The sequence below is a fragment of the Aquamicrobium sp. NLF2-7 genome (genome assembly GCF_022359935.1).
Lineage (GTDB): Bacteria > Pseudomonadota > Alphaproteobacteria > Rhizobiales > Rhizobiaceae > Mesorhizobium > Mesorhizobium lusatiense.
In genome coordinates this window covers 1,670,317-1,779,876 of record NZ_JAKSED010000001.1, presented here as the reverse complement: position 1 = coordinate 1,779,876, position 109,560 = coordinate 1,670,317, and the positions used below count along the sequence as shown (strand labels likewise).

Below are 109,560 nucleotides of genomic sequence, written 5' to 3'. Positions count from 1 at the left end.
TGCAAAAAAATGGTGACGCCCGATGTGAAGCGGGATGCGGTGGCTCACGTCTGTGCGCAGCACGGGGTGAGCCAGCGTCGGGCGTGCGAGGTTCTGTCGGTGGATCGGTCGAGCATGCGATATCGCAGCGTGCGGCCTGACGATGCATCCATCCGCGAGGCCATGAAGAAGCTGGCGTCCGAACGGCGGCGCTTCGGTTATCGCCGTCTCCACGTCATGCTCGACCGGCAGGGGATCGTCATGAACCTGAAGAAGCTTCGGCGTCTCTACCGGGAGGAGAAGCTGACGGTGCGCAAGCGTGGCGGCCGAAAGCGGGCCTTGGGCACGAGACGTCCTCTGGCTTTGCCGTCGCGTCCGGGCGAGCGCTGGAGCCTGGACTTCGTCAGCGATGCCTTCACCGACGGTCGCCGCTTTCGGGTCCTGGCCGTCGTCGACGACTTCACCCGAGAATGCCTATGCCTGGTTGCCGATACATCCCTGTCAGGCGCAAGGCTTGCCCGCGAACTGGACAGTCTCATCGCCAGACGCGGAAAACCGAGGACGATTGTCTCGGACAACGGGACGGAGATGACCAGCATGGCCATCCTCAAATGGTGCCAGGAGGCCAAGGTGGAATGGCATTACATCGCCCCCGGCAAGCCGATGCAAAACGGCTTCGTCGAAAGCTTCAACGGCAGCTTCCGCGATGAGTGCCTGAACGAGACGCTGTTCTCGTCGCTCGCTCAGGCCCGCGCCGCAATCACTGCATGGAAGGAGGATTACAACAGAAACAGACCGCACTCGTCGCTGGGCAACATCACCCCCAACGAGTTCGCAATGAAAATAGCTATGGAAAAACAGGCCGCATGACGCCAGATTGAAAACCCAAGACTCTCCTGAAAACCGGAGGGAAGATGGGTCTCAGGTCAACAGTGTTCCGGCAGCGCTGGAACGCACGAAGGGCATGGGACCATTCATGATCACATGCCCTTCGGATACTACGCTGCGAAAACTGCGCAGTTTATCCGGCCTTGCGCAGCTGCTTGCTGCGTTCGGCGGCCGCTGCAGCAAGCTGCGTGTCGAGTTCGCCGGCCCGCACGGCCTCGATCAGCGTGTCGATGACATCTGGCAACGCGTCCAGCTGGCCAACCTCGATGGCGTTCTTATCCTTTGCGAACTCGATGGCCTTGCCCGCATAGCGCAGACCGAAGAAGATCTTGCGATAGGCGTCCTGGAACCAGCCCTGGCGGACGCGCTTCGGCGCTTCCACCAGCACGCGCTGGCCAGCCTCGTTCTTGCGCCAGACCTTGTGCGTCGGTGCGTAGTGCTGGCCGGCAAGTTTGGCTTCGACCATCGTCTTCTGTGCGGCAAGTGCGTCCACGACCGTGTCGCGTGCTCGCTGGATAGGGTCGGAATGAGTGGCGAGAGGCTTGGCGTTGGCAAGCTTGAGGTTTTTCAGATGGGACATATGCATTCCTTAGTTTGGTTAGCTGTCATGTCCCAGATACAGCCAGCGGTAAAAAGGGCGAGCGAAGAGTTCTTTGGCTTGCACTAAGTGTTGCCCCACACGGGACACAGGCTATCCTTCGGACGCGCAATAGAAAGGAAGCTAGGGTAACCGCCGTTAGAAAATCTAGGGTCGAGGGTTTCGTCAGTCTCCTCCCTTGCGAGGCACTCGTACCGCCCCAAGTGAGGTTTCGTCATCGGAATTGAGAACCGCTCACCCTGTTCCTGAATTTTATCAACGGTGCCGAAATGTGCCCAATAGGTACCTAACTCCGGTATCACTTGAACCGCAACCCAAGCCAATGTCGCCTCATACTTTGCTGCGATCGCATCTACGTCGAACCCCTTCTTCCGCACGTTAAAGCTGGGATTCAACGGACCGCTGACTTGATACATGTTCCTCGTCTTGACCCCGATCAGGAATTTTTCACGGTCCCTTTCAGCGTAGATGTCGGCGAACGGGAAGTTGAAAATTTCCTCGTTCATGTCTCGTATATGTAAAAAACCGGCGCGCTGTAGGAGAGCGAACGCCTTCCTTTCGCCCCATAGACCCAGTCTCCGTGTCCTTTCGCGTTCTGTCAGCATCGTCGTTTCCTTTCCTGGACGTCGGAAACATTATCCCACTGGAGTTGGAGGCATCTTAATAGATTTGGTGGACTATGCACTGATGAGATCGTGCGGATTTTAATCGCGAACCTCCCGCGTTCCCAAGGCCATCCTTCTCCATGCGAATTTTGCGTGTGATAGCCAGTATATCATCCGTCGAGAATGCCTGACTTCACTATCATCATCGCGCTTTCCGACGAGGAGTTGCATAGCTATGCACAGAAAGCCATCTATCATACCAGCACGTTGTTAGCACGAAATCAATAAATGCGTTGTATTACAATGACTTATAATATATGGGCCCTTAATTGGTAAGGGAGAGGTCGAGAGTTCAATCCTCTACTGGCAGCACCATTTCCCTCATTCCGGTTATAAAGTCGAACCGTCCTCGGGGTTAAACCTGTGCTGGCGGAAACGGTCTTTGGCCTGTGATTTTGACGCAGAGGCTGCGAATCGGAGGGTTCGCTGTCAAAGGCCGCGTTTGAGTGTCGTGCTATCCGTGATCGTGTATCGCGGCGGAGCCGCAGCCGGATGGCGGGATGCGCTTTGATTGCGGTGCAGCAGCATAAAGAGGAGGAGGCGAATCAGGACTTCGGTTTCGTGTCCTCCGGGTCGAGCAGGATGCGTTCGGCGGCGCCGTCGAGATCGTCGTACTGACCGCTGCGCAGTGCCCACAGGAAGCCGAGCAGGCTGATGGCCCCGAGGAATAGGGCAACAGGTATCAGATAGATGAGGATGCTCATGCCGTTGCAGGCTCCGTAACCTGCCGTGTCTTGCCTTCATCCTCCGTACGGCCGGCGCGCATCAGCCGCAGCGCATTGGTGATGACGAGGATCGACGAGCCCGACATGGCGATGGCCGCGATCAGCGGCGTGACATAGCCCAGAATGGCGATCGGCACGGCGATGATGTTGTAGACGATGGCGATGCCGATGTTCTGGCGGATGAGCTGGCCGGCACGCAGGGCGACGTCACGCGCCGTGGTTGCGGCGGCGAGGCTCTCGCGCAGGAACACGAAATCGGCGGCGTTGCGGCCGATGTCGGCAGCGGTTGCGGGCGCCATCGAGACATGGGCGGCGCCCAGCGCCGGCGCGTCGTTCAGCCCATCGCCCACCATCAGCACCTTGCGGCCTTCCTGCGCAAGCTGCTCGATGCGCTCGACCTTCTGGGCGGGAAGAAGGGCGGACCGCCAGGCATCGATGCCAAGCTCACCGGCGACGCGGCGGCAGGCCGCTTCCGTATCGCCCGACAGCATTTCAACCGGGCCGAGGCTGGCTCTGAGCGCGGCGATCGTGGCGCGCGCGCCGGCGCGGGTCTCATCCTCGAAAGTGAAACGGGCAACGATTTCACCGTTTCGGGAGAGGACCGTACCGCTTTCCTGCGAATCATTTTCTGCCCAGCTGGCCCGGCCGAGCCGCCAGATCGTGTCCCCCGCAGTGGCCTCCATGCCGAAGCCCGGCAGTTCCTCTACTTTGTCAAAGTGAGGCGCAGGGGTGCCGCCGCCCTGCTCGGCGATGGCCTGCGAGAGCGGGTGGCGGGAATGGGCGGCCAGCGCGCTGGCGATGCCAAGCAGGCGCGGCGTGATCTCATGGACATTGGTCAGACGCGGATGGCCGAGGGTGAGCGTGCCTGTCTTGTCGAAGACGGCGGCATCGGCCTGCGCCAGACGTTCCATGGCAGCCCCGTCCTTGACCATGATGCCGTTCTCGAACAGGCGCCGCGCGGCAACCACCTGCACGATGGGCACGGCGAGGCCAAGCGCGCAGGGGCAGGTGATGATCAGCACGGCGATGGCGATGGTGACCGCCTGATGCCAGTCGGCGCCGGCCAGCATCCAGCCGATGAAGGTGACGAGCGCGGTCAGGTGCACCACCGGCGCATACATGGCCGATACGCGGTCGGCGATGCGCCGATAGCGGGCGCGCCCGCCCTCGGCGGCTTCCATCAGCCGCATCATTTCGGCAAGGAATGAGGTGGAGGCGGGCCGTGTGGCCTCCAGCGTCAGGGGTCCGGTCAGGTTGAGAGTACCGGCCTGTATCTCGGCTCCGGCAGCCACGGCAAGCGGCGCGCTCTCACCATTGACCAGCGAGCAGTCGAGGTCGGATGCACCCTGCACGACCTTCGCATCGACGGGAATGCGCTCGCCGGCGGCGACCAGAAGGCGCATGCCGGGCTCGATCTCGGCGATGGGGCGATAGTCGCGGGTGCCGTCGCCGAACAGCACCAGAGCGCCGCGCGGACTGAGCCGCGCGAGGCCGGCCACGGCGGCACGGGCCTTGTTGCGCATCACATGGTCGAGCGTGCGGCCGATGAGCAGGAAGAACAGCAGCGTCACCGAAGCGTCGAAATAGGCATGGGTGCCGGAATGCCAGGTGTCGTAGATGCTCAAGGCATAGGCCATGGTGATGCCGATGGCGATGGGCACGTCCATGTTCATGCGCCCATGGCGCAGGGCGCTCCACGCCGAACGGTAGTAGATGCCGCCGGCCACGGCCAGCGCGGGCAGGGCGATCAGCGCCGAGACCCAGTGGAACAGGTCGCGTGTGGCTCCTTCCGCGCCCGACCAGACGGAGACGGAAAGCAGCATGATGTTGCCGGCGGCAAAGCCGGACACGGCCAGCGCGCGCAGCAGTTCCGAAAGCACCGGGTCCTTGCCGTCCTGCGCATCGTCGAACAAGTGCGGCGGATAGCCGAGCCCATCGAGCATTGAGACGATCGGAGGCAGGTCATCGCCGCGCCAGCGAACGCTGACGCGCTTGGTGGAAAGGTTGACGCGCGCCCGCTCGACCGTATCCAGCTTGCCCAGTGCGGTCTCGATGGCGTGGATGCAGGCGGCGCAATGCACGCCCGGCACCGACAGCTCGACCTGACGCGTCCCGTCACCCATATCGCGCGCGGCGAAGGCGACTTCCTCGCCGGACGGAAGCGCGGCCAGCGCTCTGGCAAGATCTTCGCTTCCGGGCGCGCAGCAACTCATCTGATGGCCCCGTCCCTGACGATGATGCGGTGGATTTCGTGCCATGGCATGTCGCGGCCGGCGTCGGCCTCGATCTCCACGATCCAGGCGCCGTCACCCAGCGCGAAAGGTGCGTCGAGCGCACCGCCCGATGCGGGTGCAAGGGCGAGCGTCGTATCCTCGGCATCGGTGACGGGGCGACGGAACTGGGCCGTACCGGCCTTCAGGGCGACGGGATTGCCTTCGGCGTCGGCCAGCGCGAAGCGGAAGGTGCCGCCGGTTCCGGTCACCGTCGTGTTCCAGCCCAACGCCACCTGCTCGCGGTGTTCGCGCGACTTTCGGTTGAATTCGAGGCCCGCGACGTAGGAGTTGCGCACCACGAACCCCGTCCAGCTTGTATTGGCATAGACGGCCATGGTGACGTTGACGGTTATGATGACGCCGAAGAAGGCGACCATGATCAACAGGAAGTGGCGGCCGGTGAACTGCTGGCTCATCATTCTCACTCCGGGCTCTCGAAGCTGGTCACATAGTCGGCGGAATCGAGGCTGGACTTGTCCTCGACGTGGAAAACGAGACGCTGCGCCTTGCCGGGGCTCTTCGCCCCTTCGCGGGGCTGGCGCACATAGACCTTGAGCGAACGCGCGCGATCCGGCTCCAGCGTCACCGTGATGGTGCTGCTTTCCTCATGATCGAGGCCCACGACATTCATCGTCGCGCCGGGAAGCTCATCCAGGCTGACGGTGACGGTGCGCTGCTCGGGGATCTTGTTGAGCAGCTTGACCGTGTAGCCGTTGCGGATCGATCCGTCGGAAAGCACCACATATTGCGGATTGCGGTCGTGCAGCACGTTCATCTCCAGCCGGTCGCGGGTCAGCAACCCGTAAATCAGCAGTACGCCGACCAGCGCCCATCCGCCAAAATAGATGAAGGTGCGGGGTCTGAACAGCTTTCCGAGATGAAAGGTCGAGATGGCGTCGGAAATGCGGCCGGAGGCATCGCGGACCAGCGAAGGACGGATGTCATGGGCGCCGTCGCCTGTCGCCAGAGCCATGTTGGCGTTGTAGTCGGCCAGTGTCGCGTAAGAGATGAGGCCGCGTTCGCGGCCGAGCTTGTCCATGACGCCGTTGCAGGCATCGATGCACAGGGCGCAGGTGATGCATTCGAGCTGCTGGCCGTCGCGTATGTCGATGCCCATCGGGCACACCACCACGCAGGCGTTGCAGTCCACGCAATCGCCGACCGGCTTGCCGGCTGCCGCAGCCTTCTTGGCATGGCGGGAGCGGGGCTCGCCGCGCCAGTCATTGTAGGTCACGGTCAGCGAATGCTCATCGAGCATGGCTGCCTGAATGCGCGGCCAGGGGCACATATAGGTGCAGACCTGCTCGCGCATCAGCCCGCCGAACACATAGGTGGTGGCGGTGAGGACGGCGACGGTGATGTAGGCGACGGGGGCTGCCTGCCCGGTCGCGAAATCCATGGCCAGATAGGGCGCGTCGGAGAAATAGAAGATCCACGCGCCACCGGTTGCCACCGCGATGGCGATCCAGATCGCGTGCTTGGCGGTGCGGAGCGCGATCTTGCGTGCCGTCCATTGAGCCTGATCGAGGCGGATGCGGGCATTGCGATCGCCCTCGATGGCGCGCTCGACGACGAGGAAGAGATCGACCCATACGGTCTGCGGGCAGGTATAGCCGCACCACGCGCGCCCGACCGTTGAGGTGATGAGGAAAAGGCCGAGGCCGGCCATCACCAGAAGGCCGGCGACGAGAAAAAACTCCTGCGGCCAGATTTCGATGAAGAAGAAATAGAAGCGGCGGTTGGCGATGTCGACCAGAACCGCCTGATCGGGCGCATGCGGGCCACGGTCCCAGCGAATCCACGGCGTCAGGTAGTAGATGCCGAGCGTAATGGCCATGATCAGCCATTTGAAATTGCGGAACGAGCCGTTGGCGCGCTTGGGAAAGATCTTCTTGCGCGCGGCGTAGAGCGGCTGGCGCAGTTTGGCAGAGTTGACCGCCTGCGCGTCATGGCGTTCGAACTCGACTGTGCCGGACATACTCTTCTCCTGACCGTACCTAACCGTCGTCCAGCCATGCCCTGAACCTGCCCCGGCTGGCTTGATCTGGGTCAAGCACGGGGTGCGGCACAGTGACATTCATCCGCGTCAGAGGGTCCGGCATTGCTGCCGGACCCTCCAGCCCCCCGGCTTATCGCCCGGCCCCTTTGCAGGTTGGGACCGGAGGTTGGGATCAGCGGCCCCCGCCGAGCGAATGGACGTAAACGGTCAGTTCCTTCACCGTCGTCTCACCGAGACGCGCCTGCCAGGCCGGCATCACGCCATGGCGCGGCTGGCGCACCTGGGCGGTGATCTCGGCGGGGCTCGACCCGTACAGCCAGATGGCATCGGTGAGATCCGGCGCACCGAACTCGAGGCCGCCCTTGCCGGCCTCGCCATGGCAGGCGGCGCAGTTGTTGGCGAAGGTTTCGGCGCCGGGGCCGGTGAGGTCGCCGCCGCTGGACAGCGCCACGACATGCTTCACGACGTCGGCGATCTCCTCGCGGCTGAGAATGTCGCCATAGGCCGGCATTTCGGAAATGCGGGTGTCCTCATCGCCGGCGAAACGGATGCCGTGGGCGATGGTGGTGCGGATTTCCTCGGGCGAGCCGCCCCACAGCCACTCGTCGTCGTTGAGGTTCGGATAGCCGGGCGAACCGGCCGCGCCCGAGCCGTGGCACTGCACGCAGTTGACCTTGAAGGCCGCGGCGCCCGCCGAAATGGCGAACTGGCGCAGGGTGTCGTCGGCCAGAATCTCTTCGACCGAAGCCTTTTCGATGGCAGCCACGTAATCGCCCTTGGCGACTTCCGCCGCGGTCAGCTCGGTGCGCAGGTCGGCACGGCTCGACCAGCCGAGCAGGCCGGAGGTCGCCGAATTCACCAGCGGCCATGCCGGATAGGCGATGGTGTAGACGAGTGCCCAGAAGATGGTGGCGTAGAAGGTCCACAGCCACCAGCGCGGCATGGGATTGTCGAGTTCCTTGATGCCGTCCCATTCATGGCCGGTCGTGGCGACGCCACTGATTTCGTCGATTTCCTTGTGGCTCATGTCAGTCGTCCTTGAGCGGAATGCGGGCGGCTTCGTCGGCCTGTTCGCGGCTGCCGGGGCGGAAGGCGAAGATCACGACGCCGATGAAGAAGAGCGTCATGAACAGCAGCCCCCACGAATCGGCGAGCTGGCGCAGATAGGTGTAGGTTTCCATGGAAGCCTCCTAGCGCGAGCCGTCGGGCTCGTCGTAGCTGGTGAAATCGACCAGCGTGCCGAGCATCTGCAGATAGGCGACCAGCGCGTCCATTTCGGTCAGGCGGTTGGGATCGCCATCGAAATCACCAAGCTTGGCCTTCGGATAGCGTTCCTCGACGCCGGATGTGTCGGCGTTGGGATCGGCCTGCGCCTGCAGGTCGGCCACTGCGTTCTCGACCATCTCGTCGGTGTAGGGCACGCCGACGCGCCGGTTGGCGACCAGATGCGTCTCGAAATTGCGGATGTCGAGGTTCTTGTCTTTCAGGAAGGCGTAGCTCGGCATCACCGATTCCGGCACCACCGAGCGCGGCTCGATGAGGTGCTGGACGTGCCATTCGTTGGAGTAGCGGTCGCCAACGCGGGCAAGGTCAGGCCCGGTGCGCTTGGATCCCCACTGGAACGGATGATCGTACATCGATTCCGCCGCCAGGCTGTAGTGGCCGTAGCGTTCCACCTCGTCGCGGAAGGGGCGAATCATCTGCGAATGGCAGACGTAGCAGCCTTCGCGGATGTAGATGTTGCGCCCGGCCAGTTCCAGCGGCGAGTAAGGTCGCATGCCGTCGACCTTCTCGATGGTGTTTTCGAGATAGAACAGCGGTGCGATTTCCACGATGCCGCCGATCGAGACCACGAAGAGCGAGCCGACCAGAAGAAGCGTGGCGTTCTTTTCGATGACGCGATGCTTGTCAAGAAGAGCCATTCGGTCAAACTCCTATTCGGCCGGCACGGCAGCGGAGCGGGGCGAAGCGGCCTTGCCGCCGATCGGCTCCTCCTCGCGCTGGTGGCCGAGAATGGTCATGGTGAGGTTGTAGGCCATGATGATTGCACCGGCGAGGTAGAGGGCACCGCCCAGCGCACGCATCAGATAGTAGGGGAACATGGCCTCGACGGTTTCGGCGAAGGAATAGACCAGGAAGCCCTGCTCGTCGTATTCCCGCCACATCAGGCCCTGCATGATGCCCGACACCCACATCACGGCCGCGTAAACGACGATGCCGATCATGGCGAGCCAGAAGTGCCACACCACGAGGCGCTCCGAGTAGAGCCGCGCGCGGCCCCACAGCCTCGGCACCATGAAGTAGAGGGCGGCGAAGGTGATCAGGCCGTTCCAGCCGAGCGCGCCGGAGTGGACGTGGCCGATCGTCCAGTCGGTGTAGTGCGACAACGAGTTGACCGCCTTGATCGACATCATCGGGCCTTCGAAGGTGGCCATGCCGTAGAAGGCGATGGCTGCCACCATCATGCGGATGACGGGATCGGTGCGGATCTTGTCCCAGGCGCCCGAGAGCGTCATCAGGCCGTTGATCATGCCGCCCCACGAAGGCATCCACAGCATGATTGAGAACACCATGCCCAGCGTTTGCGCCCAGTCGGGCAGGGCGGTGTAGTGCAGGTGGTGGGGGCCGGCCCAGATGTAGAGGAAGATCAGCGCCCAGAAGTGGATGATCGACAGCCGGTAGGAATAGACCGGGCGATCGGCCTGCTTCGGCACGAAATAGTACATCATGCCGAGGAAGCCGGCGGTGAGGAAGAAGCCGACCGCGTTATGGCCGTACCACCACTGCGTCAGAGCATCCTGTACGCCGGAGAACAGCGAATAGGAGCGCGAGCCCACGAAGGATGCCGGCACCGCCAGATTGTTGACGATGTGCAGCATGGCGATGGTGACGATGAAGGCGAGGTAGAACCAGTTGGCCACATAGATGTGGGGTTCCTTGCGCTTCAGGATGGTGCCGAGGAAGACCAGCAGATAGGCGACCCACACGATGGTCAGCCAGATGTCCACATACCATTCCGGTTCCGCGTATTCGCGGCTCTGGGTGATGCCGAGCAGATAGCCCGTCGCCGCCATGACGATGAAGAGCTGGTAGCCCCAGAACACGAACCAGGCGAGATCGCCGCCGAAGAGCCGCGCGCGCGAGGTGCGCTGCACCACATAGAAAGAGGTTGCGATCAGCGCGTTGCCGCCGAAGGCGAAGATGACGGCCGAAGTGTGCAGCGGCCGCATGCGGCCGAAATTGAACCAGGGCTCGATGTTGAGATCGGGGAAGGCAAGCTGCAACGCCACGACCACGCCGACGGTCAGGCCGATCACCCCCCAGAAGATGGTGGCAATCGAGCCGTAGCGGATCGGCCCGTCCATGTAGGCGTCCGGATCGGGCGCCTGCGCGGGCGCGAACTGCGCGCGGCGGATCAGCACGAAGGTCGCGCCGACGAGTACGAAGAACAGCACCCACATGTGCTGGGCGAAGGGCTGGTCAGCTGCAAATCCCGCCCCAAGAAGGGCGATGAACGCAAACAGGCCCAGGCCGACGATATATGGTCCGTTGGTCATCCAGAGTCCCCGATCCTTGCCCGGCAGCGCAGATGACATCTGCCGGCATCCTTCTTCATTGGGTGTTTCCAGCGTGAAGCGCATTGATCCATGTCAACGCCGTGACGCGTCGCCGCAGCCATTGTGTGTCGCATTCGATCGGGTCAGGCAGAATGAAAACCATACGGATAACGACCCTGCAGGGAGGAGAGGCGCGCCAGCCGCGCTGTCAGGAGAGCATGATCGCCATCGTGGAACTGGCCCACGCGCAGATGCTGCGGCTGTGCGGCCTGCTTGAGGAAGTGGCCGACTCGCTGCCGGCGAGCGTCGATCGCCGCAAATGCCTGATGATCGCCTGCGAACTGGAGCCGCTGGTGCGCGGCATTCACCGTTTCGAGGAGGAAACGCTGCTGCCGGCCTATGAGCGCGCGCTTGAGCGGCGCGGACGAGGGCGCGGCTCGCTGGAGAGGCTGCTGGCCGAGCATGTCGAGGACGAGTGCTTCGCCGGAGAACTGAGCGAAGCCCTTCTTCTGCTCGGGCGAGACGGCTGCGTCGACAATCCCGAGGCGTTGGGCTTCATGCTGCGCGGCTTCTTCGAAGGCCAGCGCCGCCATGTTGCCTTCGAGCGCGAGCATGTATTGCCCGAGATAAGCTGCGTGGAAGCGTGAGGGCCGAACGGGTCAGTTTCCGGCCCGGGCCTCCAGCCGCGCGAGGTCCGGTACGAGGATGTGCCGGTTGTTCTCGATGGTGATGACCTTGTCGGCGCGCAGACGTGTGAGCTGCCGGCTGACGGTTTCTATGGTCAGGCCAAGAAAATCGGCAATGTCGGCGCGGGTCAGCGGCAGGTCGAAGCTGGCCGAGTTGCGGTCCGGTGCTGCCGAAGGATCGATGTGGCGCGCGATCATCAGCAGAAAGGAGGCTATCTTTTCTGCCGCGGTCTTGCGCCCGAGCGTCACCATCCATTCGCGGGCGTCGTCCAGCTCCTTGAGCGCCTGCTTGTAGAGCCGTCGTTCCAGTTCGGGCGAAGCCTGCATCATCCGCTCGATGGAAGCCTTCGGAAAGGAGCAGAGCGAGACTTCGGTGGCGGCCTCGGCGTTCAGCTCGCTTTCGGTCTTGAATGGCCTGCCGAGGAAATCCGGCGCGAATTGCAGGCCGACGATCTGCTGGCGCCCGTCCGAAAGGGTTTTGGTCAGCTTCACCACGCCCGACAGGACATTGGCATAGGTGTCGATCTTCTCGGCGTCGCCCAGCAGTTCGGAACCGCTTTCGGCATGATGCTTATGTGAGGTCTTTGCCAGCGCAACGAGTTGCTCAGGCTCAAGCGCGCCGCAAACGCCCTTGTGACGCGCCTCGCAGGACACGCACAATACGGGAATACCGTCAGTATGAACGTCCTTGCGCACGATCTGGCCACCTTTCGGTTCATCGATAGCACCTTAGCGCAATTGACGCGCCGCGTCAGTTTGTCTTGCTGTGCGGGGTTTGATCAGAGTCAACGCAGGATGAATTACTTCACGTCAGAGTTTTGCGTATGACAAGGAGGTTTCATGTCTGCGCAAACCGCTTTCAAATTCGCCGACACTGCTCCACGCTATACGAGCTATCCCACCGCGCCGCATTTCCACGAAGGTGTCGGCCATGAAACCGTGCGACGCTGGATGGCTGCGGTGAAGGACGGCGAAGCGGTATCTCTCTATATTCATATCCCGTTCTGTGACCGGCTGTGCTGGTTCTGTGCCTGCCATACCCGCCATACGCTGCGTTACGAGCCGGTCGCCGCCTATCTCGGGACGCTTTATCGCGAGATTGCGCTGGTGGCTGAAGCCTTGCCTGAAACGGTGCAGGTGGGCGCGGTGCATCTTGGTGGCGGCTCGCCCACGCTTCTGACACCTGAGGATCTGCAACGCCTCATCGACACGCTGCGCGCCACCTTCGGGTTCACCGCGGATGCGTCGGTCAGCGTCGAGATCGATCCGACCGACATGGACGAGGCGCGTCTCGACGCCATCGCCGCTGTCGGCACCACGCGCGCCAGCCTCGGCGTGCAGGATTTTCGCATCGAAGTGCAGAAGGCGATCAATCGCGAGCAGAGCTTCGAGGACACGCGCGCCGTGGTCGATGGCCTGCGGGCGCGGGGCGTTTCGGCCATCAATCTCGATCTCGTCTACGGCCTGCCGCACCAGAGCGTCGACAGCATCGCCGATACGGTGGCGCTTTCGCTGTCGCTGAAGCCCGACCGGGTGGCGCTGTTCGGCTATGCCCATGTGCCATGGTTCAAGAAGCACCAGAAACTGATCGACGAAGCCGCACTGCCCGGCCGCGAGGCGCGCATGGCGCAGTCGGCACGGGCCGCCGCCCTCATTCGCGAGGTCGGCTACGAGGCGATCGGCCTCGACCATTTCGCCCTGCCGGGCGACAGCCTTGCGCTGGCCGCGCGTCGTGGCACGCTGCGGCGCAATTTTCAGGGCTACACCGACGATGGCTGCGAAACGCTGATCGGGCTCGGACCATCGTCGGTCAGCGGCATGCGCGAGGGCTACGCCCAGAACACCACCGCCATGGGCGATTACCGGCGGGCGGTGGAGGCCGGAACGCTGCCGGTAATGCGCGGCTTCGAGCTTTCCGGCGAGGACCGCGTGCGCGCCTGGGTGATCGAGCGGCTGATGTGCGACTTCGGCTTTTCGGTGGACGAGGCGTCGGTGCGTTTCGGCACGGCGGCCGGTGCGGTCGTCGAAGAGGCGCGCACTATGTGCGCACGCTTTCCCGATGTGCTCGTCCGGCAGGACGGCAGCTTCATGGTGCAGCCCGAGGCGCGCGCTTTTGTGCGCTCCGTCGCGGCCGAATTCGACAGCTATCTCGGGCGTGGTGCTGCGCGCCACTCGCTGGCCGTGTGACGGCATGGAGCCGTTCCGTGTTTTACGGAATCACTGAACGGCTCTAAGTCTTTGGTTTGTCGCGTTTCCGAACCGGAAAAGTGTTTCCACTTTTCCTGGAAACGCTCTACGGCTGCCAGTCGGTCATCCTCAATATGTTGCCGCCCAGCTTCTGGAAGGCGCGCTGACGGCAGGAAAAGACGATGATCTGCTGGTCGCGCGACTGGCGATGCAGCGCATCGAACATTTTTTCGATGCGGTCGTCGTCGGAATAGACCAGCGCGTCGTCCAGAATAACCGGAGCCGGGCGGCCGTCGCGGGCCAGCAGGCGCGCGAAGGCCAGCCGCGTCAGCACCGAAAGCTGCTCGCGCATGCCGCCACTGAGGCGTTCCACCTCCTCTTCCTGCCCGTTGCGCAGGATGGTTCGCGGCAAAAGGGTCTTGTCGTCAAAGCTGATCGCAACATCGTCGAACAGGAGCCCAAGCAATGGCCGCAGTTCCGTGATGACGGGCTTGAGATAGAGATCGCTGGCCTCGGTGCGGGCACTCTCCAGCGCCGAGGACAGTCTTTGTAGGACGCTTACCTCTTTCTCAAACGCGGCGACGCGGGCATTCGCGGCCGAAAGGGCTTCTCTGGTCTCGTGCCATTTCTCTTCGACGGCGTCGTCAGCCAGAGCCCTGATCAGGCCGTTCAGTTCGGCAATCGTCTCGCGCAGCGCCGCGGCTTCCTTTTCGGCCGCCTCCTCGACCGAGCGGGCACGGCGAAGCGCGGCCTCGACCGATTCCAGATCGACGGCGCTGTCGCGCAGCTTCTGAAGCTCAGCCCGGTCGGCTTCAAGCTTGCGCGCGGCTTCGTCGAGCTGCCCGGACAGTTCCTGCTGGCGCTCGGCGCGGCCGTCCTCCGGGCCGAGGGCGGCCTCGATCTGGGTAAGCTCCGCGCGCAGGGCCGCGAGATCGGTTTGTGCTGCGATGAACGCCTCATCGGCGATGCGCTGCAGGGGTTCGGCCTCCCGCAGCGCCTGCCTGGCAGCCTTGCGGTTGTCATCCGACTGCGCGTGGGCCGCCCGGACCTCTTCCGGCTCGCCGGTGATCTCGACCGCCTCGACGGTGGCGGGTTCCTGCGCGGCAACTTCTTCGCGCAGCTTTGCCAGCCCTGCGGGTGCCAGCGCGGACAGGCGGCTGCGCAGTCCCTGCATCTCGACGGCGATCTGCTGGGCTTGTTCGTGACGTGCCCTGACGGCTGCAAGGTCATCGGCTTCCAGCGCGGCCAGCAAGGCGCGCCGTTTTTCCACGGCCTGCTTCAGCCTGCTGTCGTCCGGGGCAGGGCGGTTCGAGCGCAGCGTGATGGCGCCGATGCCCGGCACCGACAGATGCGCCTCGCCGTCATAGCGGCGTTCTTCGCCATCCGTCAGCGCAACACCGTCCAGCTCCATGGAGTGCGCCGCACCCGGTTCATAGGCGACCATCATGGACGGGCGGGCGGCATCCCCGATGGCGCGCAGCCGGGCGATCTCGACATCGAGCACCTGAAGATCGTCGATGGCTTTCGGGTCGATCTTCACAAGGGCATGCCTTGCCTCAGCCTGTTCCAGCGCGAGGCGGGCGTCTTCGGCCTGCTTCAGCCGCTCCTGCAAGGCTGTGTGACGCTCGGCGGCATCGCGCGCCTTCAGCGCCGCATCCAGCCGGACAAGCAGATCGCGGGCTTCCTGTTCCTGCTGCTCGGCCGCTTCGGCCTGTGCCCTCGCCTTGCTCATTGCCGCGGCCGCTTCGCGCCGCTTTTCGGCGGTCTGGACATGCCTGAGTTCGGCTTCGCCGAGCCTGCCCCGCAGTGCCTGCGCCTTTTCCTGCGCCTCCAGCAAGGTGCCGAGATTCTGCGCCACAAGATCGCGGCGGTCGCGGCTGAGCTGCCACTTCGCTTCCGCAGCATTCAGCATTTCTCTCTGCGATCTTGCCGCGTTCAGGGCCGCCTGTGCCTTTTCGACCGCAGCCCGGCGCTCCTGCCTGTCCTGCGGCTGCTCGAGTTCGGAAAGCCGTCTGGCCGTCGTGGCGCGCTGGTCGAGTGCTGCGCGCAGGGACGTGACTTCGGCCGACAGTCTCTGTTCTTCGGCGGTGAGCCTGTCGCGCGTTTCGATTGCAGCGGCATAGCGCCCGCCAGCTTTTGGCCCCCTTTTGGTGACCAGCTTTTCGATTTCCTCGCCGACCACTCTGGCGATCTCGGCCATGCGCCGCCCGCCGGTGATGGCTTCCACCTCGCCCTGCACGGATTCGAGCAGGCCCGCGCGCGCCTGCTTCTCGCTGTCCTCCTCGGACTTCCTGCGTGCCTCGATGCCGGTGATGCCCTGTCGGACCCAGAGCAGTCCCGCCGGTCCGGCGCTGCCGCCCCTGATCAGCCCGGCGATGAAATTTTCGGCTTCATCGGCCTGCGCCACCAGCCGTTCGCTGCCCAGATCCGTCACCCGTGCCGAGCGGCCGCCATAATATTGCTTGGTGATGCGAAAGCGCCCTTCGGCCGTGGCGATGTCGGCTTCCACGAGCGGGTTGCCGCCACTGTAGGGCCGCAGGCTGCGCACGTCGGCCGACACGCTCGAATGCGGCTGGAAGAACAGCGCATGCAGGGCCTCGAAGCTGGTCGACTTGCCGAATTCGTTGGCCTCCGACAGCACGTTGACGCCGTCGCCAATGTCTTCGATCGCCACTCCGCGTCCGCCGAAGCGCTTGACGTTGAACAGCCGCAGCGCTGAAATCTTCATGCCGTGGCTCCCTGCGCAAGGAAATAAAGCCGGGCCAGCGCCGCACGCGCTATGTCGCGATCAGTAGCCGGGCGGCTTTCTTCGGAAGCCTCCACCAGCAGCGCATTGGCGGCTTCGCGGAGGGCGCCGGCACGGTCGATCAGGTCGAGATCGGCAATTTCGCACTGGATTGCCAGATCCGTATCATCGAGTTCGAGGAAGGCGAAATCCGGGGCGGCACTTTCAACCGCCTGCACCAGTCTTGCGTGTCCTTCGAGATGGCTTTGTCCTGATGCCACGATGCGCGAAAGGCAATGGCGGCGGTCCCTGCCTGTCGGCAGCACGGCTTCCATCGCGCGAACGGGATCGTCGCCGTCAAGCAGGTGAAGTTCAAGCGTGCTCCAGCTGAAGCTTGCCGTGGCAAGCGGTGTCACCTCAGGCATGGCGGAAGGGCCGGCAAGGCTCACCAGCAGGGCTTCGCCGGGGCGATCGTGCTTGAAGCGGTCGGGCTCGGGCGTGCCGCTGTAATGCGTGCGGGGATCGATCTGCATGGTGCCATGCCAGTCGCCGAGCGCGAGATAGTTGAGGCCGGCGCGCCGCGCCCTGTCCGGCGCAATCACCTCGCTTGCCGCGGCGTCTTCGGAAAAGCTCTGGATCGCGCCATGGGCAAGCCCGATGCGCAGCGCCCCTTCCGGCGTCGCCTGCGCATCCATCCACGCGCTCAGGTCGCGGCCGGGCCGACGCGTGGTGCAGGGAGCGGGCAGCAGGGTGACGCCGGCGGTCAGTTCGAAGGGGCCGGGCTCGGTTGCCAGCACCACATTTTCCGGTGCTTCCGCGCGCAGCGTCGTCCACAATTGCGTTGCCTGCAGGGAATCGTGGTTGCCGGGCAGGATCACCCAGCGCACGGACGCATGATGCGCCATTTCGGCGAGCGCCTGCCGGCGCACATCCGGGGCCGGAGTTTCCGTGTCGAACGTGTCGCCCGCAAGCAGCACCGTCCCGGCTCCATGTTGAAGTGCGTGTCCTGCCAGCCTGGCGATGACGGCATGTCGCGCCTCCCGCAGCCTGACCGGCAGGTCACCTGAAAAATTGCCGAAGCGCTTGCCAAGATGCAGATCGCTGGAATGGATGAAACGAAACATGCCTGCCCCGATGGCTGCTGGTTGCACCTTGTCGTTCGCCGTCGCAATTGCCCGCCGGAGGGCGGCGGCCGGATGTCGGCGAAAGGCCGGTGCCGATCACCTGTGGCAGATACCCTGCGCGACGAAGATCGTCCACCCGTAGGCAGCCATCGCCGAAACGTGAGACGGCAGCAGGGGAGGTGGGGCAGCGAGGTGCGGGCGTTCAGTATTGTATGAAAATTGCCCTATAGAGCGTGGCTGCAAATGCACTCATCCCGATCCTTTTTCGGGTGTACCTTGACCATGAGGTGCTGACCCCGGATATTCTGCACCGCAGAATATGCCGCGTTCCGAACGCTCTTCATCACGGCCCGCTTTCCATCACAGATCTCAGGCTCACAGCAAAACCATGTCCGAAAAACCCGCATTCTTCGATCTGAGTGACGAACGCGGCGTGCTCAGAACGTCCGTTGCCGTGACGCTGGTGATCTCGTCGCTCGGGATCTGCTTTGGCCTGATTTCGGGTTCGTTCTCGATCATCTTCGATGGCGTTTATTCGCTGATCGACGCCAGCATGAGCCTGCTGTCGCAGTTCGTGGTCAACCTCATAACCTCCTATGCCGTTTCCAGGGGGCTGTCGCGCAAGCTGCGGGAGCGCTTCTCCATGGGGTTCTGGCATCTGGAGCCGATGGTGCTGGGGTTGAACGGCACGCTGCTGATCGGTGTCGCGGTCTATGCGCTGGTCAATGCGGCCAGCAGCCTGCTTGAAGGCGGGCGAAACCTCGAGTTCGGCTGGGCCATCGTCTATGCGGTCGTCACCGTGGTTGCCTGCGTCTCCATCGCCATGGTCGAGGCCCGCGCCAACCGCAGGATCGGGTCCGAATTCGTGCGGCTCGACGTCAGGGGCTGGATCATGTCGGCCGGCATCACCGCCGCGCTGCTGGTCGCGTTCTGCATCGGCTATGCCGTGCAGGGCACCGAATGGCAGTGGATTTCACCCTATATCGATCCGGCCGTGCTGGCGATCGTGTGCTTGCTCATCATCCCGCTGCCGGTCTCGACCATCCGGCAGGCGCTGGCCGACATCTTCCTTGTCACGCCCTCCGGTCTCAAGGCGCATGTCGACACTGTGGCGCAGGCCTTTGTCGAAAAGCACGGCCTTGCTTCATATCGCGCCTATGTGGCGCGGGTTGGCAGATCCAGAGAAATCGAGCTTTATTTCATCGTACCCGCCGATGCGCCTGCCCGCACCATCGGCGAATGGGATGCGCTGCGCGACGAGATCGGCGAGGCGGTCGGCGGTGAGGGACCAGACCGCTGGCTCACCGTCGTTTTCACAGGAGACCCGGAATGGGCGGAATGAACCATTCGGCGCCGCATACAGTCTGGTCGGCTTCCTGACCCTATGTTCCGAAAAGCCTGTTACCTTAGTGTTTCGATGATCGCGTCGACGTCGAGGCAATCCTGTCCGGACGGCTGTGAACCTGCCCGTGTATCGATCCCTGCCGCTGCGTCGTACGCCTCTTTCACCCGTGCGATCGCCGCTGGCGACTGATCCTTCATCAGCAGGTTGGAGGCCCGTTCCGTAACCTCGACAGTACGGCGGTTCAGTTCCTGTTCGGTGCAGGATCCGGCTGCCGATGTGCTGGCGCTGCTGTCCTCTTCCGTATCGTCGGATGAACTCGCATTGGCGGCCAGCATGCTGACGGTAGAAACAGCAAGATCGCAGGCGGGCGCGAATTGCTCTGCCTTGTCCTCGCGGTAAATGCACTCGAAATTGTAGGCTTTGCCGTCGTGCACCGTGAAGACATACCGATTGATCGCGACGGTTTTGAACCTCTTGTTGGTGAACACCATGTCGACGGCAGGTTGGCCGAGCATCGTCGTCATCTTCGACGACTGGAACCTGATCGATGACAGAACTGCAATGGCCTTTGTGAATTCATCGACAATGGCTTGCTGGTTTTGCTCGCTGACTTCTGCAATGTCGCCCGGATCGCGCGGCCCAAGGAAGGTGATGCTGACATCGCCGTTTTCCATGGAGGAGGCTGTGACACCCGTCACATCTCCGGTTCCGTCAGCAAACATATGGCTCAGCGTGAAATCTTGCGGATACTGGAACGTATAGGATCCATCCGCGGCTGTGAAAGTTTCCGCATTCTGGGCGAAACACTCGATCGGCATGGCAAGGGCAAGGGTCAGCAACCCGAAACGAAGGCAGGAACGCATGGAAACCCTTTCACGAAGCCGGCTGAGTGAACAAAAGCCGTTCAACTGGAACAGCCCTTGAGATGGTGACGATGGTGGATACGCAGTTAGGACGGACACGGCATGCAACATCCCGCATTTATCGGGAGACACTTTGCCCGACAAGTATGGCACCGGATCACGGTCGCATGCCAACCCGATACGATGCTCTGCTCACGGTTAGGATTGGGCCGTTTCTGCACAGGTGCTGAGAATGTGAGTTGATGGCGGGCCATGCGGGATAGCGATGAGAACTATATCTACTCCATAGCCCTCTACACCCCTCCTAAATAGGCGCAATGGGACAGAAAAGTTGGCTGACAGCCATTAGACTTCCGCTTCGCGCCTTCATCTGGTCATTGAAGCGGCCCTGGCATCCTTCACAAAGCGGACATTTGAAGGACGGAGGATTGCACATCCTCCTGTTATTGCGAACTGGTATGTGGGGTTACGACGTTCACCCCAATTGCGTGTGGCGACAAGTGACCACCACAGGGTCTCTATACCCCTCCAAAATAGGCAGAAGGGGTGGGCAAAGCTGATTGATGGCCATCAGGCATCTGTTTCTCGCCCCCTAGTTGCTCGTTCGGCGATATCGCCACCGATCCTGCAGCTGCCCTACGTGGCGGCCGCTCCTGCAATCAGTTTGGTGATCCGAGCACAATCTTAGACCACGCCCTCAACGAGAGGGCCGTCTGCTTCCCATCCCGGTCGTTGGAATGCAGCAAACAGCCAGTCAAGCAAGGGGTCATCGAGCAAGCCAGAGAGAAATACTGAGCGCCAGTTGTTGCGGCTGCCATAAGTGTCATCTTGGCGGTCCAGTTCTGTCGTGAGGATGTCGAATAGCGCTTGCCGGGAGGCTGGCGCATCTCGCAGGTCGGCCGCTGCGAGGCTCGGTCGACGCAGTAAATTGGTCCAACTAGTGCGCAGATACCGCAGTATCGAGGTGCGTTCGATCACATTTGTCATATGGAAACGCACCGCCGCAGCGTGGGGGGCAGTTGGATCGAGTACTGGTCGCAACGTGATCCTCGGCGCCAGACCAAAGTCCTCGAAATGCGCGATAAACAGTCGCTCGCGTAGGATGTCATCGAAATAGGGATGGAGAATACGCTCGCTCTGATTTGCACCGATGGAGCACCACCTCGATGAGAATGCGCTCGCCAAAGTCATTCCAGTTGTCCGAGCTGGGCGCGATTGCGATCGTTCCCGATTCGATCGCCTGCGAAAGATTTTGTTCGCTTAAGAAGATAACCCGATAGTTGTCAGCGTATTCTACCACCCCATATCCCCCAAGGGTTCAGTTTATCATTCACGTATTCATATGTTGTTCGCACCGTTCTGGTCTTCACACTTCTGCCGATTTAGTAATGGCCTCCAGACACAGCGCCAACGCTTCCTTTCATGGAGAACGGGTGTGCATGCCTAAGCAAGCCCTTTAGCCGCTTCCGACGCCGAAGGCTCCGGTTGACCGTCACCATCTTCGTCGGCACCTTCTACAATGACGCCTTCCAAAAATTGGCTGTGCTTTTCCTGCAGATACTTGATAGCGGTGCTCTCGTCGGCGGAATGCTGCAAGTGCTCTTGGAAGAACTGAAGCCGAGCCCGATTTTCTTCGATGAGTTCGCCCCACGTCTTTATGCCGACGATATGTCGCGGCCCCCGCGCAATCAGGCGGCGCTCGCGATCCGGACCACTCTCCATCTCATGCTTTGCGAAGTCGTCGTAGGCGTTGGAGACCAGCCAGAAGTGCCAGCGCACACCCTCGACGGTCGAAAACCGTTCGTCTGATGTGACGCGATTGCATATTTTTTTGCTTGCGTGATTTCGTCGGCGCCGATCTTCACCTTCGGCGCCTTGAGTTCGACGATCATGTGCTCGATGTCGTTGGCGCGATGCCGTCGCGTTGAGCGCGAGAACATCAGGTCAATGATGCCGCGCGCTTTGCCAATCACTTTCACGGGCTCATCAATCGAGATGTTCGGATCGAGATGGTCGCGATGCTTCTCGAGGACGCGACGAAGGTCCTTGTCGCTCACCCACAGGTTATACTCTTCGCCAAATACCCAGGTGTTTTCGGCAAGGATTTTGTGAAGTTGGGTGCGCTCCTTCAAGCGACCTTTGGTTTCGGGATCAAAGACGATCGACTCTAGCGCGGATATAAATTTCAGCCGATCGGCAACGGTCTTAGCGGCGGTGATGATCGCTGACAGCGTCGTTTCCTGGAGTAGGTTCGCAAGTTCCTTCTGCTTGCGCGCTGGAAGGTCCAGCACTTCCTTCAGAATGAGCTGCAACTCCTCCGGTCCACGTTCAATGGCGTTGCGCAACATACGTAGGTGCAGCGCTTTGGCCTTTGCCGAGCTGATACCGAGATCGGGTGCGAGTTCCTGAACCTGAACCGCGACGATATCGAAAACCTGACGCTCGACCTTTTCGACCGCGTTTTGGGGCACACCGCGATAAGGATAAACGTCCTCGGCAATCCACTCATCTACTAGAGATCGGGCCTTTTCCGCCGATTTTTCGCGAAAATAGTCCTTGATCGAGGTTCGGGCATTTTCGACGGACGCGCTCAGTAAGGGGTCCATCTCCGAGAGCGCAACACGTTCCTCGTTGTGCAATTCATCGACGTAGCTGGATTTCAGATATGCGGAGAAAGAGAAGCCGGGAACATGGAAGCGCGTCTCGACCTGATCGAACGGAAAGCCGCTTGCGGAGCAGAGATAGAGGACGCGCCGTGCATCCGTCCGCCATTCGATGACTTCGAGTTCGACATCGTGGCGGGTGCCGTCATCCTTTTCGATCGGCGGCAGTGACGTCTTGTGATGGCTGGCGATCACCTTCTCAGGGTCCAGCCTCTGGCCAGCGACAGAGATCGACACGCTCCGATAGTTCATTAGGTAGAGCGCGAAAATCTCGTTCAAGTCCTGAAGGCCGTGTTCGTTCTCGAAGGCTCTAAAATCGCGCCGGAGGTCGTTGATTTCGACGATGACGCCTGTGGAGCGTTCGGGCGCTGGGACTTCTTCGCTAATAATGACGTCGGTGAGATCGGCTTCCAGGAGTCGGACCTCGAACGCCTTTCGTCCGGACGGCTCATCGTAGCAAACTTTCCAAGTGACGGACTGCCCGAGAGCGAATGCCTTGTAACGGCCGCGCCCTTCCTGGCCGTGGATCATACGGTGATTCCGCTTTGTCTGTCGGATGTGGCGCTTCCAAGAGCCGCCGAGATTGCCGAACAGAGCACGGGCATCACCGCGGGAGAATCCGTCGCCATTATCATAGACGACGATTTTCGACATCCCGCCTGCAAGATCGTCGTGCGCGAACTCGACCGATACCTCAGTGGCATCTCCGTCAAGGCTGTTCCACAACAGCTCCGCAAGAGCAGGCACCGGCTTTGCCTTGGTCTGCCGGGCGACGAAATCATCTCTTACCGCAACGGATACGTGCTCCTCGCCGGCCATTCCACCCCTCCCGGCCCTTAGACGAGCCATTTCCATACTGACCGCACCGCTTGCTGCTGTTCAACGCTCGCTGTTGTCGTGCCCATAACTAAAGTAACCTCTGCTTGCGTTGCTTGAGAAGCACCTGGCCGGCATGATAATATGCGGGACACTTCGAAGTCTCTTTAGCAAGCTTTAGCGTTCATTTGAACAACGCTTCAATATCCGCCATGGGCAGAAACAATTTCATCGGCTGATCCGGAAACGGCAAAAAGCTCTCACGCTTATAGAAGTGTTTGGCGCTTTCGTCCTTTGCTTCCACGATCACAGCAAAAGACGCGATCTCGCTGCGCACAGCCCGATAGAGCGCATCCGCGAGAAGAAAGCGACCGTACCCTTTTCCCTGGTAGCGCTGATCTACAGCAAGACGCCCCAACAAGGTCGCCGGGATAAGCGGGTAGCGTGGCAGCTTTCGGACAGTGGCCTCCGGCAGATCCGGAAGCCGCACCGCCGTCGACGAGAGCGTATAGTATCCGGCAATGCTGCCGTCCTTCAGCACAAGGACGAACGGCGCTGCCATCTTCTTTCTGGCGTCCTGTCCAGCCTGCGTCTGAAAATATCGGTCGAGTGGTTCCACACCACTTGCGAACCCTGAACGGTCATGTTGCGGGCCGAGAAACTCGACCCGCTGGATGTCATCCGCCTCTCCCACGCGTCAGACGCCTGTTCTCTCACGATAATGGCGAACCGTATCACTCAGCCTTTCGTTGACGGGCTGCGGTTCGATCAGGGCCTGCACAAAGGCCTGGCTGTCCCGCACCGAAAGCTCCAGATGCCGATATTCGTCGATGGCGCGCCGCGCCGCATCCTGAAGGCTCGACAGAACGAAATCCGTCACAGAGCGGCCCTGCAAGGCTGCGGCGTGTTCGATCAGGCGCTTCTGGTCGACGGTTACGCGTGTTTCAAGGCGCTCGCCTCGAACACGACCAGACGTGGGTCTCTTTGCTGCTTCAGCCATAGTTGCCTCCAAAATCAGAAGACGATGTACGGCCAATGGCCGGATAAATCAAGGCCAACGACTAGATAGCACGCGACTTGGTATCGGCCTTGGAGGGAAGCACTACGCTTGATAGGCATTGGGCTATCATGTTGGGCACGAACCCGATGAACGAGCCGTTGTTCGCGCCATAGCGTGCGATCGGCGGTTATAGCGAAGGATCATGTGACTGATAGGGCATGCGAGAACCCTGTAAGTAGGTCGAACACCCCATGCAGCTCTATCTATTTGATAATTAAGCAGGAACTGACCAATTTGTGCGGCAATCGGCGGTGTTTGGCGGGCCGAAGACGATGAAACGGAGAACTACGTCTACGCTATAGCCCTCCTAAACGACGGCTGAAGATTGGCTAGAGCTTATTGAAACCACAGAGGTTTCCCGGCTTAGCCGTCAGATCACAGAACGCACCATCAGATGCAGGGAATTGGCCGCTGGTCAAGAAGCAGACGTTGGTGCGTCGTTAGGCCTTAAGGAGGTCGGCTTTGTTGATGTATGCCAAAGCTTCACGGAACCAGGTGCGGTACTCGACTGACGCGTCTCCGACCTCCTCATTGAGGTCTATCTCGGTTACAGCAAAATCTTCAGGAAGCGAAAAGCGCAGCTCATGTCTGAGCAAACATCGTTCGATGAGCAAGCTCATGACGCCGCAGCACGTCGATCCGCTGGCTCTCCTGCACGAAACCGCGTTTTGTCGGAGATACCTCGCGCTGGTAGCGCTCCAGCAGATCATGAAGCGTCGTGGTCTCAAGGATTTTGGTATCCGGTGCGGATCCGAACCGATCGACCTGGGCTTCCAGATCGCGCGCCCATTTCTCGGCATCGAGCTTGCTGTCGAAGCTTTTGGCGCGCGGTTTCATCCCGCGACGACGCACCTGCGCCTGCCAGCGCCCTCTGAGCTTGCGGATCGTTGCCATGCGAGACCTCCAACGGCGTGTTGATGGTCTTGCCTAGGATGCCCCCGGTGGGGTGCCAAGGATCATTACGGCACAACGAAGACTCTGACTTTGCCAAGACCAGCCAATCTTAGCCACTTATGAACCAACGAATGAGATGAAGAGCAGAATTCAGTCGGCTGGTTTTCGAGCTCAATGATGTCAGAAAATGATACGAGCCGGCGTTCTCAATCTGGTGGCACAATCTAGGCGGATGTCATAGACAAGCGGGGACCTTGCCAATGCGTAGATTATCATGTTTGATTGAAGTAATTCTCGTCAATGGCGGTGAACATGCTAGAAAATCATTCTGTAGATGAGTTTTTGGTAGCGTGCGGGTTAGGCCCTGATGAAGCGGATTCTTTGGGTGATGACAAAGCAACTTTGTTTAACATATTCCTCGACTTTAAGAGTAAACGCGATCAATTCACTGAGATTGCGGTTAGCTTAAGCAGATTAATACAGAAATTACCTGGCGTTCATTCCGTGAGATGGAGGGTAAAAGACCCTCATCATCTAATTAAAAAAATTGCTCGCAAGAAGGTTGCCGCTGTCGAAAAATATGCAGCCATTTCCTCGGGGAATTACCGTGATGTTGTTACCGATCTTGTCGGTATACGAGCACTGCATCTTTTCAAGGGGGACTTTCCGACTCTGCATAGGTCAATCATTGACACATGGGAACTTGACGAGAATCCGACTGCCTATGTGCGTAAGGGCGACACGGAGGAGTTAAGGACCTTATATCGGGAGCTTGGGCTCGAGGTGGAGGAGCACAAAGATGGGTATCGATCCATTCATTACATCACCAAGACGAATTTCACAAAGACCACAGTAAAGTGCGAACTTCAGGTGCGAACAATATTCGAAGAGGGATGGAGCGAGATCGATCATAAGGTCCGGTATCCCGACTTTTCGAACGACCCACTCATCCGAGACTTTTTACACATCTTCAATCGCCTTAGCGGTGCGGCGGACGAAATGGGAACATTCGTAAATCGGTTGGCTGCCGATTTGACTGCTTTGAAAGCCGAACAGGCGGCGGCTATTTCCAGGGCCTCCGAGATAGAAGATCAGCTTTCTGAGAAGATTAAGAAGATTGAGTCATTGTCGTCAAAAAATAGCTCAATGCAGTCTGAGATGAGGGACCTAAAATTACTCATTTCTCGGCAGAAATCCGAGCTTTCAAATCAAATAGGTATTGGAGGATTTGCATCAATCGGATTAAGTGCAATTAAATTAGATCCTGATTTACGTGTCACATCAGATACATTGAGGACTTTGAACATTTCGCCATCTCTTTATGATGATGCAGTGTCTGCTTCAAAAAACATAATTGACACGAGTAAGATCACTGATGGTTCTATAGAGTTTCCTACAAAGAAAAAGGACTAAAGGTCTCTTAGCTCGACCGCGAGCGCATCCTGGCTCGTCACGACGGCATCATAGTCGTTCGCCCGGAGCCAGTTCATGGCTCGCTTGGTTCCAGCGCGTGCTTTCGCACCGCAGAGCTTTTCGAGGTTTTCCAGCCATTCATCTTCGGAACAGCGATTGACAGGCTCCGTGACAGCCTTGTTGGTTGCGCCCGCTTCGGCTGACCAACCAGACGTGGGACTAGAGTGCGCAGACTGTTCGTGCTCGTAAACTGGTCGACCTCGATAGCAATGACCTCGGCTGGTCGCATCTGTTCGTTCAGGAATTCGACAAGCCTGCCGGGATCGTCATCGCGTTCACGACAGTGGCCGGTGCCGTAAAACATCGCAGAACCGATCCGCTCAGTGCCGGGGCTGTGGCCCGCGACCACATAGCCACGCAGAGCAACGGAATCGGCACCGCGTTCGCTACGCTATTTTCTCTTAAGTATTTGAAAAATATGCGTTTTTGGCGGAGAAGGAGTCCGAGAAATCACCGTTCACCATAGTTCGTAAAAGTGCTCAAACCCTACCATTTCTGGGCTTTTCACTGCTTTTCCGTTTGCTGAGGTTCGCTTAAATCCGCTACTATCCCGCATGCATTGTGGGGAAAATTGTGGGGAAGGAATGGGCCGAACTTCAAAGCGACTGACGGCACTGGACGTGAAGGCAAAGACGGAACCGGGCCGGTATGCCGATGGTGACGGACTATATCTCAACATTGCCGCCGGTAAATCGAAATCATGGGTGTTCCTATGGATGAAGAACGGCAAGCGCCGTGAGATGGGGCTGGGCTCCTATCCAACGATCAGCCTCGTCGCCGCGCGCCAGCGAGCCGATGAGTGCCGGCGACAGGTGGCTGAAGGTCTCGATCCGATAGCGGAGCGCAAAAAGAGCACTCCCGTCTCTTTTGGTGACGCAGCCGACAAGTTCGTCGCCTCCATGGCGTCATCATTTCGAAATGAAAAGCATCGAGAGCAGTGGAAGATGACGCTGGGTGATACCTATTGCGCCGAACTTCGAAAGCTGGCGATCTCCGATGTGGATACCGACGCCGTGCTGAAGGTACTCAATCCGATCTGGCAGACGAAGTCGGAAACGGCCTCCCGCCTTCGAGGCAGGATTGAGCGTGTTCTCGACTTCGCAACGGTGAAAGGCTGGCGGACGGGTGAAAATCCGGCCCGTTGGCGTGGTCACTTGAAGAATGCCCTACCAGCACGACAAAAGCTTTTGCGTGGGCATCACGCGGCCATGCCTTATGGCGAGGTCCCAGCATATGTGAAACGCTTGCAAAAGGCTGAGGCCATGGCGGCGAGGGGGCTCGAGTTTCTTATTCTCACGGCATCCCGCTCGGGCGAGGTTCTCGGGGCTCGTTGGGATGAGATAAATCTGAAAGATGCCGTGTGGATCGTGCCAGCCGAGCGCATGAAGGCCGGGAAGGAGCATCGCGTTCCATTATCACCACGGGCTCTCACTGTGGTTCGGTCTCTCCTTGAGGCAAGGGTGAGCGAATACATTTTCCCGGGCGAGAAAAAGGATGCTCCTTTGTCGGGGATGGCTTTCGCTATGCTGATGCGCCGCATGAAGGTAGAGCAATTCACTCCGCACGGCTTCCGGTCAGCCTTCCGCGACTGGGCCGGCGACGAAACGACGTTCCCGCGCGAGATAGCCGAAGCTGCTCTCGCGCATAGGGTAGGGGATGAAACAGAGCGCGCTTACCGGCGTTCAGATGCTCTTGACCGGCGGCGCAAGTTGATGGTGGCGTGGGAGGAATTTTGCCTGTCTGGGAAATGAGCCTAGCAGATATTGTGTGCATGTCGGCGCTGTATCGGACGGTGAGCGCGCGTTGTTGATGATGAAATTTGCTAACCGCCGCCAAAGAGCCTATGGTTACTCATTGGCAGCTTCTGGCACGGGCGCTGCCGCGTGAGGGCCTAGCAATCCTTAGCCCCGACAAAGAAAGGAGGACGCGATGTCCTCCAACACGATCATATCAGTATGGGTTCGACAGGCTGTTGGCAGCATGATGGAACGGGCAGCTAACCGCAGAAAGCCCGTCATCATGAAAGAAGCGCTTGACTCGATCCGAAGAAGGTTCCCCAACCTAGCTGTTTCCAATAAAGATTTAACAGCCGGCGTTATGGGTGAGGCTGTCGCTGCGGGAGCCAAAGTCGTTTTCGACAGCGAACCACCTGAGCCATCAGGTGGCATAACCCTTTCATCCACTGCAAATGCAGCTCTCCAAAGGTTTTTCGCCAGCTACAATGTGGGCGGGCGGGCGTTTGCAGTCTCCGACGCCCTTCGAGCAGTGAGGCAGGTGGTGCCTGAGAGCGATCTATCAAATAATGACCTTCTCTCAGCGATCGCAGCAGTAGGCGCAACCGAGCGTCTCAATATTGCCTTTGACGTACCGAAAGCGCCCCCAAAAGCTTCGGAGATTGCCGAATGGGAGAATGAAGGCGGCTCCATCAGTCAGGGCGTGTTGTGATGGCACTTGCGTTTCCAAACCAAAGCAGAAGCTTTGACGACGCAACCAGCGGGGTTCGCTTCATAGGACACGACGGGTTAGTCTCCGTACCGTTTGTCGTTGAGAGCGAAGCTCTCGAAAAGCTGGGGTTCGATACACAATCTGAAACTTCTACGCTTGCGGCATTCGACGCTGCAAGGACTTCGATTCATGGGATGGCCCGAATTGCATACTCGCGGGTGCGTCAAACCTCATATCAAATTACCGCTGCAGATTGCGCTTAGAGGACTCCCCAGACGGCAATGCTTCCAACGCAGATCGGCATGAAGGCCTGCTGTTGACCGACCCTGACAGTGCCGCTTCGGCAGCGCCATGAAAAAGAAAAATCCCGCCACCTTTTCGGATGACGGGACTGCTGGGAGCAATTTCCAACGCGAACCGTTGAGGGCCATCTACCTCTTGGAGTTGCATGAACACTAGCCCACTTCAAAGGAAAACCCCAATGAATGCCGATCGATCACGCGAGAATTTGGCTGCCGATGTGCGAGCCGCGATAAGCTCCTTTCTGAAGGCATGCCAGAATGAAGCCCGGCCTTTCGCGACAGACGAGGCACTTGAGGCTATCCGCAACATCTATCCTGATCTTGCTATCGACGATGCCGATTTGATCGCTGGGTTGATCAGCGAGGCGTCGGTGGCCGGTTTCGATGTTGGACTAGCTGAGGAAACAAGAAACCACAGGCGTTTGTCGTTGGACACATGGGAGGATGAAGGCGGCGCTGTACATAGAAAGCATGAAAGCAGACATCAGCTCCGTCAAACCCGGCGAAGTATCCTCAACGACACCGCAGGAACCAGACGCAGAGCGCGCGAAACTAAAGAGCGAAATCGGCTGCTCTGACGATATGGCTCGCTCAGTCGGGTTCAGGGGGCGCTTGTCGGATAGTTGAAAGCGAAAGCACGATCCACTCGGCCCGCGATTGACCGTTCAGTTAATATCCGTGAAAAGGAGTAGATGATGCGCACGACACAAACTACAGTTCGCTTCTCATCGCCGTTTTTACTGAAGGGGTTCGACAGGGCTCAACCTGCTGGAGACTACCTGGTCGATCATGATGAAAAATTAATCGAAGGCATTTCGTGGTTGGCATATAGGCGGATAGGAACGTTCATTCACTTGCCTGCAATTGGCATATCATCCCCAGTCCAGCAGATTGTCGAGATTGATGAAAAAGATTTAGAAGACTGCCTGTCAAGAGATCGCAGCACGACGTAAAGCTTTTTTCGAATGGATATGTAAGCACACCTATGGTGATCTCATTCTGAGGTCACTCTGCGGAGGTTCGCACCTCGCGTTCTACTTTTGCTGAGCTGCTCTGTGCATCGCCATTATCAGGGCGATTTAACGTGAGCGTGCAGCGAATGAGAAAATTCCAGTCCGGGCCGTGTTCGATCAAATTGTGCAGTTCCGATATTTCCTCAAAATAGTACTCAACACTGGTTGAACCGCAATCGGCACGGTAATCGATGACAGCCTTCCAGCGCTTGTCGCCATGCAGGGTAACAACGTTGCTCATAAAATCTCGATATCATTAGAACCGGGACACGCATCTGCTGACGTGCAATCTAACACACACGGTTCTTAGCACGAGCACAAAGCAGGAGGTAGCATAATCCGCTATGGCGGCGGCCTCCCCGTCACCGCATACCAAGCCGAGGCCGCTCCAGCCGCAGCAGCAATCAGTATCTTGCCAACCGACCAGAGCCCTTGACCAAGCCGGCCGGCGAAGACTACCCGGTCGCGCACCCGCTCCAGTTCGAGCGTGGTCGGCTTGATGCCGTCGACAGCTCTCTCCATCCCATCCATGCGATGTTTGAGGTTGATGATCTCGATGCGGGTTTCTTCCTGCGCCTGGTATCCCCGACGTCTGCTCTCGGCAGCCTCCTTGCCCTGCTCGACAAGCGCCGCAATGCCAGCCGACAGAGCGCGCATCTGCTCTTCCAGCCGCGCCTGTCGTTCGGCCATCGTTTCTCGGCTCATTTCCAGCACCCTCGCCTTTCGCCATTGCGATCATTGCCCAGCACCCGCTCGTAGCCGGCGCGGTCGGCCGATATCAGCGCAACCGTGCCGGCTGGCGAGAGGTTATTCCTGACGAACCCCGCGCAGGTACTCACAGGCGTCGACTGGCATGCGCTGAGCGCGCAGGCCGACAACACACAGATCAAAATCCGACATGCTTTGAAGTCTGGCATCATCGCCCTTCCTTTCCATTTCTGCACGGGTGGATGCAGCGGCGGTTTCCGCCAGCAGCCGTTGATATGCGGCGCTTTCCCCGATCCAGTGCCCGAGGTGATAGGCCAGAACGGCAACAGCGACGCCGGCCGCAATCGCTTTCAACCAGTCGAGGAAACCAAGACCGAACATCAGCCCAACTCCGCCTTCAGGTCCTTCACCGCCCGGAACAGATCAGCCCGGCGCTTGATGCCATAAATGGCAAAGGCCACGATCATGGCGCTGATGAAAAGCTGGACGCGCCAGTCGAGCCCACCCATGAAGTTTCCGACCGCCGTCACTATCGAGCCGATGCCGGCCAGCGCCCACGTCCAGACGGTCTTGGACTTTGCCGGCGGCGTGCCAAGTTCCTCAGGATCTGCCACGACCGGCTTTTCGACGATGACCGGCTCTGGAGCGGGTGCGGGCTGGATCGAAACGGCATTCCCCGCCGCCTTCACGCGATCCAGCACGGCCTCGACCATATCGGGAGCGACCAGCGCCTTGTTTAGCCCGTCGCCGGCATAGTAGCTCTGACCGCGCTTAACCTGCCGTTTCTGGCCTTTCGTGCCCGCAAGAACCGGGAAGCTGGCCCACTCCATTGCCAGCCGCTTGCCGAATTCAGTTCGACTTACAGTGCCGGCCATGAAGCCCTCATAGCCCCTGCGCTTCAGCAGGTGGTAGCCGAGCCGGTCCTGAAGATCGGGATCGAGCTTCTGCGAGCCGCGCAGGCCCAGTTCCTCCTTCAGCCCGATCAGCGTATCTCGCATGAACTGGTAGCCACCGGCGGCGCTGGAGCCGTGGTTCTTCGACCATCCCCGCTGCGCGGCCAGCACCTCGTCGATCGACATCGAGGTCAACGGCTTTGCGAGCTTGCCCTGCTTGTTGGCATAGATGACGTCATAGGATGCGCGGTCATCTCGCCCGACTTCCGTTTTCCGGATGAAGTCAAGCAGAAACGCCGCGCCGGCGGGCACGGTTCTGTCCATGGTGGTTCCTTTCAGGTTGTATTGGAGATCAGGATGCGCTTAGATTGCAGGTGCGATGTGCCGGCACATCGCATGGCTGGCGCTCCCATGATTCCCCCAAGTTTCTAGGGGCGCCGGCCTCTTTTCCGCCGAGGCCCAGATGACCGGCTACGAACGATCCCCCGACTACGGCGACCCGCCCGGCAACAGCGGGCTTGGCATCATCTTTGTCATGACGGCTGTTGTAATCTTGCTGGCCGCGCTGATCTTGGCCTGACTCGACTCCCCGCCCGCCGCCGTGCTTGTATCCGCGCGGTTTTATGGGAGGGGATGATGGCGACCTTTGAGGTGAGCGACGAGAAGCTTGAAGAGACAGAACTTGCTCTGCTGATCGGCAAGATCACGATGCTCTGGAACCAGCTTCACGACACCACCCGGTACTGCTTTCCAATTGTACTGGGCGAAAACCCCAAACTTGTCAGCGCAGTTCTCGACCCGATAAAAAGCGATGACGTCCAGAGAAACGTGGTTCTTTCGGTTATCCATTTTGCACTACCAGGTGATCAGCACGCTGATTTGAGAGACGAAGCTTCCCGGCTTTTCAATTTAATCGGCCGATTGGCGGGGCAGCGTAATGGCTTCGTTCACAGCTCATGGATACGCACTGATGGTGGCCGCGCAGAAGTAAGTTCCGTTTTGAAAAAGCCGCACGGAGCTATCGACCGATCGGAACCGTTAAAGCAGGGAATGGAACTCCTGCGGCAGATTGAAAGCGCCCTTAGCCAGATGTTCATCCTCTGGGGGAAACTTCAGTCTGCGATAGGGCCTCGATCACATCATCCACAATACAATCCCAGCTGAAATGCGGACCAAGTTGGCTACAGAGCCGGAGCATGACGGCATGTTCTGCGGCCTTTCGCTTCTCGCGAGATACAAGCGCCCTGATCGTAAGTTGGCGGGCAGTCTCTGGCCCAGGCGATGATGGACCCGCCTGCGCGGTCAGATCTGCGATCCGCGCAGAACTGAGATGGGCAATGTACCCCTCAGTTTTGATTAGGTCGACGATCAGGCCGCCGGCCTGTAGTTTCGGGGCATCTGCCTTACTGATTTCCAATACAGGGACAGAAGCCTCAAGATCGGCTAGCGCCATAGCCATGCTGGTGACCTGCGATGCCAGTGACACAACCTGCGCTTCCAGCGCGGCAATTCGTTCTTCGTTCGTCACGCTCACTCTCCTTCCTCCGGCCACTCGATCGCCGGCAGCTCGCCGATAAACTCGGCGATCCCTGGCTGCCCGCGCTGGCCGTCGAGCACCTTGTCCATCTCGGTATAGGCATAGGCCCACACGGCATCGCGCCACGCAACAAACGCCTGCGCCTCGGCCGCCCATGCAGGATTGTTGCTCGCGACATAGGATGCCAACGACACGGCGCTGTCATAACGGCGGCTGATAGCCACGGCGTCGACATGGCACTTGATCTCGACCCGGAACTGCTCGACCAGCTCGGCGCGCGCGGCGGCGACCTTGGCATCGGCCGTGATGAGCTGCGACAGATCAATCGTTGCCATGGTCGGCCTCCTGCGGTGCGGGATCGTGTGGCACGGCAACAGGGCCATTGCCGGTGAGCGTAATCGGAGTCGGCCAGGCCACTGCCAGCGATGGAAAATCGCCATGCGGCAGCAGCAGCGTGACATGCAGCACGCCGTCGATCCGCTGTACCGGGCCGACGATCCAGGGATTGCTGATGGCACCGGCCGGCAGTGTTGCGCCTTCCGGGATGGCTGAGAGGTTCACGGGATCGCCGTTGATGGTGAGGATGTCGCTGTGGCGGGAGACCGTGAGGGTGTCGTCGCGCCGCTGAGGAGAAAATACAATACGCATCAGAACCACCTGCCAATAGCCATGATCGTGTTGGAGAAAGCTTTCGACGCCACCGTGATCGGGCTGGTTATGCGATAGCGCGGGCAGAGTGTGGCTGATGCAGCAACGCCCGATCTCACCCCGAAATTGCCAACACCATCGGCCGCCTCAGCCCATACCGATACCGCTGGCTTGGCGACAAAGGCCGCCGCCCAACTGCCGCTGTTGATTTCGATGCTGGCAAATTCGCCGCCAACAGCGGAGTTAACTCCGACTGAAAAATCTTGTAGTTTTATGCAGATCTGTGTCCCGTCAAAGTCTCTTTTGTAGAGTCCGTTGGAATTGGACTGCCAGCCGGACGAGAGAGCACCACCCGGCACACCACTCACCTGCGATACGGCACCGATCACGCTGCCCTGATGGTAGACCTCAGACCACGGCCCCCACGTTGTCGCATTGACAGCCTTGCGCACCCACTGGCGGTTGCCACTCCAACCAGTGAATTTCTGCCAACTGTAAGTGTACCCATTCCCGCTGCTAATAAAGCCCCATAAAGCCCCATATGTCTGAGGCCATCCCGCAGGGGTCTGAACGGGCGTTCCGGCAGTGTCGCGGGATATCTGATAGTATCCTTGCCCCCCAACCATAGCGGAGACCGCTGCGGGTGTAAGGTCCTCGGTCGGCCATGGAGAGGGTGGGACAAACACACCGCGCAATGCCTCGCTGCGACCGGAACCTGATATGCCAAGTGTAACCCGCGCAGCCGCGGCATCCGCATCATCGAGCAGCGTGCGGGCATAGGGCGTCAAAGGCGTCAGCGCAGCCGTTCCTGCGCCCGTAAAATAAGACAACCGATCAGCGGCGCTGACCAACCCCGCCAGAGCTTCGAGGTTGCCGGACCCTCCAAGCAGGTCAATAAGCTGACGTGCCTGTGCGCTGACCCGGCTGCCGTCCGACATGTAGCGCAGGCGGTACGTTGCACCCGACAACGCCCCACCACGCCACGGCTGACGGGCTTGCGCGCCTTGCGCAGATCGACTCGCACGTCAGTCTCAGGACCTTTGCCATCTGCCGGGACCACAATCCGTGTCCCGGCAGCGAGATCTGGCGGAAACATCTCGTTGGGAATGCGATTGTGGGAGGCAACCCGCCCCTTACTGTCGACGACCAGATAAAACGTGCTGCGTGTGCTCATCGGAACACCCATACGCCGCTGTCGCATTTAACGCTGATGGTCGCATTCGAACTACCGCCGGCAGCGCAACTGTTCCATGTCCAGATGTCATACCGAATGCTCGTCTCGTTGAGCAACCCGCCACGCATGATGGTTTTGGTATCGGTAACGGTACCGTTTCCCTGCATTCGCGCTCTCACAACCTCCTCGCCGGATGCTACCGTGCCGTTGCCGCCTCGTTTGACAATTATGAAGGCATCACGGTTGCCACTCCCGCTCAAACTCGCGAACGCTTCCACATTCATGAACTCGATACAGGGTTTGTCGACAGGCTTGGTGACGATCACCGTGCCGTGGAGTGTCCACTGACCCTCGTCGTAAGTCTGCCCGCCACTCACCGTTCTGGTGAAAGAGTACACAATCGGCTCGAAGCGGCTGAATGTATCGACGTCGATCAAGTCCTCGATCACGGAGCCGTTTTGAAGAATCAGGGCTGCATCGATTTTATCCGCCGTGATGTTTTGAGCTGTCAGATTGCGGATACGAGCGTTGTTGAAATACGCAGACCCGCCATCGAACATTGCCGATACGTTGCCGGTGCTATCCATGACAACGGTCTGATCCGCCCGCATCCAGAACCGTGTTTTCTGCCCCGGGTCGGCAGGAGTATCCGCACCAAAGGCTGCGCCACGATAGCCTCCGGTCCCGTCATATCGCGTCTCGAAGGCGATCCGAGAATAGCCGATCGGGCCAGACATCACACCCATGCGCATGTTTGCTTTGGCAATGTCGCCGGGCACACTCGATGCCGAAAGTGCAGTAACGGCGTCCGCCAGCGCGCCATCTGGACCCGCATAAGTGGAGAGCGCGTCCACTGCGCTCGCTACAGATGGCAGGCCCGTATCTGGGTCAAACACCTTGGCGTCGAGTGTTGCTATGTCCGCTGCAAGCGCGCTGTCAGCATTGGCGCGTGCGGTTGCCTCCAACTGGATAGCGGCCGAGTTGTTTCCAACCGTGGCTCCAAGGCTGGATATATCTGATGCCAAAGCGGCATCTGCACCCGCTCTGGCCACCGCCTCCGCCGTAATCGCAGCAGAGTTATTTCCTACGTCTGCTTTCAGCGTTTCGATGCGCTGCGATAGCCATATTCCGGGTGCGCGGTAGATCCGAGTGTGATCTTTTCGCCGTTAACCCAGACCTCATCCATCGCCGCCATTGGCAGGTCTGCCAACGCAATGACCTGCGTCAGGTAGGCATTCGGCGTGTCGCCATCATTACCCCACGTATTGACCCAGACCAGAGAGCCGGCAGTGGCGGTGCGTCCAAGAATAAATGATCGCGGTATGTCGCCGCCAGCCTGGAGCGTGCCGTTGATCGAAAAAACGGGTCTTTCGGCTTGCCGGCAATCGCCTGCGCAAGCAGGTTGATGCCAAGCCCGACAGCAGTCCTGAGCAGGAAAGACCCGACCGCACCCAGACCACCGATGAACGTGCCAACGGCACCGGCCACAGCAGCGATCGCGCTGCCGATAGCAGTAAAAATAGCCATGCTGTAACCTTGGATTTGGCTGGTCGGCCAGCGCGCTACTCGCGGTTAGCGGAGCGCCTTCACGAAGTGCGTTTCAGCAGGCGCGTAGCCGCGCCGCTCGTAGATTCTGGAAACGTCATTGCTGGCAAGACTGGCCATGCCGATCGTCGTGCAGCCTTGCTCACACGCCCACACTTCATAGGCGTCGAGCATCTGCAAGGCCGAGCGTCCGCGAGATGATGGCGCGATGTACCACACTGTCTCTTTGGCCCACTTGCCAGCGCCAAAGGGGTGGTCGAAGGTTGCCGCCATCAGGACGCCTGCGACGGGCTCTCCGAACACCAGCACAAGACCCCGTTCCAGATGCTGACGGAACAGCATGTCGGCGTGAGGAGCGCTGAACGGAAAGCTAAAGCCCGCTGCAGCATGGCTTTCCTTTAGAAGACGAATAACGGCAAGGCGGTCTTCTGGGAGCGCGCGGCGAACGTCAGAAGATGCCAAGGAACTTCTTCCTCTTCTTCTGCGTCGGCACCTTGCCTTTCTCTGAACCCCAAAAGACCTCCCACTCGCCAGCAGTCGAAGCATCCTGAAAGAAGTTGTCTGTCGGGCTACGAAGCTTTTGAGTGGCATCGCTGCGCGTATCAGGGTTGCCGCGCGTCATTTCCTGCGTGTGGCTGGCACAGGTCAGGGTAACGCCGCCTTCCTCATTTTCAGGTGCGGTGCCGATGATGACCTGATCGATAAAGCCCACAAACCGGCATTCGGCCGGCGCCACCATCTGCCGGGAGTTGGGGTCAAACAGCCCGCGATAGATTTCGACGCGGCCTTGTTTGGCGTCATATAACCGCACCAGATCGGCAATGCGGTCATCGATCTGGCTGAGCCGGATGTTGACGTTCTGGACCGACAGGTTCGAAACCATCGGAATGTCGTCGATGGCAACGAGCGCGCCGGAGCCATACCAGTCGCGCGTATCGACCAGCCCTGTGTCAGGATTGGTCACCTGCGCGCTGACATTGCCGACATCTGACCAAAGGCCTTCCGTTACCAGCGCGCCGGTAGATCGATTGCGAACGACCAGCCACAGGAAGTCCCGGGCGACGAGTTGCCGGCCCTGTAGGGCGACGTGGTTTTCGGGGGAGATATAGCGGGTCATGCGTCCGCCAGCGTCAAGCCGTGGGTATCAAGACGCCCTTCCATCGCGCGCATACCATCGCTCAGCCACTTTTGGTGCGCCGCAATAGGAAGGCCTGATTTACCGATGATATTCGACAGGTATTCATTCGGGGACATCCCCGCAGCAACAACCGGAACAGCAGCAACCGGCGCAAGGCCGAGCATCGCAAGGAATGACCTACGCTTCATCACACTCTCCTTTCGCGCCTACCGCGCCTCTATCGCCTGAAAGCTGACAGCACCCCGGCCTGTTGCCGCGTCTGCCGCGGCTGAAATCGAGCCTGGCACAATCGCCATTACGCAGTGCGTTTTCGTCACCGAAACCGTTGCACCGGCCGTGACGCCGGGCCAGATATGCGGCCGCACTTCCACGGCTGCGCCTGTCCCATCTACTACGCGGTGCAAATCCTTATCGCGGATGCAAACCATGTCGCCGGGCCGGAGCGTGATGCCGGTCAGGCCTCCGATGGTGATCGACTTCCGATCCGACTGGATAGCAGACAGCGAGCCAGATGGCAGCGCCGAAGAGCCGGGATTGTTGATCGGCCGGCATCGCGACAAAGGCCGACCTAGAAAGGTCTTCAACCCGTTTTCCATCGCATCCAGCCGTGCGCGCCAGAAGTCCAGTTCGTTCGGCTTCATCTGGCGCGACTGATAGACGGCCCGCCACAAAGGCGAGCCCATGTCTTTCACGATGGTTCGACCATTCGCCTGTCGGGACTGCTCCTGACGCCAAAGGAGGTCGAATTCTGTCGACCAGCCCGGAAACGATGCAAGGAGGTCGAAGGGATAGGTTATTGGCACCGCATCACCCCAACTTCACATTGCTTTTCTGAGCCTTGCGGACGTTGCTGATCACCATGCTCGGCACTTCCTGCCGCAGCTTGGCAAGCTGCTGCTCCACCCGCATCAGGCCTTCCCGATCAGCGCCAGTTGCGTCGATGTTGATGTGGACCGGCGCGTTGATGGCTCCCCCACCACTCCCCATATTGGTCAGCTTCGGCATGGTCGGCGCCTGTATCGCAGCAGGCGTTGCCATGCCGCCCATGCCCTTGCGCATGGCTTCGACGGCAGCAACGCCGCCGGCCTTGCGGATGTCGTCCTGCGACCAGACCACTTCACCAGCATGCACTACACCGGCAGGTTTGTTCTTCGGGCCGGGGCCGGTGTAGCCGCCGCTGCTGTAAAGCCCCTGCCCAATACCGGCATAGGCAGCGGCAGAAAAGCCACCGCCACCGCCGAACAGACCAAGCAGGCCCGATAGAAAGCCGCCGCCACCGCTGCCCATGTTCTGAATCTTGAACAGGTTGTTGAGCACGTCATTGATCAGATGGTTGCCGATCTTCTTTAGGGCATTGGCCATCATGTCGGCGGCGGATTTGCCCTCGATGAAACCATCGATCAAGTCGCGGGTGGTGTCCTTAGCCAGCGCAAGCGCCTCCTCGGCGCGCTCACGGATCTTGTCGTGGCCCTCGGCAAGCTTCGCTGCCTCCACGGTCGCAAAGGCATAGGTGTCGGCAAGGTCGCTGATTTCCTTTTCGAGCGCCGGCGTGACTTCCACTCCGGCCTTTTTTGCGGCCGTCAGCAATTCCTGCTGGACGCGCGCCTTTTCCAAGGCATAGCCGTAATCGTTCACCAATGGATCGAGACCGGCCAGCACGGTGTTTTCGGCACGCATCGCATCGGCGGCTTCACGAATGCGCTTGGTCAAGGCGTGCGCGGCGGCTCAGTCCGTTTGGATCGCGCGAATAGTCGATGCTCTCGACACGCATTCGGTCGACCACATGGCCGTTTACCGCAAGGGTCTGCTCATGCAGCGCCGTGCGGATCGTGCCGGCAATGCGCTTCGCCTGAGGAAATCCAACTGTCCGCGTCCACACATCGATCTGGAAATAGGTCGACGAACGATCGAAGCATTCTTCGTCGACCGGTACGAGCTGGCCGGCTCCGACAGTCACGTAGGGATAAGCGGCGCCCGTATCCGCAACACGTTCATCCTCAGGGGGGACATCGTCATAGATGCGCTCGCCAGCCTCGGTCGCCAGCGCCGTCAGCCGCTCGACGAGCGCAACCTGTATCTCAGCGCTGGGATCGCTCATTTTCCGCTCACCGCATCCTTCAGTGCCCTGCGAACACCGACGCGGACCTGCCGCTGCGCTTGCTTCTTCTTCATGCGGATCGCGGGATAGAAGAACGGGTTTGCCTGCATGTTCTCGGTGCCATGCTCCTGAGCCAGCGCATAATCATATTGCGGCGCATTGCCTTTGCTGGAGTTGCGCACTGGTTTGGTCGTGGCAGGGCCTCCGGCCTTGATCTCCACGCCAATCTCCGGATCGGGAAGCTGCTCGGTGCGGATTGTGCCGGCGAGCAGCCCGTCATCCTTCGGCGCAAGAGACCGCTGAAGCATGTTGATCTCGCGGCCGGCGAGCATGAGATCGGCCTTGGCGCGCTTGCGGATAGCATCGGGGATGCGCTCAAGTCGGCGGCGCATGCGTTCAAGGTTGAGGATTTTCATGATGCCATACGGTCCGATATGACCGCGATGCTCGGTACGCCTGAAATTTCTCTGAGGCCCATGACCGCTCAGTTCGATGGGGACCGGAACGTCATCTATTTCTTTACCGCAAAAGACACAGACCTTGGCCGGCAAGTGGATACGCCTTCACCGAACCAGTTAAAATCGTTCATTGCGTGAGAGTTGGTCATTAGTACCTCGCCGCGTTTCTGACGGCCGAGCAGGCGATGTCGACGAAGAGCCTGATGGTCTTGGTCGGTCCGTTGCGCTGCTTTGCGATGATGAATTCGAGGTCGTTCTGAACCTCGATCAGACGCTCGATCCGCTCGTCTTCCTTATCCCGGTCTTTGCCCTTCTCCTTCTGGAGGTAGTAGGCTTCACGGAACAGGAAGGCGACCATATCGGCATCCTGCTCGATGGAGCCGCTGTCGCGCAGATCGGAAAGCTGAGGGCGCTTGTCGTCGCGGCTTTCGACCTGTCGGGAGAGCTGGGACAACGCAATGACTGCTAACCCGAGTTCGCGGCCAAGCTCTCTCAGCCCCCACGAGATTTCGCTGATCTCTCCCACCCTGTTGCCCGAATAGCGGCCTGATGGCTTGATCAGTTGCAGATAGTCGACGATCAGCACGCCAAGCTTCGTGCCGCGCTTCTGAGCCTGTTCGGCCATGCGCTCGACCTTCACGCGCATGTCGCTGATGGTGAGGCCGGATTGTTCCTCGATCCACAAGGGCAGATTGTCTGCCGACTGGTTGGCTTCGATGATCGCGGACAGGTCGCTTTCCGAAACCGTGCCTTTGATCAGATCCGTGTAGGGAACCTTGACGCCCCAGTCGTAGGCGATGTCGGTCAGGCGGCGCATGGCGAGCTTCTGAGCACCCATTTCCAGCGACAGGAAGCCGACGCCTATTCCCGTCGAGGCAGTGCGCAGCGCAATGGAGAGAGCCACTGCGGTTTTGCCCATCGAGGGGCGGGCTCCGATAATCACCATTTCGCCGGGGTGTATGCCACCGGTGGCGGTATTGATGTCGGAGAGCCCCCATGTGTAGCCGGTCAGGCCGTTACCGCGCTGCTGGGCCTCCCTGACCTCTTCCAGTGCGGCCGATGTTGCCTCATCCATGGTGCGCATTGTCTTGCGGCGAGGACCGCTTCGAAGCTCTGCCGCGACCTCATCGAGTTCTGAGGAAACGCCTTGAATGATTTCCTTCGGATCGGCGGTCGCGTCATGAGCCGTTTGTCTCAATAGGCCGCCGATCTCCCCTGTCTTCAGGCGAGCCCACTGAGCTTTGACGGCCTGCGCGCCACGGTCGAGCCCCGCAGGGCCAACCACGATCTGCTCAGCCAGCGCTGCCATGTAGGCGAGCGGTGCATGATCGGTCTTCTGCGCGAACACCAATGCCGCGTCTTCCGGGATGAGCCGGGAGACAATGGCAGGATTGGCCGAGCCGTACTGGTCGAATGCAGCACGGATTGCGCGAAAGAGAATGCGATGAACCTCGTGAACGAAATGATCGTCTCTGAGGAAACTGGCCACCTGTCGGAAGTCGCCACCAAACAGGAGCGTGCCGAGCACATCTTGCTCAATCTCCGGCACATAAGCGGCATCTGGGATTTCAAGCTTGAGTTTCACGGGGTGTTCAACCCCTTGAGCGTGGGCCGGTAGGTATTGGCTACGTAGAGATAGAAGAACGTGCCAAACGCCTTGCCGGCCCTGTGCGCGTCTTCTTTCGTGCCGCTTTCGAACGCTTTATCTCGGAGGTCGCGCCATTCCAGAAAGGCACGTTCCTGCTCGGCATTCATCTGATCGTCGATGTTGCTCATGCCGCTGACCTCGAAGTTTGAGAAAGCAGCCGCCGCAGTTCAGCGACCGCCTCGTCGAGCGAGCGGCCGGAAGCGACGATGCCGGTTGCAGGATCGCGGGCAAGAACCGTGCCGTCATGGGTGCGGATGGAGGTGAGGGAAGGGGAGGTCATGCGGCGGGCCTCTTGGGGTCGGGGTATCGAGCCGCCAGCCAGCCATAATCGATATCCAGAATGCCCCGAGTCTCAGCCACGGAAATCAATCGCGCCCAATAATGGGGGGCGATCCGATCACGTCGTTTCATTTGGCGCGCGGCTTCATAGCCACAGCCAATGGCGTCGGCAAAATCCCCTAAGGTCTCCCACCGGTTAATGAGTTCGGAAATGGTAGTGGGTTTGTTAAGCATGTTTGCATCGTACCTATTGTACGAATGTCATGCAAGTGCAAATCGTACGCCTTGAACGACAATTATCAGGCAAAATGTACGAATGATGAAAGAACCACGATTCCGACTTCAGGAAGCCCGCTCCAATGCCGGCTTTGACAGTCCTAGTGACGCAGCCCGCTCCCTGCACAGCAGAGGTGTGAACAGGAATACTCTCATCAGTCACGAAAACGGCAACCGACCCATATCTCGGAAAGCTGCTGAGTTGTACGGGCAGGTGTTCGGGGTCGATCCCGGATGGATCCTTTTTGGGAGTGACGCAGGAGACGAAAGTGCTTCAGTCGTTCCGCTTATGGGCTACGTGGGAGCGGGAGCCCAGATCGAACCCGATTTCGAGCAAACGCCGCCGGAGGGTTTGGACCAGATCCATATTGCTATTCCGGTTCCAGCAGACATGATTGCTTTTCAGGTAAAGGGCATTTCAATGCTGCCCAGATACGACGAAGGCGATGTGATTATTGTCTGGCGCGAGCAGAAGCGTTCAACGGATTCTTTTCTTGGCGAGGAGGCCGCCGTTCGGACGCGTGATGGTCGTCGCTTTCTAAAAACCATTCGCCGCGGCGAAAAGGGTTACAACCTGATCTCATGGAACGATCATCCGATCGAAGATCAGGAAATCGAATGGGTGGGGGAAATTTACGTCACAATCCGCGCAAACCAACTTCAGCGTATGGTCAATCAGATCAATCGACAGGGCGGCATTCAAGGCCAACTGAAGTTGAGGGCATAGCTCCTTTGAAAATCACCCTCACCCTCTCGACCGACGAGCGCATAGCTCTGCGCCGGTATGCCCGCGACATTGGTGCCGATCTGGAAACCGCAGCTCATACAGGGTTGCGGGACTGGCTGACGCTTATTGGAGAGCTGGAAGAAGTATACGATCTGGGAGAGGATACGGAGACTGCGGGCAGCGCATGAAGAAGACAATCAGAACCGTAACCATCCTGCTTAGCCTGGCTCTTATTGCCGCCATGTCGACAGGTTGTGCCAGTCGGCAGTGCAGTGACTGGCCGGGGACATGCATCATACAGTGATATGACTCTTTGGAAAAAGGACATGCACTACGGGCAGTGGAGTGTTTATCGCTCGCCGGCAGAAGGGCTGTCCTTGAGAGCAGATAGCTTTCCAAGCACATGGCGCACCTCACTAACGCCCGTAGCGTAATGTTGCCTTTCTAAAATAGTAATGTCGGCAATATACGGGGCAGGCACTCGGCTTTGCTCCACGAGTGAAAACTCTTCAGCCAACCGGCCTTTGAATGATTCCCCACCCGGTACAACAAAATGGAAGGTTTTGGCATTTACGTCTATGCCGACCAAGGTACCAGAAATTGTCAGAGGAGTTGATTTCTCATCTGATGTCCCACCGATTATATCGGCTATCTTCTCAAGCTTGGCGCGTGCAATAGCCTGGCCGCGCTCTACTCCATCAGATCGCCTCCACCGAATGTCGGCGGCAAACCCGCCTTTGATGGTAGCTTTTGACCAGTCATGGACACGCTTCACTACCGCGCGTCCCAAACTGTGGGCTATATCCTTGACGTGATCTACATCTTCAACGTCCAGTATTTGGTAAAGTGCATCGATTGGTTTATCTAAATTTCCCTCTAGAAAATCACGCTCACTCTTGGCAAGCAGGACAACTCCAAGGGATCCGCTATAGGAAAAAGCAAATTCAAGGGTACTAGCGACTTTCGCCTCTGCCCCTATTACAGCATTTGATTTCGGTCCATTGGCGAACGCATCGTAGATTTGGCTAAAAAGCAGTTGATATTCTAGGAAAGAACTAGAGACATGCTCTAACGCATAACCGTCACCAAATTCAGGAGATAAGCGATAGTTGCAAACTTCAATGTGATTGAGCGCTGCAAGTCTGTTTAAGTCAGATCTCGCCTGCTCTGCCAAGCGTCGCATAGAAGCAAGGTTGACTTGTAATCCTCTGTTTTCAGGCTCGCGCTGAAGAGCCGCCTCCAGACGGGAGACGGACGCGTATGCCTTTTTTGCTCTATCCGCGACGTAGGAATAGTCCGACATCTGTCTCATTCAGCCTCAGGACTACAAATCCCTTTAGCCACTCCTTGCTGTGCTCAGCTCCATAAACTTCGTTCCATGAACTCAGTTCGTCCAGTTCCGTTCCGAAATTAGGACTATCTCGACTCCACCGCGTAAGGACGAAACTATCAATGTCGTCACCATACCCTCCCTCGGCGAGCTTATCAATAAGTTTAAATTGATTTTCATCAATATTTTCAATGACTTCCTGATCTATCACTATTGTGATGTCGAGATCATTCGGTTCAAGCTTTCTCGTAAGCAGGCTTCCGTCCAACCACAGGTCACATGGTATTGCAGCTACCAAAATGTCTTGTACGATCCGCTCAAGTTTCCAATAAATAGCGGCGCGGGAAGGATGTTCGTCAAAGGCCGCAACGTATCGTGCCCAGACTTCCACGAGTGTCATTTCGTGCCTGCCGGGCGGCAATAAAGGTTCGAAATCGTGCTTTTGCCCGACTGCCACTTAGTCCCCCAAAACCCAACTGGACGATACTCGCGCTCAGGGTAAAACTCAACTAGGAGCGTAGAGCATAACTCCTTCTTCAATCTGGACAAAAGCTTCTAAGTTCTGGGGACGATCTGGAGCTTCTGAAACCGGTTCAGACCTCGTATCTGGCGCCGGAAGGAATTAAGCGAAACGTACGATTTTTTACGTATCGTACAAATCGTACTTGACTGCTGTCCTTACCTTCGCGTACTAAATGTACGAAACATGGTTAAGGAAGTCATGCCCGCCACCGCCAACACAGCTATTGTCGATAGGGGAGAGCGAGCCGCGCAGGCTGCGCTGATCTGTTCGGTGGGGCGGGTGGGTTATTCGTCGTCTGGCAACTGGATTTGGCGACGGCGAGGCTCCGTCTTCGCCGACTTGCGTGCTTTGCGGTATTTCTGGACAAGCTCCCACCAGAATTCTTCCCGAAGATCGTTCGCGAGAAACTCCGCGTCGAAGATTCGCGCTTCAATCGAATTGATGTCTCGGCCGGTCGACCTTCCAATTTCGCCCAAGTGCGTCATGATCTCCTGCCAAGAGATCGGTAAGCCATCTGCATCCAGCACTACGTACAAAATATGCTTGTCGCGGTTTACAGCACGCTCGCGCATCAGTTGGGCAATACGCTCTTCGTCAAAGCTATCACTTAGGCGGCTCACGATCTCGCCATTCATGGATCGTGAGTTCGCATCGGCTGACGCCGTCAGGCGATCCCGGAGGGAGGCGGGAAGCCGGAGGGTAATTCTGACTTCGGAATCTTCTTCCATGGTTTTCCCCATCAATCGACAGGGGGAATAGCACCATTTTGATGTCGTGTCTTGACACCATTTCGGTGCGACACTAAAACAGTGCCAACGTAGTTAACGAGGAGCAAATGCCAACCCACATCACATTGAGGCTGCCTCAGGACGCGAAAGCGTTCATCTCGGGGCAAGCTGCCAGAAACAGCAGCTCACAGAACAGTGAAATCGTCCGGTGTATAAGGGATCGGATGGAGAAAATGGCGACGACGGGGTCAGAGTTTGGCGACCACAACCCCGCCGAAGCCGGAAACAGCAATCATCAGGAGATGACTGATGCAGAACGTACATAGCAATTCCTCGCCGGGATTTCTACCGGCCCAAATCGGGAACGTCCCGATCACGATGTCGAGCCGCGAGATTGCGGACCTTTGCGAAAAGCGCCACGACCATGTGTTGCGTGACATCGAGCGGATGCTACTGGATATCGCTGACCCCAAATTTGGGGCGAGTGATTTCCTGTCCAGCTACACCGACAGCACCGGGCGCAGCCTCAAAGAATACCGCCTTCCGAAGGACCTGACTATCACGCTCGTCACCGGCTATCGCGCGGACCTTCGCTACAAGGTGGTCAAGAAGCTGGAAGAGATGGAAAGCGTGAGGCCCGTGGCCCTCCCCACCACGGCCGAGGCATTCGCCAGTGCCTTTACGATGCTGGCCGCACACGAGGCACGGCAGGCCGAACATGGCAGAGCGCTGCAAGCCCTCGATGCCAAGGTAGACCAGGTCGCCCATGCCCATGTGGCTCTCGACAAGCTCCCGAGCAATTGCGAGCTGATCACCTATATCCGCAGGCGGATAAACAAGCAGTTCGGCTTGTCCGAGGCCGTCGTCAATAAGGTGATGTGGGATTGTCCTTACTCGCCAACGGTTCGGGTTCTCGTGAAGAACGAGCATGCCGAAGGCGCGCACAACGCCGGCTACGCCAAGAAAGAGGTCTCGGCAGTATTCCGTCGCTTCGTCGACGAATGCCAGATGGTCAGCGCCACGATGGCAACGCACCCCTTCGTTGAAGGCCGATTCAAGCTGACCGGAAAGGCAGGTGCGTGATGGTGAACGAAAAGAAGATTGTCCTCCTGCTGGACATTGCCGAAAGGGCGCTGGTCGTCGACATGCACGAGGCCGATCGGAAGGCGAAGTACCTGTCGCTGGTTGACGCCTACAAAGCGTGGAAGGCCAAGCGGAAGATCGGTCGCGTGGAGCGGAATTCGCCAGATTGGATGCGGATGCAGTCCGACAGTGAGGACGAGTACCTCGACTTCTGTGTCGCGCGCGATCTCGAATACAACGCGCGACGTCGCCTTTCGACAGCAATCCGCCGCTACCACGCCGCTTAATCCCGTGCGGCTTCCGGGCCGCGCCTGACCTCATTCTTCTGGAGAAAATCCATGACAACGAACGACGCCACGCGGGCGACCGCTGAAGCTTTGCCTGAAGAACCCCGCACCATGATCGATGCCCTCGATTTGCTTGGCCAAGCCATCCACTTGAATGAACTCGTTTTCATGGCCGGACACAACCTTGGTGAGCGTGCCCACAAATATGCCATCACAACCGGCTGCGATCTCATAAACGACATTCTACGAGACGCCCGCTCGGTCTTCGAAGAGCTTCACCACGATCAGGTAGCGCGGGAGGCTTCGATATGAGCCCCGCGTGGAAGGTAGTCGACTTCAACAGCGATTTGCATCGGGTCAGCGACCTGATTTCTGTGATCTGCGAACTCCGGTTTGAGCTTCCGGTGGGTGAAGATGATGCTCGCGTGGACAATCTGCTGTGGGTCGCCCGCGAGATGGTCGAAGGACTGGTTGCCCATGATGATGGCATGAAAGGCGGTGCAGAATGATTGCGCCATCTTTCAACCCCGTCTTCAATCCTCACTTCGAGGGGGAACCGATCTTCGAGCCGGAAAAACTCTCCATGGAAGGGCTTTTCGCTCTGGCCGATGCGCTTCGCACTGTTGCCGATGTAATCGCCGGCCTGTCGTGCCAGCCACGTTTTAGTGACGGCGACCAGTTGCCGCTGCACGGCGATATGCTCCAGCGCCTCTGTGAATATATCAATGGCTCTCGCAGCTTGATCCACGAAGAGGCTCTCAAGCGGGTTCCTGAAACAGATGCAGACCGCCGTCGCAAGGTTTTCTTCGTCGCTGATGAATATGTCGACGGCTCATGCGGCCCTCTACCGGCCCTTTGTGGTCTATCGCGGGAGCTCGGAAAACTAGCAGAGGAGGCACGCTCATGACCGATCCCCTGCTTGATTTGGTGCGCGAGTACCGTCACCAGATTGAGGTGTTTAACGCCTCACCGCCAGACATGTCCATCGAGGAAGACGACGAGCTTGTCGCCGTAACGTGGGGGCCGCATTATAAGCGGCTCTGCACCGCTCCGCCGGACGCCACCACCCTTGAAGGGGCCGTCGAGGCTGTGCGCCTCGTCCATGATGAGCAAGAGCGGTGCGGCAGCCAACCCGACCTCACCATCAACGTACTGCGCGCGGCGCTGGCGCTCTTCGATGAGGGGAGGGCGCAGGCATGATCCTCCTGCTACGTCTCTATGCCATCATCGCTATCAGCAAGGTCATTCACCTGCTGATTGACCTGATGGGCTATCTCATGCCTGCGGAGCGCCCGCGCCGTGCTGTCTACCGTCCAGCAGAGCTGATGTTGCTCGGCTCGCTCGTGGGGCTGTCGGTCTGCCTGTTGTGGATCTGGATCAGCGCGAGGGCAGGGCGATGAGAACACTGCCACAGGCTCCTACCGATCCTCTGGATCTTGAGATTGAACCGGGTATGTCGGTTCGCTCTCTTAAGACGCAGGGGGAGTGTACCGCCGCCCTCATGCGCCTTGAGAATGAGACGGCCATTATAAGGGCGCAAATCGCCCGCGCTGAGGAAAACCCAGATGGCGTGCGGCCCGGCTGGCGGACGCGCGCGCAGGGCGCAATGCGTTGGAAGAAGCTGACGGCCAAGGCGATCAAAGCCCACGCTCTCACGCTTGCGGCACCGCGGCGTCCAGCGATCGACGAGCGCCGCAAGGTGCTGCTGGCGGTAATTTACGATGAGATAGGCCAAGCTGAGTTCGATCGCATTAAGGGAATTGCGGCGGCCCGACATCCCGGCCTGTTTGATTCGGCGGAGGTTACGCAATGACTGACATTCCAGCCTCTGCCGCAATCGAAAAGATAGCTTATCGGATCGATGAATTCTGTGAAGCTTTTGGGGTCGGCAGAACAAAGGTGTTCGACGAAATCAAGGACGGACGCCTGAAGGTGCGAAAAGCCGGCAGAATGACGCTCATCCGGGCAGAAGATGCGCGGGCATGGCTTGATGGTTTGCCCGAGAAATGAACGCTTGGCGGGCGCTGAAGTCCGCCGTCGTTCGCTTTCAACCTCAATCGATTGTGGGGAAAATTGAGGGGAAAGATAATCTTCTGGCGCAGAAAACTATTTAAAAACAAGCGCTTAAGTGAGGTGAATGGCGGAGAAGGAGGGATTCGAACCCCCGATGGGCTTGCACCCATGCCGCATTTCGAGTGCGGTGCATTCAACCACTCTGCCACTTCTCCGCAAGTGTGGTCGGCCGTTGCCAGCGGCGCACTAGATAACGGCAGTCGCGTTCCGATACAAGGGCCAATAAGGCGTCTTCGGAAAGGTTTTCGTTTTTCATGCGGGGCGGCTCACAAGCCGTGGGCGGGATGGGTGAAGGGGATGGCGCGAGGGTCTTGCGGTTCGGCCGGCAAGGCGCGCAAGGTGTTGGCCGGCGGAGCGTTCCGGCTGGCCGGCCAAGGGCATTTTCCTTGACTTCGCCCTGATCATCGTCTACGGACGGCGCGCAATCGGCGTGGGCTGTGGTCCGCGCCTGTTGTCTATTGAACCCGCAGACTGACAAAAAGACGGCCGATCCACAAGCTCCGGCATGAAGCGCCCTGCAGGGCCAACCGGAACCAAAGCGGATCAACAAGGCCGACCGAACAGCGAAAGGCAAAAAATGTTCGCAGTCATCAAAACGGGCGGCAAGCAGTATCGCGTAGCCGCCAACGACGTGCTTAAGATCGAGAAGGTTTCGGGCGAAGTCGGCGATATCGTCGAAATCGGCCAGGTGCTGGCGCATGGCGAGGGCGAGAATGTCGTCATCGGCGCGCCGCTCGTGGAAGGCGCCGTCGTCGCCGCCGAGATCGTGGCGCAGGGCAAGTCCCGTACCGTCATTGCGTTCAAGAAGCGCCGTCGCCAGAATTCGCGCCGCAAGATCGGCCATCGCCAGCTTCTCACCACCGTGCGGATCTCCGAGATCCTGACCGGTGGCGCCAAGCCTTCCAAGAAGGCGGCTGCCAAGGCCGAGGCGAAGGAAGACGCGCCGAAGAAGGAAAAGGCAGCGCCTAAGAAGGCCAAGGCCGAGGACGCGGCAGCAGAGTAAGCAACGGCAGGGCGGTTTTTGCCGTCCTTGCAGGCTTGAAACGGAACGCCAACGCGTTCATAGAGATTGCAGGCGCCTGAAACGGCGCAAAGGAGCATCAAGATGGCACACAAGAAAGCTGGCGGTTCGTCGCGCAACGGTCGCGATTCGGAGTCGAAGCGCCTTGGCGTGAAGAAGTTCGGCGGGGAATCCGTGATTCCCGGCAACATCATTATTCGTCAACGCGGCACCCAATGGCATCCCGGCGTCAATGTCGGCATGGGCAAGGATCATACCCTTTTCGCTCTTGAAGCAGGTGCCGTGTCGTTTGCGAAGAAAGCCAACGGCCGAACCTACGTGTCGGTAAACCCGATGCCGAAAGCCGCGGAGTAGCCGGTTTCCGCACCACAACACCGGCGCCCCATCTCGGGAACCGGTGTCTGGCCAGACCAGAAAAGGATCAGGGGAGATGGGTCGCCATCTCCCCTTTTTCTTTGCCCTGGAGGGATCAGGCCATGGTCGTCGAGAAGGAAGACGCCGAAGATTACTACGATCTGAGAATAGACTGCCCGGTGCTCGTCACCGAGCGTCTGGTTCTGCGTGCACCGCATGAGGAGGACGTGGAGGATCTCGCCGAGCTGGCGAACAACCGACGCGTCGCCGAGATGCTCGGGCGCATGCCGCATCCTTATGGTGAGGCGGAGGCCCGCAGCTTCGTTGCCACCAGCAAGCTGGCCGGTCTGGGCGGTGTCGTCTATGCGCTCACCCTTGCCGACAACGGCGCGCTGGTCGGCTGCGCGGGGCTCACCCGCAACGAGCGCGGCCTTGAACTCGGTTACTGGATCGGCGAGCCGCACTGGGGCAAGGGCTATGCCACGGAAGCCGCGCATGCGTTGGTCGACCTTGCCTTCCGGGTCACGGAGATCAATACGCTGCATGCGTCCTGCCGAGTCATCAATCCGGCCTCGCGCCGGGTGATCCACAAGTGCGGCTTCCAGTATGCCGGGCAGGGCATGCTGAACTCGATCATCGCCGGCAAGGTGCCGATCGAGCGCTACAGGCTGGATCGCCGCACCTGGTCCAGTCTGCGGTCTTGGGCCCGCTCGTGATCCGCAATCGCGACGCCTTTCGGTCCGAGGCTCTATGCGAGCTCCGTCCACACCGGCTGGTGGTCGGAGCCGTCGGCGTCGTTGTCGATCCAGCAGGTCTTCACCCGTCCCGCAAGGCCTGCGGAGACGAAGCAGAAGTCGAGCCGCGAATGCTGGCCGGCGCCCGAAAGATCGGTCCAGCTCACGCTTCCCTCCGGAGCGGGACCGGCAAGGCGCGAGGTGTCGACGGGGTGATGGGCAACGATGCGGCGGCCGAACAGCGTGTCGGGGCTGCCTGTCATCTCCGCGTATTCGGGCTCGCCGGGGCGCATGTTGAAATCGCCCATCAGCACGAAATCTTCCGGGCAGGGCGGCTCGGGAAAGCCGTATTCGCCGGCGCCGGTGATGGCGCCGCCCTCCATCGGATAAGCGAAGAGGCGTTCCTTCAGGTGGCGGATCTGCATGATCCGCTCCTCAGCGCTGACATGGTCGAGATGGGTGCTGTAGATGCGCAGAGGACCGAGCGGCGTGACGATCAGCCCCTCAAGCGCTGCGCGCTGGAGATTGGCCTTGTCGTAGGTGCGGCTGCGGGGCAAAAACAGGTTGCGGCAGGATACGATCGGCCAGCGCGACAACAGCATGTTGCCGAACTGGAAGCGCATTGCGGGTCTGGGAGGTTCTGGCATCAGGGCGCCGAAATCGATGTCCATGGCCGCGCCATAGACATGGTGATGATCGGGCAGCAGGGCGGTCAGCCCCGCGACCATGTCGATGCCGCCATTGGTGGGGTAATTGCGGGTCACTTCCTGCAGGGCGATGATGTCGGCGCCGGCAACACTGGCGGCGATGCGCTCCAGCCCGACCTTGCCGTCGCGCCCAACGCCGAACTGCACATTGTAGCTGACCAGCTTCATCTGCTTCCTTCTCTGCCGGCTGCCGAAGCCGACATTTTCCGCTCATGCTCATTTCGGCATAAGCGCACTCGCACTTCGCCACACCATAGGTTAGTGAAGGGCACTTTCATGAAACGCAAGAGCAGCTAAAGCGCTGGAGTCCGATGAAATTCCTCGATCAGGCCAAGGTTCACATACGCTCCGGCGATGGCGGTGCCGGTTCGGTGTCGTTCCGCCGGGAAAAATTCATCGAGTTCGGTGGCCCCGACGGTGGTGATGGCGGTCGCGGCGGCGATGTCTGGGCCGAGGCCGTCAACGGGCTCAACACGCTGATCGACTATCGCTACCAGCAGCATTTCAAGGCGAAAACCGGCGTTCACGGCATGGGCCGTAACCTCACCGGCGCAAAGGGCGCGGATGTGGTGCTGAAGGTGCCGGCCGGAACCCAGATTTTCGAGGACGACAACGAAACGCTGATCTGTGACCTGACCGAACCCGGTCAGCGCTACCTGCTGGCCAAGGGCGGCAATGGCGGTTTCGGCAACCAGCATTTCAAGACTTCCACCAATCAGGCGCCGCGCCGCGCCAACCCCGGCCTGCCGGGTGTTGAAAAAAGCATCTGGCTGCGGCTGAAGCTGATTGCCGATGCCGGGCTGGTGGGGCTTCCCAATGCCGGAAAATCGACGTTTCTGGCCACGGTAACGGCGGCGAAGCCGAAGATCGCCGACTATCCCTTCACCACGTTGCATCCGGGGCTCGGTGTGGCGCGCATCGACGCGCGCGAGTTCGTCATTGCCGATATTCCAGGCCTGATCGAAGGCGCGCATGAAGGCATTGGCATCGGCGACCGCTTCCTCGGCCATGTCGAGCGCACGCGCGTGCTTCTGCATCTGGTGTCGGCACAGGAAGAGCATCCCGGCAAGGTTTACAAGACCGTGCGCGGCGAGCTTGAAGCTTATGGCAACGGCCTCGCTGAAAAACCGGAAATCGTGGCGCTCAGTCAAGTCGATACAATCGATGCGGATGAGCGCAAGAAAAAGCTGGCGACACTGAAACGCGCCTGTGGCTCGGCTCCGCTCCTGCTTTCGGCCGCAACGGGCGAGGGCGTCGAGGCGGTGCTGCGGGCCCTCATGGCAGTGGTCGAAGAGGCGCGCACACTCGCATCGCCCAAAACCGGCGAAGACGAAGACCGCTGGAAAGTCTGATCGCATGAGTGCTCTTTCGCTGAAGGACTATCGCCGCATCACGGTGAAGATCGGCTCGGCCCTGCTGGTCGACCGCAACACGGGGCTGAAGCGCGACTGGCTGGCATCGCTGGCTGACGATATCGGCGCGCTGGCTGCAAATGGCGCGGAAATCCTTGTCGTCTCGTCGGGCGCCATCGCGCTCGGCCGCACCATGCTTGGGCTGGGGCGCCGGGCGCTGAAGCTGGAGGAAAGCCAGGCGGCGGCGGCCGTCGGCCAGATCGCCCTGGCAGGTGCCTGGGCAGAGGCGCTTGGTCGCCATGACCTGACCTCGGGCCAGATCCTGCTGACGCTGGGCGATACCGAGGAGCGGCGGCGCTATCTCAATGCGCGCGCCACCATCTCGACGCTGCTCAAGATGAAGGCGGTGCCGGTCATCAACGAGAACGACACCGTCGCCACCTCCGAAATCCGCTATGGCGACAATGATCGTCTGGCGGCCCGTGTCGCCACCATGATGGGCGCCGACCTGCTGGTGCTGCTCTCCGACATCGACGGGCTCTACACCGCGCCGCCGGCGATCGATCCCAATGCCAAGTTCATTCCGGTGGTCGAGCGCATCACGCCCGATATCGAGGCGATGGCCGGGGCAGCGGCTTCCGAACTGTCGCGCGGTGGCATGCGCACCAAGCTCGATGCCGGCAAGATCGCGACCGGGGCTGGCACGGCGATGATCATCACCGCCGGCACGCGCCAGTCGCCCCTGATGGCGATCGAGCGCGGCGAGCGCGCCACGCTGTTCAGGCCGAGCGCCCATCCGGTAAAGGGCTACAAGACATGGATCGCTGGCCAGCTCGAACCAGCCGGGCGCCTGACGGTGGATGACGGCGCGGTGAAGGCGCTGCTTTCGGGCAAGTCGCTGCTGCCGGCCGGCGTGCGGCAGGTGGCCGGAAACTTCTCGCGCGGCGACACGGTGGCCATCCTGGGGCCCGACAGCCGCGAGATCGCGCGCGGTCTGGTTGCCTATGATGCCGCCGATGCCGTAAGAATTGCCGGGTTGAAGACGGCGGAGATAGAAGCCGTGCTCGGCTATGAAGCCCGCTCGGCCATGATCCACCGGGACGACCTCGTGGTGAATGGCAACGGATTTGAAATCTAGCTCTGATCGGAGTTGGGACCATGCTGAACATGAATGACAACTCCCGTCAGGACACTGTGGCGCTGATGGCCGAAATCGGCCGCAAGGCACGGGCCGCGGCCCGGCCACTGGCCATCGCTTCGCCAGAGCGCAAGCATGCCGCGCTGGTTTCCATGGCTGAAGCCATCGTGCGTGGTGAGGCGGAAATCCTGAACGCCAACGCCATCGATATGGCCAATGGCGAGGAGGCTGGCCTTTCACCGGCGATGCTGGACCGGCTGAAGCTCGACCCGCAGCGCATCCGCGCCATTGCCGACGGCATCAGGACGATCGCGGAACTGCCCGACCCGGTGGGCGATGTCATCGCCGGCTGGGACCGCCCCAACGGCCTGCACATCGAGCGCGTGCGCACGCCGCTCGGCGTCATCGGCGTGATCTATGAAAGCCGGCCCAATGTGACGGCGGATGCCGGTGCGCTGTGCCTCAAGGCTGGCAATGCGGTCATTTTGCGCGGCGGCTCGGATTCGCTGAATTCATCCGGCGCCATTCACGCCTGCCTAGCCGAAGGGCTCAAGGCGGCCGGCCTGCCGCAGGACGCCATCCAGCTCGTGCCGGTCAGCGACCGCGCCGCCGTCGGCGAGATGCTGAAGGGTTTGGGCGGCAATCTCGACGTGATCATTCCGCGCGGTGGCCGCAGCCTCGTCGAGCGGGTGCAGACCGAAGCGCGCGTGCCGGTGTTCGCGCATCTGGAAGGCATCTGCCATCTCTACATCGACAGGTCGGCTGACCTCGACATGGCGGTGAAGATTGCCGTCAACGCCAAGATGCGCCGCACCGGCATCTGTGGTGCTGCGGAAACGCTGCTTGTCGACCGTGCCGTGGCTGGAACGCATGTGGTGCCGGTGCTGACGGCGCTGCGCGATGCCGGTTGCGCCATCCGCGCCGACAAGGAGGTGATGGCCCTGTTTGCGGATGCGACGCCCGCCACGGAAGACGACTGGCGCACCGAATATCTCGATGCCATCATTTCCGTGAAGCTGGTGGATGGAGTTGCCGGCGCCATCGAGCACATCGAAACCTTTTCCTCGCATCACACCGAGGCGATCGTGGCGGAGGATGCGGCGGCGGTGGAGAAATTCTTCAACGAGATCGATTCCGCGATCCTGCTGCACAATGCTTCCACCCAGTTCGCGGATGGCGGCGAGTTCGGCATGGGCGCAGAGATCGGCATCGCCACCGGCAAGATGCATGCGCGCGGGCCGGTGGGCGTCGAGCAGCTGACCTCGTTCAAATATCGGGTGCGCGGATCGGGGCAGGTGCGGCCTTGACCGCAACGCACCGGTTTTAAGCAGGCTTTCGGGGAGGCGGAACCATGCACGGCCAATCGGTGCAATCCGCCTATCTGCGCATGCCGCATGTCGAGAAGGGCATGCAGGTCGGGCTTTTCGGCGGCTCCTTCAATCCGCCCCATGCCGGTCATGTGCTGGTCGCGGAAATTGCGCTGCGAAGACTGGCACTCGATCAGCTCTGGTGGATGGTCACCCCCGGCAATCCGCTGAAGAGCACGCGCGAGCTTGCGCCGCTGGAGGAGCGGATCGCGCGTTCCGAAGCGATCACGCGCAATCCGCGCATCAAGGTCACCGCCTTCGAGGCGGCTCACCATGTGCGCTATACGGCCGATACGCTGGCGCTGGTGCGTGCCAGAAACCCCGGCGTCGATTTCGTATGGATCATGGGTGCCGACAGCCTGCGCGATTTTCATCGGTGGGAACGCTGGCGCGACATTATGATGACCTTTCCCATCGCGGTGATCGACCGGCCGGGAGCGACATTGTCGTTCCTGTCATCGGTGGTTGCCCGGTCCTTCGACTACGCACGTGTCGATGAAATGAACGCGCCGCGTCTGGCGCGCATGCAAGCGCCCGCGTGGACCTTCATCCACGGGCCGCGCTCGACGCTGTCCTCGACCGCCATCCGCAACGGACGCGGCTGAAACGGGGGGCTTCATCTTTTTCCGGGCATGTTGAGGAAATGGGATTGAGGCTGTTGCTTTTTATGATCCGGCAGCCTATATCGCGGACCTCGGCTGCGCCCATCGTCTAGCGGTCAGGACGGCGCCCTCTCACGGCGCAAACAGGGGTTCGATTCCCCTTGGGCGTACCAACTCTTTTCCCGGGTTTTTCCTCATCTGTGGAATGTATCTCGCGGCTTGGCAGCGGCGGACGCTGTGCGCTACCACCCTATGGAAGATTCCTTATCTGTTGCATGGGTTCGTCATGAGCAAGGCCGTTACGTCATTCGTCCTGATCGCCGTCTTCAGCGGCCTGTTGATGGCACTCAGCCTTGCCGTCGCACGTCATGGCTATCCGTTCGGGCTGGTCGGCGTGCGCCGTCTCGACGCGATCGCCTCGGCCCAGAATTTCCTGCCGCTGGCCGCCATCTATTTCTTCAGCGCCATGCTCATGATGATCCTGCCGCTGAAGGCTGCGAGCATCGTTCTGGTCAACGCCGCCGACGCCCTGATGTGGACGGCTATCGCCCTGCTGGCGGCGATTGTCGGCAGCGTGCTTGCCCGCTGGGCGTTCGGCCAGTCGAGCATATTGAACACGCTGGGCGACTGGCGCTTCCTGTTTGCCGTGGCGATCGTGGGATGCCATCTGGCGCTGAACAGCCTGCGCCGCAATGTCCTGCTGCGCAGCCTCGCATTCTCAGGGTTTGCGGCACTTACGCTCTGCTGCCTGTTCTGGAACTTCATGCTCAGGTGAGAGCGCTTGCGCGCATCCGGGCATGATGGTTTCATGCGCCCCGTCAATGCGAGACGGGGGCGTTCCATGCCGCAGATCATCAATGCCATACTGGGTTCCGGATGGTTCGGCTATCTTGCCCGAATTGTGCTGACGTTCATGTTCTGGTCGAGCGGCCTCGCCAAGCTGATCGATTTCAATGCCGGGGTCGGCGAAATGGTCCATTTCGGGCTCGAACCCGGCTGGCTGTTCAACATAGCGACCATCATCGTGCAGATCGGCGGATCGCTGCTGATCATCTTCAACCGATGGGTATGGCTGGGGGCGGGCGCGCTCGCTGTCTTCACCGCCCTCACCATTCCGCTGGCCCATAATTTCTGGGCGATGGAAGAACCCTTCAGGACGATAGAGTTCTATGTCGTCATGGAGCACATCACGGTGATCGGCGCGCTCATGGTCGCGGCCTGCGCTTCCGTGCGCAAGTCCTGAAATTTACGCCGCCCGGCCAGCCTGCTCCTGACGCGGTTTGCGGAGCGTGTGTTCAGTCGCACACCATCTGTATGCGCCCGCCGGCATCCTGCGCGGGACCGCAGGAAATCGGTTTCGCGGGGGCCGAAGAGGAGGGCGGACGCTGGTCCGGCCGTGCGGATGCATTACGCCGTGAAGGTGCAGGGCGTGTCCCGCGCGACGGCTGATATTGCGGCGAAGCGACCGGCGCGAAGGTCGAGCCGCTCTGTACGGGCGGGGTCTGGGTCCCGGAGGGACCGCGATCCCAGATACGCCGCGCATCGACCTGTTTCGGGATCATTACGGTGCCGTCGTCCGTGCGCGCGCAGCCGCTGCCCGCAAGCAGGCTTGCCGAGAGGAGGAGCATCGGGAGCGGTGTCAGTCTGACCATGTTGTTCGATCCGATAGCGCGACATCCGGCCGATGGCAATGTGGACAAAGCAGTCCTGCAGGCCCGGAGTTGCAGATATGCACCCATAGATAGGGCATAAGTTCCAAGTGTCTGCCTTGCCTAATGAGAAACCTGCCGTTAGCCTGACAATTCCGCGCTCCGAAGATGTATATGCGGAGTATCCGGCGGGAGGATCAGGGCTGGATTCATATGGGGAATGCGCAGGGGCCGATCCGGCAGCACGGCGTGGATGCATCTGCCTGCGTCCCGCATGGCGACGACCTCGTTTCAGATGCCGACCCGTCTCATCATCCGGCTGAGACCGATGCGAATTTGAGCTGGTCCTGGGAAACCGGACCGGACCTGCGCTTTATCCGTTTTTCAGACAATTATCTGGCAGCGACGGGCATTCCGCCGGAGAACATGATCGGCCGCCTTCGTTTCGATTTCATGGATCAGGTCCGGCATGGCAATGAAAAGGCAATTGCCCACCTGAACGACTTGCAAAGTCACAAAGCCTTCCGTGATTTCGTTTATGAGTTGAAGAACGGCACACAGCAATGCCGCTGGATTTCCACCAGCGGCGAGCCGTGCTTCGACGCGGATGGGCGCTTCACCGGCTACCGGGGCACCGCGCGCAATATAACGGCTATCGCTGAACAGGTGCGCGACCTTGTGCCCGCGCCCGCCATGGCCGTTAGCGAAACGCGACAGGCCCTTGCCGCGCTCAACGCGATCAATGAGGCCATGTGCCTCTATGACGAGAACGACGTGCTGGTGCTTCACAATGATGCCCTGCTGCGGCTTTATTGTTCTCTTGCCGATGTGATCAGACCGGGCATTTCATATTCCGATATTCTCGATGCCGGACTTGAGCGCGGTGTGTGGGATACCGAAGGGCTCGAAGGGCCTGTCTGGCGCGATAATATGCTGCAGGCCCGTGCCAGTGCTTCGGATCAGTCCAGTCTGATCCGGTTCACCAATGGCCGTGTGCTTCTCAGCCGTGCGATCCGTACCGACACGGGAATGCGCATTTCCACCTGCAGCGATGTGACAGAGCTTGAGGGGCACAAGGCGGAGGCGCTCCGGGCTGAAGCCAGAAGCAGGGCGTTGCGGTTCGACCTCGAAATGATGGTGAACTCGCTCGACATGGCGATCGTCATCGTCGACGAGCATCTGAATGTGGAACTGATCAACAACGCATTCTGGAAGCTCTGGAACCTTTCTCCCGCGCAGGTCGGCGGCGACGCCTTCCGCGCGTTGCTTGAAGCCGACCGCCACACAGGTATCTACGGCGTGGAGGACCGCGAATGGGAGGAATACGTCGCGGGCCGGGAGGCGGAAATCAGAAGCGGCGAGGTGCTGCCGCGCGAATTCCGCCGGGCCGATGGTCTCACCATGATCTATTCCGTGACCGCCCTTTCCGGCGGGCGCAGGCTGATCTCCTATTACGACATCACCGCGCTGAAGGATCGTGAGGAAGCGCTGCGCGCAACCATGCGCGAGAACGAGCTGTTTCGCGGCCTCATCGATAACGTTCCGGTTTCCATCTATGCCAAGCATGAGGATCTCCGGCTGTTCTACGTCAATCGCGGCTGGACCGAGCTGACGGGAATCAGCGCGGCGGAAGCCGTCGGCAGGACCGACATGGAGCTGTTCGGCATCCATGGCCGGGAGATGACAGGCAGCGATCTGGCCGTGTTGCGCACTGGCGATACGCAGGAAGGCGAGGAAATGGTCGTCGGGGCGGATCAGAAGGTCCGCTATCAGTTCGCTCGCAAGAGCGCGATGAAAGCCTCGGACGGCTCGGGTTATCTGATCGGCTCCACGACCGATATCACCGAACTGAAGCTGCGCGAGGCGGAGCTGGTGGATGCGCGCCAGCGCGCGGAGCAGGCGGACCGCACCAAATCCGAGTTCCTGGCCAATATGAGCCACGAAATCCGGACGCCGATGAACGGGGTGCTTGGCATGGCCGAGCTTCTGTCGAAGACCGATCTCGATCCGAAGCAGAAGACGTTTACCGACATCATTGTCAAATCGGGCAATGCCCTGCTTTCGATCATCAACGACATTCTCGACTTTTCGAAGATCGATGCCGGCCAGATGGTACTGGAGAGGGCCTCCTTTGAAGTGGGGGAGGTGGTGGAGGACGCGGTTGCGCTGGTGGCCGCCCGCGCCCGCGAAAAGGACGTGGAGCTTGTCGTTCGCCTCGAACCCGGCATGGAGACGTGTTTTCTGGGAGATGCGGGCCGCATTCGCCAGATCCTGCTCAATCTGCTCGGTAACGCGGTGAAGTTCACGGACCACGGCCATGTGCTGGTCGACGTATCGGCTTGTCAGGCAGACGGTCCGGCCACTTTGCATTTTGCGGTAACAGATACGGGCATCGGAATTCCTTCCGACAAGCTGGCGATGGTGTTCGACAAGTTCAGCCAGGTCGACGGGTCTTCGACGCGGCGGCATGAGGGCACCGGTCTCGGCCTTGCCATCTCGTCGCGCCTCGTGGCGCTGATGGGAGGCGAGATCGGCGTGGAAAGCGAAGCCGGCCGGGGCTCAACCTTCTGGTTCGATATTCCGCTGGAAAAGGGAAGCCGTGCGGCAGCGGGGCCGGTGCCGCCCGTCGACGTAACCGGCGCGCGCGTGCTGATCATCGACGACAATGCCGTCAACCGCGCGATCCTGACCGAGCAGATGCAGGCGTGGGCGTTCGATTCCTGTGCTGCGGCGAACGGCGTGGAAGGGCTGAAGGTTCTGAAGGCGGCCGTCGCGCGGGGGCTTGGGGTCGAGTGCATCGTGCTCGACTATCAGATGCCCGGCATGAATGGCCCGGATGTGGCTGCTGCGGTGCGCAGCGATCCAGGCCTGCGCGATGTGCCGATCATCCTGCTGACTTCGGTGGATCATTCCATTGCCGATCCACAGTGCCGTGATCTCGGCATTCATGCGCATCTGACCAAGCCGGTCCGTTCTTCCACCTTGCTGCAGACCATGGTGGAGGCGATTCAGCGCCAGCGGGGCTTTTCCATCTCCGATGGGGCTGAACAATCTCCGGAACCCGCAAGCGAGGCTGTGGAGCCCGTCCGCGAGGCGGTGCCTGCTGCGACCTCGCTTCTCCACGGTGAAGCGCAGGATGACCGCCTCGACATTCTCGTCGCCGAGGACAATGAGGTGAACCAGCTCGTGTTTACCCAGATCCTGTGCGACAGCGGTTACAGCTTCGAGATCGTGGGCAATGGACGGCTGGCCGTGGAGGCATTCCACCGGATGCGGCCGCGGATGATCCTGATGGATGTTTCGATGCCGCAGATGAACGGCTACGAGGCCACCGGCCGCATCCGGATGAGCGAAGGACCCGACGGGGCCCATGTCCCGATCGTTGGCGTGACTGCGCATGCGCTCAAGGGCGACCGGGAGCGGTGCCTGGAGTGCGGAATGGACGATTATCTGCCGAAACCTGTCAGCCCCCGGGCGCTCATGGCCAAGCTCGAGCGCTGGCTGGGGCCCTCCGGCGCGGCGGAAAAACAACACCGCTGAGGTGCGGCGCCTTCCCGCCTTGCAGACAGCCGGCGGATCAGGCGGAAAACGGGGCTGTTTTTCGCAGGCGCGTCTTCTGCATCTTCAGTGCCGCCCTCCGCCGCTACAAATTTCAGGATAACAACCACATAGGCAGTTTGCGCATCCGGCGGGCAAACCGATCGGCTTTCGCGCAAAAAAGCCTTGCGCGGCAAGCTTTACCGGACCGACACGAAACTGTCATGCGACTGTAATAATCGGGGTCTATTGGCCACACCGGGCGCTAGGAAAAGAGCGCTGCCAGATCATCCGAACAGGAGCAGGCCACATGAACAGATACCTTCTCACCGCGTCGGTTGCGGCGCTCGCACTGGCCGCGACGGCCGGCTTCGCCTCGGCGCGCGACCAGATCCAGATCGCTGGTTCGTCGACCGTTCTTCCCTATGCAAAGATCGTCGCCGAGAATTTCTCGGAAGCTTATTCCAACTTCAAGACCCCGGTCGTGGAATCGGGCGGCTCTTCTGGCGGCCTCAAGGAATTCTGCAAGGGCGTCGGCGAGAACACCATCGACATCGCCAATTCCTCGCGCCCGATCAAGGAATCGGAAGTGAAGGCCTGTGCTGATGCCGGCGTCACCGACATCCAGGAAGTGCGCATCGGCTATGACGGCATCGTCTTCGCCACCGACATCAACGGTCCCGACTGGGCCCTGACCGCGCAGGACATCTACAAGGCGCTCGCCGCTCAGGTCATCGTCGATGGCAAGCTGGTCGACAACAAGGTCGCCAAGTGGAACGAAGTGAACCCGGCCCTGCCGGACTGGGATATCGCTGCCTACATCCCTGGCGAAAAGCACGGCACCCGCGAAGTCTTCGAAGAGAAGCTGATGGCGGAAGGCTGCAAGGAAGCCGGCGCTCTCGAAGCCATCAAGGCGACCGGCGCTGACGACAAGGCCGCTGCTGCCGCCTGCATCGCGGTCCGCAAGGACGGCAAGGCTGTCGACATCGATGGCGACTACACCGAGACGCTGGCCCGCATCGACTCCAACAAGACCGGCGTTGGCGTGTTCGGCCTCGCCTTCTACGAAAACAACGCCGACAAGCTGAAGGTCGCCACCGTCGAAGGCGTCAGCCCCTCGGTCGAGACCATCGCCAAGGGCGAATATCCGGTGTCGCGTCCGCTGTTCTTCTACGTGAAGAAGGCTCACCTCGACGTCGTTCCGGGCCTGAAGGAGTATGTGAACTTCTTCCTCTCCGACGACATGGTCGGCCCTGAGAGCCCGCTGGCCGAGTACGGTCTGGTGTCGGCCCCCGATGCGGAGCGCGATGAGCAGCGCTCGGCTTTCGAAGCCGGCAAGACCCTCTGATCAGAACCGGTTCGGGGCGCGCCATCCAAGGTGCGCCCCTGCCATCTTAGGCGTGAAGCAATCCAGGGCCTGCCCCTGAAAGCCAATTGGACAGACTTCATGAGCGTTTCCTGGGTTCTTGCCATCGTTCTGATCATCGGCGTGGTGGCTTTTCTCGTGGCGCGTATGCGCGCCTCGCGGCTGGAGCCGCAACCCGGCGTCAAGCAGCATTCCCTGCCGGGTTATCATGGCTCCTACGCGCTGGTCCTTGCGATCTTCCCGGCCCTCCTCTTTTTCGCGATCTGGAAAGCGGCAAGCCCGCTTTATATCGACAGCGCCGTGTGGCGCGGCCTGCCCGGGCAGGTGACCTCCGCACCGGATGTGAACCGTTCGCTGACGATGGGCACCATCTACGCGATCGGCGACGGCCTGCGCCGGCTTGACGCCGCTGAAATCGAGCAGGTGCGTTCCGGTCAGGCAGACCTCAAGGCGCTGTTTGCCACGAAGGGTCTGGCGCTGGCCTCGAATGGCGAGCCCTACATGGTGCCTGCCGCTGAATCCTACAGGTCGATGAGCGACGCCTCGTCTCTCTGGTCCGCCATCGGCGCAATCCTGATTTCGCTGGCAGGTGCATGGTTCGGGCTGTCGGGCATCACGCTTCGCCGCCGCGCCCGCAACAATGTCGAGCGGGTGATGCTGTGGGGCCTGATCGCGGCCTCGACCGTCGCCATCCTCACCACCGTCGGCATCGTGCTGTCGATGCTGTTCCAGACGCTGTCCTTCTTCCAGTCCGTGCCGCTCTCCAATTTCTTCTTCGGAACGGTGTGGGACCCGCGCTTCGCCGCAGCCGGTTCGGGCGGCGCGACCGGTCAGTTCGGTCTGATCCCGCTGCTTGCCGGTACGCTTTACATCGCGCTGGTGGCCATGCTGTTCGCTGTGCCGGTCGGCCTGTTCGCAGCAATCTACATGTCGGAATATGCGTCGCGTAAAGTGCGCTCGATCGTGAAGCCGGTGCTGGAAGTGCTCGCCGGCATTCCCACCATCGTCTACGGTATTTTCGCCCTGGTGACGGTCGGTCCGCTGCTGCGCGACATTTCGGCGGCGCTGTCGGGCGGCCAGCCCTTCATCGCGGCGCAGAGCGTGCTGACGGCGGGTCTGGTCATGGGCATCATGCTCATCCCCTTCGTGTCCTCGCTCTCCGACGACATCATCAGCGCGGTGCCGCGTTCTCTCAATGACGGCTCGCTCGGCCTTGGCGCCACGCGCTCCGAAACGGTGCGCAACGTCATCCTGCCTGCAGCCCTTCCGGGTATCGTCGGCGCGCTGCTGCTGACCGCCTCACGGGCGATCGGTGAAACCATGATCGTGGTGCTTGCCGCAGGCGTGGCCGCCAACCTCACCATCAATCCGGGTGAGGCCATGACCACCATCACCGTCAAGATCGTCAACCAGCTGACCGGCGACCTTGAATTCACCTCGCCGCAGACGCTGGTGGCCTTCGCCCTCGGCATCACCCTCTTTGTCATCACGCTCGGCATGAATGTGCTGGCGCTCTACATCGTGCGCAAATATCGGGAACAGTACGAATGACCGACATCCCGTTCGACAACACCGTGACGGCCACCGCTCCGGCCCGCCGCGACATCGGCCTCAAGCGCCGCTACCGCGCCGAGCGCAGGTTCCGCTTCTACGGTATCGCGGCAATCGCCATCGGCATCTTCTTCCTCGGCGCCCTGATGTTCACTGTCATCAGGGGTGGTTACACCGCTTTCTGGCAGACCTCGATCAGCCTGCCGGTTACCTTTGATGCCGGCGTCATCGACCCGGAAGGCAAGCGCGACAGCGATGCCAATGTGCTGGCCACCGCCAACTATCCGCTGCTGGCGCGCAATGCTCTTGCCGCAAAGCTCGGGCTTGATGTCGAAGCCGAGGAGAACAGGGCTGACCTGCGCCTCCTGTCCGGCATGATCTCGCAGGGCGTGCGCACGCAACTCCGTGACATGGTGATCGCCGATCCGTCGATCATCGGCACCACGCAGGATGTGTGGGTTCTGGCCGCTGCGGACGTCGATTCCGCCCATAAGGGCCAGATCGACATGTCGGTTCCCGAATCCCGCCGCAAGGTCAAGGACAAGCAGGTTGCCTGGATGAAGACCCTGACCGCCGACGGCGCCATGGTCGAGCGTTTCAACCGCGGCCTGTTCACCTTCGGCGCTTCCAGCCGGCCGGAAACCGCCGGCATGGGCGTGGCGCTGATCGGCTCGGTCTACATGATGCTGATCGTTCTGGTGCTGGCGCTGCCGATCGGCGTGGCGGCCTCCATCTATCTGGAGGAGTTCGCACCGAAGAACCGCTGGACCGACCTAATCGAGGTCAACATCAACAATCTGGCGGCCGTGCCTTCCATCGTGTTCGGTCTGCTCGGCCTTGCGGTGTTCGTGAATTTCATGGGATTGCCGCGATCGGCCTCGCTGGTCGGCGGTCTCGTGCTGACGCTGATGACGCTGCCGACGATCATCATCGCCACCCGCGCCGCCCTCAAGGCTGTGCCGCCCTCGATCCGCTCCGGTGCACTGGGTGTCGGCGCCTCGAAGATGCAGACTGTGTTCCACCACGTTCTGCCGCTTGCAGCCCCCGGTATTCTCACCGGAACCATCATCGGTCTGGCGCAGGCGCTGGGCGAGACCGCTCCGCTGCTGCTCATCGGCATGGTGGCCTTCGTGGCCGACTATCCCGCCACGCCGATGGATCCTGCCACCGCGCTGCCCGTGCAGATCTACATGTGGGCGAACGAAGCCGAACGTGCCTTCGTGGAACGCACTTCCGGCGCCATCATCATCCTCCTGCTTTTCCTTGCCGCGATGAACCTGGCCGCGATCCTGCTGCGCCGGCGCTTCGAACGGCGCTGGTAATTAAGGAACAAAGATCGTGAACATTATGAGCGAAGCAACTCTGGAAAATGCCGTGAACGCCAAGGTGGCCGCCGTCAACGAACCCATCAAGATGCGGGGCGAGAAGGTCGGCGTCTTCTATGGCGACAAGCAGGCCCTGTTCGATGTGGATCTTCTGGTCCGCCAGAATCAGGTGACGGCGCTGATCGGCCCCTCGGGCTGCGGCAAGTCCACCTTCCTGCGCTGCCTGAACCGCATGAACGACACCATCGACAATGCGCGGGTGGTGGGCAAGATCACGCTCGACGGCGAGGATATCTACGACCGCGACATCGACGTGGTGGAACTGCGTTCGCGCGTGGGCATGGTGTTCCAGAAACCGAACCCGTTCCCGAAGTCGATCTATGAGAATGTCGCCTATGGCCCGCGCATTCACGGTCTTGCCCGCAGCAAGGCCGACATGGATGCGGTGGTGGAATCGAGCCTGAAGCGCGCCGGCCTCTTCAACGAGGTCAAGGATCGTCTGCATGATGCCGGCACCGGTCTTTCCGGTGGTCAGCAGCAGCGCCTGTGCATTGCGCGCGCCATCGCCGTGTCGCCTGAAGTGATCCTGATGGACGAGCCCTGCTCGGCGCTCGATCCGATCGCCACCGCACGCGTCGAGGAACTGATCGACGAGCTGCGCGAGAACTACACCATCGTCATCGTCACCCACTCCATGCAGCAGGCGGCGCGCGTCTCTCAACGCACGGCCATGTTCCATCTCGGCAATCTCGTCGAGGAAGGCCCGACCGAGAAGATGTTCACCAACCCCGACGACAAGCGCACGCAGGACTACATCACCGGCCGGTTCGGCTGAGTGTTACTGCGGCCATTCCAACAGACGAGGAACGTATAATGGGTGCTCATACGGTGACCGCCTTCGACGACGATCTTGGCGAGATCGAAGGGCTGGTGCGTGACATGGTCAGCCTGGCCGGGTCCATGGTCGATGAGGCGACACAGAGCCTGATCGTGCCGGACAATGCGCTGGCCCAGCGCGTCATCTCCGAGGATGCGGTGATGGACGAGTTGCAGCGTCGCCTGGACGACCGCGCCATCACGCTGATCGGCAAGCGCCAGCCGATGGCGCAGGACCTGCGTGCCATCGTGGGCGCGATCCGCATGGCCGGCGATCTCGAACGCATCGGCGATCTGGCCAAGAACATCGCCAAGCGCGTCGATGCGGTGGGTCAGTCGAGCGTGCCGCGCGCCTTCGCCCGCTCCATCGAAGACATGTCCGAACTGGTTCTTGAGCAGGTACAGGGCGTCATTGACGAATATGGCGCGCGCAACCCGGAAGGGCTGGTGCGGCTGCGCGACGAGGACGAGCTGGTCGACGTTAAATACACCTCTGTGTTCCGCGAACTGCTGACCTACATGATGGAGGACGCGCGCAACATCACGGCCTGCACGCATTTGCTTTTCTGTGCGAAGAACCTGGAGCGCATTGGCGACCACGTGACCAATATTGCCGAAAATGCCTATTATGTGCTGACCGGCGAGCAGTTGCCGGCTCACCGTCCCAAGCAGGACGAGACTGGCATACCGGCACCTGCGGTTTGAAGCAGGATCGAGGAGACGAAGCATGATCGCACCCCGCATCATGGTGGTTGAGGACGAAGAGCCGTTGGGCGTGCTTCTGCGCTACAACCTCGAAGCCGAAGGCTATCAGGTCGAGATCGTCACGCGCGGTGACGAGGCCGAGTTGCGGCTGCAGGAAAACGTGCCGGACCTTCTGGTGCTCGACTGGATGGTTCCGGCGATCTCAGGCATCGAATTGTGCCGGCGCCTGCGCATGCGCGAGCAGACCGAACGGCTGCCCATCATCATGCTGACGGCGCGCGGCGAGGAAAGCGACCGGGTGCGCGGCCTTTCCACCGGCGCCGACGACTATCTGGTCAAGCCCTTCTCCATGCCGGAGCTGGTGGCGCGGGTGAAGGCGCTTCTGCGTCGCGCCAAGCCCGAGGTGCTGTCCTCTGTACTCAAGGTGGGAGACATCGTGCTCGACCGCGAGCAGCACCGCGTCTACCGCAAGAAGAGCGAGATCCGGCTGGGGCCGACCGAGTTCCGCCTGCTCGAATTCATGATGCAGCATCCCGGCCGCGTCTTCTCGCGCGGACAGTTGCTCGACAATGTCTGGGGCGAGACGATCTACATCGACGAACGCACAGTGGATGTGCATGTCGGGCGGTTGCGCAAGGCGGTCAACACCGGCCGCATGCCCGACGTGATCCGCACCGTTCGCGGCTCAGGCTACGCGATCAGGGAAGAGTGACGGGCAGGGAAGAGTGACGCGCGGCCGGGCCGTCCTGCAGGGACCGCCCGCCGGCAAAAATCCTGTCATCGACGTAAGTCAGCGCGCGCATGGCACAGCCTTCGCGCAGCAGGGCGATCTGATCCGGCTCGATGCTGAAGCTGATCGAGCCGGAATGCTGGCCGCCGGCAGTGCGTGCGATGGCATCGCGCAGGGCCGGTTCGATCAGGTCGAAGGCTGCCGCGTTGAGGCCGACCAATGCCACCGGGGCAGGGTCGATGAGCGCAAACAGGCTGCCGAGGCCGAAGCCGAGCGCTTCGCCTGCGATGCGGAACGCCTCGCGCTCGCGTCCTTCATGGTCCCGGGCAGCGTCCGCCAGCGCCCGCATCTCCGTTTCCCCAATATCGCCCCGGGGTTCCTCGTTCTGGTCATGGCCGGCGGCGCTGCGCCAGATGGCGTAGCTTCCTGCATAGGCTTCTATGCATCCGCGCCGCCCGCAACGGCACAGCGCCCCGTCCGGCCGGTGGACCATGTGCCCGAATTCGACGCCTGAGGAATGGGTGCCGGTGAACATTTCGCCCTTGAGCACCAGCCCCATGCCGATGCCGTGCGAGAGCAATATGGCGATGAAATCGTCGCGATAGCGGGCCGGATCGCGCCAGCGCAGCGCCTCGGCCATCATGTTGCAGTCGTTCTCCACCGTTACGGGAACAGAGAATTCCGCTTCCAGAATGTCGGTGAAGGGGATGTCCGTGTGCGGGGTGATCGGAGACCACAGCATGGAACGCGCTTCCGCGTCGGTGATGCCCTGAACCGCGAACACGATACGCAATGGCGGGCCAGCCTTTGCGGCGGGGTGAGCAAGGCATCGTTGAAGCACTGCCACACATTCGCCGATCAGCGCCTCGCGGGAGAGGGCGCGCGTGTCGAGCCGCAACTGCTCTTCGTCCAGAACAGCTCCCGAATAATCGAGCCGGACGGCGGAGAGGGTGTTGAGGGACAGCATCAGCGTCACCACGCTGGCTGCTGCGGGGTCGAGTTCGAGCCCGATCTGGGGCCTTCCGCGTCTGAGGGCAGGGGCATCATCCTGTCGGGCCTCGGCCAGAATGCCCTCGGCGATGAGGTCCGCGGAAATAGCGGAGATGGTGGAATGGCTGAGACCCGTGATAGTCGTGATTTCGGTGCGGGAAACCTGTCCACCACGCCGCGCGGCCGCAATCACCATGGCGCGGTTGCGCCGGCGCAGATCGTCGTGCCGCATGCCAACAGTCATTACCTGTACTCTTCCTCCCTGCGTGCCGACGCTGCATAGCAGGCCGTGAACTTTGTCAGAAGCGGCGAAGGCTGTCATTATTTAATTCGGGTTTCGAAATAATTCACGGATGGTCAGAAAATCCGTTGACACGGTCAGGTCGTTGCGCCACATTTTTTCGAGGCTCGAAAAAAGTCCTTGCCCGACTTGTTCACCGGCATGGCTTGTTCACGGGTCATAACGTCGCGCCCATGGGCGCAGGGAGGAAATCATGAGGAATTTTACGGCTGCCATTCTGGCGGGTGTCGCCTTGTCTCTGACGCTTCCCCTCGCCGCACAGGCGAAGGACAAGGTCATCGGCGTGTCCTGGTCGAATTTCCAGGAAGAGCGCTGGAAGACCGACGAAGCGGCGATGAAGGCCGCGATCGAGGCGGCGGGCGACAAGTACATATCGGCTGACGCGCAATCGTCCGCCTCCAAGCAGCTCACCGACGTCGAAAGCCTGATCAGCCAGGGCGCCAATGCGCTCATCATTCTGGCGCAGGATGCCTCGGCCATCGGTCCGGCCGTTCAGAAGGCGCTCGACGAGGGCATTCCGGTCGTCGGCTATGACCGCCTGATCGAGAACAGCGACGTTTTCTATCTCACCTTCGACAACAAGGAAGTGGGCCGCATGCAGGCCCGCGAGGTGTTCAAGCTGAAGCCGGAAGGCAACTATGTCTTCATCAAGGGCTCCGGTGCCGATCCCAATGCCGACTTCCTGTTCTCCGGGCAGGTCGAGGTGCTGAAGGAAGCGCTGGATTCCGGCGCGATCAAGAATGTCGGCGAGGCCTATACCGATGGCTGGCTGCCGGCCAATGCCCAGAAGAACATGGAGCAGTTCCTGACCGCCAACGACAACAAGGTTGATGCGGTGGTGGCCTCCAATGATGGCACTGCCGGTGGCGCGATCGCCGCACTTCAGGCGCAGGGCCTTGCCGGCTCGGTGCCGGTTTCGGGTCAGGATGGCGACCATGCCGCGCTGAACCGCATCGCGCTGGGCACCCAGACCGTGTCGGTGTGGAAGGATGCGCGCGAGCTTGGCAAAAACGCCGCGCAGATCGCCAGCGAACTGGCCGACGGCAAGGAAATGACCGCCATCGCCAATGTGCAGGACTTCACCACGCCCGGCGGCAATACGGTCAAGTCCGTGTTCCTGACGCCGATTGCGATCACCAGGGACAATCTCAACGTCGTCATCGATGCCGGCTGGATCACCAAGGATGCGGTTTGCACGGGCGTTGCGGCAGGCAGTGTCGCTGCCTGCGACTGAGCTGTCCAGTTTACGGGAAGCGTTGGGGTGCCTGCGCTTCCCGCAGGATATGGCTGTCTGCCGTGCCGTGCCCGGCATGAAACCCTCAAATTTCCGAAGCGATTGGCCAGGCCGGGGCGTTTGCTGTCCCGGTTTGCAAGACCGCTGTGCACTTTTGCCGGATTTGGTCTAGCATGATGGTGCGGCGCATTTGACGGCCAGAACCGGCCGGTGGGAGGAAACCATGAGTGATGCGACCTCGGCGGCGACGGGCGACCGGGCGCGGGAGGCCGATCTCGGGCCGCTGGCGAAGTTCCTCAAGGCGACGGAGCTCGACACCCGCATGCTCGGCATGCTGGGGGCGCTGGTGCTGATCTGGCTCCTGCTTCACTTCCTTTCCGGCGGCCTGTTCCTGACGCCGCGCAACCTGTGGAACCTCTCGGTCCAGACATCTTCCGTGGCCATCATGGCAACCGGCATGGTGCTGGTCATCGTGCTGCGCAACATCGACCTGTCGGTGGGCTCCATGGAGGGCATCGTCGGCATGGTCATGGGCGTTCTGCAGGCACAGATCCTGATCCGCGTGTTCGGCTTTTCACTGGGCGATCCGTGGATCTGGGTGATCGCCCTTGCCTGCGGCATCCTTGCGGGGCTCCTCATCGGCGCGTTGCAGGGGTTCATCATTGCCTATCTTGAAGTGCCGGCCTTCATCGTCACCCTTGGCGGGCTGCTGATCTGGCGTGGTGCCGCGTGGTGGGTGACGAGCGGGCAGACCGTCGCGCCGCTCGATGCAACATTTCAGCTGATGGGCGGCGGACCGCTGGGCGCTATCGGCGCCGGCTGGAGCTGGGTCGTGGCCGTGGCCGGATGTCTTGGTGTCGCCTTTCTGATGGTGAGTGGTCGCCGCCAGCGCCAGCGGTTCCGCTTCCCCTTGCGGCCGGTATGGGCCGAATTGCTGCTGGGGGGCGTCGCCTGCGCCGCCATTCTGGGCGCGGTATGGGTTGCCAATTCCTATCCATGGCCGGTGGGCATCGTGAGACGCTATGCAGCGGCGCAGGGCATCGAGGTGCCGGAAGGGGGGCTGTTCATCGCCCATGGTATCGCCATTCCGGTGCTGATGGCCGTCGCGGTCGGCATCATCATGACCTTCGTGACCAACCGCACCCGCTTCGGGCGCTACGTGTTCGCCATCGGCGGCAATCCGGAGGCGGCTAACCTCGCCGGCATCAACACGCGCTGGGTGACCATGAAGGTGTTCATGATCATGGGCGTGCTGGTGGCAATCAGCGCGGCCATCTCCTCGGCCCGCCTCAACGCGGCGACCAATGCGCTGGGGACGCTGGACGAGCTTCTGGTCATCGCGGCCGCCGTCATCGGCGGTACATCGCTGGCGGGCGGCTCCGGCACCATCATCGGGGCGATGCTCGGCGCGCTGCTCATGCAGTCGCTGCAATCGGGCATGGTCCTGCTCGGCATCGACTCGCCCCTGCAGAACATCGTCGTCGGTGCCGTGCTGGTCATCGCGGTGTGGCTCGACACCGTCTACCGCAAGCGGGTTTAGGAGGAACGGCTATGGCAGAGTCCCGAAACGGCAGCGCCGTCCCGCTCATCGACATGCGCAACATCTCCATCGCCTTCGGCGGCATTCGCGCCGTCGACGACGCTTCGGTCGATCTCTATCCGGGTGAGGTGGTGGCGCTGCTCGGCCACAACGGGGCCGGCAAATCGACGCTGATCAAGATCCTTTCGGGCGCCTACAAGCGCGACGCCGGGCAGATCTTCGTCAATGGCGAAGAGGCGTCGATCGGCAATCCGCGCGACGCCAAGAAATACGGCATCGAGACGATCTACCAGACGCTGGCGCTGGCCGACAATGTCGATGCGGCCGCCAATCTGTTCCTCGGCCGAGAGCTGATGACGCGCTGGAACACGCTGGACGACGTCGCCATGGAAGCCGAGGCGCGCAAGGTCATGGGCCGCCTCAATCCGCGCTTCCAGCGCTTCAAGGAGCCGGTGATCAAGCTCTCCGGCGGGCAGCGCCAGTCGGTCGCGATCGCCCGCGCCATCCTGTTCAACGCGCGCATCCTCATCATGGACGAGCCGACGGCGGCGCTCGGTCCGCAGGAGACGGCGCAGGTCGGCGAACTGGTGCGCCAGCTCAAGGCCGACGGCATCGGCATTTTCCTCATCAGCCACGACATTCATGACGTGTTCGATCTCGCCGACCGGGTATGCGTCATGAAGAACGGGCAGGTGGTCGGCACGGCACGTACACAGGACGTCACGCAGGACGAGGTGCTCGGCATGATCATTCTGGGCAAATGCCCGCCCGGTGCCGTGCCGGGGCCGGGAGCCCTGAAAATCGCTGCGTGACAGCCATGCCGTTACCGGCGCTTCTCCGAGCCCTGCTTGCCTTGGCGTGAGGACTTGCTAGAAATGCATTCCCTGCTTCGGAGTAGCGTCGCCAGTTGAAGAAACTCTTTCCGCTTCTGACATTCCTGGCTGTCGCGCTGATCAGCATGGTGATGGCCGGTTTCGCTTATTTTGCGACGCAGGAAGCGACGCGCATCAAGTTCGAAGCGACCGTGGATGACGCCATTTCGCGCATCGAAACCCGCCTTGATCTTCATCTTACCCTCCTCAAGGCCACCCAGGCATTCTTCGCGGTACACAACAACCGTGTTTCGGCAAATGAATTCCGGGCTTTCATTTCGGCGCTTGATATAGAGGGCAGCTTTCCCGGCCTGCGCGGCATCGGTTTTCTGCAGCTCGTTGACGCGGGGAGCGAGGCGCTCGTTGAACGCCGGATTCGTGACGAACAGGGGGTGGAACGTCAGATCTACCCCCAGTCGGATCAGAAGTGGCGTGCGCCGGTGGTTTTCTTCGAGCCGCTGAAGCCATCCAGCGATACATTGCTTGGGTTCGACATGTTCAGCGAACCCATCCGCCGGCAGGCGATAGAAGCGACCATGCGCGACGACACGCAGCATGCCACCGCCCCGATGATGCTGGGTGGGAACAGCGGCGTCGAGCCTTATCCGGGTTTTATCGTCTTCTCCCGCCTCAAAGCCGGCACTTCCGGCGAGGCTTCCGCTACACCCGGTGTTCTGTACGCGGCGTTTCAGGCGAGTGAGCTGTTCCAGACGGCCTTGCGGCGTTTGCCGCTGCTGCCTGTTCATCTGGAAATCTACGATGGCGCCATAGAAGCGCAGAACCAGATTTTCACTTCCGCCACGCCAGCCGTCACCGGTGTGGGCCGGATCGTGGACATCCGGCGGCTTACGATCGCCGGCCGGCAGTGGACCCTGCAGTTCGAGCCGACCACGGCATTCTCCCCGCCTTCGTCGCGGGCCATTCCCGTCATGCTCGGGCTCTTCGGGCTGCTGCTGGCCGGCGCCATCGCGCTCGTTGCCCGTTACAAGGAGCGGGCTTACGATGCGGCTGAAAAGCTGCACCAGACGGCCGAGCACAGTCTGGTCGAAAAGGATCTGATGCTTCAGGAAATGAAGCACAGGATCAAGAATCTCATAACCCGGGTTCTGGCCATTGCGCGCCAGACCGCTTCGCATTCCGCCGATGTGAAGGAATTTTCAGATTCCTTCGCGGCACGTCTGCAGGCGATGGCCGCCTCGCAGGATATGCTCACGCGCTCGCGCTGGCAGAAGGCGGATCTGCGCGAGTTGCTGCGGATCGAGCTCGGTCAGGTGTTTGGCAAGGATCTGCCCGAGGGGCTGCTGTCAGGCCCGCAGGTGTTGCTCGACGAGACAGCCACGCAGGCGCTTGGCCTTACTTTTCACGAGCTTGCGACAAATGCACTGAAATATGGCGAGGCGGGAAACTCGGTCGACGCGCTCAAGGTGGAGTGGCGGGTGGAAAGGGCCGGTCGAAACAAATCGCTTGTCCTGAACTGGCGCGAGTCGGGACAGGCGGGCCTCAAGGAGCCTGCAACGACGGGTTTCGGCACCAAGCTCATCAATATGAACATTACCCGCGAGCTTTATGGCTCGATAGACCGCCGTTTCCTGCCGAGCGGCCTGCAGGTAGAGATCAAGGTGCCGCTGAAGTAAAACGCTCGAACCGTACTGGCGCGGATATGAAAAAAGGCCGGCTTAGCCGGCCTTTTTCGCAGGATCATGGAGAACTCTTTCCGTCCGGAAAACTCATCCGGCTGAGGAAGATGCGCGCCCCATTCGCCGATCAGTTGCAGCGGGCCGTGTAAATCCGGCGCGTATTCGGATCGCGATACTGGCAGTAGCCATTGCGCAGGTTGCGCACCAGCAAGCCGGAACCAGCGCCGACGGCGGTGCCTATGAGGGCGCCCTTGGTGCCGCCGGCAATTCCGCCGATGGCTGCGCCAGCGACAGCACCCACACCAACATCCTGTTCCGTGGTGGTGCAGCCGCTCAGCGCCACGATTGCCGCCAGGGCGACGATTATCTTCCGCATTTAGTCACTCCTCTCGCTTCTCTTTCCCTCGCCTTGCAGCGATCACTTGCCGAACAAGCCGATAGCGTCAAGCTTGTGCCAGCGATTTTGTTTTCGGGCAATATCGCTCTTTCAAGGGTGATGACCGTTTGAAGCGACTTGCGTTTCGCCCTTCTCCACACTTGCTTCCAGCTTGCCGTCCGGATGCACCTTCCACACGATCTCGGCATAGTCATCTTCAAGAGCCGGATCGACCGGAATACAGGTGCCGAAAACGCGGTCCGTTCGACCCGACAGCGCTTTCAGCGCGGGCTGGCGTTCGACCCGACATTCCTCGTAGGTTTCAAAGACTGTAGCCGGAGCAGGCAACTCGACACATTCCGTCAGGTCACCGGAGCATCCGATAATCAGCAGAACTGCGGCTATGTGTTCCATGGCGTTTTCCTCTGGGAAAGAAAACGCGCGGGTTGACGTAAGGTTCCTAAGGCGTCGCGGTGGATTCGTCGCCTGTGCTCTCAAAATTCGCTGCTGGTACGACCAGATGATATTCCAGCCTGTTGTCCACCAGTTCGAGCGAAGCCTGTCCGCTCAGCGCCGCCGGCACGACACGCTCCAGTGTGACGCGCCGGAAATCCCGGTGGGGGGGCAGCACGCTGCCTTCGTCCAGTTGCTCCACCCATGACAGATGGAGCGCCGGCGCATCAGCAAGCTCTTCGGGTTGCTCCATCCTCGATCGCACCGTGATGCGGCTGCCCGGATGTGACAGTGCACCGTAGGAAAGGGAGTTCACCACCAGTTCATGCATGGCGAGGCCGATATGCAGAGCTGCATTGGGGTTGAGGTAGGGGTTCGACCCTTCAAAAATCAGCTCGCTGTCGGCATAGGCGATGTTGTGGCCGAGCTGGCCGTTGATCAATTCGCGCAGCTCAGCTCCCCGCCAGTTCGACGAGGTCACAAGATCCTGAGATGCCGCAAGGGATTGCAGGCGGCCCTGAAAGCTGGTCAGGAAATCGGAAATATTGTCGGAATGGCGGCCGGTCTGACTGGCGATGCTCTGGATGATCGCCAGCAGGTTCTTGGAGCGGTGGCTGACTTCCCGCAGCAAGGCGCGCAGGCTCTGCTCGCGGCGCTTGCGATCCGTGGTTTCCACCTTGGTGGTCATGACGCCGCGGATATCGCCCTGCTCGTCGTGATCGGGATCTACCCAGATTTCGAACCACCGCAGGCCATCTTCACCGGGAGCGTTGATCTCGAAACGGTGGGCGTTGCCGGTGGCGATGGTGTCCTCGCGCGCCGCGATGATACGGGCGGTCTGGGACGGGGGCAGGATGGTGTCGCCCTGGCTGCCCTGCATCCACGGGGCGGCCATGTTGCGGGCCCATACGGTTCTGAGCTCGTTATCCTGAAACAACACGGAAACGCCGGCGTTTCGCAAAGCGTGGAGCAAGGCCCGGCCAAGCACGGATTCATCCCGAAGAGAAGGGTCTATGACCTCCTCTTCCGGCCGCAGAGGCGATCTGGAACCGTTGTCTGAACCCATTTTGTGTTCTGCTCTCTTGGTGCCGGTAGGGCTATCCTACTAAAGAGAATTCGTCAAAATGCGTTCCGCCGGGCAGTGCTCTTCTGGAAAGCGCTGCCCGGCGGCGGCTGGAAACCGGTTGAGGGGGGCGGTTTCCAGTTGGGGGAAACCGACGCGGTCAGGTCCGGCGGAAAATGCCCGCCAGCAGCGATATGAGCACGAACGCCAGGAAGATGAAGAAGAGGATCTTGGCGATTCCGGCTGATGCTCCAGCGATGCCGCCAAAGCCGAGAGCTCCGGCGATGATGGCCACCACAAGGAATACAAGGGTCCAGTAAAGCATTGATCTTTATCCTCTTTATCTTCTCTTGCGCCTATGGAGGAAAACGCCGTCACTGGCCTATGGTTCCGTGGCATGTGCAAAAATATCAGGCGGCCGCCTTCGCCTGCCGGTCGAAGAACAGGGCCTGGCTGATCAGCGCCTTGACCATGTCGGGATTGAACGGCTTGGTGACGAGGAAAGCCGGTTCCGGGCGCTCGCCGGTGAGCAGGCGCTCGGGGAAGGCGGTGATGAAGATCACTGGCACGGAGGTGGCGGCCAGGATTTCGTTGACCGCATCGATGCCCGAGCTGCCGTCGGCGAGCTGAATGTCGGCCAGAACCATGCGCGGATGCGACTTGGCGAAGATGCCGACGGCTTCCGCGTGGGTGCGTGCGATGCCAACGACACGGTGCCCGAGGCTTTCCACCATTTCCTCGATGTCCATGGCGATCAGCGGCTCGTCCTCGATGATGAGGATATCTGTAGCCACCTGCCGTGAAATTTCGTTGCTGGCCTCCGAAAGGAGGCTCGAAAAGCTGGCGTCGTCCAGATCCAGAATTTCTGCGGCTTCCTTTTCATCGAAGCCTTCCACCGCAACCAGCAGGAAAGCCTGACGGGGGCGGGGGGCCAAAGCATTGAGATTGGCGGCCACGCGCTGCTCCCAGTCGGGCGCTTCGGACTGGTCCTGGGGAATGCGGATGGAGACGGACGTGAACATCCGCGTGAATATTTTGTACAGGGCGATGCGGTCGCTGGAGGCTTTCGGGAAGATGCTGGTGTCGGCGATGATCGCCTCAAGCATTGCCGCGACGAGGGCGTCGCCACTTTCCTGGGAACCTGAGACGGCTCGCGAGAAGCGGCGCAGGAAAGGCAGATGCGGGGCAATGGCGGCGGATAGACTCACGATATACGTCTCCCTCATGTGACGCGTTGCTTGAAAGGCCGAATGCATGGTTATGCAAGGCCTCAGGCTCCGAAAACCCGCAGGAATGCAAAAAGTTCCAACAATCGTGGAACTAATTTGGCTAAGAGACGTTGCGCCCGGATCGATCAACCAGCGGGGGCTGCGTCTGTTTCGTTTCGTGCGACGGCGTGATGCAACAGACGGTCAGGGTAGGGACGAAAGGCAGAATGAACACATTGGATAAAAACAGAGCGGCCGGAACCTCGGGACGCCAGGGCAGGGCCGAAGACAATCTTGGACCCAATTCCGAGATCGGACGCAAGCTGAAGCAATATTACGACGATCTGGTCCATGACGAGGTTCCTGATCGCTTTGCGCAATTGCTCAGTCAACTCGAGCACGCCGAGACGTCTCAGGACAAGGACTGATGCATGGCCGTATCCGCGGGTTTTAAAGACGAGCTTCTGAAATCTATACCCAGTCTGCGGGCATTCGCCGTGTCGTTGTCGCAGAATGTCGACAAGGCCGACGATCTCGTTCAGGAAACGCTCGTCAAGGCATGGGACAAGCATGAGAGCTTTCAGCCGGGCACCAATCTGAAGGCGTGGCTGTTCACCATTTTGCGCAACGAATTCTACTCGCAGATGCGCAAGCGCGGACGCGAGGTTCAGGACAGCGACGGCATCATGACGGCGCGGCTGGCGGTTCACCCTGCCCAGCACGGCCAGCTTGACCTCAAGGACTTCCGCAGCGCGCTTGAACGCTTGCCGGACGACCAGCGCGAGGCGATCATCCTGATCGGAGCTTCCGGATTTTCCTATGAGGAAGCGGCTGAAATCTGCGATTGCGCAATTGGCACGATCAAAAGCCGTGTCAGCCGCGCACGCACGCGCCTGCAGGAAATTCTCAAGATTTCCGGGGAAGAGGATTTTGGGCCGGACGCGATCTCAACTCAGGTGATGACGTCACCGGCCGACTGAGGTCTCGATGCGTCCCTCGCTTCGGCGAGGGCCTCAACCAGATCGGACCCGGCATAAGGCTTTTCAACGAGCTTTATGTCGGGAAAATGCGTGCTGATATATTCGCTTTGCCCGTGGGCAGACGCGAATATGAAAGGTATGCCCTCCTGTTGCAGGCGCCCGGCGAACGGGAATGTCGGAACTCCTGCCAGCATCACATCGATGATGGCCGCGTCGATTTCCCGCAACAATGTGTCGTCTTCCAGTTCCGCACTGCGTCCGACAATCGAGACGCTGGCGGCCCCCTGCTCAAGGCAGATCGTCTCTACATCCATGGCAATAAGATACTCGTCCTCGACGAGCAGGATTCGCAGTCCGTTAAGCGGGCCAGGCACAGGCGGATACTCCCGAAAACGGCAGAATGCCGTTTCGGGAATGTTCCTGTCATTTAAAAATGACATAGGGAAGGCGTCATTTCCGTAGCGGAGGAACCTTCCGCCCCGCAGGCGATTTCTCAACGATGACAATTACCTCAACACACACAAAACAATATGTCCTGCCGGCCACCGTGCAGGGCAGGCTGTATCCGTGCGAAAGCTGCCCCCTGCGCTCCCTGCCAGCGTTTCGTGAAGCTGAGCCCGACGAACTGGAGTTCCTCAATCGCTTCAAGAAAGGGGAACTGCTGGCGCAGAAGGGGAGCGCCGTTCTGGTCGAGGGCAGCCGCACGCCGCATCTTTACACCCTGCTGTCCGGATGGGGGTTCCGCTTCAAGCTGCTGGAAGATGGTCGCCGGCAGATCCTGAACTACCTGATGCCGGGTGATCTGATCGGGCTGCAGGGAAGCATCGAGGGGGAAATGCAGCATTCCATAGAAATGCTGTCGGACTCCATACTGTGCGTGTTCGACCGAAGCAGGCTCCTGGAACTCTACAGAAAGCACCCCGGGCTGGGCTACGATATTACCTGGCTGGCTTCGCGGGAAGAACGCATGCTGGACGAGAACCTGCTCAGCGTCGGCCGGCGCAGCGCCATGGAACGGGCCGCATATCTCATCGCCTTCATTCACGAAAGGGCGCGCTGCACGGGACTTGGCAGCGGCCGCCGCCTGATCATTCCCGTCACCCAGCAGCATGTTGCCGATACGCTCGGGCTCTCGCTTGTCCATACCAACAAGACGCTGCGCAAGCTCTCCCGGCTCGGCATGATCGAGTGGCAGGAAGGAGGATGCAGGGTCATCAATCTGAAGGAACTGATGTTGATCGCCGGATGGGAGGGGCTGGGGACGGGTCGGCGCCCGCTTGTGTGAAGTTGCAATGCGCGCTGGACTTGGGCGTGAAAAAAGCCTTCCATTCCAGACAATAGGGCTGGAACCTTAGCGCCTTCACGGCGTTGTGATCCCGGCTACATTAACCACCAAGGAGTTTTATCATGGCCGCAGCAGCCGGAAAATCCGCGACCGACAACAAGAATAATGTTGACCTTGAAGAAGAGATTCGTCAGCTCAAGGCCGATATCGAAAAGCTGGGCAAGCATCTCGCGGAAACCGGCGAGCAGGGTTATGGCACAGCGCGCAAGGCCGCTGCACAGGGTGTGGAGCAGCTGCGCGTGCAGGGTGAGGCAGCCATCGACAGCCTGAAGACCAACGCCCGTGATCTGGAAGAGCAGGTTCTCGTGAACGTTCGGGAAAAGCCGGTCACGTCGCTTGCCATTGCGGCGGGCCTCGGCTTCCTGGTCGGCCTCCTGTCGCGCCGCTGACGGCGTCGATCCCATGGGGGCACTCGTATCTTTGATCGCCGGTCTCGCCTCGGGCGAGACCGCATACGCATTGAAGCGAGCCAGAATCGCAGCGATAAGCTACGGGCTGGCCGCGATCGCCGCGTTGTGTGGCGTCGGATTTCTCATCGGCGCGCTTTATGTCTGGGCCGCCCGTCACTATGGCTCGCTTGAAACATCTGTCGGCTTCGGGGTCGGTTTTCTCCTCCTTGCCGGGCTTATCGTCCTGATATTCCGCTTCAGCGCGCGTTCCAGAGCGCGCCGCCTCAGAAGAAGGCGAGGCGCTGACATGACGGCATTGGGCATGACAGCACTTGCAGCCGTGCTGCCGGCGCTGGCGCGCAGCAAGGCTGGCCCGGGTCTCATTCTTGGCCCGGCGGCAGCTGTTCTGGCCTATGTGATCTACCGTGAAAACTCGGCGCCCCGCCGCCGCGGGCCTGATCCCGATACCGAACGGGACTGAGGCTTCAGTCGGCTTCAGTCCCTGTCCGGGAACCATAGCTTTCCGGCCTCGTTGAACCTGCAAGGTGGGGCATCCGCGCCCTGCCATCGGCAAGGAGACAGGACATGGCCAGGATATTTCGCGAGCAGGCAGTCAGGCAGGGACGCAAAGGGCGTCGCGTGCTCGTCATCCTGATCTGCGCCATCGTTCTGGCATTGGCGGCATGGGCCGCCACCGCTCTGCTGGTGCCTAGGCCGGATGCTCCCGCCGGGCAGACCTCTGCCACCGAGACTGTTCCGGCTCAACAGTGAGCCCCTCAGACTGTCGCCGGAACAAGAACGTTCAGAGCCCTCGGGTGAATTTCGATGACAGTCTCATTGTCCAGCCCGACAAGTTCGCCGTCCATGGCCGCATGAGGCTTTTTTCCTGAAGCGCGTATTTTCAGCGTCAGGCGCTCGGCCTGATGGATTTCGACATGCTCATTGTCACGCCATTTGCCGCGCGCCGCGTTGAAAGCGAACTTCAGCACCGCGCCGCGTGTCTGCGCCATCGTCAGATAGATGCCCAGAACGCCGCCGGCCGGGTCGTCGGCATAGGGCAGATGACCTTCGCCGAACAGGTTGTTGGTGATTCCGACAGCGCTGGCGCGCGCCTCTATCTCTGTTTCGCTCATGATCAGCGTGACATGCATCGCCGGCGGGTCGATCAGCGTTGCCCAGGCGGCCCTGAAGGATGCGCCGATCTTTCCCAGACGCGAGCCGAATTCCATCTTGTCGCGCAGGTGGATCATGCGGGCGTGCATGCCGACGGAGAACTGGTGGATGAACGGGCGCCCATTGGCCGTGGCGATATCCACCTTCCTGACTGTGCCGGCCGCAAAGCTTTCCACTGCGGCTTCAAGTGACTGCGGGATGCCGAGGCTGCGGGCAAAGAGGTTCATCGTGCCGGCTGGCAGGACCGCAAGGGCCTTCTGCTTGCCCATCAGCCGTGCAGCGGCGGCAGATATGGTTCCGTCGCCTCCGCCTGCAAGCAGAATGTCAATGTCCGGCGCCGCCGCCGCTTTGTCGATCGCGGCGGGCATTTCGGTGCCGGATACAACGGCGATGTCGACATGATGGCCCGCCGCCTGCAACGTACGGGACATGAAGGCGCAAAAACCGTCGAGATCGGTCGTGCGCAGCGTTCCACCGTCCCTGTTGAGCACTGCGGAAAATCGCATGTCGCATCCTTTCAGATCGCGAAAAGAATTGCGCCGGCAGGTATCTCTGGCGCCGCATGTAACGGAACAGTGGAAGTTTAGTTCCGCTATATCAGGTGGATTTTTCCTGCGAATGGAGAGATGTTTTTTGGAACAAGGGGCAAGATCACACGTTCTCAAATCAGCAATCAAGCTGCGGATTCATCATGATATTCGCAGAGATGCTCACGGTTTTTGAACCGAAGATACACGAGGAGAGACGATATGATCCGCAAGCTTCTTGCAACGACTGCGCTCGCAACGCTGGTTGCCACTGGTGCCATGGCCCAGGACGCTACCGCGCCTGCGACAACCACGCCGCCGACCGCGGCCACTGAACAGCCGGCAGCACCCGCGGTTCGCGCCGATGGCCATCTGGCTTCCAATATCATTGGCGAAACCGTGTATAACGGTACGGCTGAAGATGCCCAGAATATCGGCAAGGTCACCGATCTTGTGCTGGACAAGGATGGCAACGTAGAGTCCGCCGTGATTGGTGTCGGCGGCTTCCTTGGGCTGGGTGCCAAGGATGTGACGTTCGACTTCGACAAGATGCAATGGGCTGAAAAGGATGGAGATCGCTGGCTGATTGCCGACGTGACCAAGGAGGCGCTGGAAGCTCAGCCGGCCTTTGATTCCACCCCTTACAAGCCTGCGCCTGCAACGGAGCGCGCTCCGGGTGTGACGACCACGGATACCGTGAGCGAAGCGCCTGCCGCTACCGCACCGGTGATCGCGCCGGCCGAAGGCAATCTTGCTTCCCTCATCATTGGTGAAAGCGTCTACAACGGCACCGGGGATGAGGCACAGGACATCGGCAAGGTAAATGATGTCGTGCTTTCACCTGAAGGCAAGGCTCAATCGCTGGTGATCGGCGTTGGCGGTTTCCTCGGCATGGGCCAGAAGAATGTCGCCTTCGATTTCGACAAGGCGACATGGGCCGAGCGTGACGGCGATCGCTGGCTGGTGGTCGAGGCGACCAAGGAATCGCTGGAAGCGTTGCCGGACTTCGACCGCCGCGCCTATGACGTTGCCCCCACGACAAGCGCTGACAATTCGGCCGCCGCTCCGGCAGCAGTTCCGGCGACCGATACGGCTGCCGCCCCGAACGAGCAGCGTGACGCGACTTCGACAGCTGCCATCGACAAGTCGACCCTGACCGAGGTGCAGATGACCGATGTCAGCGCCAAGGAGCTGGATGGCACGACCGTCTACGGCGCCGATGACGTCAAGGTCGGCGAGATCGGCGATGCCGTGCTCACTCCGGACGGGCAGGTCGATGCGGTCATCATCGATGTCGGCGGGTTCCTCGGCATCGGCTCCAAGCCGGTGGCGGTCGGCATGGATACTTTCAGGGTAATGGCCGACAAGGACGGCAAGAAGTATCTGTACACCGAGTTCACCAAGGAACAGCTTGAGGCGCATCCGGCCTACGACAAGGACAGCTACGCCGACAATCGCGAGCAGCAGCGCCTTATGGTTCGCTGAGGACATCTGCTTTCTGCAAAGGCCCGCACCCGCCGGTGCGGGCCTTCTGCTTTGGTGAACAAAGCAAGGCCATTGTTCACCCTTCGGATACGGACTATTGCCGCTCCGATATCTTTGCGCACCACATGCCTGCGCCCATATTGGCGATCAACACGGCCCTTCATGGATTTATGGGCCGTACCCTCCAAAAAGGAGCGCCACATCATGCTCGATCAGATCAGGGGACTGCATCACGTCACGCTCATGGCCAGTGATGCCCGCCGCAACAATGCATTCTTCACCGGAGCGCTCGGTCTGCGGCGTGTGAAGCAGACCGTCAATTTCGACGCGCCGGATGTTTACCACCTCTATTATGCAGACGAGGTTGGCACGCCGGGTTCGGTCATGACCTACTTTCCTTTCCCGCATATCGGCAAGGGTCGCCCCGGCGTGGGCGAAGTGGGCACCACCGTCTACGCTGTTCCGCGTGGTTCGCTCGGCTTCTGGGAAGGCCGTCTCGGCGATGCGGGGGTAGCGGAGCTAGCCCGGCAGGAGCGGTTTGGCGAACAGCGCCTGACCTTTGCCGGCCCCGATGGCGAAGGCCTCGCCCTCGTCGAGGTGGACGGCGACACGCGCGCGCCATGGACCCATGGAGGTGTTCCCGGGGATATGGGCATTCACGGCTTCCATTCCGTTTCGATGCGCCTGCGCGATGGCGCAGCCACCGAAGAGCTTCTCGGCTTCATGGGCTATCGCGAGGTCGGGCGGTCCGGCAATCTGCGCCGGCTTGCGCTTGAGCCCGGCAATGGCGCCGATACCGTCGACATCGAGGTGATGCCGGGTGCGGCGTTTGCCAATCTTGGCGGCGGCTCGGTTCACCATGTCGCTTTCGCGGTCGAAAACCGCGAAAAGCAGCTTGAGGTGCGCAAGGCCTTGCTGGATACCGGCTATCAGGTCACGCCGGTCATCGACCGGGATTATTTCTGGGCGATCTACTTCCGCACACCCGGTGGCGTTCTGTTCGAGGTTGCAACCAACGAGCCCGGTTTCGACCGTGACGAGGACCGCGCGCATCTCGGCGATGCGCTGAAGCTGCCGACACAGCATGAGCATCTGCGCAGCTATCTCGAACAGCATCTGCAACCGCTCGAAGACTGAGGAGCCCGTCATGAGTACCGATGCCTATGTGCACAGTATCGTGCAGGGCGTGAAAGGCGGTCCCTTGTTGTTCGTCTTTCACGGCACCGGCGGCAATGAAATGCAGCTGCTGCCGCTGGCGCGTAACCTGCTGCCCGGCGCCACGGTGGTGGCGCCGCGTGGCGACGTTTCGGAAATGGGCGCGGCGCGTTTCTTTCGCCGTCTCGCCGAAAGCAGATACGATATGGCCGATCTTGCCCGCGCGACGGACAAGATGAAGGGTTTCGTGCATGCGCATGTTCATGCCGATGCGAGGGCGCGGACGGCGGGAGCCGGGGAAATTTACGGTCTCGGTTATTCGAACGGAGCCAATATCCTTGCTTCGGTGATGCTGTCTGCTCCGGAGCTGTTTTCGCGCGTGGTGCTGATGCATCCGCTGATCCCCTTCGTGCCGGAACCACAGGCGGGGCTTGCCGGGCGTGAGGTGCTGATCACGGCGGGGCGGCACGATCCCATATGCCCGCCTGACTTGACCCTGCGGCTGGAAGCGTATTTCCGTAGTCAGGGCGTGACGACGGAACTGGAATGGCATGAGGGCGGGCATGAGCTGCGCCCCAGTGAGGCTGAGGCTGCACGCCGCTTTTTGTCGGCCGTGCCGGTTACAGGAGCATCCCGATGAGTGAACTGATACCAGACGTGGAAATCGAAGAGACCGGCTCCAGGGGCCGCTATGTCCTGCGTGGGCCGGATGGTGCGGAGGCTGAGATGACGTTCACGAAGGTGGGCGACAATCAGATCATCATCGACCATACCGGTGTGCCGGACGCCTTTCGCGGTCAGGGTGCGGGACTGCGGCTGGTGACAAGGGCGGTCGAGGATGCACGGGCGGCTGGCAAGCTCATCATTCCGCTGTGCCCCTTTGCTGCGGCTCAGTTCAGGCGCCATCCCGAATGGGCGGATGTGTTGAAGAAGTAAAGGTGAAGATCGCGATGGGAACGGAAATCAGCAAGGCCGAAGATGGCGGCAAAGGTCGCTACGTGCTGCCACTGGAGAGCGGTGAGGAAGCCTATCTCACCTATGTGCGCAGCGGCCCCGGCCATATTTCGATCGATTACAGCTTCGTGCCGCCCTCGGCGCGCGGCAAGGGCGTGGGCGCGCAACTGGTTGCCCATGCCGTTACCGATGCCCGCGAGACCGGCACGAAAATCACGCCGGTGTGCGGCTATGTGGCGGCCGAATTCCGCCGCCACAAGGAATGGCAGGACGTTCTGGCGGCATAGCGCGGCGGCGGGGCCGCCGGCCCCCAAATCTCATCACCGTACCGTTTCTTAAGGGGTTGGCTCCTAGAAGGGATGTCGACCTTGCGGATTACGGAGATGTAGTGGGTGCGTTTTTCCGCTACCATGGCGGCTGACCGGTTGCTGCCGCAGCGCCTTGCGCTGCGCCTGCGGCCTTTGCTGGCGCAGATCGATGCCATCGCGTCGGGTTCGGATGAGCGCGGCGCCGCAGGGCGCATGTCCGCCATCGCTTTCATGGTCCGTGTCGTCAGCGCTGCGATCGCCTTTTTCAGCCAGGTGCTGATGGCGCGCTGGATGGGCAGTTTCGAATACGGCATCTTCGTTCTGGTATGGGTGACGATGCTGATCGTCGGCTCCATCTCCTGTCTCGGTTTCAGCACCTCCGTCATCCGCTTCATTCCGGAATTTCGCGAACGGGGCATGCTGGCGGAATTGCGCGGAATCGTCCGCGTCAGCCGGCATGTGGTTCTGGCCGCTTCCACCCTGACCGCCCTTGCCGGGGCTGCCGGTGTCTGGCTCTTCGCCGATCGTATCGAAGATTATCATGTGGTGCCGTTTCTGCTTGGCCTGCTGTGCCTTCCCATGGTGGCGCTGACGGATCTTCTGCAGGGCGTGTCGCGCGCGCATTCATGGGCGCTGTCGGCCCTGCTGCCGACCTATATTTCGCGGCCAGTGCTCATCCTCGTCTTCATGGGGGCAGCCCTGCTCGCCGGCTGCCCGGCCGATGCGACCACGGCCATCATCGCGGCAATCGCGGCCACCTATGTCACCGCGCTCGGCCAGTTGCTGAGCCTTGGCAGCAGGGTTTCGGCAACCATTCCCGCCGGCGACAGCCGGATCCTGCTGCGCCAGTGGTTTTTCATCTCACTGCCGATTTTCCTCGTCGACAGCTTCTTCTACCTGCTCACCAATGCCGATGTGCTGATGGTCGGTTTCTATCGCGACCCGCAGGAGGTGGCCGTCTATTTCGCCACCGTGAAAACGCTGGCGCTGGTGCATTTCGTCTATTTCGCGGTCAAAGCCGGCTCCGCCCAGCGCTATGCGCAGTTCGCTCACGGTGATCGGCACCGGCTTGCGGCCTTCGCGCGCGAAACCGTGTCCTGGACCTTCTGGCCCTCGCTCGCCATGGCGGTCGTTGTTCTGGCTCTGGGCAGGCCGATGCTCGGATTGTTCGGCGAGGGGTTCCAGTCCGGCTACCCGCTTCTTTTCCTGCTTGTCGTCGGTGTTGTGGCGCGCGCCTCCGTCGGGCCGTGCGAAAGCCTGCTGACGATGAGCGGACATCAGAACAGCTGCGCTGTGGTGTTCGCCGCCACGCTGGCGCTGAACATCGTGCTCAACGTTCTGCTACTTCCCACTTTCGGCCTGTGGGGAGCGGCCATGGCGACCGCGTTTGCCATGATCTTCGAAGCCGCCGGCCTGTCCTTCACGGTCTGGCGTAAACTTGGTATTGTCATGACGATCTTCATTCCGGCAAGGAGCGCTGCATAATGGCTGCTGTTCCGCTGATCGAGGAGGCAAGCGGGGGCCCGGCCGGCACGCTGGTCTCGGAGCTTGCCGGGCTGGTGCGTGAGGGCACCGATCCTTCGCAGCTTGAATTGCTCACCAACCGGCGCCCGCAGCGTACGCTGGCCATCTATCCGGCGAATGCGGGCTTTGAACTGGTGGAGGAACTTGATCACCTCGTTGCCCGCGCCATCGAGCCGAACATCTTCTTCAATCCGCGCTTTCTGGCTCCGGCGATGCCGAGGCTGGAGGACCGCGAAGTGCGTCTGGCGGTGATCCGGGACGGCGACGAGCATCGCTCGCGGCTGCGGTTTCTGATGCCGTTTTCGGTGGAGCGTCCGAACGTACCGTTCTCGGTGCCGGTGATGCGGGCATGGTCGAACCCGTTCGGGCCGGTCGGCACGCCGCTGGTGGACTATGACGATCCGCTGGGCGTGGTGGAGGATTGCCTCGCCATCCTGTCACGGCCGCATCTGCAACTGCCGCAGGTTCTGGTGCTGCCCGACATGCGCCTCGAAGGGCAGATGGCGCGTGTGCTGCGCTCGGTGGCGGAAACGCGCCAGCTTTCCCTGATCACAGTCGCAGAGGTCGAGCGGCCGGTTCTCGACAGCGAGCTGGAGGGAGATGCCTATCTGAAGGCCTCGCTGCGGCCGCATCACGTGCGCGAATTTCGCCGGTTGCGCCGTCGGCTGGAGGAGCTCGGCGCGGTTGCGCATGAGGTGGCACGCGGGCCGGAAGAGGTGCGCACGGCGATGGAGAGCTTCCTTGCTCTGGAGGCCGCCGGCTGGAAGGGCCGCAAGGGCACGGCCATGACGGTCGATCGCTTTCAGGCTGCCTTCGCCCGCGAGGCGGTGCACAGGCTGGCGGAGCGCGACATGTGCCGCATCCATTCGCTGACGCTGGACGGCCGTGTGATCGCCAGTCTTGTCGTGTTCGTCGAGCAGGGCGTCGCTTACACGTGGAAGACGGCCTATGATGAAAGCCTTTCCACCTTCTCCCCCGGGACCCTGCTGATGCTCGAAGTGACCCGTCAGCATCTGGAGGATCCGAACATCCAGTTCACGGATTCCTGCGCGGTGCCCGACCATCCGGTGATGGGCCGCCTGTGGAGCGAGCGGATGCGCATGGGAACGCTCATCATCGGGCTGACGCCCGCTGCCGACAAGGCAGCCAGACAGGCCGCCTCGCAGATGCATCTTTACCGGGAGGCGCGCAACGTCATGCGCGGCCTGCGCGACAAGGCCCGCCGCCTCATCCGCAAGAGGCCGGGCTGACGCTACCATATCCAACCGCTGCGCCGGGCGCAGCGGTGGTGGTCACGCCGGTGTCGGTTCGGGGCGGCGGAGAGTGCTCCGCCGTCAGGCGTAAAGATCCTTCCATGCTTCGCGCAGCAAGTTCTTCTGCACCTTGCCCATGGTGTTCCGTGGCAGTTCCTCCGCGAACAGCACCCGCTTGGGCAGCTTGTAGCGGGCGAGCCGTTCGCCGAGCGCGGCCAGGATCTCGTCTTCCTTCAGCGCGGCGCCGTTCTTCGGCACCACCACGGCAGTCACGCCTTCGCCGAAATCCGCATGCGGCACGCCGATGACCGCACTTTCGAGAACGCCATCGATCAGGTCGATCTCGCTCTCGATCTCCTTCGGATAGATGTTGTAACCGCCGGAGATGACGAGGTCCTTGCCGCGCCCGACGATATGGACATAGCCACGTTCGTCGATCAGCCCGAGGTCGCCGGTGATGAAAAAGCCGTCGTCACGGAATTCGGCTTTGGTTTTCTCCGGCATGTTCCAGTAGCCCCTGAAAACATTCGGCCCCCTGACTTCCAGCATGCCCGTTTCGCCGGCCGGAAGGGCGGCGCCGTTTTCCATGTCCACGACGCGGATGTCGACGCCGGGCAGCGGAAAGCCGACCGTGCCGGCGATGCGATCGCCGTCATAGGGGTTGGAGGTGTTCATGTTCGTCTCGGTCATGCCGTAGCGTTCGAGAATGGCGTGACCGGTGCGGGCGCGGAAGGTGTCGTGCGTTTCGGCAAGCAGCGGGGCAGAGCCGGAGATGAACAGCCGCATGTTGGCGGTGCTGTCGCGGTTGACGCGATCATCCTGCGCAAGGCGCACATAGAATGTCGGTACGCCCATCAGAACGCTCGACTTCGGTAGGCGCGCGACGATGGCATCCGCATCGAACTTGGGCAGCAGGAACATCGACGCGCCGGAAACGAGGATGACATTGGTGGCCACGAACAGGCCGTGCGTGTGGAAAATCGGCAGGGCGTGGATGAGCCGGTCCTGCGCGGTGAAGCGCCAGCTTTCGCGCAGCGTCAGCGCATTGGACAACAGATTGTCATGGCTGAGCATGGCGCCCTTGGAGCGTCCGGTGGTGCCGGACGTGTAGAGGATGGCGGCCAGATCGTCGGGACCGCGTTCCACATCGTCGAAATCCGTGGCAGCCGCCCTGGCGCTCTCCATGAGCGAGCCGCCGCCATGATCGTCCAGCGTCTCCAGAACCGCGCCGCAGCCCTTCACCGTCTCAGCGAGCCTGTCCGCATTGTGGGGGGAAACGACGATGACGGCGGGTTTTGCATCGTTGAAGAAATAGTCGAGCTCGGCCACCGTATAGCCGGTGTTGAGCGGCAGGTAGACGGCGCCGCAACGCACGCAGGCCAGATAGAGCATCAGGGCTTCGGCGCTTTTCTCCACCTGCACCGCAACCCGGTCTCCCGGCTGCACGCCACGTTCCCTCAGCACATGCGCAATGCGGGCAGACTGGCCAAGCATATCGCCATAGGTCCACACGCGGCCGTCCTGCGTTTCGATGAAGACAGCATCCAGTCCCGGCAGGGCAGTGCGAATGGCGTGGAACAGATGGTTAGGCATTCAGTTTTTCCTGCGTCCGGGAAGATGTTTTTGCGGGCGAGCCGGCGGCAAGCCATTTGCGGACCTCCGGCGAGGCCACGACTTCGCCCCGCTCGGCATAGGCCTCGTGATTGCGCTCGATGTCGTCGAGCTTGTAAAGGTAGTTGACCATCAGCCCGTGTGACTCACGCAATCCTCTGGCCGATACGTCGCCCGGGAAATTGAGACGTTCCAGCCGGGCGCCGTTGCCGAGATGGAAACGCGCCACCGGATCGATCAGCCGTCCACCGGCCGCACGGGCGGTCAGGAAATAATAAGCTGCCGCCCGCTGAAGCAGCGGAGTGGCTTCCCCGATGATTTCCGCGTTGCGGTGCCAGTCGGCACTGCTGAGATGGTCGCGCAGGCGGGCGAGTTCGAGGGTGTCGTCCCCTTCTCCCGCCGCCTTCAGCCAGCGTGCGAAGCCGGGCACCGGCGAAAGCGTCACAAAGGTTTCCAGCGCAGGATGTTCGCGGCGCAGTTCCTCAACCACCTGCTTGATCAGGAAATTGCCGAAGGAAATACCGCGCAGGCCGTCCTGACAGTTGGAAATCGAGTAGAAAACGGCAGTGTTCGCCTCGCCGGGCTTTAAAGGTGCGCGTGTTTCGTCCAGCAGATCGCCGATGTTGTCGGGCGTGGAGCGCGTCAGCGCCACTTCGACGAAGATCAGCGGATCATCGGAAAGCTGCGGGTGGAAAAAAGCGAAGCAGCGCCGGTCTGCTGGTGCGAGACGGCTGCGCAGTTCGTTCCAGTCATTGATGGCGTGGACCGCTTCATAGCGGATGATCTTTTCCAGAATATGCGCCGGCGTGGTCCAGTCGATGGAGCGCAGTTGCAGAAATCCACGATTGAACCAGGACGCGAAGAGATGCTGGAAGTCGGAGTCCACGGCTTTGAGTTCCGGTTCGGACTTCAGCAGACCGAGAAGTTTCTCGCGCATCCGCACCAGGCTGCGGGTGCCGTCGGGCGCGGCATTGAGCCGGCGGATCAGCTCCTGCCGCTTCGGCTCGGCGGCCTCATGCAGGGCGGCGAGATTTTCCGGGCTGCGGTCGTTGCGGTACATTTCGATGGCGTCTTCGATATGGGCGTCATCGGCGCCGTATCTGATCAGCAACTCCCGCATGAACCGGGGTTGCTCCTCGTCATCCAGTTCTTTCCATGCGGAGAGAATGTCCTGCGCCAGAGCCAGGCCTGACGCTTCGCCGCGGCTTGAGAGCAGGTGCTCGCACTGCAGGACGATCTCCTCCATCGCCACCCGTTGCTTCGGGTTCTGCGACGTGCCGAGCAGCCGGCGACCGCGCTCGGCAATGGCGTCGAGCATATCGCGAAAGGAAGAGAAGCTGCCCATTATAGGCCCCTTTGTGGCTGGTCCGCCCTGTTGAATGACGTACAGTATCGGCACCCGTGAGGATGCGAGATTTTACGCAAGGTTTCCTGCAATTTCGATTCATGCTATTCCTCATGCGTACAAAGTCAACATTCTTGTATACAAGAATTGCATTTTCAGATTGGTGCCATGTCGCAAAACATCGTCCAGAAGCTGCGCGATCAGATTGAGAATGGAATCGTCAGCGGTGAATTTCCGGCCGGCAGGCGGCTGGACGAAACCCAGCTCGCCGCCCGGTTCGGCGTTTCACGCACGCCGGTGCGCGAGGCTCTGATACAGCTGGGCGCAATCGGCCTCATCGAAATCCGCCCGCGCCGGGGCGCCATCGTGGTCGAGCCGGCACCGCATCGCATCTACGAGATGTTCGAAGTGATGGCGGAGCTGGAAGCCATGGCCGGAGCACATGCGGCGCGCCGCTACACCGATGATGATCGCGCCGCGCTGGAGGATGCGCATTGTCGTTGCCTCCGGTCGGCTGAAGCGGGGGATGCGGATGCCTACTATTACGACAATGAGGTCTTCCACGAAGCAGTCTATGCCGCAAGCCACAACGGATTCCTGCAGGAGCAGTGCCTTGCCCTGCACAGAAGGCTGCGGCCCTATCGCCGCCTGCAATTGCGTGTGCGCAACAGGATGGAGACCTCGCTGGCGGAGCACGAGCGTGTCGTGAAGGCCATATTGTCGGGAGACAGCAACGGCGCGGCCGCGGCTTTGCGGATGCATGTCGCCGTGCAGGGGGAACGTTTCTCCGATCTCGTGGCGCGTCTGACGACCACCCGGAATGAAAGCTGAAGCCTGCGCCTAAAATGTAATAAAATCATTTTTTATGCATTTTTATGTCCTTAGTGAAATTTAATTGACACAAACGGATTTGTGCCCATACTGACCTGCGGATTGCACCGGGGAACACAAAGGGCGCGCAAGAACAGCCCAATCCTCTGACCATGAGCCGGACCTGAAGCCGGGCGGTGGCAGCTGCCATGTGGAGGAAATATGCAGGACAGGATCGATAGCGCTGTTGCCGACGTGTGGGCGCGTCTGGATGCGAAGTCCGACAGGGTCGTGGGGCTGACCAGCGATCTCGTGCGTATTCCATCCGTCAATCCGAAGTTTCAGGACGAGCCGGAAGCGGGCAGGGAGGCGCAGGTTCAGGCACTGATCGCCGACGAGTTGTCCGGCTGCGATCTCGCCATCAGCAACTTCGATGCGTTGCCCGGTCGCCCCAATCTGCTGGCCCAGACCGAGGGCGCCGGCAATGGCGAGCGCGACCTTATTCTGTGCGGCCATATCGATGTGGTGCCGGTGGGTGACCTGCGCGAATGGAGCTACGATCCATTTTGCGGCGATGTGCGCAACGGCAGGGTGCTGGGCCGCGGAACCATGGATATGAAGGCGGGCATGGCCTGCTGCGTGGAGGCGCTGCGCGTCATCCGCGAAGCGGGTATTGCGCTCAGGGGCAGGGTGTCCCTGCACTCCGTGGTTGACGAGGAAGCCGGTGGTTCGGGCGCGAAGGCCATGGTGCGCGCCGGGCATCTGGCCCCTGCCGCCATCATTGCGGAACCCGGCGGCGACGAGATTTTCATCAGTCAGGGCGGTCTGGAATGGCTGCGCATCACCATTCGTGGCCGGCAGGGTCATTCGGCCTATCGCTTCACCGGCATGTACCCGCAGCCCTGGCAGGAAAATCCCAAGGCTCCGCCGATCAGCGCGGCGGATATTGCCAGCCGCTTCCTTGGGGCGTTGCGGGATTATGAAGCGGCCAACTCACGCGTGAAGAGCCATCCGATGATGCCGCCCGGCATCAACCATTTCGGCGTCGGGGTGGTGCGCATAGGCGCGGGACTGGGCGAGGATGGTCTGCCGATCATCATGAGCAATCCCGGCATCGTTCCCGACGTCGCCGTGATCGACATCGACCACAAATTCATGCCGCATGAGACGAGTGCCGATATTCGTGCGGATTTCGAAGCCTTCGTCGCCCATTTCTGCGCCACCGACCCGTGGCTGCGTGAAAATCCGATCGAGGTGAAATGGGACCTGTACGATCTGCATTTCCCGCCGATGAACACCTCGGCCGATCATGAGCTGGTGAAGATCGTCACCGCGCGCCGCGCCAGCCTCGGCAGGCCGACCGCGCTGCGTGGCTCCATCGGCGTGACCGACGGTGCCCACTATGCGGTCGCCGGCGTGCAGCCGATCCGCTACGGGCCCTTCGGGGCCAACCAGCATGCGCCCGACGAATGGGCGGATGTCGAATCCATCAGGACGACAACAAAAATATTCGCAGCAAGCATTCTCGACTGGTGCGGCGTCGCCTGACCGGTCGGAAGCGCTCCTGATAGCCCGAACATGTTGAGGCGCTTTTCCGCGCCAATGGAGGACCTGTATCGTGAAGAAGCTTTCTCCCGCATCCCGCCCGGCCGGCCGCCGGCCTCTCTTTTCGCTGCTGGCGACGGCTGCGGTTGCTGCTTTGATGGCGGCAGCGCCGGTCTCGGCCGAAACGCTCAACTGGGCGCGCGGTTCGGATGTGCAGACCCTTGATCCGCACGCGTACAATGAGGGCATCACCCATGCCTTCAACCATCAGATTTACGAGCCGCTGGTCGCCCGCTCCGACGATGGCAAGCTGATCGGTGTTCTGGCCACCGAATGGAAGATGTTGCCTGATGAGCCGGGCATCTGGGAGTTCACGCTGCGCCCGGACGTTACCTTCCACGACGGTGCGCCGCTGACTGCCGACGACGTTGTTTTCTCGATTCAGCGCGCCATGTCGGATACTTCCAACGTCCGCTCGCTGCTTACGGCAGTGGATGCCGTGACTGCGCCCGACGAGCATACCGTCCGGATAGCCACGAAGGGCGTGAGCCCGCTGCTCGTCAACAATCTGGTGAACATCTTCATCATGAACCGTGCCTGGGCGGAAGCAAATGACGCTGCTGCGCCGCAGGATTTCAAGTCGGGCAAGGAGAATTTTGCCGCCCGCAACGAGAACGGCACGGGTGCTTACCGGCTTGTCAGCCGCGAAGCTGACCGGCGCACGGAGCTTGTGGCCTATGACAAATACTGGGGCATCGGCGAATTCCCGCTCGACATCGACCGCATCGTTTATACGCCGATCCAGTCGCCTGCCACGCGCGTCTCTGCGCTCATCAGCGGCGAGGTGAACTTCCTTCAGGACGTGCCGCCGCAGGACATTGCCAAGCTGGAGCAGAATCCCGATCTGCGCGTGGTGCGCGGCCCGGAAAACCGCACCATCTTTTTCGGCGTCAATATGGGTGCCGACAAGCTCACCTATGGCGAAGCCAGGGGCAATCCCTTCGCCGACAAGCGCGTGCGCCATGCCATGAACATGGCGATCGACCGCGAGGTGATCGGCAAGGCGATCATGCGAGGCGAATCCATTCCGCTTGGCACCATCGCTCCGCCCTTCATCAACGGCTACACCGAGGAGATGGGCAAGCTTCCTCCGGTCGACATCGAGAAGGCGAAGCAGCTCATGGCCGAGGCCGGCTACGGGGATGGCTTCTCCGTGACGCTCAACTGCACCAATGACAGCTTCGTCAATGATGAGCGCATCTGCCAGGCGCTGGTGGGCATGATGGCGAAGATCGGCATCAAGGTGCATCTCGACGTGCAGCCGGCCGGCGTGGTGTTCCCCATGGTGGGCAATGGCAACACGGATTTCTACCTGATGGGCTGGGGTGCCTCGACCTTCGATTCCCAGTACATCTTCGACAATCTGGTCCATTCCCGCAGCGAAGGCCGCGGCGCGTGGAGTTCCGTCAATTTCAACAATGCCGAAATCGACGCGAAGATCGCCACGCTGGGCTCGCAACCCGATATCGAAAAGCGCAACGCCACCATCGCCGAGATCTGGGAGGTGGTGCAGGATGAGAGCTTCTATCTGCCGATCCATGCGCAGATGCTGGCCCGCGCGGCGCACAAAAATATCCGGATAACGCCGAACCTTTCCAACAGCGTTTTCGTCAAAACCATTTCGGTAGAGAAATGATAGCTTTCCTCCTGCGCCGGCTGGTTTCTGCCGTGCCGGTCATGCTGATCACGGCATTTCTGTCTTTTGCCGCGTTCCGCTTCATCGGTGATCCGCTGCAGAACATGCTGGGGCAGGATGCCACCGCGCAGGACCGGGCGCGGCTTGCCGCGGAACTGGGGTTCGACCAGCCGTTCTACATCCAGTTCTGGCGGTTCATCGTCTCGATCCTGCATGGCGATTTCGGCGTCTCCACCCGTGTGGGGCGCCCGGTGCTGGATCTGATCGTGGAGAGGCTGCCGGCAACGCTTGAGCTTGCCGTGCTGTCCTTCATTCTCGCCATGGCGGCTGGCATTGCGCTCGGGGTCATGACGGCCTTGCGCCCGCGCTCGATCTTTTCGCGCATCAGCATGACAGGTTCGCTGATCGCGGTCTCGCTGCCGAACTTCCTGATCAGCATCGCGCTGATTTACGTCTTCTCCGTTCAACTCGGCTGGCTGCCTGCGTTCGGGCGCGGGGAAACGGTGAAGATCGGCTGGTGGACGACCGGCCTGCTGACCGCAAGCGGCTGGCAGGCAATCATCCTCCCGGCGATCTCGCTGGCGACTTTCCAGCTCACGCTGATCCTGCGGCTGGTGCGCGCGGAGATGCTGGAGGTGATGCATTCGGACTACATCCGCTTTGCCCGCGCGCGCGGGCTGCCACAAAGGCTGATCTATTTCTCCTATGCGCTGAAGAACACCATGGTGCCGGTTGTTACCGTTGCCGGTCTCCAGCTCGGCTCCATCATCGCCTTCGCCGTCGTTACCGAAACCGTGTTCCAGTGGCCGGGCGTGGGTCTGCTGTTCATCAACTCGGTCAATTTCTCGGACGTGCCGATCATGGCGACCTATCTGCTTCTGACCTCGCTCATCTTCGTGACGATCAACATGGTGGTCGATTGCATCTACTACCTCATCGATCCGCGTCTGCGTGCCGCCGGAGCCATCCAATGACCGCACTGACCACACGGCTCGCGCGCTTTGCCCGGTCGGACATCGGCTATTCCTATCTGCGGTCGCTCGGAGCGCTCCTGGCTACGCTGGTGCTGGTCGTCATCGTGGTGGCGGGCTTCGGCGCGCCGTTGTGGGCTCCGCAGGACATACTCGATCCCGCCAATCTCGACCTCATGGCCGCCAACACGCCGCCATGGAGCGTCAACGAGTTCACCGGTCAGTTCTTCGTGGCCGGCACGGACGATCAGGGACGCGACGTGCTTTCCGCTACACTCTACGGCACCCGCGTTTCGCTGCTGGTCGGCCTTGCCGCCGTGGCCCTTTCCATGACGCTTGGCGTCACGCTGGGTCTGGTTTCGGGCTATTTCGGCGGACGTGTCGATACCATCATCATGCGTATCGCGGATGTGCAGCTTTCGATCCCGGCGCTGCTGATTGCGCTCCTTATTTTCGGCCTGACCCGGTCGCTGCTGCCGCCGGGCGCGCGCGATACGATGGCTGTTTACGTGCTGATCCTCGCCATCGGGTTTTCGGGCTGGGTTTCCTATGCCCGTACGGTGCGCGGCGCGGTGATGGTGGAAAAGCAGCGCGAATATGTGCAGGCCGCCCTGATGATGGGTCTGCCCACCCGCATCGTGCTGGTGCGCCATATCCTGCCGAATGTCCGCCGTCCGATCATGGTGATCGCCACCATCTCGCTGGCGCTCGCCATCATCACCGAAGCCACGCTTTCCTATCTGGGTGCCGGCCTGCCGGCCACGCAGCCCTCGCTCGGGACACTGATCCGCAGTGGGCAGGACTTCCTGTTCGCAGGGGAGTGGTGGATCCTTCTGTTCCCCGCCGTCACCCTGCTGGCGCTGGCGCTTGCCATCAACGTGCTGGGTGACTGGTTGCGCGATGCGTTGAATCCGAGAGGGGTATGAGCATGACGGGCAGTCATCCTCCGGTTTTGTCGATCCGCGGCCTGTGCGTGGATTTTCCAAGCCGCCACGGCAATTTCAGCGCCGTTCGCAATGTCGGTCTCGACATCGCTGCCGGCGAGATTCTGGGCATCGTGGGCGAATCCGGTGCGGGCAAGTCGACCGTGGGCGCGGCCATCACCGGTCTTCTGCAGGCACCGGGTCATATCAGCTCCGGAGAGGTCCGTCTTGCCGGCGACGTGATCGACGCGCGCAATGTCAAAGCCATGCAGGCGCTGCGGGGCAAGCGCATCTCGACCATCTTTCAGGATCCGCTGACCAGCCTCAATCCGCTGTTCACCATCGAGCGGCAGCTGGTCGACACCATCCGTACGCACCGCCCCATGACGAGGGCCGAGGCACGTGTGGAAGCGGTGCGCCAGCTGGAAGCAGTGGGTATTCCCGACGCTGCACGGCGCGTGAAGAACTGGCCGCACGAGTTTTCCGGCGGCATGCGCCAGCGCGCGGTGATCGCTCTGGCGCTCTGCTCCGAGCCTGAACTGATCATCGCCGATGAGCCGACGACGGCGCTCGACGTTTCCGTGCAGGCGCAGATATTGCAGCTGATCCGCAGGCTGGCGCAGGAGCGCCATGTGGCGGTGATGCTCATCACGCACGACATGGGCGCCATCGCCCAGATCGCCGATCGCGTCGCGGTGATGAAATCCGGCGAGATCGTCGAGCTGGACGAGACCCGCACGGTTCTCGAACGTCCGCACCATGAATACAGCCGTGCGCTGATTTCGGTGGTGCCGCGCGCCGACGTGAAGCTCGACCGTTTTCCCGTAGCCGGTGCGCCGAAGGATATCGATGCTGCCATGCAGTGGCTGCTGGAAGGCGAAGCCGATCATGTAGAGCCGGCTGGCGACAGCCTTGTGGAGCTGCGCCATATCGAGCAGGTCTATGGTGCGAAGCGCCTGCTGTTTGGCGCAAGCGGCGGCGGCTTCAAGGCGCTGCACGACATCAACCTTGACATCCGCAACGGCGAGGTGATGGGGCTGGTGGGTGAATCCGGTTCCGGAAAATCCACCATGGCGCGCATCTTCGCCGGTCTGACGAGGCCAAGCCACGGGCAGATGCTGTTCGGTGGGCAGGACGTTTACGCCGCGCCTTTCGCCGTGCGCCAGCGCATCCGCCGCGACACGCAGATGGTGTTTCAGGATCCTTATTCTTCGCTCAATTCACAGATGCGGGTGGGCGACATCATCACCGAACCCATGGTGCATTATGGACTGGCGGCCAGCCGTCGCGCAGCCGAACCGGTCATGCAGGACCTGCTGAACGCGGTCGATCTCGACGCCAGCGCCGCCCGTCGTTATCCGCATGCTTTTTCCGGCGGGCAACGTCAGCGCATCTCGATTGCGCGGGCGCTCGCCAGCCGGCCGCGCTTTCTGATTTGCGATGAACCGACCTCGGCGCTGGATGTCTCGATTCAGGCTCAGATTCTCAACCTGCTGAAGGATCTGCAGCAGAAACTATCGCTCACCATCCTGTTCATCAGCCATGATCTTCCGGTGGTGCGCCAGATCTGCGATCGCATCACGGTCCTGCATGGCGGACGCATTTGCGAGATCAGCGAGACCGAAAACCTCTTCGATGCGCCCGGGCATGAATACACGGCAAATCTGTTGTCGATGATCCCGGATATGCGGGGCGCAGCGCAGATCGGCATGCGTGCCGGAGGATGAAAAGTATGGCTCACAGAAAAGTAGATATTATTTCAGTTTGATGTAAGAAACATATTTCTGTAATAAATTACAGAATGACGCGTGCGACCTTTGGGAAGGAGGGCACCTATGAGCATCAGGGACAGGCTTACCGACGATTCCATCGACTTCACGCGCTCGGAGTTGAAGATCGTGCGCCAGCTTCTGTCGAACTATCCGGCCTCTGGCCTCAACACGGTCGCGCATCTGGCCGCGTCCGCCGGGGTCAGCGATCCGACCGTGGTGCGCCTCGTCACCAAGCTTGGCTTCAGCGGTTATCCCGAGTTCCAGGCGGGGCTTCTCGCTGAAGTTCAGGAGCGCATGAGCTCGCCGCTTTCCATGATGGAAACCCGCAAGCCCAATCCCAGCCAGAACAATTTCTACCAGCATTTTCTCGATGCCAGCATTCAGGCGCTGGAGACTGCCAAGGCGACGCTGCCCGGCCGGGATTTCGAAGCTGCGGTCGAGGCCGCCGCCGACATCGGTACGCAGGTCCACTGTCTGGGCGGCCGTTTCAGCGGCATGCTGGCCGGCATGCTGTGGGCGCATATGAAGCAGCTTCGCCCCGGCACGCACTGGATCGAGGGAGCGCAGGCCGACGAGGTCGATCATCTGGTCGATCTCGGCCGCAAGGACACGCTGTTCGTCTATGATTACCGCCGCTACCAGACAACGACGATCCGTTTCGCCCGCCATGCCGCAGAGCAGGGGGCGAAGATCGTGCTGTTTACGGATCGCTGGCTGTCGCCCATTTCCGGGTTCGCGACGGTGACCCTGACCGTGCCGGTCGATACGGCGTCGCCCTACGACACCATGGTGCCGGCCATGGCGCAGACCGAAGCGCTGATCGCCGCGCTCACCGCACGTCTTTCCGACAAGGCCATGAAGCGCATCGAGCGGATGGAAGATCTGCGGCGCAGCTATGCAATCACCGAAGATGCCTTCAGCCAGCCCGACTGAAAGGCATCGGACACCGATTTTTCTGAGGAGGAAACGATGGCTTCCATCGAAGTTGAGTTCGACAATCTGCGCCTCACGCGCGACAGCGCCTATGAGCCGGGCAAGACGTCGCTGCTGCTGGTCGACATGCAGCGCATCTGGTGCGAGCCGAACCTCGATCCGACCCATCCCCAGGATGCCGACAGCTACTATCACCGCCGCCTGCGCGAGCAGGTCGTGCCCAATCAGAAGCGCATTCTGGATGCCGCCCGCGCGGCCGGCTGCAATGTGCTGCACACCATCATCCAGAGCCTGACCAATGATGGCCGCGACCGCTCGCTCGACCACAAGCTTTCCGGCATGCATGTGGCGAAGGACGCTCCGGAAGGTGCGGTCATCGATGCGCTGACGCCGGTTGAGAACGAGATCGTTTTGCCGAAGACCTCCTCCGGCGTCTTCAATTCGACCAACATCGATTACGTGCTGCGCAATCTGAACACCCGCTATCTGATCATTGCCGGCGTGGTCACCGACCAGTGCGTTGACATGGCGGTGCGCGATGCCGCCGACCGCGGCTATCTGGTGACGGTCGTCGAAGATGCCTGTGCGACCTACACGCAGGAGCGTCACGAGGCGGCGATCCGGGCTTATTCAGGATATGGCTGGATCACCGATACCGCGACCGTGATCGAACGGCTTGGCGCACTGGCTGACTGACAGGCGGATCGGAGGAAACATCAGATGGACAATCGCATTCAGGCCGCTGATCTGGCCGAACTTGCCACAATCGTCACCACCGACATCTGCGGCATCACGCGCGGGCGCAGCTTCTTCGCTAGCGAGCTGGAAAGCTATCTGCGCAAAGGCGTTGGCTGGGTGCCGGCCAATCTGGCGCTGACGCCTTTCGACGAGATTGCAGGTGACAACCCGTGGGGTTCCAAGGGCGATCTGCGGCTGATGCCGGACGCGGAAAGCCGCGTGCGCGTAAGCTGCCTGCCCGGTGAGACGCCTTTGCATTTCTACCATGCCGACATCACCCGCCTCGACGGTTCGGCATGGGACTGCTGCGTGCGTTCTTTCCTCAAGGACACGATCACCGCTTATGAGCAGGAGGCGGGCCTTCGGGTGACGAGCGCGGTCGAGCAGGAATTCCAGATTCTTGGCGCTGACTGGCCGGACGCTCCCGCCTTCGGCTTGCGCGCCCAGCGCCGTACCGGCGCCTTTCCCGCGCTGCTGGTGAGCGCGCTGCAGGAGGCAGGCGCCGAGCCGGAAATGTTCCTGCCGGAATATGGCAAGGACCAGTTCGAGATCACCTGCCGCCCCGCACCGGTTCTGGCGGCAGCCGACCGGGCGGCTACCATCCGTGCCGTTGCCCGCGAGGTTGCGGCCCATTTCGGCTGGCACGCCAGCTTCGCGCCCAAGACCACCGCCGACGGCGTCGGCAACGGTGTGCATCTGCATGTGAGCTTCACCGATCTGGACGGCAATCCGGTCACCTTCGATCCTTCGCTGCCTGGCAGATTGTCGAAGGTCGCGGGGTCCTTTGCTGCCGGCGTCCTGAAGCATCTGCCGGCACTCGTCGCCTTTACTGCGCCGTCTGTGCTGTCTTATCTGCGGCTGGTGCCGCATCACTGGAGCGCGGCCTTCACCTGTCTGGGCGAGAAGAACCGCGAAGCGACGTTGCGCATCTGCCCGACGCTCGATCTGCCCGGAAGCAATCCCGCGCGGCAGTTCAATATGGAATTCCGGGCCGCCGACGCCTGCGCCAGCCCGCATCTGTCTCTTGCAGTGCTGCTGCGCGCGGGCCTCGAAGGCATCCGCGCCGGACTGGAGACACCGCCCCTCACAAACTCGGACCCCGCCGACATGGATGAGGCCGAGCGCGAGCGTCTCGGCATCCGCCGCCTGCCGGCCAGCCTGCCGGAAGCGCTCGATGCGCTTCAGCAGGACGAGACGGTGACCGGCTGGTTCTCGAAAGACTTCATGGATTGCTATCTGGCCATGAAGCGGCTGGAGATCAGCCTTGTTGCCGAGGCCACTCCCGAAGAACTGTGCCAGCGTTACGCGGCCATCTACTGACACGGAAATGCATATGAACACGACCGTCAGGCCAGCGGCGGCGCTTCGCCATGATCCCGCATTGCCGTTGTTGGGAATAGATGAGCCGCCGCCCTATGCGGTGATCAATCCCGATGGCTCGTCACCATACCTGCTTTTGTGCGAGCATGCGTCGAACCGTATTCCGCGAGCGTTGGGCGATCTTGGCCTGCCGCTCGCGGAGCGCCAGCGCCATATCGCATGGGACATCGGCGTTTCGGCGCTTTCGCAGCATCTGAGTGCCACTCTCGACGCGCCTCTGTTCATGGCGAATTATTCGCGTCTCGTCATCGACTGCAACCGGCCGCTGCATGTGCCGTCGCTGATCCCGGAGGTCAGCGAAACAACGGCCGTGCCGGGCAATGCCGGGCTCAGCGAGGCGGAGCGGCAGCAACGCATCGACACCTTGTTCCATCCTTTTGCCGAGGCGATCAGCCGGCGTCTGGACCAGCGCCGGCAGCAGGGGCTTCGGACCATCATCATCGGGGTTCACAGCTTTACGCCGGTCTACTTCGGCAAGCAGCGGCCATGGCATGCGGGCGTGCTTTACGGGGAGGCGAAGGCGTTTGGCCGCGCGATTATAGACCGCCTCGCCGCCGATCCTGCTTTGTGCATCGGCGACAACCAGCCCTACGACATCCATCCCGATGAAGACTATACGGTTCCGGTTCATGCCGATGCGCGTGGCCTGCCCGGTGCGCTGATCGAAATCCGACACGACTTTATCAGGGATGCACAAGGCGTCACCGCATGGGGCGGGCGGCTGACGGCATGCCTGAAGGAGATGGAGCGGTTGCCCTTGTAAAATGCAGATGCAGGGCAGCCTGCCGCTTCAAAACCTTCAGGGGGAGCGTGCGCTCTCTACCAGCCGCATGCTTCCCGCAATGGCTTTGAAGCTTCCTCTGCTCCGGAAATGTCGAAGGTCGCGGTAAACGGGCTTTCCGAATAGGGCGTCATCCGAACGATCATCTGCTTCCTGCCGTACATCTGTTTGATCACTGGAATGGACTTGCCCCCATTCCACAGGCCCAGCGCACGGTTGTCGGTCGACGCATCGCCGCCGACCATGCGGGCTTTCTCGTCATCCAGCCGGTAGGTGATGTTGCCGTAATCATTGTATTGGCTCGCGGTCATGTGACAGCCGGTTGAGAAGTAAAGAACCGTCTTGTTTTCCATGCAGCGCAGGACCAGACCGATTTTCTGTCCCCGGTTCCAGCCGCAATCGACGACTTCATCGGAGTCGATCGACATCACGACGGTGGGCTGGTCGGTGAGTTTCGATGTCTCCTTGCGGACCACCCATTTCCCCGCACCCTGTGGAAGGGTGGAGGCGGAAGGTGTGCGGCCTGCCTCCCTGTCATAGCAGGCCAGACGGTCGAGATCGTTGTCGATCTTCAGGCAGTCGGCAGCCATCGCAGGCGCGACCCCGGCCATGATGACCGTGGCGATGATCAAAAGAGATCGCATGTCTTCCCCCAAGTCCCCACGCTGCATACCTTGCTGCGCGTAAACGGGGGCGTCAATGCCGGGCAAAGACGGCCTGCGTGTTGTTTTGGAAGATAAGTCAGAATGAGATGGTACGGGTGGTCGGACTCGAACCGACAAGGATTGCTCCGGCGGATTTTGAGTCCGCTGCGTCTACCAATTCCGCCACACCCGCAAGGGCTTTCAAGCTATGAGCGACACACTCATTCCAACGGCGAACTATAGGTTCGTGCATGGCCCGTCAACAGCCAGTTGGCCATCGGCGGCCGGAATCGTTCTGAGAGATCAAGCATTCGTGATCCGTGGCCATTGTGCCAGCATGATTTTCTTTTTATGCATGCTGCGCATAATCTGAGGACCCTCATGCTTCGCGGACTTTACGACTGGACCTTGTCGCTCGCGGCAAGGAAATCGGCCGAATGGTGGCTGGCTTTCATCGCTTTCGTGGAAAGCTCCATCTTTCTGGTGCCCGCGGATGTGCTCTACCTGCCGATGGCATTGTCGCGCCCGGATCGGGCTTACCGCTACGCGCTGGTGGCGACCGTGGCTTCGGTGCTGGGCGGCATCGCCGGCTGGTTCCTTGGCCATTATGCCTATGAAGCGCTGGCCCGGCCGGTGCTGGAATTCTACGGCAAATATGAACAGTTCGAGGCGCTGCGGACGTCGTCCGGTATCGGCTTCATCATCCTGATGCTGATTACCTCCGGTCTCGCGCACCTGCCGCCGATCAAGGTGGTGACGATCCTGTCGGGCGTCATCGGCGTCAATCTCCTGCTGTTCATCCTGCTTGCCATCGTGGCGCGCGGGGCGCGCTTCTTCTTCCTGGCGTGGCTTCTGCGCCGCTATGGTGAGCCGATCCGCGAGTTCATCGAAAAGCGCCTTGGCACTATCGCAGCGCTGGGGGCGGCTGCCCTAATTCTGCTTTACCTGCTGGTCAGATATCTGCACTGACAATCCGGAAGACACCTGATGACCGACACAGCCACGCCCGACCCGCGCCGCAGATTGCTGTTCACAGCATTGTTTCTGGCCTTTGCCATGGCGGCGACCGTCGGCACCGCGCTCGGTTTCCAATACATAGGTGGCTATATTCCCTGCAAGCTCTGCTACGAGCAGCGCATGCCCTATTATATCGGCGTGCCGCTGATGCTGCTGGGCGCCCTTGCCGCCTTCCTTAAGTTGCCTTTGTGGATCGTGAAGGCGCTGCTCGGCGCCGGCGGCGTGCTGATGGCATATGGGTTCTTCCTCGGCGGATATCATGCCGGCGTCGAATGGGGCTGGTGGCCGGGACCGAGCGACTGCACCAATATCGCAGCACCCGTCGATACGGGCGGAAACGGCGTTCTGGATGCGCTCGACCAGTTCGTGCCGCCCTCCTGCGACAAGGCGGCGCTACGCATATTCGGCCTGTCCATGGCCGGCTGGAACGTCATCGCCAGCCTGATCCTTGCCGTGGTCGCGTTCCGTGCGGCCTTCTCGCGTGGACGGTAACAAAGGCGCATTTCACTTCGCACGCCGATGATCTATAGCTGCCCGAAGCATCGGGGACAGCCATGACAGCCATGCCACGCATTCTCGTTTTCGCCGGGTCCGTACGGACCGGCGCCTACAGCGGCAAGACCGCCGACGCGGCGCAGAAAGCGCTTGCTCTGGAAGGCGCGCATGTGACGCGCATTTCACTGCTCGACTACCCGCTGCCGATCTATGATCAGGATCTGGAGAAAGAAGACGGCATTCCGGAAAACGCCATGAAACTGGCGCGGCTGATTTCCGGGCATGACGGGGTGCTGATCGCCACGCCGGAATATAATGGCTCATTGCCGCCGCTCCTGAAGAACACCATAGACTGGCTGAGCAGGGTGCGCCGCGACGGGGACGCTCCACTGAAGCCGCTCACCGGCAAGCTGGCGGCGCTCTGCTCGTCTTCGGAGGGGCAGTTCGCGGGCATTCGCGCCATCACCCATCTGCGCGCCACATTGCTGCGCTGCCAGATGGAGGTGGTGACGCCCGAATGCTCGGTGCCGCGTGGCGGTGAAGCCTTCGACGACAATGGCGACTTTCGTGACCAGCGCCTGCAGCAGACCATGGCGCGCGTGGCCGCTGCCCTTGTCGCGCAGGCGGCAGTATCAGCAAGGATGGAAGCATGACCGGCACAAGTGACATGAAGCAACATCTGATCGTCGGCCTCGACGTACCGACGGTTGCCGAGGCCGAGCGTGTCGTGCGCGACCTTGAGGGTGTCGCCTCCTTCTACAAGATCGGCTACCAGCTCGTCTTTGCCGGTGGTCTGGAGTTCGCGCGTGATCTGGTGACGTCCGGGAACAAGGTGTTCCTCGATATGAAGCTTCTGGACATCGACAACACCGTCGCCAAAGGCGTGGAGAACATCGTGCGGATGGGCGTTTCCATGCTGACCCTGCATGCCTATCCGAAAGCCATGCGTGCGGCTGTCGAAGCCGCGCGTGGCAGCGATCTGTGCCTGCTTGGCGTGACCGTGCTCACCTCCATGGATGAGCAGGATGTCATCGAGGCCGGCTATGAGCTTGATCCGCATACGCTGGTGCTGCGGCGCGCCGAACAGGCCCTGCAGGCCGGCATGGGCGGTATCGTCTGTTCGGCGCAGGAAACCGAAGCGGTGCGCCGTATCGTTGGGCCGTCCATGGCGGTGGTGACGCCGGGGATCCGTCTTGCCGGTGGAGAGCGTGGCGACCAGAAGCGCGTCGTGACGCCGCGCGATGCGATGCGCAATGGTTCCAGCCATCTGGTGGTGGCGCGGCCGATCGTCGGCGCGGTTGACAGGCGGGCCGCCGCGCAGGCTATTCTCGACGACATGCGCTCGGCCTGAGCGCGATACCGACATTACCGGAGGAAAGTCACCATCATGCCCAAGGGATACTGGATCGCTCGCGTCGATATTCGCGATGCCGAGCGCTACAAGGATTATGTTGCCGCCGCAAAGCTGGCTTTCGACCGCTTCGGAGCCAAATTCCTGGCGCGTGGCGGGGAGCATGAGGTGGCCGAGGGGCCGGGCCGGGCGCGCAATGTCATCATCGAGTTCGACTCCCTGGCCACGGCCCGCGAATGCTATCATTCGCCGGAATATCAGGTCGCGGCCGCCATCCGGCAGCAGGTTGCCGATGGCGAGATCGTGTTGGTGGAGGGCGCCTGAACAGGGCGACGGCTGCCAGCCCTTGTTAACGCAAATGCGCTAGCGTTCCTCCATGGATGCCAGCGTGTCGCATACGGACAGTTCAATTCCCTCAGCACCGGGCGGCGTCGTCATTCTTGGCGGCGCCCATGGTTCGCTGGCGCTCGCGCGCAGCCTCGGGGCGGCAAAAGTGCCGGTGTGCTACGTCTCCCATGACACGCCTTTGCCGGGCTGGTCGCGTCATGTGCAGCACAACTTCGGCTGGCCAGGGCCGGATGATCCGGGTGCGGCGGCATATCTGACCGGGCTTGCGGAATCGCACGGACTGAGCGGCTGGCTTCTCGTTGCCGGCGGCGATGCGGAGGTGCGTCTGGTTGCGCAGGCGCGGGAGATGCTTGAGAAACGCTTTCGCCTGACATTGCCGCCGTGGGAAAGGCTGCAATGGCTGTGCGAGAAGCCGCTGCTCTATCGGCGGGCGGCGGAGCTGGGCCTTGCCGTTCCACACACTTATGCCTTCGCCTCGGCGGATGAAGCTGAAACGGCGAATATCGCTTTTCCCGTGGTGCTGAAGCCCAATATGGGGGGCGGTTCGTCGCATCTGGCGCGGGCCAAGGTGATACGGACGGACGACGCCGCTTCATTCCGCGCTGCTTTTGCAGATGCAGCCGGCGAAATTGGCGCGGCAAACGTCGTCGTGCAGCAGCTCATTTCGGGTGGGGGCGAGAGCCAGTTCTCCTATGCCGCGCTCTGGCATGAGGGCCAGCCGGTGGCGGAATTCACGGCGCGCCGGGCGCGGCAGTATCCCGTCGATTTCGGCTACACCAGCACTTTCGTCGAGGTGGTCGAGCGCCCGGATGCGGCAGAAGCCGCGCGCCTTCTGCTGCGATCGGTGGATTTTTCGGGTCTGGTGGAAATCGAGTTCAAATACGATGCCCGCGACCGGGTTCTGAAGCTGCTCGACGTCAATCCCCGGCCATGGTCGTGGTTCGCGCTGGCGGCAGCATCGGGCGTCGATCTTGGCCGGATGCTGTGGGAGGTGACGAACGGCGGCACTGCTTCCACAGCGCAGGCCGAGGAAGGTGCCGCATGGACCTATCTGTCGCGCGACATCATCGCGGGCGCACAGCTTTGCTGGCGCGGCGCGCTGACGCCTGGTACCTTTCTGGTGTCGCTGATGTCGGTGCGCGCCGGTGCTGCCTGGGCGGCCAATGATTTGCGGCCGGGGCTTTTCGACCTGCCGCTGACGGCGTGGCGGGTACTGACGCGGCGCTTGCTTGGAAAAGGCGCGGCGCGCTCATGACCATGAAAACCACGCTTCGGCGTGCGATCCGCGATGCGGCGATCAGGGCGGGGCTCGAAGCCGTCGCACTTACCAATGCCGGTGCGGTCTGGTCGCAGGCGGCAGGGCGCGGCGTCATCTTTACCCTGCATCATGTGCGTCCGCATCAGGGTCACGCGTTCGATCCGAACGCCCTGCTTTCGGTGACGCCGGAATTTCTCGATGCGGCGATCGAAACGTGCCTTGGCACCGGCATGGTGCCGGTGGCGCTGGAGGATTTGCCGCAATTGCTGGCCGATCCCGACGACCGCCGGCGTTTCGTTTGCTTCACGCTGGATGATGGCTACCGCAACAATGCGCAGCATGCGGCGCCGGTGTTTCGCAGGCATGGCGTGCCCTACACGATCTTCCTGTGCCGTGGCTTTGTCGAGCGCACCCGTTCGCTGTGGTGGGAAACGGCGGGGACCCTCATTCGCCGTACGACCGAACTGGCATTCGATTTCGGCGACGGACCGGAGAGCCTGCCTCTGAACACGGTTGCCCGCAAACAGGCGGCGTTCGACCGTCTTTCATCCTTCATTCAGGCCGGTGATGAGGATGACGCCATCGCCCGGCTCGATGCCGAGGCGATCAGGCATGGCGTTGATCCGCTGGCGATCGTGGACGATCTCGTCATGAATGCGGACGAGGTACGGGAACTGGCGCGGGATCCGCTCGCCTGTTTCGGCGCTCATACGCTTACCCATGTGAAT

Annotated in this window: 125 protein-coding genes, 3 tRNA genes and 2 pseudogenes (2 of these 130 cut by a window edge); 73 read left to right on the top strand and 57 right to left on the bottom strand. The window is 61.0% G+C overall.

Features of this window, described 5'->3' with window-relative positions:
- Positions 1-849 (top strand): IS3 family transposase gene (locus MIC97_RS08835; RefSeq protein ID WP_239799263.1). Its coding sequence is split into 2 segments (ribosomal slippage): positions 1-2 and positions 2-849, totalling 1,101 coding nucleotides; it begins 251 nt to the left of the window's first position; the frame shifts between segments, so codons are not numbered across the junction.
- Positions 850-1,000: 151 nt separating this feature from the next.
- Here MIC97_RS08835 and MIC97_RS08830 read toward each other — a convergent pair.
- The 10 genes from MIC97_RS08830 to ccoN form a co-directional block, all read right to left on the bottom strand.
- Positions 1,001-1,447: a hypothetical protein gene (locus MIC97_RS08830; protein ID WP_239799717.1), complete on the bottom strand. Its 447-nt coding sequence runs from the start codon at positions 1,445-1,447 to the stop codon at positions 1,001-1,003.
- Between the two features lie 83 nt (positions 1,448-1,530).
- Positions 1,531-2,070 carry a hypothetical protein gene (locus MIC97_RS08825; RefSeq protein ID WP_239799716.1) on the bottom strand — a complete coding sequence of 180 codons (540 nt, stop codon included), beginning with the start codon at positions 2,068-2,070 and terminating at the stop codon, positions 1,531-1,533.
- A gap of 605 nt (positions 2,071-2,675) precedes the next feature.
- Entirely contained in the window at positions 2,676-2,834 is a 159-nt protein-coding gene (gene ccoS, locus MIC97_RS08820) for a cbb3-type cytochrome oxidase assembly protein CcoS (RefSeq protein ID WP_183824616.1), read from the bottom strand.
- Entirely contained in the window at positions 2,831-5,068 is a 2,238-nt protein-coding gene (locus MIC97_RS08815; RefSeq protein ID WP_239799715.1) for a cation-translocating P-type ATPase, read from the bottom strand. The genes ccoS and MIC97_RS08815 overlap by 4 nt, the downstream gene beginning before the upstream one ends.
- A complete protein-coding gene (locus tag MIC97_RS08810; protein WP_239799714.1) occupies positions 5,065-5,547 on the bottom strand; it encodes a FixH family protein in 483 nt (160 codons plus the stop codon). Before MIC97_RS08810 ends, MIC97_RS08815 begins: the two co-directional genes overlap by 4 nt.
- A 2-nt stretch (positions 5,548-5,549) precedes the next feature.
- Complete coding sequence (gene ccoG, locus MIC97_RS08805) at positions 5,550-7,106, bottom strand: cytochrome c oxidase accessory protein CcoG (protein ID WP_239799713.1); 1,557 nt, start codon at positions 7,104-7,106, stop codon at positions 5,550-5,552.
- A 193-nt stretch (positions 7,107-7,299) separates the two neighbouring features.
- The gene (gene ccoP / locus MIC97_RS08800; protein WP_183824603.1) at positions 7,300-8,154 is read right to left on the bottom strand and encodes a cytochrome-c oxidase, cbb3-type subunit III; all 855 of its coding nucleotides are present in this window, start codon (positions 8,152-8,154) and stop codon (positions 7,300-7,302) included.
- A 1-nt stretch (position 8,155) separates the two neighbouring features.
- Positions 8,156-8,308: a cbb3-type cytochrome c oxidase subunit 3 gene (locus MIC97_RS08795; protein ID WP_183824600.1), complete on the bottom strand. Its 153-nt coding sequence runs from the start codon at positions 8,306-8,308 to the stop codon at positions 8,156-8,158.
- A gap of 9 nt (positions 8,309-8,317) precedes the next feature.
- Complete coding sequence (ccoO, locus tag MIC97_RS08790) at positions 8,318-9,049, bottom strand: cytochrome-c oxidase, cbb3-type subunit II (RefSeq protein ID WP_183824597.1); 732 nt, start codon at positions 9,047-9,049, stop codon at positions 8,318-8,320.
- 12 nt (positions 9,050-9,061) lie between these two features.
- Positions 9,062-10,684 carry a cytochrome-c oxidase, cbb3-type subunit I gene (gene ccoN / locus MIC97_RS08785; protein WP_239799712.1) on the bottom strand — a complete coding sequence of 541 codons (1,623 nt, stop codon included), beginning with the start codon at positions 10,682-10,684 and terminating at the stop codon, positions 9,062-9,064.
- A 152-nt stretch (positions 10,685-10,836) separates the two neighbouring features.
- On the opposite strand from ccoN, the gene MIC97_RS08780 reads away from it, so the two are divergent.
- Complete coding sequence (locus MIC97_RS08780) at positions 10,837-11,331, top strand: hemerythrin domain-containing protein (protein WP_239799711.1); 495 nt, start codon at positions 10,837-10,839, stop codon at positions 11,329-11,331.
- A 12-nt stretch (positions 11,332-11,343) separates the two neighbouring features.
- On the opposite strand, the gene MIC97_RS08775 is transcribed toward MIC97_RS08780, so the two are convergent.
- Positions 11,344-12,066, bottom strand: coding sequence for a Crp/Fnr family transcriptional regulator (locus tag MIC97_RS08775; protein WP_343060563.1), 723 nt, complete (start codon positions 12,064-12,066; stop codon positions 11,344-11,346).
- 144 nt (positions 12,067-12,210) lie between these two features.
- Here MIC97_RS08775 and hemN point away from each other — a divergent pair, with 144 nt between their 5' ends.
- The gene (hemN, locus tag MIC97_RS08770; RefSeq protein WP_239799710.1) at positions 12,211-13,557 is read left to right on the top strand and encodes an oxygen-independent coproporphyrinogen III oxidase; all 1,347 of its coding nucleotides are present in this window, start codon (positions 12,211-12,213) and stop codon (positions 13,555-13,557) included.
- Positions 13,558-13,663: 106 nt separating this feature from the next.
- Here the strand turns inward: hemN and MIC97_RS08765 are convergent, their stop codons facing one another.
- Positions 13,664-16,285, bottom strand: a complete 2,622-nt coding sequence (locus MIC97_RS08765) for a DNA-binding protein (RefSeq protein ID WP_239799709.1) — start codon at positions 16,283-16,285, stop codon at positions 13,664-13,666.
- Complete coding sequence (locus MIC97_RS08760) at positions 16,282-17,406, bottom strand: DNA repair exonuclease (protein WP_239799708.1); 1,125 nt, start codon at positions 17,404-17,406, stop codon at positions 16,282-16,284. The genes MIC97_RS08765 and MIC97_RS08760 overlap by 4 nt, the downstream gene beginning before the upstream one ends.
- A 388-nt stretch (positions 17,407-17,794) precedes the next feature.
- Between MIC97_RS08760 and MIC97_RS08755 the strand changes: the two genes are divergently transcribed.
- Positions 17,795-18,748, top strand: a complete 954-nt coding sequence (locus MIC97_RS08755) for a cation transporter (protein WP_239799707.1) — start codon at positions 17,795-17,797, stop codon at positions 18,746-18,748.
- A 59-nt stretch (positions 18,749-18,807) separates the two neighbouring features.
- On the opposite strand, the gene MIC97_RS08750 is transcribed toward MIC97_RS08755, so the two are convergent.
- The 7 genes and pseudogenes from MIC97_RS08750 to MIC97_RS08720 form a co-directional block, all read right to left on the bottom strand.
- Complete coding sequence (locus tag MIC97_RS08750) at positions 18,808-19,758, bottom strand: hypothetical protein (protein ID WP_239799706.1); 951 nt, start codon at positions 19,756-19,758, stop codon at positions 18,808-18,810.
- 540 nt (positions 19,759-20,298) lie between these two features.
- Positions 20,299-20,805, bottom strand: a complete 507-nt coding sequence (locus MIC97_RS08745) for a hypothetical protein (protein ID WP_239799705.1) — start codon at positions 20,803-20,805, stop codon at positions 20,299-20,301.
- Positions 20,806-21,057: 252 nt separating this feature from the next.
- Entirely contained in the window at positions 21,058-21,336 is a 279-nt protein-coding gene (locus tag MIC97_RS08740) for a hypothetical protein (RefSeq protein WP_239799704.1), read from the bottom strand.
- Positions 21,303-23,096: an ATP-binding protein gene (locus MIC97_RS08735; protein ID WP_239799703.1), complete on the bottom strand. Its 1,794-nt coding sequence runs from the start codon at positions 23,094-23,096 to the stop codon at positions 21,303-21,305. The genes MIC97_RS08740 and MIC97_RS08735 overlap by 34 nt, the downstream gene beginning before the upstream one ends.
- A gap of 181 nt (positions 23,097-23,277) precedes the next feature.
- Positions 23,278-23,787 (bottom strand): GNAT family N-acetyltransferase, encoded by a 510-nt coding sequence (locus MIC97_RS08730; RefSeq protein ID WP_239799702.1) that lies wholly within the window; start codon positions 23,785-23,787, stop codon positions 23,278-23,280.
- A 3-nt stretch (positions 23,788-23,790) separates the two neighbouring features.
- Complete coding sequence (locus MIC97_RS08725) at positions 23,791-24,093, bottom strand: DUF1778 domain-containing protein (protein ID WP_239799701.1); 303 nt, start codon at positions 24,091-24,093, stop codon at positions 23,791-23,793.
- Between the two features lie 657 nt (positions 24,094-24,750).
- Positions 24,751-25,047: pseudogene (locus MIC97_RS08720) on the bottom strand (site-specific integrase); the annotation flags it as partial.
- Between the two features lie 300 nt (positions 25,048-25,347).
- Here MIC97_RS08720 and MIC97_RS08715 point away from each other — a divergent pair.
- From MIC97_RS08715 to MIC97_RS08690, 6 genes are all read left to right on the top strand, one after another.
- On the top strand, positions 25,348-26,460 hold the full coding sequence (locus tag MIC97_RS08715; RefSeq protein ID WP_239799700.1) for a RelA/SpoT domain-containing protein: 1,113 nt from the start codon (positions 25,348-25,350) through the stop codon (positions 26,458-26,460).
- Positions 26,461-27,104: 644 nt separating this feature from the next.
- Complete coding sequence (locus MIC97_RS08710; protein WP_239799699.1) at positions 27,105-28,271, top strand: site-specific integrase; 1,167 nt, start codon at positions 27,105-27,107, stop codon at positions 28,269-28,271.
- A gap of 178 nt (positions 28,272-28,449) precedes the next feature.
- Positions 28,450-28,965, top strand: a complete 516-nt coding sequence (locus MIC97_RS08705; protein ID WP_239799698.1) for a hypothetical protein — start codon at positions 28,450-28,452, stop codon at positions 28,963-28,965.
- Positions 28,965-29,228 carry a DUF1488 family protein gene (locus tag MIC97_RS08700; RefSeq protein ID WP_239799697.1) on the top strand — a complete coding sequence of 88 codons (264 nt, stop codon included), beginning with the start codon at positions 28,965-28,967 and terminating at the stop codon, positions 29,226-29,228. Before MIC97_RS08705 ends, MIC97_RS08700 begins: the two co-directional genes overlap by 1 nt.
- Before the next feature lie 218 nt (positions 29,229-29,446).
- Positions 29,447-29,845: a hypothetical protein gene (locus tag MIC97_RS08695; RefSeq protein ID WP_239799696.1), complete on the top strand. Its 399-nt coding sequence runs from the start codon at positions 29,447-29,449 to the stop codon at positions 29,843-29,845.
- Between the two features lie 114 nt (positions 29,846-29,959).
- Entirely contained in the window at positions 29,960-30,220 is a 261-nt protein-coding gene (locus tag MIC97_RS08690; protein WP_239799695.1) for a hypothetical protein, read from the top strand.
- A gap of 52 nt (positions 30,221-30,272) precedes the next feature.
- On the opposite strand, the gene MIC97_RS08685 is transcribed toward MIC97_RS08690, so the two are convergent.
- The 4 genes from MIC97_RS08685 to MIC97_RS08670 form a co-directional block, all read right to left on the bottom strand.
- The gene (locus MIC97_RS08685; protein ID WP_239799694.1) at positions 30,273-30,521 is read right to left on the bottom strand and encodes a hypothetical protein; all 249 of its coding nucleotides are present in this window, start codon (positions 30,519-30,521) and stop codon (positions 30,273-30,275) included.
- A 101-nt stretch (positions 30,522-30,622) separates the two neighbouring features.
- Positions 30,623-30,985 (bottom strand): hypothetical protein, encoded by a 363-nt coding sequence (locus tag MIC97_RS08680; RefSeq protein ID WP_239799693.1) that lies wholly within the window; start codon positions 30,983-30,985, stop codon positions 30,623-30,625.
- Positions 30,986-31,087: 102 nt separating this feature from the next.
- Positions 31,088-31,369, bottom strand: coding sequence for a hypothetical protein (locus MIC97_RS08675; RefSeq protein ID WP_239799692.1), 282 nt, complete (start codon positions 31,367-31,369; stop codon positions 31,088-31,090).
- Positions 31,369-32,205 carry a hypothetical protein gene (locus MIC97_RS08670; RefSeq protein WP_239799691.1) on the bottom strand — a complete coding sequence of 279 codons (837 nt, stop codon included), beginning with the start codon at positions 32,203-32,205 and terminating at the stop codon, positions 31,369-31,371. The genes MIC97_RS08675 and MIC97_RS08670 overlap by 1 nt, the downstream gene beginning before the upstream one ends.
- Before the next feature lie 309 nt (positions 32,206-32,514).
- Here MIC97_RS08670 and MIC97_RS08665 point away from each other — a divergent pair, with 309 nt between their 5' ends.
- Positions 32,515-33,045 carry a hypothetical protein gene (locus tag MIC97_RS08665; RefSeq protein ID WP_239799690.1) on the top strand — a complete coding sequence of 177 codons (531 nt, stop codon included), beginning with the start codon at positions 32,515-32,517 and terminating at the stop codon, positions 33,043-33,045.
- Between the two features lie 366 nt (positions 33,046-33,411).
- Here MIC97_RS08665 and MIC97_RS08660 read toward each other — a convergent pair whose 3' ends face one another.
- From MIC97_RS08660 to MIC97_RS08590, 15 genes are all read right to left on the bottom strand, one after another.
- On the bottom strand, positions 33,412-33,753 hold the full coding sequence (locus MIC97_RS08660) for a hypothetical protein (protein ID WP_239799689.1): 342 nt from the start codon (positions 33,751-33,753) through the stop codon (positions 33,412-33,414).
- Positions 33,740-34,066, bottom strand: coding sequence for a hypothetical protein (locus MIC97_RS08655; RefSeq protein ID WP_239799688.1), 327 nt, complete (start codon positions 34,064-34,066; stop codon positions 33,740-33,742). Before MIC97_RS08655 ends, MIC97_RS08660 begins: the two co-directional genes overlap by 14 nt.
- A complete protein-coding gene (locus MIC97_RS08650) occupies positions 34,066-35,004 on the bottom strand; it encodes a pyocin knob domain-containing protein (RefSeq protein WP_239799687.1) in 939 nt (312 codons plus the stop codon). Before MIC97_RS08650 ends, MIC97_RS08655 begins: the two co-directional genes overlap by 1 nt.
- A gap of 232 nt (positions 35,005-35,236) precedes the next feature.
- Positions 35,237-36,292 carry a hypothetical protein gene (locus MIC97_RS08645; RefSeq protein ID WP_239799686.1) on the bottom strand — a complete coding sequence of 352 codons (1,056 nt, stop codon included), beginning with the start codon at positions 36,290-36,292 and terminating at the stop codon, positions 35,237-35,239.
- Positions 36,293-36,464: 172 nt separating this feature from the next.
- Positions 36,465-36,767, bottom strand: a complete 303-nt coding sequence (locus MIC97_RS08640) for a hypothetical protein (RefSeq protein WP_239799685.1) — start codon at positions 36,765-36,767, stop codon at positions 36,465-36,467.
- Between the two features lie 45 nt (positions 36,768-36,812).
- Positions 36,813-37,247, bottom strand: coding sequence for a GNAT family N-acetyltransferase (locus MIC97_RS08635; protein ID WP_239799684.1), 435 nt, complete (start codon positions 37,245-37,247; stop codon positions 36,813-36,815).
- The gene (locus MIC97_RS08630; RefSeq protein ID WP_239799683.1) at positions 37,234-37,902 is read right to left on the bottom strand and encodes a hypothetical protein; all 669 of its coding nucleotides are present in this window, start codon (positions 37,900-37,902) and stop codon (positions 37,234-37,236) included. The genes MIC97_RS08635 and MIC97_RS08630 overlap by 14 nt, the downstream gene beginning before the upstream one ends.
- Positions 37,899-38,111, bottom strand: a complete 213-nt coding sequence (locus MIC97_RS08625; RefSeq protein ID WP_239799682.1) for a hypothetical protein — start codon at positions 38,109-38,111, stop codon at positions 37,899-37,901. The genes MIC97_RS08630 and MIC97_RS08625 overlap by 4 nt, the downstream gene beginning before the upstream one ends.
- Before the next feature lie 18 nt (positions 38,112-38,129).
- Positions 38,130-38,726: a hypothetical protein gene (locus tag MIC97_RS08620; protein WP_239799681.1), complete on the bottom strand. Its 597-nt coding sequence runs from the start codon at positions 38,724-38,726 to the stop codon at positions 38,130-38,132.
- 4 nt (positions 38,727-38,730) lie between these two features.
- A complete protein-coding gene (locus MIC97_RS08615; protein ID WP_239799680.1) occupies positions 38,731-39,633 on the bottom strand; it encodes a hypothetical protein in 903 nt (300 codons plus the stop codon).
- Complete coding sequence (locus MIC97_RS08610) at positions 39,614-40,021, bottom strand: DUF3168 domain-containing protein (RefSeq protein WP_239799679.1); 408 nt, start codon at positions 40,019-40,021, stop codon at positions 39,614-39,616. The genes MIC97_RS08615 and MIC97_RS08610 overlap by 20 nt, the downstream gene beginning before the upstream one ends.
- Complete coding sequence (locus tag MIC97_RS08605) at positions 40,018-40,437, bottom strand: HK97-gp10 family putative phage morphogenesis protein (protein WP_239799678.1); 420 nt, start codon at positions 40,435-40,437, stop codon at positions 40,018-40,020. The genes MIC97_RS08610 and MIC97_RS08605 overlap by 4 nt, the downstream gene beginning before the upstream one ends.
- A gap of 190 nt (positions 40,438-40,627) precedes the next feature.
- A complete protein-coding gene (locus MIC97_RS25210; RefSeq protein ID WP_239799677.1) occupies positions 40,628-42,064 on the bottom strand; it encodes a DnaB-like helicase C-terminal domain-containing protein in 1,437 nt (478 codons plus the stop codon).
- Positions 42,061-42,255, bottom strand: coding sequence for a hypothetical protein (locus MIC97_RS08595; RefSeq protein WP_239799676.1), 195 nt, complete (start codon positions 42,253-42,255; stop codon positions 42,061-42,063). Before MIC97_RS08595 ends, MIC97_RS25210 begins: the two co-directional genes overlap by 4 nt.
- Complete coding sequence (locus MIC97_RS08590; RefSeq protein ID WP_239799675.1) at positions 42,252-42,407, bottom strand: hypothetical protein; 156 nt, start codon at positions 42,405-42,407, stop codon at positions 42,252-42,254. Before MIC97_RS08590 ends, MIC97_RS08595 begins: the two co-directional genes overlap by 4 nt.
- Before the next feature lie 315 nt (positions 42,408-42,722).
- On the opposite strand from MIC97_RS08590, the gene MIC97_RS08585 reads away from it, so the two are divergent.
- The gene (locus MIC97_RS08585) at positions 42,723-43,409 is read left to right on the top strand and encodes an XRE family transcriptional regulator (RefSeq protein ID WP_239799674.1); all 687 of its coding nucleotides are present in this window, start codon (positions 42,723-42,725) and stop codon (positions 43,407-43,409) included.
- A gap of 5 nt (positions 43,410-43,414) precedes the next feature.
- Positions 43,415-43,597: a hypothetical protein gene (locus MIC97_RS08580; RefSeq protein WP_239799673.1), complete on the top strand. Its 183-nt coding sequence runs from the start codon at positions 43,415-43,417 to the stop codon at positions 43,595-43,597.
- Between the two features lie 161 nt (positions 43,598-43,758).
- Here the strand turns inward: MIC97_RS08580 and MIC97_RS08575 are convergent, their stop codons facing one another.
- From MIC97_RS08575 to MIC97_RS08565, 3 genes are all read right to left on the bottom strand, one after another.
- Positions 43,759-44,712 (bottom strand): hypothetical protein, encoded by a 954-nt coding sequence (locus MIC97_RS08575; protein ID WP_239799672.1) that lies wholly within the window; start codon positions 44,710-44,712, stop codon positions 43,759-43,761.
- Positions 44,684-45,139 (bottom strand): hypothetical protein, encoded by a 456-nt coding sequence (locus tag MIC97_RS08570; protein ID WP_239799671.1) that lies wholly within the window; start codon positions 45,137-45,139, stop codon positions 44,684-44,686. Before MIC97_RS08570 ends, MIC97_RS08575 begins: the two co-directional genes overlap by 29 nt.
- Before the next feature lie 407 nt (positions 45,140-45,546).
- Positions 45,547-45,990: an Arc family DNA-binding protein gene (locus tag MIC97_RS08565; RefSeq protein ID WP_239799670.1), complete on the bottom strand. Its 444-nt coding sequence runs from the start codon at positions 45,988-45,990 to the stop codon at positions 45,547-45,549.
- A gap of 309 nt (positions 45,991-46,299) precedes the next feature.
- On the opposite strand from MIC97_RS08565, the gene MIC97_RS08560 reads away from it, so the two are divergent.
- The 9 genes from MIC97_RS08560 (at position 46,300) to MIC97_RS08520 (ending at position 49,370) form a co-directional block, all read left to right on the top strand.
- Positions 46,300-47,073 carry a Rha family transcriptional regulator gene (locus tag MIC97_RS08560; RefSeq protein ID WP_239799669.1) on the top strand — a complete coding sequence of 258 codons (774 nt, stop codon included), beginning with the start codon at positions 46,300-46,302 and terminating at the stop codon, positions 47,071-47,073.
- The gene (locus tag MIC97_RS08555; protein ID WP_239799668.1) at positions 47,073-47,360 is read left to right on the top strand and encodes a hypothetical protein; all 288 of its coding nucleotides are present in this window, start codon (positions 47,073-47,075) and stop codon (positions 47,358-47,360) included. The genes MIC97_RS08560 and MIC97_RS08555 overlap by 1 nt, the downstream gene beginning before the upstream one ends.
- A 51-nt stretch (positions 47,361-47,411) precedes the next feature.
- Complete coding sequence (locus MIC97_RS08550) at positions 47,412-47,672, top strand: hypothetical protein (RefSeq protein ID WP_239799667.1); 261 nt, start codon at positions 47,412-47,414, stop codon at positions 47,670-47,672.
- The gene (locus tag MIC97_RS08545) at positions 47,669-47,869 is read left to right on the top strand and encodes a hypothetical protein (RefSeq protein ID WP_239799666.1); all 201 of its coding nucleotides are present in this window, start codon (positions 47,669-47,671) and stop codon (positions 47,867-47,869) included. The genes MIC97_RS08550 and MIC97_RS08545 overlap by 4 nt, the downstream gene beginning before the upstream one ends.
- Positions 47,866-48,267, top strand: coding sequence for a hypothetical protein (locus tag MIC97_RS08540; protein WP_239799665.1), 402 nt, complete (start codon positions 47,866-47,868; stop codon positions 48,265-48,267). The genes MIC97_RS08545 and MIC97_RS08540 overlap by 4 nt, the downstream gene beginning before the upstream one ends.
- Positions 48,264-48,560 carry a hypothetical protein gene (locus MIC97_RS08535; protein WP_239799664.1) on the top strand — a complete coding sequence of 99 codons (297 nt, stop codon included), beginning with the start codon at positions 48,264-48,266 and terminating at the stop codon, positions 48,558-48,560. The genes MIC97_RS08540 and MIC97_RS08535 overlap by 4 nt, the downstream gene beginning before the upstream one ends.
- Positions 48,557-48,760 carry a hypothetical protein gene (locus MIC97_RS08530; RefSeq protein ID WP_239799663.1) on the top strand — a complete coding sequence of 68 codons (204 nt, stop codon included), beginning with the start codon at positions 48,557-48,559 and terminating at the stop codon, positions 48,758-48,760. Before MIC97_RS08535 ends, MIC97_RS08530 begins: the two co-directional genes overlap by 4 nt.
- Positions 48,761-48,861: 101 nt before the next feature.
- On the top strand, positions 48,862-49,173 hold the full coding sequence (locus MIC97_RS08525; protein ID WP_239799662.1) for a hypothetical protein: 312 nt from the start codon (positions 48,862-48,864) through the stop codon (positions 49,171-49,173).
- Positions 49,170-49,370 (top strand): helix-turn-helix domain-containing protein, encoded by a 201-nt coding sequence (locus MIC97_RS08520; RefSeq protein ID WP_239799661.1) that lies wholly within the window; start codon positions 49,170-49,172, stop codon positions 49,368-49,370. The genes MIC97_RS08525 and MIC97_RS08520 overlap by 4 nt, the downstream gene beginning before the upstream one ends.
- A 128-nt stretch (positions 49,371-49,498) precedes the next feature.
- Here the strand turns inward: MIC97_RS08520 and MIC97_RS08515 are convergent.
- Positions 49,499-49,588, bottom strand: a tRNA-Ser gene (locus MIC97_RS08515).
- 422 nt (positions 49,589-50,010) lie between these two features.
- Here MIC97_RS08515 and rplU point away from each other — a divergent pair.
- The 3 genes and pseudogenes from rplU to MIC97_RS08500 form a co-directional block, all read left to right on the top strand.
- Positions 50,011-50,394 (top strand): annotated as a pseudogene (rplU, locus tag MIC97_RS08510) (50S ribosomal protein L21); the annotation flags it as partial.
- Positions 50,395-50,538: 144 nt separating this feature from the next.
- Entirely contained in the window at positions 50,539-50,808 is a 270-nt protein-coding gene (gene rpmA, locus MIC97_RS08505; RefSeq protein WP_035027213.1) for a 50S ribosomal protein L27, read from the top strand.
- Positions 50,809-50,930: 122 nt separating this feature from the next.
- On the top strand, positions 50,931-51,524 hold the full coding sequence (locus tag MIC97_RS08500) for a GNAT family protein (RefSeq protein ID WP_183824442.1): 594 nt from the start codon (positions 50,931-50,933) through the stop codon (positions 51,522-51,524).
- Positions 51,525-51,556: 32 nt separating this feature from the next.
- Here the strand turns inward: MIC97_RS08500 and MIC97_RS08495 are convergent, their stop codons facing one another.
- Positions 51,557-52,417 (bottom strand): endonuclease/exonuclease/phosphatase family protein, encoded by an 861-nt coding sequence (locus MIC97_RS08495; protein ID WP_239799660.1) that lies wholly within the window; start codon positions 52,415-52,417, stop codon positions 51,557-51,559.
- A gap of 143 nt (positions 52,418-52,560) precedes the next feature.
- On the opposite strand from MIC97_RS08495, the gene obgE reads away from it, so the two are divergent.
- The 7 genes from obgE to MIC97_RS08460 all read left to right on the top strand — a co-directional run bounded on the left by obgE (position 52,561) and on the right by MIC97_RS08460 (position 57,951).
- The gene (gene obgE, locus MIC97_RS08490; protein ID WP_239799659.1) at positions 52,561-53,601 is read left to right on the top strand and encodes a GTPase ObgE; all 1,041 of its coding nucleotides are present in this window, start codon (positions 52,561-52,563) and stop codon (positions 53,599-53,601) included.
- A gap of 4 nt (positions 53,602-53,605) precedes the next feature.
- Entirely contained in the window at positions 53,606-54,739 is a 1,134-nt protein-coding gene (gene proB, locus MIC97_RS08485) for a glutamate 5-kinase (protein ID WP_239799658.1), read from the top strand.
- 20 nt (positions 54,740-54,759) lie between these two features.
- A complete protein-coding gene (locus MIC97_RS08480) occupies positions 54,760-56,046 on the top strand; it encodes a glutamate-5-semialdehyde dehydrogenase (protein WP_239799657.1) in 1,287 nt (428 codons plus the stop codon).
- 80 nt (positions 56,047-56,126) lie between these two features.
- Positions 56,127-56,711 (top strand): nicotinate-nucleotide adenylyltransferase, encoded by a 585-nt coding sequence (locus MIC97_RS08475; protein WP_239801071.1) that lies wholly within the window; start codon positions 56,127-56,129, stop codon positions 56,709-56,711.
- Between the two features lie 95 nt (positions 56,712-56,806).
- Positions 56,807-56,881, top strand: a tRNA-Glu gene (locus MIC97_RS08470).
- A gap of 113 nt (positions 56,882-56,994) precedes the next feature.
- On the top strand, positions 56,995-57,483 hold the full coding sequence (locus MIC97_RS08465; RefSeq protein WP_239799656.1) for a hypothetical protein: 489 nt from the start codon (positions 56,995-56,997) through the stop codon (positions 57,481-57,483).
- A 66-nt stretch (positions 57,484-57,549) separates the two neighbouring features.
- The gene (locus MIC97_RS08460; RefSeq protein WP_239799655.1) at positions 57,550-57,951 is read left to right on the top strand and encodes a DoxX family protein; all 402 of its coding nucleotides are present in this window, start codon (positions 57,550-57,552) and stop codon (positions 57,949-57,951) included.
- A gap of 52 nt (positions 57,952-58,003) precedes the next feature.
- Here the strand turns inward: MIC97_RS08460 and MIC97_RS08455 are convergent, their stop codons facing one another.
- Positions 58,004-58,360, bottom strand: coding sequence for a hypothetical protein (locus MIC97_RS08455; protein ID WP_239799654.1), 357 nt, complete (start codon positions 58,358-58,360; stop codon positions 58,004-58,006).
- 171 nt (positions 58,361-58,531) lie between these two features.
- On the opposite strand from MIC97_RS08455, the gene MIC97_RS08450 reads away from it, so the two are divergent.
- The 7 genes from MIC97_RS08450 (at position 58,532) to phoB (ending at position 68,429) form a co-directional block, all read left to right on the top strand.
- The gene (locus MIC97_RS08450) at positions 58,532-61,897 is read left to right on the top strand and encodes a response regulator (RefSeq protein ID WP_239799653.1); all 3,366 of its coding nucleotides are present in this window, start codon (positions 58,532-58,534) and stop codon (positions 61,895-61,897) included.
- 307 nt (positions 61,898-62,204) lie between these two features.
- Complete coding sequence (locus MIC97_RS08445; RefSeq protein WP_239799652.1) at positions 62,205-63,242, top strand: substrate-binding domain-containing protein; 1,038 nt, start codon at positions 62,205-62,207, stop codon at positions 63,240-63,242.
- 99 nt (positions 63,243-63,341) lie between these two features.
- A complete protein-coding gene (pstC, locus tag MIC97_RS08440; RefSeq protein WP_183824411.1) occupies positions 63,342-64,811 on the top strand; it encodes a phosphate ABC transporter permease subunit PstC in 1,470 nt (489 codons plus the stop codon).
- Entirely contained in the window at positions 64,808-66,133 is a 1,326-nt protein-coding gene (pstA, locus tag MIC97_RS08435; RefSeq protein ID WP_239799651.1) for a phosphate ABC transporter permease PstA, read from the top strand. Before pstC ends, pstA begins: the two co-directional genes overlap by 4 nt.
- Before the next feature lie 16 nt (positions 66,134-66,149).
- A complete protein-coding gene (gene pstB / locus MIC97_RS08430) occupies positions 66,150-66,971 on the top strand; it encodes a phosphate ABC transporter ATP-binding protein PstB (RefSeq protein WP_239799650.1) in 822 nt (273 codons plus the stop codon).
- Positions 66,972-67,009: 38 nt separating this feature from the next.
- Positions 67,010-67,717 carry a phosphate signaling complex protein PhoU gene (gene phoU, locus MIC97_RS08425; RefSeq protein ID WP_239799649.1) on the top strand — a complete coding sequence of 236 codons (708 nt, stop codon included), beginning with the start codon at positions 67,010-67,012 and terminating at the stop codon, positions 67,715-67,717.
- A gap of 22 nt (positions 67,718-67,739) precedes the next feature.
- Positions 67,740-68,429, top strand: a complete 690-nt coding sequence (gene phoB / locus MIC97_RS08420) for a phosphate regulon transcriptional regulator PhoB (RefSeq protein WP_183824403.1) — start codon at positions 67,740-67,742, stop codon at positions 68,427-68,429.
- Here phoB and MIC97_RS08415 read toward each other — a convergent pair.
- Entirely contained in the window at positions 68,416-69,681 is a 1,266-nt protein-coding gene (locus MIC97_RS08415) for an ROK family protein (protein ID WP_239799648.1), read from the bottom strand. The genes phoB and MIC97_RS08415 overlap by 14 nt on opposite strands.
- Before the next feature lie 250 nt (positions 69,682-69,931).
- Between MIC97_RS08415 and xylF the strand changes: the two genes are divergently transcribed.
- The 4 genes from xylF to MIC97_RS08395 all read left to right on the top strand — a co-directional run bounded on the left by xylF (position 69,932) and on the right by MIC97_RS08395 (position 75,018).
- Positions 69,932-70,972 (top strand): D-xylose ABC transporter substrate-binding protein, encoded by a 1,041-nt coding sequence (gene xylF / locus MIC97_RS08410; RefSeq protein ID WP_183824398.1) that lies wholly within the window; start codon positions 69,932-69,934, stop codon positions 70,970-70,972.
- Between the two features lie 223 nt (positions 70,973-71,195).
- Positions 71,196-72,512, top strand: a complete 1,317-nt coding sequence (locus MIC97_RS08405; RefSeq protein ID WP_239799647.1) for a sugar ABC transporter permease — start codon at positions 71,196-71,198, stop codon at positions 72,510-72,512.
- Between the two features lie 11 nt (positions 72,513-72,523).
- Positions 72,524-73,324, top strand: a complete 801-nt coding sequence (locus MIC97_RS08400; protein WP_239799646.1) for an ATP-binding cassette domain-containing protein — start codon at positions 72,524-72,526, stop codon at positions 73,322-73,324.
- Between the two features lie 95 nt (positions 73,325-73,419).
- Complete coding sequence (locus MIC97_RS08395) at positions 73,420-75,018, top strand: CHASE domain-containing protein (RefSeq protein ID WP_239799645.1); 1,599 nt, start codon at positions 73,420-73,422, stop codon at positions 75,016-75,018.
- A 130-nt stretch (positions 75,019-75,148) separates the two neighbouring features.
- On the opposite strand, the gene MIC97_RS08390 is transcribed toward MIC97_RS08395, so the two are convergent.
- From MIC97_RS08390 to MIC97_RS08370, 5 genes are all read right to left on the bottom strand, one after another.
- Complete coding sequence (locus MIC97_RS08390) at positions 75,149-75,397, bottom strand: lipoprotein (protein ID WP_183824382.1); 249 nt, start codon at positions 75,395-75,397, stop codon at positions 75,149-75,151.
- Positions 75,398-75,508: 111 nt separating this feature from the next.
- Complete coding sequence (locus tag MIC97_RS08385; protein WP_239799644.1) at positions 75,509-75,811, bottom strand: hypothetical protein; 303 nt, start codon at positions 75,809-75,811, stop codon at positions 75,509-75,511.
- Positions 75,812-75,857: 46 nt separating this feature from the next.
- Entirely contained in the window at positions 75,858-76,916 is a 1,059-nt protein-coding gene (locus MIC97_RS08380) for a PAS domain-containing sensor histidine kinase (protein WP_239799643.1), read from the bottom strand.
- Between the two features lie 157 nt (positions 76,917-77,073).
- Positions 77,074-77,238 (bottom strand): DUF1328 domain-containing protein, encoded by a 165-nt coding sequence (locus tag MIC97_RS08375; protein ID WP_239799642.1) that lies wholly within the window; start codon positions 77,236-77,238, stop codon positions 77,074-77,076.
- An 85-nt stretch (positions 77,239-77,323) separates the two neighbouring features.
- Complete coding sequence (locus MIC97_RS08370; protein ID WP_239799641.1) at positions 77,324-78,121, bottom strand: response regulator; 798 nt, start codon at positions 78,119-78,121, stop codon at positions 77,324-77,326.
- 227 nt (positions 78,122-78,348) lie between these two features.
- On the opposite strand from MIC97_RS08370, the gene MIC97_RS08365 reads away from it, so the two are divergent.
- A complete protein-coding gene (locus tag MIC97_RS08365; RefSeq protein WP_239799640.1) occupies positions 78,349-78,549 on the top strand; it encodes a NepR family anti-sigma factor in 201 nt (66 codons plus the stop codon).
- Between the two features lie 3 nt (positions 78,550-78,552).
- Positions 78,553-79,101 (top strand): sigma-70 family RNA polymerase sigma factor, encoded by a 549-nt coding sequence (locus MIC97_RS08360; protein WP_183824361.1) that lies wholly within the window; start codon positions 78,553-78,555, stop codon positions 79,099-79,101.
- Here MIC97_RS08360 and MIC97_RS08355 read toward each other — a convergent pair.
- Positions 79,074-79,475 carry a response regulator gene (locus MIC97_RS08355; RefSeq protein WP_239799639.1) on the bottom strand — a complete coding sequence of 134 codons (402 nt, stop codon included), beginning with the start codon at positions 79,473-79,475 and terminating at the stop codon, positions 79,074-79,076. The genes MIC97_RS08360 and MIC97_RS08355 overlap by 28 nt on opposite strands.
- Positions 79,476-79,600: 125 nt before the next feature.
- Between MIC97_RS08355 and MIC97_RS08350 the strand changes: the two genes are divergently transcribed.
- The 4 genes from MIC97_RS08350 to MIC97_RS08335 all read left to right on the top strand — a co-directional run bounded on the left by MIC97_RS08350 (position 79,601) and on the right by MIC97_RS08335 (position 81,606).
- The gene (locus tag MIC97_RS08350; RefSeq protein ID WP_239799638.1) at positions 79,601-80,386 is read left to right on the top strand and encodes a Crp/Fnr family transcriptional regulator; all 786 of its coding nucleotides are present in this window, start codon (positions 79,601-79,603) and stop codon (positions 80,384-80,386) included.
- 122 nt (positions 80,387-80,508) lie between these two features.
- Entirely contained in the window at positions 80,509-80,835 is a 327-nt protein-coding gene (locus tag MIC97_RS08345; RefSeq protein ID WP_183824355.1) for a DUF883 family protein, read from the top strand.
- Positions 80,836-80,848: 13 nt separating this feature from the next.
- Positions 80,849-81,316 (top strand): hypothetical protein, encoded by a 468-nt coding sequence (locus MIC97_RS08340; protein WP_239799637.1) that lies wholly within the window; start codon positions 80,849-80,851, stop codon positions 81,314-81,316.
- 104 nt (positions 81,317-81,420) lie between these two features.
- Positions 81,421-81,606 carry a hypothetical protein gene (locus MIC97_RS08335; RefSeq protein ID WP_239799636.1) on the top strand — a complete coding sequence of 62 codons (186 nt, stop codon included), beginning with the start codon at positions 81,421-81,423 and terminating at the stop codon, positions 81,604-81,606.
- A gap of 5 nt (positions 81,607-81,611) precedes the next feature.
- Here the strand turns inward: MIC97_RS08335 and MIC97_RS08330 are convergent, their stop codons facing one another.
- On the bottom strand, positions 81,612-82,514 hold the full coding sequence (locus MIC97_RS08330) for a diacylglycerol kinase family protein (RefSeq protein WP_239799635.1): 903 nt from the start codon (positions 82,512-82,514) through the stop codon (positions 81,612-81,614).
- 243 nt (positions 82,515-82,757) lie between these two features.
- Between MIC97_RS08330 and MIC97_RS08325 the strand changes: the two genes are divergently transcribed.
- The 7 genes from MIC97_RS08325 to MIC97_RS08295 all read left to right on the top strand — a co-directional run bounded on the left by MIC97_RS08325 (position 82,758) and on the right by MIC97_RS08295 (position 89,211).
- Positions 82,758-84,020, top strand: a complete 1,263-nt coding sequence (locus tag MIC97_RS08325) for a PRC-barrel domain-containing protein (RefSeq protein WP_239799634.1) — start codon at positions 82,758-82,760, stop codon at positions 84,018-84,020.
- A 204-nt stretch (positions 84,021-84,224) separates the two neighbouring features.
- Positions 84,225-85,157: a VOC family protein gene (locus tag MIC97_RS08320; protein ID WP_239799633.1), complete on the top strand. Its 933-nt coding sequence runs from the start codon at positions 84,225-84,227 to the stop codon at positions 85,155-85,157.
- 10 nt (positions 85,158-85,167) lie between these two features.
- Positions 85,168-85,815, top strand: a complete 648-nt coding sequence (locus MIC97_RS08315) for an alpha/beta hydrolase (RefSeq protein WP_239799632.1) — start codon at positions 85,168-85,170, stop codon at positions 85,813-85,815.
- Positions 85,812-86,111 (top strand): GNAT family N-acetyltransferase, encoded by a 300-nt coding sequence (locus tag MIC97_RS08310; protein WP_239799631.1) that lies wholly within the window; start codon positions 85,812-85,814, stop codon positions 86,109-86,111. Before MIC97_RS08315 ends, MIC97_RS08310 begins: the two co-directional genes overlap by 4 nt.
- A gap of 14 nt (positions 86,112-86,125) precedes the next feature.
- On the top strand, positions 86,126-86,416 hold the full coding sequence (locus MIC97_RS08305) for a GNAT family N-acetyltransferase (RefSeq protein WP_239799630.1): 291 nt from the start codon (positions 86,126-86,128) through the stop codon (positions 86,414-86,416).
- 105 nt (positions 86,417-86,521) lie between these two features.
- Positions 86,522-87,922 carry a lipopolysaccharide biosynthesis protein gene (locus MIC97_RS08300; RefSeq protein ID WP_239799629.1) on the top strand — a complete coding sequence of 467 codons (1,401 nt, stop codon included), beginning with the start codon at positions 86,522-86,524 and terminating at the stop codon, positions 87,920-87,922.
- Complete coding sequence (locus tag MIC97_RS08295) at positions 87,922-89,211, top strand: GNAT family N-acetyltransferase (protein WP_239799628.1); 1,290 nt, start codon at positions 87,922-87,924, stop codon at positions 89,209-89,211. Before MIC97_RS08300 ends, MIC97_RS08295 begins: the two co-directional genes overlap by 1 nt.
- Positions 89,212-89,295: 84 nt before the next feature.
- Here the strand turns inward: MIC97_RS08295 and MIC97_RS08290 are convergent, their stop codons facing one another.
- Both MIC97_RS08290 and MIC97_RS08285 read right to left on the bottom strand, forming a co-directional pair.
- Positions 89,296-90,807 (bottom strand): malonyl-CoA synthase, encoded by a 1,512-nt coding sequence (locus MIC97_RS08290; protein WP_239799627.1) that lies wholly within the window; start codon positions 90,805-90,807, stop codon positions 89,296-89,298.
- A complete protein-coding gene (locus MIC97_RS08285; RefSeq protein ID WP_239799626.1) occupies positions 90,800-92,170 on the bottom strand; it encodes a malonyl-CoA decarboxylase in 1,371 nt (456 codons plus the stop codon). Before MIC97_RS08285 ends, MIC97_RS08290 begins: the two co-directional genes overlap by 8 nt.
- A 168-nt stretch (positions 92,171-92,338) precedes the next feature.
- Here MIC97_RS08285 and MIC97_RS08280 point away from each other — a divergent pair, with 168 nt between their 5' ends.
- The 10 genes from MIC97_RS08280 to MIC97_RS08235 all read left to right on the top strand — a co-directional run bounded on the left by MIC97_RS08280 (position 92,339) and on the right by MIC97_RS08235 (position 103,701).
- Positions 92,339-93,001 carry a GntR family transcriptional regulator gene (locus tag MIC97_RS08280; RefSeq protein ID WP_239799625.1) on the top strand — a complete coding sequence of 221 codons (663 nt, stop codon included), beginning with the start codon at positions 92,339-92,341 and terminating at the stop codon, positions 92,999-93,001.
- Positions 93,002-93,202: 201 nt separating this feature from the next.
- Positions 93,203-94,528 carry a M20/M25/M40 family metallo-hydrolase gene (locus MIC97_RS08275; protein ID WP_239799624.1) on the top strand — a complete coding sequence of 442 codons (1,326 nt, stop codon included), beginning with the start codon at positions 93,203-93,205 and terminating at the stop codon, positions 94,526-94,528.
- Positions 94,529-94,598: 70 nt separating this feature from the next.
- The gene (locus MIC97_RS08270; protein WP_239799623.1) at positions 94,599-96,221 is read left to right on the top strand and encodes an ABC transporter substrate-binding protein; all 1,623 of its coding nucleotides are present in this window, start codon (positions 94,599-94,601) and stop codon (positions 96,219-96,221) included.
- Positions 96,218-97,195 carry an ABC transporter permease gene (locus MIC97_RS08265; RefSeq protein WP_239799622.1) on the top strand — a complete coding sequence of 326 codons (978 nt, stop codon included), beginning with the start codon at positions 96,218-96,220 and terminating at the stop codon, positions 97,193-97,195. The genes MIC97_RS08270 and MIC97_RS08265 overlap by 4 nt, the downstream gene beginning before the upstream one ends.
- On the top strand, positions 97,192-98,118 hold the full coding sequence (locus MIC97_RS08260; RefSeq protein ID WP_239799621.1) for an ABC transporter permease: 927 nt from the start codon (positions 97,192-97,194) through the stop codon (positions 98,116-98,118). The genes MIC97_RS08265 and MIC97_RS08260 overlap by 4 nt, the downstream gene beginning before the upstream one ends.
- A gap of 2 nt (positions 98,119-98,120) precedes the next feature.
- Entirely contained in the window at positions 98,121-99,842 is a 1,722-nt protein-coding gene (locus MIC97_RS08255; protein WP_239799620.1) for an ABC transporter ATP-binding protein, read from the top strand.
- Positions 99,843-99,950: 108 nt separating this feature from the next.
- Positions 99,951-100,820 carry a MurR/RpiR family transcriptional regulator gene (locus MIC97_RS08250; protein ID WP_239799619.1) on the top strand — a complete coding sequence of 290 codons (870 nt, stop codon included), beginning with the start codon at positions 99,951-99,953 and terminating at the stop codon, positions 100,818-100,820.
- Between the two features lie 36 nt (positions 100,821-100,856).
- The gene (locus MIC97_RS08245; RefSeq protein WP_239799618.1) at positions 100,857-101,516 is read left to right on the top strand and encodes an isochorismatase family cysteine hydrolase; all 660 of its coding nucleotides are present in this window, start codon (positions 100,857-100,859) and stop codon (positions 101,514-101,516) included.
- A gap of 24 nt (positions 101,517-101,540) precedes the next feature.
- A complete protein-coding gene (locus tag MIC97_RS08240; protein ID WP_239799617.1) occupies positions 101,541-102,878 on the top strand; it encodes a glutamine synthetase family protein in 1,338 nt (445 codons plus the stop codon).
- Positions 102,879-102,891: 13 nt separating this feature from the next.
- Positions 102,892-103,701 (top strand): N-formylglutamate amidohydrolase, encoded by an 810-nt coding sequence (locus MIC97_RS08235; protein ID WP_239799616.1) that lies wholly within the window; start codon positions 102,892-102,894, stop codon positions 103,699-103,701.
- 56 nt (positions 103,702-103,757) lie between these two features.
- On the opposite strand, the gene MIC97_RS08230 is transcribed toward MIC97_RS08235, so the two are convergent.
- A complete protein-coding gene (locus MIC97_RS08230; protein WP_239799615.1) occupies positions 103,758-104,429 on the bottom strand; it encodes a type VI secretion system-associated protein TagO in 672 nt (223 codons plus the stop codon).
- Between the two features lie 42 nt (positions 104,430-104,471).
- A tRNA-Leu gene (locus MIC97_RS08225) sits at positions 104,472-104,556 on the bottom strand.
- A 188-nt stretch (positions 104,557-104,744) separates the two neighbouring features.
- Here MIC97_RS08225 and MIC97_RS08220 point away from each other — a divergent pair.
- The 7 genes from MIC97_RS08220 to MIC97_RS08190 all read left to right on the top strand — a co-directional run.
- On the top strand, positions 104,745-105,332 hold the full coding sequence (locus MIC97_RS08220) for a YqaA family protein (protein WP_183824280.1): 588 nt from the start codon (positions 104,745-104,747) through the stop codon (positions 105,330-105,332).
- 18 nt (positions 105,333-105,350) lie between these two features.
- On the top strand, positions 105,351-105,872 hold the full coding sequence (locus MIC97_RS08215; protein ID WP_239799614.1) for a disulfide bond formation protein B: 522 nt from the start codon (positions 105,351-105,353) through the stop codon (positions 105,870-105,872).
- A gap of 62 nt (positions 105,873-105,934) precedes the next feature.
- Positions 105,935-106,528: an NAD(P)H-dependent oxidoreductase gene (locus MIC97_RS08210; protein WP_239799613.1), complete on the top strand. Its 594-nt coding sequence runs from the start codon at positions 105,935-105,937 to the stop codon at positions 106,526-106,528.
- Positions 106,525-107,226, top strand: coding sequence for an orotidine-5'-phosphate decarboxylase (gene pyrF, locus MIC97_RS08205; protein WP_239799612.1), 702 nt, complete (start codon positions 106,525-106,527; stop codon positions 107,224-107,226). Before MIC97_RS08210 ends, pyrF begins: the two co-directional genes overlap by 4 nt.
- Before the next feature lie 36 nt (positions 107,227-107,262).
- On the top strand, positions 107,263-107,550 hold the full coding sequence (locus MIC97_RS08200) for a DUF1330 domain-containing protein (RefSeq protein ID WP_239799611.1): 288 nt from the start codon (positions 107,263-107,265) through the stop codon (positions 107,548-107,550).
- 64 nt (positions 107,551-107,614) lie between these two features.
- Complete coding sequence (locus MIC97_RS08195; RefSeq protein WP_239799610.1) at positions 107,615-108,829, top strand: ATP-grasp domain-containing protein; 1,215 nt, start codon at positions 107,615-107,617, stop codon at positions 108,827-108,829.
- Positions 108,826-109,560 carry the 5' portion of a polysaccharide deacetylase family protein gene (locus MIC97_RS08190; RefSeq protein ID WP_239799609.1) on the top strand. 312 nt of this gene lie beyond the right edge of the window, so 735 of the gene's 1,047 nt are visible here — the first part of the coding sequence; it begins with the start codon at positions 108,826-108,828; its stop codon lies off the right edge, out of view. The genes MIC97_RS08195 and MIC97_RS08190 overlap by 4 nt, the downstream gene beginning before the upstream one ends.

Bases quoted from the DNA above. Each gene is read 5' to 3' on its own strand.
- MIC97_RS08830 (WP_239799717.1), bottom strand. From the start codon at position 1,447: ATGTCCCATCTGAAAAACCTCAAGCTTGCCAACGCCAAGCCTCTCGCC.
- MIC97_RS08825 (WP_239799716.1), bottom strand. From the start codon at position 2,070: ATGCTGACAGAACGCGAAAGGACACGGAGACTGGGTCTATGGGGCGAA.
- ccoS (WP_183824616.1), bottom strand. From the start codon at position 2,834: ATGAGCATCCTCATCTATCTGATACCTGTTGCCCTATTCCTCGGGGCC.
- MIC97_RS08815 (WP_239799715.1), bottom strand. From the start codon at position 5,068: ATGAGTTGCTGCGCGCCCGGAAGCGAAGATCTTGCCAGAGCGCTGGCC.
- MIC97_RS08810 (WP_239799714.1), bottom strand. From the start codon at position 5,547: ATGATGAGCCAGCAGTTCACCGGCCGCCACTTCCTGTTGATCATGGTC.
- ccoG (WP_239799713.1), bottom strand. From the start codon at position 7,106: ATGTCCGGCACAGTCGAGTTCGAACGCCATGACGCGCAGGCGGTCAAC.
- ccoP (WP_183824603.1), bottom strand. From the start codon at position 8,154: ATGAGCCACAAGGAAATCGACGAAATCAGTGGCGTCGCCACGACCGGC.
- MIC97_RS08795 (WP_183824600.1), bottom strand. From the start codon at position 8,308: ATGGAAACCTACACCTATCTGCGCCAGCTCGCCGATTCGTGGGGGCTG.
- ccoO (WP_183824597.1), bottom strand. From the start codon at position 9,049: ATGGCTCTTCTTGACAAGCATCGCGTCATCGAAAAGAACGCCACGCTT.
- ccoN (WP_239799712.1), bottom strand. From the start codon at position 10,684: ATGACCAACGGACCATATATCGTCGGCCTGGGCCTGTTTGCGTTCATC.
- MIC97_RS08780 (WP_239799711.1), top strand. From the start codon at position 10,837: ATGAAAACCATACGGATAACGACCCTGCAGGGAGGAGAGGCGCGCCAG.
- hemN (WP_239799710.1), top strand. From the start codon at position 12,211: ATGTCTGCGCAAACCGCTTTCAAATTCGCCGACACTGCTCCACGCTAT.
- MIC97_RS08765 (WP_239799709.1), bottom strand. From the start codon at position 16,285: ATGAAGATTTCAGCGCTGCGGCTGTTCAACGTCAAGCGCTTCGGCGGA.
- MIC97_RS08760 (WP_239799708.1), bottom strand. From the start codon at position 17,406: ATGTTTCGTTTCATCCATTCCAGCGATCTGCATCTTGGCAAGCGCTTC.
- MIC97_RS08755 (WP_239799707.1), top strand. From the start codon at position 17,795: ATGTCCGAAAAACCCGCATTCTTCGATCTGAGTGACGAACGCGGCGTG.
- MIC97_RS08745 (WP_239799705.1), bottom strand. From the start codon at position 20,805: ATGACTTTGGCGAGCGCATTCTCATCGAGGTGGTGCTCCATCGGTGCA.
- MIC97_RS08740 (WP_239799704.1), bottom strand. From the start codon at position 21,336: ATGGAGAGTGGTCCGGATCGCGAGCGCCGCCTGATTGCGCGGGGGCCG.
- MIC97_RS08735 (WP_239799703.1), bottom strand. From the start codon at position 23,096: ATGGCCGGCGAGGAGCACGTATCCGTTGCGGTAAGAGATGATTTCGTC.
- MIC97_RS08725 (WP_239799701.1), bottom strand. From the start codon at position 24,093: ATGGCTGAAGCAGCAAAGAGACCCACGTCTGGTCGTGTTCGAGGCGAG.
- MIC97_RS08715 (WP_239799700.1), top strand. From the start codon at position 25,348: ATGGCGGTGAACATGCTAGAAAATCATTCTGTAGATGAGTTTTTGGTA.
- MIC97_RS08710 (WP_239799699.1), top strand. From the start codon at position 27,105: ATGGGCCGAACTTCAAAGCGACTGACGGCACTGGACGTGAAGGCAAAG.
- MIC97_RS08705 (WP_239799698.1), top strand. From the start codon at position 28,450: ATGTCCTCCAACACGATCATATCAGTATGGGTTCGACAGGCTGTTGGC.
- MIC97_RS08700 (WP_239799697.1), top strand. From the start codon at position 28,965: ATGGCACTTGCGTTTCCAAACCAAAGCAGAAGCTTTGACGACGCAACC.
- MIC97_RS08695 (WP_239799696.1), top strand. From the start codon at position 29,447: ATGAATGCCGATCGATCACGCGAGAATTTGGCTGCCGATGTGCGAGCC.
- MIC97_RS08690 (WP_239799695.1), top strand. From the start codon at position 29,960: ATGATGCGCACGACACAAACTACAGTTCGCTTCTCATCGCCGTTTTTA.
- MIC97_RS08685 (WP_239799694.1), bottom strand. From the start codon at position 30,521: ATGAGCAACGTTGTTACCCTGCATGGCGACAAGCGCTGGAAGGCTGTC.
- MIC97_RS08680 (WP_239799693.1), bottom strand. From the start codon at position 30,985: ATGAGCCGAGAAACGATGGCCGAACGACAGGCGCGGCTGGAAGAGCAG.
- MIC97_RS08675 (WP_239799692.1), bottom strand. From the start codon at position 31,369: ATGTTCGGTCTTGGTTTCCTCGACTGGTTGAAAGCGATTGCGGCCGGC.
- MIC97_RS08670 (WP_239799691.1), bottom strand. From the start codon at position 32,205: ATGGACAGAACCGTGCCCGCCGGCGCGGCGTTTCTGCTTGACTTCATC.
- MIC97_RS08665 (WP_239799690.1), top strand. From the start codon at position 32,515: ATGATGGCGACCTTTGAGGTGAGCGACGAGAAGCTTGAAGAGACAGAA.
- MIC97_RS08660 (WP_239799689.1), bottom strand. From the start codon at position 33,753: ATGGCAACGATTGATCTGTCGCAGCTCATCACGGCCGATGCCAAGGTC.
- MIC97_RS08655 (WP_239799688.1), bottom strand. From the start codon at position 34,066: ATGCGTATTGTATTTTCTCCTCAGCGGCGCGACGACACCCTCACGGTC.
- MIC97_RS08650 (WP_239799687.1), bottom strand. From the start codon at position 35,004: ATGTCGGACGGCAGCCGGGTCAGCGCACAGGCACGTCAGCTTATTGAC.
- MIC97_RS08640 (WP_239799685.1), bottom strand. From the start codon at position 36,767: ATGGCTATTTTTACTGCTATCGGCAGCGCGATCGCTGCTGTGGCCGGT.
- MIC97_RS08630 (WP_239799683.1), bottom strand. From the start codon at position 37,902: ATGACCCGCTATATCTCCCCCGAAAACCACGTCGCCCTACAGGGCCGG.
- MIC97_RS08625 (WP_239799682.1), bottom strand. From the start codon at position 38,111: ATGAAGCGTAGGTCATTCCTTGCGATGCTCGGCCTTGCGCCGGTTGCT.
- MIC97_RS08610 (WP_239799679.1), bottom strand. From the start codon at position 40,021: ATGAGCGATCCCAGCGCTGAGATACAGGTTGCGCTCGTCGAGCGGCTG.
- MIC97_RS08605 (WP_239799678.1), bottom strand. From the start codon at position 40,437: ATGAAAATCCTCAACCTTGAACGCATGCGCCGCCGACTTGAGCGCATC.
- MIC97_RS08595 (WP_239799676.1), bottom strand. From the start codon at position 42,255: ATGAGCAACATCGACGATCAGATGAATGCCGAGCAGGAACGTGCCTTT.
- MIC97_RS08590 (WP_239799675.1), bottom strand. From the start codon at position 42,407: ATGACCTCCCCTTCCCTCACCTCCATCCGCACCCATGACGGCACGGTT.
- MIC97_RS08585 (WP_239799674.1), top strand. From the start codon at position 42,723: ATGATGAAAGAACCACGATTCCGACTTCAGGAAGCCCGCTCCAATGCC.
- MIC97_RS08575 (WP_239799672.1), bottom strand. From the start codon at position 44,712: ATGTCGGACTATTCCTACGTCGCGGATAGAGCAAAAAAGGCATACGCG.
- MIC97_RS08570 (WP_239799671.1), bottom strand. From the start codon at position 45,139: ATGACACTCGTGGAAGTCTGGGCACGATACGTTGCGGCCTTTGACGAA.
- MIC97_RS08565 (WP_239799670.1), bottom strand. From the start codon at position 45,990: ATGGAAGAAGATTCCGAAGTCAGAATTACCCTCCGGCTTCCCGCCTCC.
- MIC97_RS08560 (WP_239799669.1), top strand. From the start codon at position 46,300: ATGCAGAACGTACATAGCAATTCCTCGCCGGGATTTCTACCGGCCCAA.
- MIC97_RS08555 (WP_239799668.1), top strand. From the start codon at position 47,073: ATGGTGAACGAAAAGAAGATTGTCCTCCTGCTGGACATTGCCGAAAGG.
- MIC97_RS08550 (WP_239799667.1), top strand. From the start codon at position 47,412: ATGACAACGAACGACGCCACGCGGGCGACCGCTGAAGCTTTGCCTGAA.
- MIC97_RS08545 (WP_239799666.1), top strand. From the start codon at position 47,669: ATGAGCCCCGCGTGGAAGGTAGTCGACTTCAACAGCGATTTGCATCGG.
- MIC97_RS08540 (WP_239799665.1), top strand. From the start codon at position 47,866: ATGATTGCGCCATCTTTCAACCCCGTCTTCAATCCTCACTTCGAGGGG.
- MIC97_RS08535 (WP_239799664.1), top strand. From the start codon at position 48,264: ATGACCGATCCCCTGCTTGATTTGGTGCGCGAGTACCGTCACCAGATT.
- MIC97_RS08530 (WP_239799663.1), top strand. From the start codon at position 48,557: ATGATCCTCCTGCTACGTCTCTATGCCATCATCGCTATCAGCAAGGTC.
- MIC97_RS08525 (WP_239799662.1), top strand. From the start codon at position 48,862: ATGCGCCTTGAGAATGAGACGGCCATTATAAGGGCGCAAATCGCCCGC.
- MIC97_RS08520 (WP_239799661.1), top strand. From the start codon at position 49,170: ATGACTGACATTCCAGCCTCTGCCGCAATCGAAAAGATAGCTTATCGG.
- rpmA (WP_035027213.1), top strand. From the start codon at position 50,539: ATGGCACACAAGAAAGCTGGCGGTTCGTCGCGCAACGGTCGCGATTCG.
- MIC97_RS08500 (WP_183824442.1), top strand. From the start codon at position 50,931: ATGGTCGTCGAGAAGGAAGACGCCGAAGATTACTACGATCTGAGAATA.
- MIC97_RS08495 (WP_239799660.1), bottom strand. From the start codon at position 52,417: ATGAAGCTGGTCAGCTACAATGTGCAGTTCGGCGTTGGGCGCGACGGC.
- obgE (WP_239799659.1), top strand. From the start codon at position 52,561: ATGAAATTCCTCGATCAGGCCAAGGTTCACATACGCTCCGGCGATGGC.
- proB (WP_239799658.1), top strand. From the start codon at position 53,606: ATGAGTGCTCTTTCGCTGAAGGACTATCGCCGCATCACGGTGAAGATC.
- MIC97_RS08480 (WP_239799657.1), top strand. From the start codon at position 54,760: ATGCTGAACATGAATGACAACTCCCGTCAGGACACTGTGGCGCTGATG.
- MIC97_RS08475 (WP_239801071.1), top strand. From the start codon at position 56,127: ATGCCGCATGTCGAGAAGGGCATGCAGGTCGGGCTTTTCGGCGGCTCC.
- MIC97_RS08465 (WP_239799656.1), top strand. From the start codon at position 56,995: ATGAGCAAGGCCGTTACGTCATTCGTCCTGATCGCCGTCTTCAGCGGC.
- MIC97_RS08460 (WP_239799655.1), top strand. From the start codon at position 57,550: ATGCCGCAGATCATCAATGCCATACTGGGTTCCGGATGGTTCGGCTAT.
- MIC97_RS08455 (WP_239799654.1), bottom strand. From the start codon at position 58,360: ATGGTCAGACTGACACCGCTCCCGATGCTCCTCCTCTCGGCAAGCCTG.
- MIC97_RS08450 (WP_239799653.1), top strand. From the start codon at position 58,532: ATGCGGAGTATCCGGCGGGAGGATCAGGGCTGGATTCATATGGGGAAT.
- MIC97_RS08445 (WP_239799652.1), top strand. From the start codon at position 62,205: ATGAACAGATACCTTCTCACCGCGTCGGTTGCGGCGCTCGCACTGGCC.
- pstC (WP_183824411.1), top strand. From the start codon at position 63,342: ATGAGCGTTTCCTGGGTTCTTGCCATCGTTCTGATCATCGGCGTGGTG.
- pstA (WP_239799651.1), top strand. From the start codon at position 64,808: ATGACCGACATCCCGTTCGACAACACCGTGACGGCCACCGCTCCGGCC.
- phoU (WP_239799649.1), top strand. From the start codon at position 67,010: ATGGGTGCTCATACGGTGACCGCCTTCGACGACGATCTTGGCGAGATC.
- phoB (WP_183824403.1), top strand. From the start codon at position 67,740: ATGATCGCACCCCGCATCATGGTGGTTGAGGACGAAGAGCCGTTGGGC.
- MIC97_RS08415 (WP_239799648.1), bottom strand. From the start codon at position 69,681: ATGACTGTTGGCATGCGGCACGACGATCTGCGCCGGCGCAACCGCGCC.
- xylF (WP_183824398.1), top strand. From the start codon at position 69,932: ATGAGGAATTTTACGGCTGCCATTCTGGCGGGTGTCGCCTTGTCTCTG.
- MIC97_RS08405 (WP_239799647.1), top strand. From the start codon at position 71,196: ATGAGTGATGCGACCTCGGCGGCGACGGGCGACCGGGCGCGGGAGGCC.
- MIC97_RS08400 (WP_239799646.1), top strand. From the start codon at position 72,524: ATGGCAGAGTCCCGAAACGGCAGCGCCGTCCCGCTCATCGACATGCGC.
- MIC97_RS08390 (WP_183824382.1), bottom strand. From the start codon at position 75,397: ATGCGGAAGATAATCGTCGCCCTGGCGGCAATCGTGGCGCTGAGCGGC.
- MIC97_RS08385 (WP_239799644.1), bottom strand. From the start codon at position 75,811: ATGGAACACATAGCCGCAGTTCTGCTGATTATCGGATGCTCCGGTGAC.
- MIC97_RS08380 (WP_239799643.1), bottom strand. From the start codon at position 76,916: ATGGGTTCAGACAACGGTTCCAGATCGCCTCTGCGGCCGGAAGAGGAG.
- MIC97_RS08375 (WP_239799642.1), bottom strand. From the start codon at position 77,238: ATGCTTTACTGGACCCTTGTATTCCTTGTGGTGGCCATCATCGCCGGA.
- MIC97_RS08365 (WP_239799640.1), top strand. From the start codon at position 78,349: ATGAACACATTGGATAAAAACAGAGCGGCCGGAACCTCGGGACGCCAG.
- MIC97_RS08360 (WP_183824361.1), top strand. From the start codon at position 78,553: ATGGCCGTATCCGCGGGTTTTAAAGACGAGCTTCTGAAATCTATACCC.
- MIC97_RS08350 (WP_239799638.1), top strand. From the start codon at position 79,601: ATGACAATTACCTCAACACACACAAAACAATATGTCCTGCCGGCCACC.
- MIC97_RS08345 (WP_183824355.1), top strand. From the start codon at position 80,509: ATGGCCGCAGCAGCCGGAAAATCCGCGACCGACAACAAGAATAATGTT.
- MIC97_RS08340 (WP_239799637.1), top strand. From the start codon at position 80,849: ATGGGGGCACTCGTATCTTTGATCGCCGGTCTCGCCTCGGGCGAGACC.
- MIC97_RS08335 (WP_239799636.1), top strand. From the start codon at position 81,421: ATGGCCAGGATATTTCGCGAGCAGGCAGTCAGGCAGGGACGCAAAGGG.
- MIC97_RS08330 (WP_239799635.1), bottom strand. From the start codon at position 82,514: ATGCGATTTTCCGCAGTGCTCAACAGGGACGGTGGAACGCTGCGCACG.
- MIC97_RS08325 (WP_239799634.1), top strand. From the start codon at position 82,758: ATGATCCGCAAGCTTCTTGCAACGACTGCGCTCGCAACGCTGGTTGCC.
- MIC97_RS08320 (WP_239799633.1), top strand. From the start codon at position 84,225: ATGCTCGATCAGATCAGGGGACTGCATCACGTCACGCTCATGGCCAGT.
- MIC97_RS08315 (WP_239799632.1), top strand. From the start codon at position 85,168: ATGAGTACCGATGCCTATGTGCACAGTATCGTGCAGGGCGTGAAAGGC.
- MIC97_RS08310 (WP_239799631.1), top strand. From the start codon at position 85,812: ATGAGTGAACTGATACCAGACGTGGAAATCGAAGAGACCGGCTCCAGG.
- MIC97_RS08305 (WP_239799630.1), top strand. From the start codon at position 86,126: ATGGGAACGGAAATCAGCAAGGCCGAAGATGGCGGCAAAGGTCGCTAC.
- MIC97_RS08295 (WP_239799628.1), top strand. From the start codon at position 87,922: ATGGCTGCTGTTCCGCTGATCGAGGAGGCAAGCGGGGGCCCGGCCGGC.
- MIC97_RS08290 (WP_239799627.1), bottom strand. From the start codon at position 90,807: ATGCCTAACCATCTGTTCCACGCCATTCGCACTGCCCTGCCGGGACTG.
- MIC97_RS08285 (WP_239799626.1), bottom strand. From the start codon at position 92,170: ATGGGCAGCTTCTCTTCCTTTCGCGATATGCTCGACGCCATTGCCGAG.
- MIC97_RS08280 (WP_239799625.1), top strand. From the start codon at position 92,339: ATGTCGCAAAACATCGTCCAGAAGCTGCGCGATCAGATTGAGAATGGA.
- MIC97_RS08275 (WP_239799624.1), top strand. From the start codon at position 93,203: ATGCAGGACAGGATCGATAGCGCTGTTGCCGACGTGTGGGCGCGTCTG.
- MIC97_RS08265 (WP_239799622.1), top strand. From the start codon at position 96,218: ATGATAGCTTTCCTCCTGCGCCGGCTGGTTTCTGCCGTGCCGGTCATG.
- MIC97_RS08260 (WP_239799621.1), top strand. From the start codon at position 97,192: ATGACCGCACTGACCACACGGCTCGCGCGCTTTGCCCGGTCGGACATC.
- MIC97_RS08255 (WP_239799620.1), top strand. From the start codon at position 98,121: ATGACGGGCAGTCATCCTCCGGTTTTGTCGATCCGCGGCCTGTGCGTG.
- MIC97_RS08250 (WP_239799619.1), top strand. From the start codon at position 99,951: ATGAGCATCAGGGACAGGCTTACCGACGATTCCATCGACTTCACGCGC.
- MIC97_RS08245 (WP_239799618.1), top strand. From the start codon at position 100,857: ATGGCTTCCATCGAAGTTGAGTTCGACAATCTGCGCCTCACGCGCGAC.
- MIC97_RS08240 (WP_239799617.1), top strand. From the start codon at position 101,541: ATGGACAATCGCATTCAGGCCGCTGATCTGGCCGAACTTGCCACAATC.
- MIC97_RS08235 (WP_239799616.1), top strand. From the start codon at position 102,892: ATGAACACGACCGTCAGGCCAGCGGCGGCGCTTCGCCATGATCCCGCA.
- MIC97_RS08220 (WP_183824280.1), top strand. From the start codon at position 104,745: ATGCTTCGCGGACTTTACGACTGGACCTTGTCGCTCGCGGCAAGGAAA.
- MIC97_RS08215 (WP_239799614.1), top strand. From the start codon at position 105,351: ATGACCGACACAGCCACGCCCGACCCGCGCCGCAGATTGCTGTTCACA.
- MIC97_RS08210 (WP_239799613.1), top strand. From the start codon at position 105,935: ATGACAGCCATGCCACGCATTCTCGTTTTCGCCGGGTCCGTACGGACC.
- pyrF (WP_239799612.1), top strand. From the start codon at position 106,525: ATGACCGGCACAAGTGACATGAAGCAACATCTGATCGTCGGCCTCGAC.
- MIC97_RS08200 (WP_239799611.1), top strand. From the start codon at position 107,263: ATGCCCAAGGGATACTGGATCGCTCGCGTCGATATTCGCGATGCCGAG.